This is a genomic window from Prochlorococcus sp. MIT 1318, assembly GCF_047304505.1.
In the GTDB taxonomy this organism is placed as follows: Bacteria; Cyanobacteriota; Cyanobacteriia; order PCC-6307; family Cyanobiaceae; genus Prochlorococcus; species Prochlorococcus marinus_D.
This window is the reverse complement of sequence record NZ_CP138958.1, coordinates 1,024,187-1,139,529: the sequence shown is the minus strand read 5'-3', so window position 1 is coordinate 1,139,529 and position 115,343 is coordinate 1,024,187. Positions and strand designations below refer to the sequence as shown.

Genomic DNA, 115,343 nt, shown 5'->3' with positions numbered 1-115,343 from the left:
GGCAGGTCGCAATGGCTTCCTGAATGCGTTCCGTACTATCCCCGTCCTGCCGGATAGCCCGCGAGCGACCCATTGTTGGCTCGATAACAAAGGTGTTAGTCGCTACATGAGCGCAGTACCGACAACCTATGCAGACAGCCTCATCAACCCAGACAGCCTTCTCGCGCAATTGGCCACCAAGCAGCGGCTCCGATCCATTCGCCCGCTCATCAAGCTGGGCGGAAACCTGAAAAGCTGCCGATGGATCAATCAATGGTCAAGGTTGGATATCAGGAATCCCAGCGAGTGACAACCAGTTCGATAGCGCCGTCATCAGTATTGCGCTGCTCTGCCACCTCAAAGCCTTCCTGCGCTGTTGATGCCAACACAGTATTAAGGGCGTAGCGCTGGGTGAGCTGAGCAAGAAAACGTTCCACCGGAACAGATTGCCGCCAGAGGTCGAGGTCGGTCACCAATTCATAGGCCCCGGTAGTCGAATTCAAACGGAAACCAATATCACCACCTTCAGGCATGATCACAGCCAATTCAGCTGTGACTGTTTGTCCGCGATAGCCGCGAACAGAACGCTCTCCTTCTTGGGGGACATAACCAAGATCCTTGAGCGCCTGTAACAGGGGCTCTCGTTTGCGCAGGTGTGTCTTAACGGTGCTGAAGTGCGACATCAAAGAAGCTCGGCTGGAATGGACTGGGATTGATCCTGTGGACGGAGAAACGCCTCGGCTGTAGGTGTGCTTTGTTCCACGACACCAATGGATTCTTCAATCCGCTCGGTGAGAAGACGGCAGGCTTCACCAACAACCCCCTCAACACTCTCTTCAACACGTCCGTCTTGACGGATCCGGAATCGCACAGTCTGTTGAGGCATCCACTTCATCAGAAGGGTTCCAAATAATATCCTCCATCTTCAAGAGCTGACGTGTTGATTGTCACAAGACCCAAGTAAATCAAGGATCCAATCTGAGCCTTCAGGTCAAGCGTCCTTCATCTACAAGAGTTTGAAGCCGCTGAATCACCTCAGAGTTCTCCAATTGTTCAAGTGCGATGCGAGCCTCATCACGTACCGAGAGCTCTGCATCGTTGAGCAGGGAATCAACAAAAGCCTCCACCAACTCCTGCCGACGAGGTTCAACCAACGTGTCGTAAAGACGTCCGAGGGCCCAGATGCAGTTGCTTCGCACAACAGGTTCTCCATCGATCTGCAAACTCATCAGTAGTTGACTTGCAGCGATATCAGCATTGGCAGGAGAGGTGCCGCCGGCTTCTGCCAATGAGCCGGTGGCCCATAGCCTTACCGCAGCAACATCATTTTGGAGAACATGAATGAGGGGTTTAAGGACGCGGGCATCGACGTAATTCCCCAGGCTCCAGGCAGTTGCCTTACGCACATAGGCATTGCAGTCTGCCTGTAGCAACTGCAAAAGGGGCTCTAAAGCTGGCGGGGAAGGATTTCGACCTAACGCATAAACAGCACTCATCCGTTCCACTGGACAAGGCTCCTTCAACAAGGGCAACAGCAAAGCCACTGCCCTGGGATCCCGATGTTCACAAAACACCCTTAGCCCTTGGAGACGCTCCTCATGGCCCAGCTTCAGCCAGTTAAGACCTGCGTCACACACATCCGCCACGTCTGAATGATCAGGATTGATCTCGTCAAGCGGATCAACGAACTGTTCAGCCGCCAACTCCTTGGCCAAGACATCGGGATCAATGGCCAAGTTGGCCAGACCTTCCTCTAGCTGTCTAGAAGCTTCACTCATGACCTTGATCGTAGAGGCATTAGGCCGACTGATCTCACCCGATTGGAGCCGGCGCGAGCATGTCCCCAGGCAACCAGATACGAGCAGTCACTGCCACCAGAGCCACCCCAAATAAAGCCACAATCAGAGCAGGCAACACGGTGGAACGTATGAAATTCAATGCTTGCGAAGACTTTCGCTCATTCTGCCTCCCAAGCCAAGACCTTGTTGGAGATCATGCGACGCCTATCCGACTGCGCAGCCAACCACGGGTTAAAGGCAGCACACAGATCACGGTGACCACCAAACCGATCCAACCGCCTAGCTGCTGATGTAACAAAAACGCGCCAGTGCCGAGCAGGCCGCCAAACAGAACACCGACACTAAGAATGAAGCGCAAACACAAACTTCCGAGGGAATCCACCGGTGTTATATCCAGGCGTTGACGCAAGCGACTCCAGCCTGGGCCTGGTGGCTGCACCTGGTTCACAAAGCGCTCGAGCACTTGCGGCGATTCAGGCGGAGTCACCAGCATCACTACAACCCAGACCACAGCAGTAATCGCTGTAGTGATCATCAACCTGGTGCCGTAATCAGGAATTGTCACCAAGGGCATAACGGATGTACAAAGGCCCACCACAAAACCACAAACCATCGCCGCCAATTCGGCAGCAGCATTGATCCGCCACCAGAACCAACGCAGCACAAGCACCACTCCGGGCCCGGTACCAATAGCAATCACCAGACGAAACACTGTGCCGATGCTGTCGCTAATTAATGCGGTGATCACCCCGAGAACTAGCAGCAAAACACTGGTGAATTGACCAACCAGCAACAGCTCTCTCTGATCAGCATCCGGCCTTATAAAACGCTGGTAAAGATCGTGGGTGAGATAGCTAGCACCCCAGTTCACTGCGGTACTGACCGTACTCATGAAAGCCGCCACCAGAGAGACCACTACAAGACCAAGCACCACTGGTGGTAGGTAGGTCACAGCCAAGGTTGGGTAACTGAGTTCCCAGTCGGCCTGAGCTGGCAAAAGCACTAAAGCGGCAAGAGCAACCAAAACCCACAACCAACTGCGCACCAGATAGTTGACCACCAGAAACACCCAGCCAGCCAGTTGAGCCTGACGCTCGTCCCGCGTGGCCAACATTCGCTGAATGAACTCACCACCACCGTCACTGCGACGGAAACTCCACCATTGGACAGTGAGATAAGACAGGAATGTGGCCACACTGATCTCGGCACCACCAATCCAATCAAAGCCATCACCATTCCATTGCCAAGGCACAATCGCCAGCAGTTCAGGTCGCTCTAACCCCCTCAGTTGATCGAGCATGGCGTCCATCCCTCCGGCTGCATGAACGGCGGCCCATGCCACCGCCACCGCTCCCAAAAGAGCCAACAGCAACTGCACGAAATCGGTGATCACGACAGCCCAGAGGCCCCCAGCAACGGTGTAAACAAGCACCATCACAGCCACGACTGCCAACAGCACAACAGTGTCAGGGGTGCCGCCAAGCACTTCCACAGGGCTGCCAGACACGATGCCCAGGGCTTCTACGACCTTGCGCATGGCCAGGAAGGCATAGCCGATACCGATGCAATTCACCGGCAGTGCGAGCAAAAATGCTTTAATCCCACGCAGCCAGGCAGCTGGCGCTCCGCCATAACGCAGCTCGGTGAATGCAGCATCGGTCAGCACCCCACTCCGTCGCCAGAGCGGAGCAAAGACAACTGCCATGGCGACATGCGCCATGCCGAAGCTCCACCATTCCCAATTGCCGGCCAATCCTCGTGTGCCAACCAGACCGGCTACATAAAGAGGGGTATCAATCGAAAATGTCGTTGCGGCCATCGAAGCCCCAGCCAACCAACCACTGAGTCGACGTCCCGCAACAAAGTAATCATCCTCACTTCGATTGCGACGAGACAACCAAAGTCCAATCACGAGAGTGATGACGAGATAACCAACGAGGATCATCCAATCAATGGCAGCCATATCCTTAGGCGGTTGATCGCAGTGTGACTCAGCTAGTCCATCTCAGCCGGTGGCTGCGTGCTGGCGGCGGAGCTGACCACAGGCGGCATTCTGATCCAGCCCTCGACTTGCACGCAAACTCACTGCCACCCCACGCTGCTCCAATACACGCCGAAAGGCCTCAATCGTCTCTGGATTAGGACGTTGAAAACCCTCATCGTCGATGGGGTTGTAGGCAATCAGATTCACATGACTCTGGAAGCCCCTAACCTGATCCGCTAGTTCTTCTGCATGCTGAGGCTGATCATTAAGTGCTCCAAGCAGGATGTACTCAAAAGTCACCCGTCGACCAGTCACTGCCAAATAATGGCGACAGTCTTGAAGCAGAGTCTCGAAGGGGTAAGCGCAAGCGGTAGGTATCAAACGTTCACGCAACTCTTGATTGGGAGCATGCAGACTCACGGCCAGGGTGAACTGGGCGCGACCTAGACGTTTCATCGCCAGCTCTGCCAGCTGGGGCAGCGTATGGGGGACACCCACGGTGCTCACAGTGATACGACGCTGAGCAATACCTAGATCAATATTCAGGCAACGAATCGCCGCCAAGACCGCTTCAATGTTGAGCAAAGGCTCACCCATACCCATGAAGACAACGTGGGAAGGACGGCGATCCATCGCCTCGCGCAAGCTCAACACCTGATCAACAATCTCATGTGTGGCCAGCGATCGTTGCAGCCCTCCCTTCCCGCTAGCGCAGAAGCGACAAGCCATTGGACAGCCCACCTGACTGGATAGGCACACTGTGAGACGTTGCTGGGTTGGGATGCCTACACTCTCAATGGTTTCGCCATCAACCGTTGCCAGCAGCAACTTGGTCGTGTCATCCACCGCAACAGCCCGGTTCACCTCCAACAACCGCCCAATCGTGATGCCTCGCTGTTGCAACGAGAGGCGCCATGACTTTGGCAACACTGTGATCGCCTCAAAACTTCTGGCTCCCTTGGCATAGAGCCAGTCATGCAACTGACGGCCCCGGAAGGCTGGCTGGCCTTCTGCCACAGCCCAGCCCTCTAGTTCAGTAGCACTACAACCCAGTAACGCCTGATTGCCGCCAGGCAGATGGGTAGAACTCACCAGATCAACAAACCATGCCCGAGTGTTGCCTCCACCACCATTAAGGCAATAAAGCCAAGCATCGCCATACGTCCATTGAGCTTCTCGTTATGGCTGTGAAAGCCATAACGAGGCTTTCGCCGTTGCGGAATGATGGTGGGCTCAAGCATGGATGAAGGCCTCAATCAAGCGTTTGCGAAGCAGAAACGAACATTCAGGAGAGATTTGCTCACTCCTCAGTGAGCAGCCCCTCCTGCTGAAGACCCTCGAGAGCGGATGGATCTGGCAGCTGTTCCTCCTCGAGTTCATTCTCACCAGTAGGACGAACAAAAGCAGCGAAGTTGCTAGCCGCTGGATCAATCCCATGACGACTGCGTGTGGCCTCCAAATCAGCGTCACTGGGGTCAGCTAACACAGCAGTCGAACTGGCCGCAGGAGCTGCAGGCATGTCCACGGTGTAATCCGGACGCAAGTTCTGCATTCGGCGATAGCCAGCAGGGTCCTCGGCAAGGATGTCCGGATGAGGCCCCGCCTCGGCTCGCAACTCTTCCTGGAAGCCACTGAAGCCAGTGCCGGCGGGAATCAACCGACCGATGATCACATTCTCTTTAAGACCACGTAGCCAATCGCTCTTACCCTCGATTGCGGCTTCAGTAAGCACTCGTGTGGTCTCTTGGAAAGAAGCCGCCGAGATGAAGCTGTCGGTGTTCAGAGACGCCTTAGTAATTCCCAGCAGAACAGGTGTGAACTCAGAAGGGGCTCCACCAGTGATAGCCATAGCCTGATTGGTGTCCTCCACCTGACGCAATTCGATCAACTCACCTGGCAGCAAAGTGGTATCACCAGCATCCTCAATCCGCACCTTGCTAGTCATCTGGCGCACAATCACCTCAATGTGTTTGTCGTCAATCGAGACACCCTGGGACTTGTAGACATTCTGAACCTCTGTGACCAAACGGTGCTGGAGTTTGGCGATCGCCTCTTGTGCAGCATCCATCAACGGCTTGCGCCCACGTAAATCCTCGAAAAAGCAATCGAGTAGCTCGTGAGGGTTAATCGGACCATCAGTGAGCAGTTCTCCAGCATGGACTTGCTGCCCATTGCTGACCATGACGTTACGACCTAGAAGAATCGGGTATTCGCCAATAGCATCATCTGCCTCAATCACAGTCACAGTGATTGATTCATCGTCTTCTCCTTGCTTGATCTCCACAGTGCCTGGCTTCTTACAGAGCACAGCAGATTCCCTTGGGCGACGAGCTTCGAGCAACTCCTCAATCCGCGGCAAACCCTGAACAATGTCTCCTGTCTTCTGACGTTCAAACACCAACAACGCCAAACCATCACCCCGCTGCACCAAATCGCCATCGCGAACATGCAATACAGAATCTGGAGACACCATGTAAGGGCGTCCAAGGCGCAAAGTGATTGCTTTTCCATCAACCTCCTCTACCTCTCCGCAACAACTAGACGGCTCATCTTTTGCTAGCGAGTCGCCATCGACCAATCGCTGGCCTACCCCCACGAGGGGACTGCCATTGGTCGTCACCGTAATGGTGTCTTCATCACGCTCAACAATCAAACGCCGCACAGGGTCACCCTCCTGGACAACAGGCAACTGGGCGATCCCCTCTTGCTTACAAAGGATCTGAGTTGTCGCAACAACATCACTGGCCTTAACCGACTGGCCGTCCTCAATCTGCAACTCGGTGTGAGTGGAGCCATGGCTTGAATCAGAGATTGTGTCGCGACGCACAAGGATGCTCTCGAGAATCACCAAACGCAATCTTTCGATGGTCTTAGCTCGCTTATCACGCACAGCCTCTACATCCACAGTCATCTGAGGAGTGGTGTCAAACGTCTCAAGAATGAGTTGAGTTTTGAGTAGCTCTACGCCCTCAACCGATTTGATCAGCTCTCCATCCTTAAAGGCGAGTCGCTGGGTGGCCTTAATCCCCAGATGAGGGCCCTTCGGCTGCTTGACATGAGTCAACTCAGGGAGTTGTGCCTCATTTGGGATGGTGTATTCCTCCATAGGTCTTAGCAACAGACCAGTCCCCTCAGGTGTGTCCACGGTCTGCACAAAGACCATGGCTTCAGAATTGATCCCCTTGGCAATCGTCTCGCCTGGGTTCACGATCTGGCCATCACCTGTGAAACGCTCTAAGGCCTTGGTTTCAGTACAAAGGTGGAAGCTGCCACTGCGAACGATGATTTCGCGCAGGATGTCGTTCTTCTGAGTCACCGTTACGATCCCGGCCGTCTGGCTGAAGATGTCCTTGACAACCTCAGTCCCGGCCTCAATCCACTGACCGTCCTCGATCATCAACAAGGAAATATCCTTGTTGATCTCATGTGTCTCCTGAGGGATCCAAAGCAAGGTGCCACCCTTATTCACCTCAAAGCCATTTTTGGCTGAGCGAGCCTTCTTGATCGCCAGACCAGGGGCAAAGCGCACCAGACCACCGGTCTGAGTGCGGAAGCGGTCATCCGCCAACTCAGCCACCACTTCACCATTGCCAATCTTGCTTCCGGGAATGGTGTTTAAGCGATAACGGGTACCGTCTTTTGCCTCCAGATGCCAAAGTTCCCCTGAATGAGTGGACTCTCCGAGCAGCTTGAAGTCCTTCATCGTCATCGAGGTGGTCACGATCTGCACCTCGCGAGAATCCCCGATCGAATCGCGCAGACGCACCTCACCTCCAAACTCGCTGGCCTGACTGGCCTCCGCCAACACCTGACCACGTTCGACTTTGACATTGCCCTGGACTACAGGCTCGGAATTGGGGGGAAGGTTGTAGACATCCCCAGCAAGCACCCAAAGTCTCCCTAAACGCTGCGCCTTCAGAGTGATATTTCCCTGACGGTCTTTAACTTCTCTGGGCTGAATAACCTGCTCATAACGAACCTGACCAGCCAGGTCACAAATTACGTCTTTAGTGGCCTTCTCCACGCTCTTTTTCACCGCAACAGACGCGATCTGAACAACAGTCACGTCCGCCTCGATCTCCTGACCATCACTAACGAACAGCAAAGATCCGGTGGTGATGTCGATCCTCTGTGCACGACCCTTGCCTGAAGGCTTCACAGTGAGAGTGAAGTCCACTTCAGACTGCTGAGCCTCTAGGCCATGGGGTGTGCGATAACCACGCACACGGGCCTTGGGACCAAACTCAACTGTGCCAGCAACAGTGGAGCGAACCACACCAGTCTCAGCGGTAGACACACCACCGGTATGGAAAGTTCGCATGGTGAGCTGCGTACCCGGTTCACCGATGGACTGAGCAGCAATAATGCCGACGGCTTCGCCGAGATCGGCTAATTCGTTATGAGCCAATGCCCACCCATAACACTTCCTACATACGGAACGATTGGCCTCGCAAGTAAGCGGTGAGCGCACCATGACCTCAGTGATAGCTGCCTTTTCGAAACGCTTAGAAAGCGGTGGATCGATTTCCGTATTGCGTTCAGCAAGAATTTCGCCGTCAACATTGACGACTTGCTCTGCTGTGAGGCGACCAACAAGACGGCTACCGAAACCACCGTCTTCCACCTTCACAATGATGCCCCTAGTGGTGCCGCAATCATCCTCACGAACGATCACATCCTGAGCAACATCCACCAGACGCCGCGTGAGATAACCGGAATCGGCTGTTCGCAACGCTGTATCGACCAGACCCTTACGTGCGCCGTAAGAGGAGATCACGTACTCAGTAACCGTTAGACCCTCACGGAAATTGGTGCGAATCGGCAAATCAATAATCTCCCCCTGCGGATTGGCCATCAGGCCACGCATACCAACAAGCTGGCGAACCTGAGACATGTTTCCACGAGCCCCAGAGTTAGCCATCATCCAGACCGAGTTCAGCGGGTCGTTCTGATTGAAATTCTTCTTGACCGCATCAACCAAACGCTCATTGGTTTCTGTCCAGGTATCAATCACCTTGGTATGACGCTCAACCTCTGTGATTTCACCAAGGCGATAACACTCCTCGGTGGCCGTGATCTGAGCCTCCGCCTGGCAAAGCAAGTCTTGCTTTGCCTCAGGCACCTTGAGGTCTTCCACGGAAATCGACACAGCAGCCTGAGTGGCGTAGCGAAAGCCAAGGTCCTTGAGATTGTCCGCCATGGAAGCGGTTACAGCGGTGCCGTGTGTCTTGTAAGCCCATGCCACCAGTTGCTTGAGGGCCTTCTTATCGATTACCCGGTTACGAAACTGTGGTGGGGTCCTCGCCAGTGCTGGCGAAGCGCTTGCCGCAGCAGCCTTCGCGGCCTTGGACTTGGACTTGGACTTGGACTTGGACTTGGTGGTCTTGGTCGAAGGCTTGCGGGATTTCGGGGAGGTTGAGGTCATGGCTACACGCGAATCAGGTCAGGGAAGAAAGCTGGTATTGGAGTGACTCAGGCGGCGGCCACCGCATCGATAATTGTGTAATTCATCACCACGCGGCCCACTGTTGTAAGGATGTAGCGACTGATCAATGCTCCGTCTTCGTCGAAACGATCTCGGCGATAAGTCCACTGCTCAATGCGAGTTCCATCGCTGAGCAGCTCAGCTTTAATGGGCTCTTCTATCTCATCTTCGTCCTCAACCTCACCGTTAAAACGAACCCAAACCCAGTCATGTAGCAAGATCCTTTTATCTTCAAACGCATGAATGACGTCCTCTAAACCAGAATAGGTTCTGGATTGATCGCCAAACTCAGGCACAGAAGCTCCAGGCTTGAGCGCCGTGAGGTAATAAGAACCAAGCACCATGTCCTGCGAGGGAGTGATGATCGGATCACCGGTGGCAGGCGAAAGGATGTTGTTACTGGCCAACATCAACATGCGTGCCTCTGTTTGAGACTCAATCGCGAGCGGCACATGAACGGCCATCTGGTCACCATCGAAGTCGGCATTAAAAGCAGGACAAACCAACGGGTGTAACTGAATCGCACGACCATCGACCAGCTTCGGCTCGAAAGCCTGAATACCGAGACGATGAAGAGTTGGAGCACGGTTTAACAGAATCGGATGCCCCTCGATGACCTCTTGCAGCACCTGCATGACCTCATCATCAGCACGCTGAATCAACTTCTTTGCAGCCTTGATGTTGTTGACAATGTTCTGACGAATCAGACGGTGGATCACAAACGGTTGAAACAACTCGATCGCCATCTCTTTAGGCAAGCCGCACTGATGCATCTTCAGCTTGGGGCCCACCACGATCACGGAACGACCTGAGTAATCAACCCTCTTACCAAGAAGATTCTGACGGAAGCGACCCTGCTTGCCCTCAATGATGTCGCTGAGGGACTTCAACGGACGATTGTTAGCACCAACAACAGTTCTGCCCCGACGACCGTTATCGATCAGAGCATCCACTGCCTCCTGAAGCATCCGCTTCTCATTTCTGACGATAATTTCAGGGGCCAGAATTTCCTGAAGCCGAGCAAGACGGTTATTGCGATTAATCACCCGACGGTAAAGGTCGTTCAGGTCGGATGTAGCGAAGCGTCCGCCATCCAATTGGACCATTGGACGAAGGTCCGGGGGAATGACTGGTATCGCATCCAGCACCATCCACTCAGGTCTTGCATTGGTGGCAATGAAATTATCAATCACACGCAAACGCTTAATTAACTTGGCCCGCTTTTGACCCTTGCTAGATGAGATTTCCTCTCGCAACTGTTCAGCCACATCAGACAAATCTAAATCTTCTAGCAATTGCTTTAGAGCTTCAGCACCGATGCCAACCATCGGCTCATTCTCAATCGTGGAATCTTCCGCATAGATCTCATCTTCAATCTCTAGCCACTCATCCTCAGTAAGTAACTGCTTATACTTGAGTTCCTTATGATCGCCAGGATCGAGCACGACATAACAGTTGAAGTAAACAATCTGCTCAACATCACGTAGTGGCATATCTAACAAGATCGCCACATAACTAGGTATCCCTTTCAAATACCAAACGTGGGAGACAGGAGCGGCCAACTTGATGAAGCCCATGCGATGACGCCGAACCCGACTTTCAGTGACCTCTACGCCACAACGCTCACAGACAATGCCACGGTGTCGAACCCGCTTATATTTCCCGCAATGACACTCCCAATCCTTTGAAGGGCCGAAGATCTTCTCGCAAAAGAGCCCGTCCATCTCAGGCTTAAGGGTGCGGTAATTGATCGTCTCCGGCTTCGTCACTTCACCCACTACCTGCCCATTAGGAAGTGTCCGCTGACCCCACTCCATCACCCGGTCTGGTGAAGCAAGTGTGATCTTGACGTAGTCGAAGTGGTTCTCTGTACGGAGGTTGCTGTTAGTCATGAACGAATCGCAAACAGTTTGTGAAACGAAAAGCAGTTAGGTAAGGCCGTTAATCTTCGTCGTAATCCGCTACTCCAAGAGATTCGTAAGTGGGTCGACTAGGAGTACTACGGCGAGGGTTCACATCCTGCATCAGATCCACTTCTTTACCTTCATCGGTATAAACAGCGATATCGAGCCCTAGAGACTGAAGCTCACGCATCAAGACCTTGAAAGACTCGGGTGTCCCCGGCCTGGGGATAGGCTTGCCCTTAACGATTGCGTTGAGAGCTTCATTCCGACCCTGCATATCGTCTGATTTAACAGTAAGCAGCTCCTGCAGGGTGTAAGCGGCGCCATAGGCCTCCAGAGCCCACACCTCCATCTCACCTAAACGTTGGCCACCTTGTTGAGCCTTACCGCCAAGAGGTTGCTGGGTTACCAGTGAATAAGGACCTGTTGAGCGAGCATGGATCTTGTCATCAACCAAATGAACAAGCTTCAGAATCTGTGCATAACCAACGGTCACCGGCTGGTCGAAAGGTTCACCCGAACGTCCATCAATCAATTGAAGCTTGCCAGGATTGTCAGGGTTGTAGACCCACTCCTTACCTGGCTGTTTGGCAGCTTCCTTGAGATAAGCCTCCACTGTCTGCTGGGACTTTTCAGCTCCATACATTTCATCAAAAGGCACCACCTTGACCCGACAGTCGAGATTGGATGCTGCCCATCCCATTAAGCACTCAAACACCTGACCCACATTCATCCGGCTGGGGACGCCCAAAGGATTCAAAACGATGTCAACTGGAGTGCCATCGGGCAGAAAAGGCATGTCTTCGCGGGGCAGAATGCGACTGATGATGCCTTTATTGCCGTGGCGACCGGCCATCTTGTCGCCAACCTGGATCTTGCGACGCTGAGCCACATACACTCGAGCGACCATATTGGCGCCAGGGGGAAGCTCATCACCCTGTTCACGAGTGTAAATACGAACGTCCACAACTCGTCCTCGTTCAGTGCTGGGAACGCGTAGAGAGTTATCACGCACATCGCGCGCTTTTTCACCAAAAATGGCACGCAAAAGCTTCTCTTCTGGAGGCTGATCTGACTCACCTTTAGGTGTCACTTTGCCCACCAGAATGTCGCCGCTCTCGACAAAAGCACCGATGCGAATGATGCCCATTTCATCAAGATTGCCAAGGCTTTCCTCGGCAACATTGGGTATCTCCCTGGTGATCTCCTCGGGACCAAGCTTTGTCTGTCGTGCCTCGATCTCATACTTCTCGATATGCACCGAGGTGTAGAGGTCGTCCTTAACTAGGCGTTCGCTGACAAGAATAGCGTCCTCGTAGTTGTAACCCTCCCAAGGCATATAGGCGACCAAAACGTTCTGACCTAAAGCAATTTCACCGCCTTCACAAGCCGAACCATCCGCGAGAACCTGACCCACGATCACCGGATCACCCTGGCAGACAATCGGACGCTGATTAAGACAGGTGTCCTGATTTGAACGCTGATACTTCTGCAGGTAGTGGGTGTGATCAACCCCATCCTCATCCCGGACGATGATCGCAGTGGCATCCACGAATGTGACCATGCCATTGACACGGGAGATGGGCACCATCCCGGAATCCCGAGCCACCTGAGTTTCGAGGCCCGTCCCCACCAAAGGGCGCTCAGGCCGCAAAAGTGGTACGGCCTGCCGTTGCATATTTGATCCCATCAGAGCCCTATTGGCGTCATCGTGCTCGAGGAAAGGAATCAAAGAGGTGGCGACAGAGATCACCTGCACCGGCGAGAGCTGCACATAATCCACCTGCTCAGGTGGAACTTTTTCGAAGTCCTGGCGATAACGCACCGGAATTAATTCAGCGAGAATCTGTCCATCGGCATCAGTGGCCACATCACCAGGAGCCACACGACACTCATCCTCAAGATCGGCTGATAAATAGATGGGGTCTCCCTCCTTGATCAGGCGACCGTTCTCAACCTTCCAGAAGGGAGTCTCAATAAAGCCATACTGATTGACCCGAGCGTGGGTAGCCAGTGAATTGATCAAACCTGCATTCGGGCCTTCCGGTGTCTCAATTGGGCAGAGACGGCCATAATGGGAGGGGTGAATATCACGCACCGCGAAGCCAGCACGCTCCCTAGTGAGGCCCCCTGGCCCCAGAGCTGAGATACGACGTTTGTGGGTGAGCTCAGCCAATGGATTCGTCTGATCCATGAACTGACTCAGCTGACTGGAACCGAAGAACTCCTTAACAGCTGCAACGAGAGGCTTGGGGTTCACCAACTGAGCTGGCGTGAGCGAATCGGTCTCCCCCACCGTCATCCGTTCTTTGATGATCCTCTCCAGGCGATTGAGACCAACCCGGACCTGGTTCTGCAAAAGTTCACCCACTGAACGCACTCGACGATTGCCCAGGTGATCAATGTCATCAAGGCTGGCACCACCCACATCGAGTTCTAAATTGATCAGATAATCAAGGGTTGAGAGCACATCCTCATGGGTGAGGGTCCGCACCGTATCCGGGATTGTTAGACGCAGCTTTTTATTAATCTTGTAACGGCCAACTCGGCCAAGGTCGTAACGCTTGGGATCAAAAAATCGGGTCTGCAGAAGCTGTTGTCCACCGCTTACTGAAGGAGGCTCACCAGGACGAAGCTTTTTATAAAGCTCAAGCAAAGCCTGATCCTCTGAACTAATTCCTTCCTCATTTGCAGCCTCAATAGACTTCTTGTAATACTCGGGGTGACGAAGCTTATCGATTACATCGTTATCTGATAGCCCCATGGCCCGCATTAAAACATGGGCATTAATTTTGCGTGTTTTATCAACACGCACATGCAGAAGGTCGTTTTTATCTGTTTCGAACTTTAGCCAGGCACCACGGTTAGGGATAACACTGGCATTATATGTTCGTCGTCCATTCTTATCCTGTTCATCCTTAAAATATACCCCTGGGCTGCGCACAATCTGATTAACAATAACCCTCTCTGCACCATTGATAATGAACGTACCTCGCTCAGTCATCAGAGGAAGCTCGCCAATAAACACCTCCTGCTCCTTAATCTCACCTGTTTCCTTATTCACTAAGCGACAGGTCACATACATCTGCGAGGCGAAAGTCGCATCACGGCGCTTGGCCTCTTCAACATCGTGGCGAGGCCGCTTCAATCGGTATTCATTGCCAACAAAATGGAGTTCAAGCTTGCCTGTGTAATCAGTGATCGGAGAAAAGCTATCCAATTCCTCGATCAAGCCCTCATCAAGAAACCACTTGAAGCTCGCCCTCTGAACTTCAACGAGATCAGGCAGGTAGGTGGCGGTCTTGGCGACCTGAATCGCGCTGCTGCTCATGCGGAGACCTGCAGTTGAGAAGTGAAATTGGAAGACCTGAACAATCGACGGGCCTAGATCCGAGTCGGCAGCACAAAAGGCAGCGGCAGCAGCTCCCTGTACCAAGGAGCTGCTGCCGTACTCATGGGCTCAGAGATCTCGAGTCAAAAAGACTGACGTCAACAATGCACCAGAAGACAATGGGCGCTTCGGGCGGCAGGGACGCAGAAGAACTGCATCATGGCCAGACCAGTCAATAATTTTACACTTGTAGACCGCCAAACGCCTGTCCAATGTCTTGAGATCAGGGCAAAGAAAACAATCGTCTTGCATTAGCCGTGCTACTGCTTGCAACGAAGGCCAAAGACTCCCCTCGAAGCTCAGCCACCCGAGAAGCCACAGCTTCGACGTAGGCAGGCTCATTGCGCTTACCCCTACGAGGCACTGGAGCCAGAAACGGACAATCCGTCTCGACTAGAAAACGATTCTGCGGAACTTCGCGCGCGCAGGCGTGAATGGCCTCAGCCTTCGGGAAGGTGACTGTGCCACTGAAACTGATGTAAAGACCAAGATCCAAGCAGACCTCCATATCCTCTGGTGTGCCGCCCCAGCAATGCATCACCCCCCTAGGGCAACGATCCTCCTTCTGACGCTGACGCAACTCCAACGTCATGGGATCAAATGCATCACGACAATGAATGATCACGGGTAGATCTAACTCCGTGGCCAAGTCCAACTGCGGTCTCAGCACAGCCAACTGCTGTTCAAGGTTTGAATCCCGGTAAAGATCAAGCCCGAGTTCACCAATAGCCACCACCCTTGGATCTTCAAGAGCTGCATCTCGCAACAGCGACTGCGTCTGAGGATTCCAATGCTGCGTGTCGAGGGGATGAACCCCCACTGAATAGCGCAGTTCAGGGAAACGATCCGCCAAAGCACGAATCGCAGGAATCTCTGCGGGTTCCACGCACGCATGCAGCAGACTCGCTACGCCCGCCTGTCGCCAGCGTGCAGCTACCTCATCGAGATCATCATCGAAATTGCGAAAGACGATGTGACAATGACTATCGATAAGAATCGGAGACGACACCAGAACCCAAAACGCATCTTTGGCCCCATTGTGCAGGCCTTTCCTCATCAAGGGAAAGAACAAGCCCTTTCACAAGGGCCCATGCCAAATCACCCCTAAGTGCTTGGCGCCGGTTCAATCGCCTGCTTTACCGCTGCACTAAGACGAGACTTCTGATGGGCAGCGGTGTTGCGATGCAGAACTCCACGTTTCACCGCCTTATCAATTTTGCTGAAAGCCGAATCAATGCTGGCCTTCACATTCGCTTTAGCTGTCTCGCCAGGCTGCTGAGAATAATTACTACAAGCGCTGAAGCAACGCTTCATTAATGTGCGCATGGCCGATTTATACGACTTGTTCTCAAGACGGTTGCGCTCGGCAATCTGAACACGCTTCTTGGAAGACTTGTTATTGGCCACAGATGCTTACGCTGATTCAATAATCCATCACATTAACCCAGCACCAATTTTTGAAATGCCATTACAAGCGCTTTAAGACAAGCCAGAAGAGCAAGCCCTAACTTGATTTCAGATATTCAGGTTGCAGACTTTGACACAAAGCGGCCAGGCCGAGTCAGAGACTCCCTCAACCCTGATTCATTGTGTTCGGGATCGGCAACAAGCCAAGCGTGAACTAGAGCGGCTGGCCAACCGCTCTACCGGCAATTCTCAAAAGCAAGCCATGGCGACGGTGGAGGACATCCTCGACACAGTTCGCAGCCAAGGGGACCAAGCCCTGATCACCTTGACCGAGCGCTTTGACGGTTTTCGTCCAGAGCCATTGACCGTAGCTCCAGAAGAGTTGGAAGACGCCTGGCGAAAAACTCCCCAAAAACTTCAATCTGCTCTGGAGCTGGCCTATCGCCGTATCCAGGATTTCCATCAGCATCAGCGACCGGATGACCTGATGGTGCAAGGCATCCACGGCGAAAAATTGGGCCGCCGCTGGCGCCCTGTAGAGAAAGCCGGGATCTACATCCCAGGAGGCCGAGCTGCCTATCCGAGCACAGTGCTGATGAATGCAGTCCCAGCCCAAGTAGCCGGTGTGGAGCAGCTGGTGATGACTTCACCCGCGGGAAGGGATGGTCAGATCAACAGAACCGTTCTAGCCGCCGCACACCTAGCAGGAATTCGTGAGGTCTTGCGTCTCGGTGGTGCCCAGGCCATCGCAGCCCTGGCCTTTGGCACTGAAACCGTGCCAAAGGTCGATGTGATCAGCGGGCCTGGCAATCTGTACGTCACCCTTGCGAAAAAGGCCGTCTACGGGCAAGTGGGCATTGATTCGCTCGCCGGCCCAAGTGAGGTTTTAGTAATCGCCGACCAGAGTGCTCGTGTTGAGCAGGTGGCCGCCGACCTACTGGCACAATCAGAACACGATCCACTTGCTGCTGCAGTACTACTAACCACCGAAGCAAGCCTCGCCGAACAGCTCCCATCCCATCTGGAGGCTCAGCTTAAGGGTCACCCTCGTGAGCAGATCTGCCGAGCCTCTTTAAGCAACTGGGGGCTGGTCGTGATCTGTGAAAGCCTGGAAAGATGCGCTCAACTCAGCGATCACTTCGCACCTGAGCACTTGGAGTTATTGGTCGAGCACCCGCACGCCATTGCCGACCGCATCAAAAATGCCGGCGCCATCTTCATCGGCCCCTGGACCCCTGAAGCGGTAGGCGACTATCTAGCCGGACCAAACCACACACTACCGACATGCGGAACGGCCCGCTTCAGCGGCGCCCTGAGCGTGGAAACATTTCTGCGGCACACCTCTCTGATCGAATTCAATCGATCTGCCCTTGAGGCCACTGCTAACGCCGTAAGGGAATTGGCCAGCAGCGAAGGCTTGCACAGCCATGCTGAATCCGTGCGTATCCGCTTCGAATAACATCTCTACTCGAGGCGCTGTAGACGACGCACTCCCGCAACACCATCACTAATCTGGCCAACCAAAACTTCATCGGTGAGATTGACGAACAAACCGTTCTCCAAGACACCCGGAAGATTGTTAATTCGACACTCCAGATCCTCAGGGTCACCAATACCTCCGGCCATGCTTACATCCAAAACGAGATTGCCCTGATCGGTGACCACAGGACCGGCCTTGCACTGAGCCATTCGCAAATCAGCGATACCGCCCAACTCAGCGAAGCGACCCTGCACCTGTCGCCAAGCACCAGGCAAGACCTCAACCGGAAGTAAAAAACCAAGGTTGAGCCGATCAACAATCTTTGTGGAATCAACAACAACCACAAAGCGATCCGCTCTACTGGCGACAAGCTTCTCCTGCACATGGCAGGCCCCGCCACCTTTAATTAACTGAAAAGAGGGATCAACTTCATCAGCTCCATCGATCGCCAAGTCGATGCGATCCACGGCCGTGAGGTTGCGCAAGGGAATCCCCAACTCCGCAGCCATCACTTCGCCTTGGAAAGAGGTGGTAACGCCAACAATGTCCCGAAGCTCACCACTGGCCAGCTTGGCACCAAGAGCCTGGATCATCAGAGCTGCCGTCGAGCCTGAACCCAAACCAAGAACCATGCCATCTTTGATCTGCTCCACAGCGGCTGCCGCCACCGCTTGCTTCATCTGAGTTTGAAGGTCCGCCATCGTTTCTGAATCATCGGCGCGACGGTAGCAAGGGCAAGGGTTTCAACTAAGGCCAGGTAATGCGGCTGGATTCACCGAAAGGCTCATCTCTTGACCATTGCGCATGATCCTTAATGAGAAGGGGACACCGATCTCAGCCTGATCAACCTGTTTAAGCAGAGTTTGTGGATCAGAGACTGATGTTTCAGCTGCCGCAATCACAAGATCACCACGCCGCAAACCAGCGCGTTCCGCCGGGCTATCCGGCAAAACACTCTGCACAAGTGCCCCAAAGCGTTCGGGTAATTCCACCAGCGAATTCGGATCACGATTGTGCTCCCTGGCAATACGAGCTGTCAGCGGCACCAATTGGACACCCAAATAAGGATGAACCACCTCCCCACTGGTCAAAAGCTGCTCAGAAACATGTCGAGCCAAATTGATCGGGATAGCAAATCCCAAACCAGCGCCTGGACCAGAACGAACCAGTGTATTGATACCGATCACCTCACCACGACCATTCACGAGTGGACCACCGGAATTGCCAGGGTTAATCGCGGCATCGGTCTGAATCAAATCCAGACGTTTATCAGAGAAGCCAAGGCTGCTGATATTGCGATGCAGGCTGCTAACAATGCCAAGGGTGACGGTGCGTTCAAGGCCATAGGGGGTACCAAGAGCGATCGCCCAATCGCCTACCTCAAGCGCATCAGAATCTCCGAGAGGGGCGGCCTCGGGACGTGTGCCCCCATCCAGTCTCACAAGAGCAAGATCAGTAACAGGATCCGTCCCGACAACCGAACCATCGTGTTGATCTCCATCGGCAAGGGTGACGCTGACCGCATCCACCCGTTCAACCACGTGGGCATTGGTCAGCACCAACCCCTGGTCATCGATCACGACACCCGAACCCTGACCGCGCTCACGCTCTGGCCCAATTCCTGGCTCGCCCAAGAGATCTCTGAGCAAGGGATCAATCAGGGTGGGATCAAAAGGCTGACGTTGCACAGTGCGTTCCGTATCAATGCGAACCACTGCAGGCGCTACCTGACTTACCGCATCAGCAACGAAGTTATGGCTAGTCGTCCCATCTAAACCAGACAAAGCCCAAACAGGCTGAACCCCTGCAGCAAGAGGGAACAGCACGGACATCAAAAACAATCCCCAAAAGCGCTTCAAAACAATGCAACCCTGTTGCAGCAACAATCTGAAAGAGATCATGACCGCGAGGCTAAGCCGAAACAGAGGAGCAAGGCAAAGCTGCGCAACCGATCTGCCAGAAGAATGCTGAAATCAATACTTTGCGTGCCTATGAGGTGGCTAATGATTTGAGGCCAAAAAACCATTAGACCGGCTCCAACAAGAAATGATCAGCAAAGAAACTCCAGAAATTCAATGCTATATCAATAAAATCACAAATAATCGCCAGCACAAAACCACCTAAAGACAAACGCATTCGTTCTTCGATGGCAGAAGAAAATTGGCATCAAGCCTTGCCCTACCATCCACAGTATAAGCAATAGAAGATCATACAAATCACTCCCACTAATTAAGGCAAGTTAGCTTTGCTCAAAACGCAAGGATTAGAAGAACTGCAAAACTTAAGAAGGGATAACACATAGCAACCGTGATGTATAAAGGAGCAAAACTCGCATTAGTTTCCCAGTAATATCAATCTCTATACATCAAGAGATAGCAATACAAGCAACTGATAGAGACAAGACATCGAAAGCAGAATAGGACCAACTAAAGAGCATTAAGGGAAAAACCATCTCAAGCCAAGGTTGACACCATTCTGATAATTACTATAGCTATTGTCAGTATTATAACCAGCGTACTCAAGGCCAAAGTACTTCCAGGAAAGAGTTAATTGCGCTGAATTACCCACTGTATAAGCAAGTCCTGCCTGAGCAGTTCCAGAAAGATCCTTCTTGCCAGAAAGACCGAACCCTCCCGCATCCAACCTCATAAAAGCCTGCCATTCTGGACTCATCGCATAAGTCACCTGCATGCCAAGTAATGGTTGAGCCCAGGTGCGATCAATCGATCCGCTCGCGTTCTTCTCCAACTCTGGTATTTCCTTCTTTGTTAACGTCCTGCCATTCACTTTGACATCCGCTGCTAAAGACATATCCATGTCCATGCCTGCATCAATGATTCGTGCACCAACAAAACCTATAAAAGTGGAGTCTCCTGTTTTCATGACTGGCTGTTCAATGGCACCAGCGCGATAGCGCAAGGCAAGATCAATGATAGACTGATTAAAATTTGTAGTCGATTGACTATTAAGATTGAGTCCGTCAATTGGAGGATTAAGCTTTTCACCATCAAAGCTATTTGTACCACTCTGATTCTCAGACGAAGTGCCATAAATAATCCCAGCCATGAAGCCCAGCCGCCCATATTCCACAGAAGCCCTTCCTGTAAAAAGTCCTGTAACGGTAGCCAAAACATCGGCAAGACTTGAGTCTATAGGCGCAGTATTTCCATTGATAGTAATGTCTCCAGTTGTCGATAATGGCAGGAATCCATAAAGGTCTAAATACACTCTCCAATCATCCTCTTCCAATCGATCCTCATTTTCTTCAACCACCTCATCATCTTCAAGCTGATCTGGTTCAAGCGAAACTAAGACAAGCCCCTGCTCAGGGTTGCGCTCATACAAAGATTGCTCTGCAAAGGCCTCAGAAGACAACATTGAAAAAGTAGAAATTGCAATCAGTGCTATTAGAGGTCGTGAAGGTGTCATGTTTTTATATTAGCGGGGAGAGTAATAAAAAGAATACTTTTCAGCTACCTTTTGGGAAAAGGAACTGAATCTGAGTGCGGATCGTAAAATCACCTTGAAGTTTTTCTCCAAAAATTTCCGGCCTTACAGCATTCCAATAGGCACTTAGCGAAGCATTAACAGGTTGATCGCCAATTTTAAAGACTCTACCTATCCCAGCTCCAATAGGAACCATCCAACCCTTGCCATCATCTGCATTCCAGTCATTCGTGATGATTGGTGAACTCGTAAAATACCAGCCATTCGGCATGTTGTAGTTAAGAAATGGCTGGATCAAAAGCTTATTCACATCTTTGCCACCACGTCCTGAAAAGGACCAAACATTATTAGCAAGGCCTCCCAGAACCCATGGGCCTTTGCTATAAACGAAAACTGCGGAAGGCCCAGCACTCCAACGCTGGGAACTAATGCGAATATCGGTTGCCGATGGCATGATCAAAGTTGGCCCAAGGCCAACCGTAAGATTCCCCTTAAGAGTTGGTACAAAGAAAACACTCGGATTGATATCTCCTATGGCTGTAAAGTCCACTCCGTCAGCCCATGGCTGATTGACAATTGGCACAATCGTCCGCGTGACCAAGGTGAGGTCATTGCTGACCTTGAATGGGACAACAGGCTGCACATTGACAACATTTTGCGTGCGATTATCACGTGCCGACGGGTCAATTAATGAAGGTGCCCATTGAGTTCCAGGCGTAGCATTCCACTGAATCGGGAAGCTGATCATGCTCGCAATTGGATTCTGGGCCTGCTTGGCCAAATCTTCCGTGTTGCCTTGATCTGCTCCAGCCTCTAGGTTCGCTTGTGAGCTCGATTCAGGGTCTGCAGAATCTGCTTGAGCGATCTCCTCTTGAATGGTTAACGCCGAGAAATCAAATGGCTGCTCAGTATCAATATCATGCTGCTCAGCAAAAGACGGTTGCATGACCATGGCACTGAGGGCAGCTCCTGCAGTCAGCACAGATCGTCTTAGTGGTAATGCTACGGGAGCAATTCTGACCATTGGTTAAAAAGATTTTGCGAATGTTATCCCCTCTTTTAAAAGAAAATTCCTATTAAGCGTTAAGAAAAAGCGATGAATCAAACCAGCAATCCAGAACCCATCATTGATCACCTCCCCAGGATGCTCCCGTCAATAAATAGAGAAGAGCAAATGGCTCTTAAACTTCGTTTTTGATAGCAAATAAGACGAAACAAATCAGCGCGTCAAGGCATCATTGGAAAGTGATATTATCCTAGTACTGTTCAGGCATGAATAGGTAATGGGCCAGTCTCATCAACGATTGATGAGATCATTAAACAAGTTGCATTCCCTTGTCTCTTCAATAACTTGAGAAAGACTTCTTTCGATCAAATCCTTGCATTTTTTTGAAATTTAGCAACAAGTCGACCTGGATCCACAAACAGCTATGGACTCATCCCTGTTAAATGGTGATCAACAATAAAAAAATTCCCACTTCAAAGCAAACATGAAATTCAGGATGCTTCTTTGGCTTGCATGTATCATAAGTTTCACAGCAACATCCGCCGCCAACGCAGAAGGGATTAATCGCCGGCGACTTCCGATCGCAGATCCATATCCTCAGAAGGTTCACAAACGCTTACCGAGTCAAGTCAAAATGCCACGACAACATGTCGTCGAGGCACCCAAAGGAGCACCCAATGTTGTTGTCATCTTGTTGGATGATGTTGGCTTTGGTGCTCCTTCGCCCTTTGGCGGAGTGGTGCAAATGCCGGCCCTGCAGGAACTAGCAGACAATGGACTGAGTTATAACCGATTTCATACTTCAGCCCTATGTGCACCTACACGAGCTGCTCTTAAAGCAGGCCGTAATCACCATGTGATGAACATGGGTTCAATCCCTGAAATTGCGACTGGATATGCGGGGAATACCACATTTGTGCCTAACTATGCCGAACCTGTAGCCGAGATCCTAAGGCTCAATGGCTACAACACAGGCGCTTTTGGTAAATGGCATGAAACCCCTGGCCGTGAGACCACTGCTGCGGGCCCACAAACCCGCTGGCCAACCAGACAGGGATTTGAAAAATTTTATGGCTTCATCGGCGCAGAAGAAAATATGTATGAGCCATCACTCCACGATGGGGTCACAATCATTGATTACCCAGATCGAGAGGATTACCACTTCCTTGAAGACATGACAGATCAGGCTATTGCCTGGATGCGCCAACAACAGGGACTGCGCCCAGACAAGCCTTTCTTTATCTATTATGCATCTGCTGGCTCACATGCACCACACCATGTAAGACCGGAATGGATTAAAAAGTACAAGGGAAAGTTTGATAAGGGATGGGATGTTATTCGAGAAGAAACGCTCGCAAATCAGATCGCAAAAGGTGTTGTACCCCCAAACACAAAACTGGCAAAAAAACCATCGAGTGTGCCGAACTGGGATGATCTTAGTGATGTACAAAAACGCATGTTTGCACGACAAGCAGAGGTGTTCGCAGCTTTCACAGAATACACAGACTATCAAGCTGGGCGACTGATCCAAGCCATTGATGAGCTTGGTGAACTTGACAACACGCTGGTTATTTATATCAGTGGTGATAACGGCACAAGTTCAGAAGGAAACCAAACCGGCAACTGGAACTGGGGGCACATGTTTAACGGCATCCCTGAAACACTTGAGGCTCAGTTAGAACATTATGACAATTGGGGTGATCAAAACACCTATCCACATATGGCAGTCGGCTGGGCGATTGCCTTTGATACTCCATTTGCATTTACCAAACAAATTGCCGGAGATTTTGGCGGTACACGCAATGGCACTGTGATTCATTGGCCTGAGGCCATCAAATCAAAAGGAGAGATACGCGATCAATTCTCCCATGTAATTGATGTTGCGCCAACAATCCTTGAAGCTGCTGGCTTACCCATGCCTGAACAGATCAATGGGATTGCACAAATCCCGATGCAAGGAACCAGCCTTATTTATTCTTTCGACAACGCTGATGCACCTGAGCGACACAAGGTTCAATATTTCGAAGTTGTTGGTAATCGTGGAATCTATCAAGATGGCTGGATGGCAAGAGCCACCGTTGGCCTGCCATGGGAAGCACCCAAGAAGATGCATAGCGTCGCCAAAGATGATGGATGGGAGTTATACGATACGCGCAATGATTTCAGCCTAGCTAACAACCTGGCAACTCAGTATCCAGAACGGCTCGAGGCAATGAAACGACTCTTCTTGAAAGAAGCAATCGCCAATCAAGTGCTGCCCTTAGATGATCGTCTGTTGCAACGTTTAGTGCCTTCTGTTGCAGGCCGGCCAACGATCATGGGCTCGTCGAGGACACAACTTGATCTCTACCCAGGCTCCTGGAATCTTGTTGAGGATGCCATCCTAAATGTCAAGAATGTTTCCAACAGCATTACAGCCAAGGTAGACATTGACTCAAGCCAAGATGCCAACGGCGTGATCATGGCCCAAGGGAGCCGCTTTGGCGGATGGTCACTTTATATAGAAGATGGTTATCCTGCCTATGCCTATAATTACCTGGGCAGTCTTCATACCTTCCGCAGCAACAAGAAAATCTCTTCTGGCAACAGAAAAATTCGCTTTGAGATGGATTACGACGGGGGAGGCGCTGGTAAGGGTGCAGATGTACGATTGCTAGTTGATGACAAAGTCACATCAACTGGCAGGGTTGATGCAACTGTTGGTACACGTTTTTCGATTGATGAAGGTGCTGATGTTGGCATGGATCGTGGATCACCTGTTACTCAACGAGTGATTGGAGATCAGCGTTTCAGTGCCTTCAATGGGACCATCAACAAAGTGACATTGGAGATCTATCCATAGTGACATTGGTTAGGCACTCTGAATGTGCTCACACTTAGCCATCTTGGCTTTCAGGCAACAATAAAGATGGACACATTTCCACCTGCAGACTTTCATTGTGACCACATCTTTGCCAGTAGAGATGGTAACCATCCCTTCAGGGCTCTATCGAGTTGGCTGTGATCGCTGCTATCCGGATGGTTCAGTCCGCTGCTATCCGGAGGAAACACCCGCACGAGAAGTGCAGCTTGACTCATTCCAGATCGACATAGGGCCAGTCACCAATGCCCAGTTCCGAGCTTTCGTCAACGCCACGCAACATCTCACAGTCTCGGAGCTGCCACCTGATCCAACGCTCTATCCCGATCTAGCGCCCGAGGAACGCATCCCTGAATCAGTTGTCTTTCAACCGCCTCCAGCAACGTTGGATCGCAGCAAACCCTTGAGCTGGTGGTCGCTCGTGGCTGGGGCTGACTGGCGACATCCCCAAGGACCCGAAAGCACGATCGATGGCCTTGATGATCACCCTGTCGTGCATGTCGCCTACGCCGACGCCATCGCCTATGCCCATTGGGCTGGCAAGCGTCTCCCCTCTGCTGAAGAGTGGGAAGTCGCCGCCCGCGGAGGTCTTGTCGATGCCCAATACGCCTGGGGGAATGAACTCACTCCCAATAACCGATGGATGGCGAACATCTGGCAAGGTTCTTTCCCTTGGCACAACGAAGAGCTAGACGGCTGGTTCTGGACCTCGCCCGTTGGCAGCTTTCCTGCTAACGGCTATGGACTGTTGGATGTTTGCGGCAATGTGTGGGAATGGACCAACTCTATTTATCCCGTGGCGACAGATCAACAGGAACGGAGAATTATCAAAGGCGGATCGTTTCTCTGCGCAGATAATTACTGCGTACGTTATCGACCCTCTGCACTACAAGGTCAAACAATAGACACTGCAACGTGTCATATGGGCTTTCGCTGTGCAAAAGGAGGGCCTTGATTGCTGACTCACTTAAAAAGCATCAACCCCATCCCTAGGACAAATTTCAACTGCAATCGTACGCGGTTCGCAACAAAAGATTAATCCAGGTCAGTCAGTTTTGATAACAATATTCCATAGTCTCACTCTTGTTTGTCCTTACAAAGTAAAATTAAATGATCTACTAATCGGCATTTTAATGAAGACACGAGGTATCGCGTTTTTGGGCTCTTTATTCGCACTAGCTGCCTTAACAGCCCAGCCAGTCTCAGCAGAGACCTCCATGGAGTCGGTTGTACGCAGTGGCAAGCTGAACGCGGTAGTTATCGGTGACGAACTTCCGTTTGCGAGCAAGAGCAACACAGGCTTCAAGGGCCTAGCAATCGATGTTGTTGCAGCTGTCAAAAATGAACTTCAGGCCTTTGCAGGCAAGGCGATCAGGCTTAATCCCTTACAGGTGAACTCAGTACAAGACGCAAAAGATGCTCTGCTGAGCGGCAAAGCAGACATCGCCTGTGGTGTTGCCTACTCCTGGGAAAGGGCAATGCTTGTGGACTACACCATCCCGTTTGCCTTGGGCGGGGTGAGGGTACTAGCTCCTAGCGGCAATGATGGCACTCCCGCATCTCTTGCAGGCAAGACTGTTGGGGTCATTAAAGACACCGTTGCTGCTCAAACTCTCGAAACAGCAGCACCACAGGCGAATTACGTCTCCTACGCCTCTCCAGCAGCAGCTCTTGCCGCCATGCGCTCTGGCTCTGTTGACATACTCGGTGGAGACAGTCTCTGGCTCAAAGCCAATCAAGCCAGAGTTGCAGCAAACGCCAATCTCGTGCCAATCGTTCCATACGGCCGTTCAGGTATCGCCTGCATCATTCCAGAAAACAACTCCACAATGCTGAATTACAGCAACATCGCCATCGGCAAGATCTTGCAAGGCTATGTGAATGATGTTGCCCCTGTTCAAGCCATGGTCAATCGCTGGATTGGTCCAGGAAGTGCCGTTAATCTCAAGCAAGAGTTGATCAAGGCCTACTACGCCACAGTCTTATCTACCGCTGCGCAACTATCTTTGCGTTGATCGTTAGAAGATTCTAATTCCAATCCTTCACATCCTCTTTTCTACAAACCCATGACACCTCGCTCTCTACTCGGCATATATGTACTCCTCGCTTCATCAGCTGTTGTCGTGCAGTCTGCTGAAGCTGCCGTTTACAATCAGCCTAACCTTGCAAATCCCATCGAAGCGAAAATTCAAACCGTTCGAACTGGCGCCTGGAAAGCATTACTTAACCAGAGACACTCAAGTTCAAATGAAAGAAGTGTTGCTCGCGCATGGGGGAATGGTGGTGGCCGCGCGTGGGGGAATGGTGGCGGCAGGGTTGTTCGCCGAGGTTGGGGCAATGGCGGAGGATGGGGTAATGGCGGAGGATGGGGCAACGGCGGAGGGGGCTGGTTGAATGGCGGCTACGGTGGCCGTGGCTTTGCTAATTGGTAACGAATAATTAGCAGCAATTAATACAACCCAGACAAGCGATATCGGCCAAAGCAATAACCCTCATCAGTGCTTTGGCCGATGCATTGATCACCCTTAGTACTGAATGAAACTGCACGACTAATGCAGTCATTACACCATGGCAACTCGCTCTCTAATCAACCTATATGCGCTAATAGCAACGTCTGCTGTAATCACGCAATCTGCAGAGGCTGGACTTCACAGCCAACCAAATACTTCTAAACCAATTGAAGCGAGTATCCAAGGCATTCGCAACGGTAGATGGAGCTTATTTCTCAGATCTAATAAAATAATATTTGGAGAGAATGATCAGGCACGCTCCTGGGAAAATGGTAGTGGGGGGTTTCTTGAACTGGTTAACAGACAACATTCATCTCAATGACAACAACAAGTCCTGACATTAGTCGCTTCGGTCCAATCGGGCTGGTAGTTATTCAGTCCACCTCTCTATGCAATCTGGACTGCTCATACTGCTATCTGCCAGATCGTAAGAGCCGCAAGATCTTTGATCTTGAGCTTTTGCCTTTACTAATGCAAAGGATATTCGAAAGCCCCTTCTTTGGTGAAGAGCTAAGCCTGGTGTGGCATGCAGGGGAGCCACTGACCTTACCCTGCAGCTACTACGATAGAGCCACGGAATTAATCAACGAAGCTATAGAAAAATGGACTAATGGAACAGTTCATGTTGAACAGCACGTACAAACCAATGCCACACTGATTAACGATGCCTGGTGTGAATGCTTTCGCAGGAATAAGATCATTGTTGGCATCAGCGTGGATGGCCCCAAAGACATACACGATGCCAACCGTTGCTTCCGCAATGGAGAAGGCTCTCATATCCACTCAATGAGAGGTATCGAAGCACTAAAGCGAAACAAAATCCCATTTCATGCCATTGCCGTTGTAACTGCAACAGCAATGGATGATCCAAACGGGATGTATCAATTCTTTCGTGACAATGAAATTCGTTCTGTTGGCTTCAATGTTGAAGAGCAAGAAGGTGAACATACAAGTTCATCGATGCAAGGCTTCGAACGCGAGGAACAATACCGTCAGTTCCTACAAACCTTTTGGCAGTTAAGTGAGCAGGATGGCTTCCCTGTTGTACTGAGGGAGTTTGATCAAGTGATCAGTCTGATTCGTGAAAATCGGCGACTTAATCAAAATGAACTCAATCGACCTTACTCAATTCTGAGTGTCAATTGGCAGGGTAATTTTTCAACCTTTGACCCTGAACTTCTTTCAGTCTCATCAAAGCTTTATGGCACATTTGATCTTGGCAACATCCGCAAGATTTCGCTAATGGAAGCAGCTAAGAGCGAGCGATTTCAAAAATTATGGAAGGATATGCTGTCTGGTGTGCAACGCTGTGAGAAAGAATGCAACTACTTCGGCTTCTGCGGAGGTGGCATGGGAAGCAATAAGTTCTGGGAACATGGAAGTCTCAATTGTAGCGAAACAAATGCTTGTCGCTTCAACAATAAGATACCTGTAGATGTGCTATTAGATCGCTTCAAATCTAGCCCTCCAATAGACCACGAAACTCCTTTTTAACTCAAGCAATATTCGAGCAGCAAGAGTTGCTGTTTATGCTGGTTAGAGAGACGCCCAAGCCATCGCGAAAGATTTATCAGTACAATAAATAGATATGAAGAGCGATTTAATCATGATTAATCCATTCACGCAAGTGATCTGTAATCACAGAGCCTCTTCGGTGATCGCGGGGATAGTAATGAGCACGCTAGTGAATGGATTGTCAAGCCCAATGGGATTTGCAGAGACAACTGCATCAAAAAAAGTATCCCAGAATTTCACGACTCCAATACCCTCAGGAATTCTCACTCCAGACACCGTAAAGACGAGTGCTGGAACATTCAGATTTTTTGACGGCATGCCTGATGGGGAGACGGTACGGAAAAGTTTTGAAAATCTCAAGTTCATTCGTGGCTATGAGACGTTTCTAACCTTGATGCCAGCAGCAAGCATTGAAATGCTTCGCCATGGTCATGCAGAAGTAGGAGTCGATAACCACACCAAGGTGGCATTGATGGCCCCCTTGAAGTCAAATCCTCTGTTCCTGACAGGTAATACCGACACGGTCTACGGATCGACGTTCTTCAACCTGAAGAAGACAGGGCCTCTGGTAATCGAGATCCCTGCTGGTCTTGGTCCAGGAACTATTAATGATGCCTTTTTCCGCTTTGTTGCTGATACTGGAGCTCCTGGGCCAGACAAGGGAAAAGGAGGAAAGTATCTCATCCTGGGACCAGATGATTCTGAGCCAAGTCATGCTGGCGGCTATTTTGTTTTTCGTTCTCCTACGTATTCAAATTGGTTAATTCTTAGGGCTTTTCTTGATTCCAACGGTAAACCTGATCAAGCAATCGCTAATTATGAAAATGGTTTGCGTCTTTATCCCTATTCCCAAAGAGATAACCCGGCTCAGATGATCTTTATTCAAGCTGGTGAAAAGGTTTTCAATACAGTTCATGCCAATAATTTTGAGTTCTTTAATGAACTCAATACAGTCATTCAGCGTGAGCCAGTTGCTTTCCTTGATCCTGAACTAAGGGGATTGGCATCTGCTATCGGATTGGAAAAAGGTAAATCTTTTTCTCCATCTCCAGAAGATAAAAAGATCCTAGAAGAAGCAATCCAAGTTGGTGTTGCCTACGTACGCTCCGACATGGGTAAACCCCGCAATCAGGATGTTTACTTCTATCAAGACAAACAGTGGTTTACACCTTTTGGGGGTGGAAGTCATGAATGGCTTATTGATGATGGTGCAGGTGGTCGAAATTTAGATGCACGCAATAATTTCTTTTGGGGCTACACAGTAAATACACCAGCGATGGTGTTGCAAATGATTGGGGCTGGATCGCAATATGGCGTTGTGGCCACTGATGCTAACGGTCGTTATCTCGATGGAAGCAAAACTTACAAGTTCACGATTGATAAGGATGTACCTGCGAAAGACTTTTGGTCGATGGTCGTTTACGACCCGCAGACACGGTCTGAGCTGCAGACTGGCCAGCTCTTGCCGAGCAAAAATAGTGTACGAAATCAGGATTTAGACGTTAACACTGATGGCAGTATTGACCTCTATTTCGGTCCCAAACCCCCAACGGGGAAAGAAGCCAATTGGATCGAAACTGTTCCTGGTAAGGGCTGGTTTGCTGTGTTTCGTCTCTACGGACCGCTGCAGCCTTGGTTCGATAAAATTTGGCAGCTCAATGATATTCAGCCGATGGGATGATACCAGACAAATTTTACTAATTTCTTCTAATTAAATCCATGAAACTTTTTAAAACCTCTCTTGCTTCGGCTATTCTTTTGGCTAGTGCTTGTCTCGCTGTTCAAGCCCAAGACCTTAAAGCGAATGGATATAACACGCCAATCCCTGAGGATGTTCTGACTCCCAATCGTGTAAGAACAAGGCTTGGCTTATTTAATTACTTTGATGGTTTTCCTGATGACGAAACCATGAGACTTGCTCGCCGGCAGGTTGATTTAGGCCGTGGTGTGCAGACATTCCTCAATTTCATGCCAGCAGCGTCGCTCGAGATGCTCTACGTGGGGCATCGTGATGGCTATGGCATGAAACCAAATCAGGACATCGGCATCTTTGATGAGCTGATGAGTTCCAAGTCTCTTTGGCTCACTGGAAATACCGATACGGTTTACGCCTCTACTTTTCTCGATCTCAGTTCTGGTCCGATCATTGTGGAAGTCCCACCCGGTACCGGACCAGGAACAGTAAATGATGCCTTCTTCCGCTTTGTGGTTGATATGGGAGGCCCCGGCCCCGACAAGGGCATGGGCGGTAAATATCTGATTCTTGGGCCAGGGCAAGAGGCTCCTGCGACGACCGATGGTTTTTTTGTGGCAAAGACCCCGAGCTACATCAACTGGTTGATTCTTCGTGGTTTTCTCGATGAGGAAGGCAAGACTGATACAGCACGAGACAGCTTCAAAAATGGCTTAAAGGTGTACCCCTATACCATGCGAGCAAATCCTCAAGCCAACAATTTCAAGAACCTTACCGACTGGACGGTGAATACCATTCATGCCAATAATTTCAAATTTTACGAGGAACTCAATGAGGTGATCCAACGTGAACCTTCGGAGATGTTCTCCCCAGAGCTGCTGGGTATGGCGTCAGCCATTGGCATTCAGAAAGGCAAGCCTTTTGCCCCGGATGCTGAACAGAAAGCGCTGCTCACTGAAGCTGTAGCCATTGGGAATGCCACTGCCCGTTCGATCCTGTTTTCCCCTCAGGATCCAAAGGCTTACATCTACCCAAATAGGTCTGGTTACTGGCAAACCGGTTTTCCCGGAGGTAGTCACGAGTACCTCGTAAACAAGGGAAATGGTGGACGCGATATGGATGGACGCACCCTTTTCTTCTATCTCGCTACGGTCAATACCCCAGCGATGGCGCTTGAACTGCCTGGCGTGGGGTCTCAGTACGCCTTCTCCTCGCGTGACAGCAACGGCGCATACCTCGATGGAGCTAACACCTACAAACTCACAGTTCCGGCTAATGCTCCGGCCAATCGCTTCTGGTCCTTTGTGGTTTACGACCCCCAGACTCGTTCAATGCTGCAAAGCAAGGAGTCGCCTTATCCAAGCAAAAACAACAAACGCAACCAAGAGATGCTGGTGAATGATGATGGTTCCATAGATCTTTACTTCGGGCCCAAAGCACCCGAAGGGAAAAAGGCAAACTGGATCAAAACCATCCCCAGCAAAGGTTGGTTCGGGATCCTGCGGCTCTATGGTCCACTTGATCCCTGGTTCAATCAAACCTGGAAGCTGGGAGCCATTAAAAAGATGAACTGATTGCCAAGACGTTGATCGTTCAGGCAACCGAGGTTGATTTGAATAGGGCATAGTAGTGGTTATCATTAATAGCAAGTTACTGATCAAGTGAACTGAACTTTGACCCCAATATCTTCATGCAACGTGAGCAAAGCTCCTGAGATCGCATCAGAATGCCACTAGTTATAATCATCGGAGGGGTCTCGCGCAGCGGCTTAACCATCACCAGCGATCAAAACAGGTTGTGCACTGATTTATACGCTCAGTATTGCAAGCACACTAATGGACTTGACTAAACAACCCATTAACTCAAATCATGAGCCACTTGCAGCAATCCCTAGTATTCACAGATACCTACTGGTGTTTAGCTACGTGCTTAGGGCTAACTAGAATTACAATTGCGCTGCAAAATTCCAAGCCCACCATCATTATGGATGTGAATAGTCCTTTCCTATGTATCAATCACGCTTTGTGGCCGCAGGCCTGGTGATGGCCTCAGTTCTTACCCCTCAGTCAGCCATCGCCAAATGTGAATTCCTAATGCCTATTGGCGGGGATGGCAACAAGATCGTCAAAAAGAGAGTAGAGCGACCAAAGGGTTTGATGGGCAGTGCCTTTGGCCGCACAAACTGGAATACAGACTTTGCTGTTAATCAGCCCTATCGCAATTACAAACTATTCTTCACTGCAGATTCAACCGATTCTGCCAGCTACCCAATTCAGGCCTTCCTCAAGTTCAGCGATGGCAGCAACCTTCAAGTTGTCAACGAATCCATGCGGCCGCCAATGGGTACCGGTAAAATGTTTGGCCCTATCCAAGCAATTCCTGGTAAAGCGGTGAGTCAAGTGAATTTCAAGGTAGGAACAGCAAAGGATCCAGGCGCTACTGGATTCAGCTACCGAATTTCTGTTCAAGGCTGCCAGTAATCCAGTTGAACCATTAGAAATTGACAAGAAAATTGGGGAGGGTCAAGTTGCACCTTCTCCCGATTCTTGATTGATTCCTATCAAAGGGTTCATCCTTTGCGGTTTTTGATTCGAGCCTGAATGAATCAAAGTGCGGGTGGGGAATGGCATGCTTGCACCATGCACTTCAACCACATCACCAATCTTGAGAAGCAACCTCTGTTGCAAGGCCCAAGCATCGCTTAGATTTCCACTAGAGGAATAACAGACCAAGCGTAGATTCAGACTCGAATCGCCATAGCCGGTGAAATTCACGGCCATTTTCTTGCTCTGATCTACATCTGAATGATTAACTAAAACCTGATAAAGATCACTCACGATCGACTCAATCTTTCTACGATCGCCATAATTAACAACAAATTCAATCCAAATCCTGCGGTTGTCTATATCAGCAATATTAACAACCGGCTTACTTGTAAAGATGTTGTTTGGTATGTACACTGGCTGGCGATCAGAGGAGCGCAATTTGGTATAAAACCAACCGATATGTTCTACATTTCCAGAAAGATTTTCGGAGGGAATATCGATGAAGTCACTTACAACAAAGGGACGGTTAACGTAAAGACTAAGGCCGCTTAAGGAATTCGAGACAATCCCCTTGGCCCCGAAACCCAATGCAAGGGCGCCAACCCCACCGGCGGTAACCAGTACAGCCGGCGAAATGCCCATCAGATGCATCACCTCCAGGCATAAAATGAGCATGGCTGCTATACCGATGGTCTTCTGAACAACATCGAATAGGAACAGCCTGTCTTTTTCACCAAAGCCCTGGAAGCATCTGAGTGGCATAACTGTCTTGGTTTTGCTTGAGCTCCTTCTTCCAAGACAGCAGCGTCCATGAAAGACCTATGACCACAAGAATTCCAAACGCCTTAACACCATCACGCGGGAATTGAATCAATGACGGATCCAACAAATCCAATAGCCAACAAATCACTCCTACAAGTGCGCAACTCAGAGAAATGCTTTGCCTGCTACTGAGAAGCAATCCACGCCGCAACGAACCTGAGCGGAACCTCCTGCCAAAAGTGTCTGGCAACAACCAACTGACAATGGCTAAAACAAGGCCGGCAATCGGCACCTGAAGATTGAGGGGAAGGGGTGTCATCAGAGGCATAAGCAAGATGCATCCGCACAGATTTGAATTGTCTGCGAAGCCCATCGCTGCCAAACGGCCGGCCGGCTCTGATTAGCGAATTCTCCAGATTCTCGATGGCTTGATGGCATTCTCTGCATCAGTTGAACACAGCATGAAGAGGCCATCACCTAGATTGTCTTGATGCCTGGCGGGTACCTCCTTCGGGAGGCAGGTCACTTCTGAAGCCGGTCGGGCCAGAAGTCCAACCTTACCCCCTGCTTTTGCCTCATCCTTTGCTCCCGGACCTGGAAATCCTCGCCTCGGCGACGGCTTCAGGAAAAGGCTACAAACTTTGCTGTGTACAGGTATTCACCCATCTGATTCCTATGACCATCCAGGTGCAGATCCGTCGCAAGGATGGCAGTGATGTCTCCCTCGACGACTGTGCTCATTTCAGCGCTTCTATGGCTGAAGCCCTGGAGGCTTCCCAACTTTTTACTGAAGCGTATGTTCTGGAAATCAGCAGCCCAGGGATCGGAGATCAGCTCCACAGTGATCAGGACTTCCTGACTTTCAGAGGCTTCCCTGTGGAGATCAGCTTCCGCGACGACGATTCAGACCTTCATCAATCCGGTCTCTTGCACAAACGATCCGACGAACATGTGCACATCAACATCAAGGGACGCATTCAACGCATACCACGTAAGGCTGTGACCTGCGTGCGCCTTACCAACCCCACGGGATAAATCACCTTAACGATCAGCTCAGCTTCAGCACTGTTCCACTCTTTCCATCGTCGATGGCTCTCGTTCTACTCCCCGGCCTCAACAACCTGATCGAAGACATCAGCGAGGAGAAGAAACTCCCTACCCAAGTGGTGGAAGCAGCCCTGCGTGATGCCCTCCTCAAAGGATATGAACGCTACCGACGCACTCTTTATTTAGGTATCAGTGAGGACCCTTTCGAAGAAGAGTATTTCAGTAACTTCGATGTTGGCCTAGAGCTGGACGATGAAGGTTATCGGGTCCTGGCTAGCAAAATCATCGTTGAAGAGGTGGAGAGCGAAGACCACCAGATTGCTCTTCAAGAAGTGATGCAAGTCGCTGAAGACGCCCAGATCGGTGACACCGTGGTGCTCGACGTCACCCCCGAGAAAGAAGACTTCGGCCGGATGGCGGCCGCTACAACCAAGCAGGTACTGGCACAAAAGCTACGCGACCAGCAGCGCCGCATGATTCAAGAGGAATTTGCCGATCTAGAAGATCCCGTGCTCACAGCTCGTGTGATCCGTTTTGAACGTCATTCGGTGATCATGGCCGTGAGTTCTGGTCTTGGGCGCCCTGAAGTAGAGGCGGAGCTCCCACGCCGCGACCAGCTCCCCAACGACAATTATCGCGCCAACGCCACCTTTAAAGTCTTTCTGAAGGAAGTCAGCGAAGTGCCCCGACGAGGGCCTCAACTGTTCGTTAGCCGCTCCAACGCAGGACTAGTGGTTTACCTGTTTGAGAACGAGGTGCCCGAAATCCAAGAAGGCTCAGTGCGCATTGTGGCCGTAGCCCGTGAAGCCAATCCTCCGTCTCGTTCCGTGGGCCCACGCACCAAGGTCGCAGTTGACAGCATTGAACGTGAAGTGGACCCTGTCGGCGCCTGCATCGGTGCCCGCGGCTCACGCATTCAGCAAGTGGTTAATGAACTACGCGGCGAAAAAATCGATGTGATCCGCTGGTCACCTGACCCGGGTCAATACATTGCCAATTCCCTTAGCCCTGCTCGCGTTGAGATGGTGCGACTGGTGGATCCAGAAGGGCAGCATGCCCACGTCCTAGTCCCCCCAGATCAACTAAGCCTGGCCATCGGACGAGAAGGACAAAATGTACGCCTAGCAGCTCGTCTAACCGGATGGAAAATCGACATCAAAAACTCTCAGGAATATGACCAGGCCAGTGAGGACACCACCGTCGCCGAGCTGATTTCTCAGCGAGAGGAAGAAGAGGCTCTCCAACGCGATGCCGAAGCCCGTTTGGCTGCTGAACAAGCCACCCGAGCAGAAGAGGATGCACGCCTAAGAGAGCTTTACCCCCTACCGGAAGATGAAGAAGAGTACGACCAAGAAGAACCTGCTAAGACGATGGCTGAAGACGAAAATGAATCCGACGGCCAATCTGACGACTTGAGCAGCCAACCTGACGCCTCAAGCGAACAACTCTCAAATGAAGTATCAGTAGAAGAAGAGGACAGAGCTCGGTGAACCAACGCCCCGTCCTGCGTCGCTGCGTGACCTGTCGTCAACTGCTGGATCGCCAGCAGCTTTGGCGGGTGATACGCGACCATCAGGAGGGTGTAGTCCTCGATGAAGGGATGGGTCGTTCGGCCTATCTCTGTCCAAACGAGGCCTGCCTTGAGGAGGCACTCCGCCGCAAACGTCTACAGAAAGCCCTGCGTTGCCAGGTGCCCAACAACGTTGTGGAGGTGCTGCAAAAGCGGCTCAATCACTCCTTTGATTCCGCCGCTGAGGCAAAATAAACAATGGCCCCGACTTGCTTGGAGCCCCGAGGCACTTCGTGCCCGGACCGACAGGAGCTTTTAATGACCAGCAGCGGCAAAATCAGAATTTATGAGCTGTCCAAGGACCTAGGCCTTGAGAACAAGGACGTGCTCCATGCCGCCGAGAAACTCTCAATTGCGGCCAAGAGCCATAGCAGTTCCATCAGTGACGATGAAGCAAAGAGCATCCGTAGCCTGTTGCGCCAAGGCTCCGCTGCTAATTCAGCTCCACCAAACAAGTCGGAACCTGGAAAGACAATTCTGTCGGTGAAAAAAGCAGCGCCCACTGCCATTAAGGACGTTGCGCCACCAATGCGAAAAGCTACAAGCAGCTCACAGATCTCACAGATCAGCCACGTCAAGCCATCCGCCCCTGCAAACCCCACACCAACAAGCCCTAAACGACCCTCAACTGAATCGGTCGCTCATCCTGCTCCACCGACTCGCCCAGCAAACCCCACTCCAACCCCGACAAGCTCGCCAGCTAAAACAGCAGCTCGACCGGTCAACGCTCCTATCAGTCGTCCAGCAACCCCCAGTCGACCTACCGCTCCTACACCAAGATCAGCAAACAAACCCTCCTCCCCCGTGCCTCCAAGCACGGGGGACAAAGACCCACGTGCCGGTCAGACGTCTACTTCGAGTAAAGCAACCACCGTTAGTGGAAGAGGCCCTCGTCCCAAAATCGTCTCTAGGCCACAATCGCCAGCAACGCCAGGACGCAGCGCACCCCCGGCCAAACCATCAATCCCATCTGATCGCAAAGCTCCAAAGCCAGAACTGGTGGGACGCCCTAAACCAAAGCGTCCTGTCGTAGCCCCTCCGAGCCGACCAGAGCCAGAGGGACAACGCCCTGACAAAAAACGACCCGGAATTAGTCCACGACCGATCGGCGGACCAAATCAGCGCGCTAACACGCCCCAACGACCTGGCGCCCCCATACGGCAAGGCAAAACCAGACCAGGACAGCCTCGTTCTGCCGGCAACACCCTCGAATTAGTGGGCAAGCCCATTCGGCGTGATCGATCCGACGCTGGCTCCGCAGCACGGGATAGCAACAACCGCCCAGGAGCCCCCACCCGCCCAGGTATGCCTGCAGGCATGCGCAAACCGGTGGCACCTGGAGAGCTGATGCAGCTTCAAAAGCCCACCGGTCGACCTGGCACACCACCGCCACGACGAGCGGACGGAACCAGCGTCGGACCCCGCGGAGGATCCGAGGGAGCAACGCCACCAGTTGAACGCCCTGCCACACCCACAGCACCCAAAAGACCTGGTCACCGCCCCGCTCAAGCGCCTGCTGCTGGATCCCCAAGGAGGCCCGGTAGACCGGAGTGGGACGACAGCGCCAAGCTGGAAGCCCTGCGCAACAAGTCTCCCCAGAAGCAGCGCCAGAAGGTGCACATCATTGGGGAAAATGATGATGCCCTCACCGCAGAAACCAGCGGCTACGCAGGAGAACAACAGGCCGTCGTACTGACTGCAAGCCTGGCCCGGCCCGCCAAACCAAAATCGCAGAAAAAGCCCGCCTCTAAACCCGTGGCGGCATTACGCAAGCGCAAAAAAGAAACCACCCGACAAAGGCAACGCCGACGGGCAATGGAGCTGCGTGCAGCCCGCGAAGCGAAGCAGGTCAGGCCAGAAATGCTGATTGTTCCGGAGGCCAACCTCACAGTGCAGGAGCTGGCAGACATGCTCAGCATTGAAAGCTCTGAGATCATCAAATCCCTTTTCTTCAAAGGGATTACCGCCACAGTCACCCAGTCACTAGATCTTCCCACGATCGAAGCAGTGGCAGAGGAGTTCGGGGTGCCTGTCCTCCAGGACGACATTGAGGAGGCAGCCAAAAAAACAACGGAGATGATTGAGGAGGCTGATCTAGCCCACCTGATCCGCCGTCCCCCTGTGGTGACCGTGATGGGTCATGTCGATCACGGCAAAACCAGCCTGCTGGATGCAATCCGCAAAGCCAGGGTTGCCGCGGTTGAAGCCGGAGGCATCACCCAGCACATCGGCGCCTATCAGGTGGAGATCGATCATGGCGGTCAGCCCCGCAAGATCACATTCCTTGACACACCAGGCCACCAGGCTTTCACTGCCATGCGCGCCCGCGGCACCAAAGTCACGGACATAGCAGTACTAGTGGTTGCTGCTGACGACGGTGTACGCCCTCAGACCCTGGAGGCCATCAGCCACGCACGCGCTGCCAAGGTTCCGATCATTGTGGCGATCAACAAAACAGACAAGGAGGGAGCCTCTCCAGAACGGGTCAAGCAGGAACTTTCTGATCAGAACCTGCTCTCCGAAGAGTGGGGAGGTGATGTGGTGATGGTTCCCGTAAGTGCCATCAAGGGCGAGAACATCGACAAACTTCTCGAGATGATTCTGCTGGTAACCGAAGTTGAGGATTTGCAGGCCAACCCTGACCGTCTGGCCAAAGGCACCGTTATCGAGGCTCACCTCGATAAGGCCAAAGGACCTGTTGCCACATTGCTAATCCAGAACGGCACCCTCAAAACCGGAGATGTACTCGCTGCCGGCCCAGTGCTTGGCAAGGTGCGAGCCATGGTCGACGACAGCGGAGCCCGACTCAAACAAGCTGGTCCGTCTGGTGCCGTAGAGGCCCTCGGCTTCAGCGAAGTGCCAACAGCCGGAGATGAATTTGAGGTCTACCCAGATGAGAAGTCAGCAAGAGCCGTTGTGGGAGAACGCGCCTCCGATGCCCGTGCCACCAGGCTGGCCCAACAGATGGCCTCAAGGAGGGTGTCCCTCGCAGCCATTTCTGGCCAAGCAAGCGATGGCGAACTCAAGGAACTCAACCTGATTCTCAAAGCCGACGTTCAAGGCAGTGTGGAAGCCATCTTGGGATCCTTGGAACAATTGCCGAAGGATGAGGTACAGGTTCGCGTGTTGCTCTCCGCACCAGGTGAAATCACCGAAACTGATGTGGATCTTGCTGCTGCATCCGGGGCTGTGATTGTGGGCTTTAACACATCCATGGCCTCTGGAGCCAAGCGGGCCGCGGATGCCACGGGTGTAGACGTTCGTGATTACGACGTGATCTACAAGCTTTTGGAAGACATCCAGATGGCTATGGAAGGTCTACTAGAGCCAGAACTGGTGGAAGAATCGCTTGGAGAAGCAGAAGTGCGTGCCGTCTTTACCATCGGCAAGAGCGCCGTGGCGGGCTGTTACATCACCGCAGGCAAGCTGCAGCGCAACTGCAGAGTGCGCGTACGGCGTGCCAAACAGGTGGTATTCGAAGGCGATCTCGACTCCCTACGCCGAAATAAAGACGACGTCAAGGAGGTGGCCACAGGCTTCGAGTGCGGCATCGGCTGTGATCGCTTTGCTAACTGGGAAGAACGCGACATCATTGAAGCTCACAAACTAGTGACCAAGCGACGCACGCTGAGTAGCTCATGAGGTTTCGCCCCACCTACAACTTGTTGTGATTGCCCAACGCGAACCACTGCTCTGGCTTCAGCTCATCGCTATTGGGGCGATCCCGATAGAATTGCTATTACTGAGACTGGTTTTAGCCGGGGCAGATCTGGGGCCTGTTCCAGTCTTCGAACGTCTACTCACCTGGGCTGTAGCGGTGTTAACGCCAACCCTCGTCCTCTGGAAACGCCCTGCCGACTGGGGATCACTACTGCTCCTGCGGCGCCCACTGAGTCAACGCTCAGAGGCCCAGCGTCAGCTCAGTGGTCTTCAGCAGAGCTTGATCCCTCGCTTGAGCCTCTTGGTTGGATCAACAGCCCTACTCGCAATGTTCTGGTGGATCGATCAATCTTCCATTTTGGTGATGGACCTCTCGCCATTACAAGGCAGCTCTCGACTGGTCACACTGCTTACGGCCATCCCCCTACTTGCTCTCGTTCTTTGGCAGTGGCAACAGCTCACCCAGAGCCTCTGGCTTCTAACCCGCTCCGACCAGGAACTTGCCCAGGCCCCCTCTTTAAGCGAAGAACAACTTCAGCATGAACGACTTTGCCTGGGGTTGAGTCTGCTCACCATGCCGGCACTCCAAACCACTCCTTCAAGTTCCGCGACGGCGATCAATCCAAAGCAACCAACCAGTAAGGAGAAGCGCTCCGATCTGAATGGAGACATCAGAGAGGGGAACAATGCTCCCGGAAGAGGCACGCAAGCCCATCGTCAACAGACCGATACAGGCGGAAGCGAAGAAAGCGAACCAGAACACCCGCCGGAAACCCCGCCAAGGGCTGAGTGACTCTTGGATCAGTCGTTCTCTTAGCTCAGGATCCAACTTTGAGCCAGGACCAGAAGAGTCGCCCAACAGTTCAAAAGCACAATGCTTAAATGTTAAGTTAAAAAGACTGCCGGTGTAGCTCAGGGGTAGAGCAACTGATTCGTAATCAGTAGGTCGCAGGTTCAATTCCCGTCACCGGCATCAGCCATAAGGGGGCTAACTCAAGGGTAAATTGAAACGAATACGCTAATATCTAACCAACAGCCAACAAGGAAGAATAAGTCGACATTAGTGATGGAAATATCAAATACGATTTTTGTATTATAAACCATTTTCCGAATGGAACAGGATTAAAAAAAAAGGAATAGCTCCAGTACATGTTGGAACAGATTAGAAAACATTTACGCTTCTAATTTACATCTACAAACTAATAGGTCCCTGACGCATTATTCTAGACGTATAGAGCTTAAAGATAGAATTAATATCAGTCAAAGCAACCCTGAGAATGGATCCCTAATATCAGTAATAAATACCCTAGCAATAGGGCTATTCAATAAATACATATTGACAGGAAAGCAGCGAAACCTTTTCTTAGATCAAGTATTCAATGGAATAGCTCTAAAACTAATATTAAAAATGGTGACTGTATTCTATCAGGAATATACAACCAGCTGAGGCTTATCAATTATTATTTTGAATTCCATTTTTTTATTTGCAATGGCAGCGAGTAATCAGGTACAGCGATATGGCGACAATCGTTCAAGTCTAATTTGCATGTAAAAAATTCTAATTGCTTGGCAATACAGTTTATGCTAAGGGAACGCTTATGAATATATTGGTCAGTAACTACATCGAAGAGCTTGCCGGCATTATAAAGTATGCTTTCAGAAACTAGTACTATGGACTGATCATAGTTTTGATTATCATGAATATCCCTTCTCAATACATTGATGCTATCAATAAGATCGCTTATGTGTATAGCAGAGATATAGGAGCATGGATCTCTGAGCTTTGACCGAAAACCTTTAATTTTATTATAAAAGACTTCGATTACAGTGCACGGCTTTGGCCTATCACCAAAGACAACAGGCAATCTTAAAGAAGATATACTCTTGCAAGTATTTAAGCCAAATAACATGTTTTCAAGTGCTACTTTTGAAGCTATATAGTTGTTGTATCCAAGCTTTAGGGTTTTGCAAATGTTAATGGCTGCCGTCGAAACAAAAAAGTAATAATTGCATCGACTGGAGTTCTCCGCAAGACGAAAATATGTAGAAGCAAGAGAGTCCGTTGAACATATGTCGTAGCCATCAGCTCTACAGGAAAAGTCAATAATAATATTACTAAATGGTATATCAGATGGTTTTATATAACCTTTGACCTGGTCAGAGCTTTCACTTCTAGAACTAAAACTAACGCCACATTTATCAGTCAACGATAACTGAAGATTTTTGCATATATATCCACTTGCACCAAGGAAAGTAACATCAATCATTTTTTTATTATATATTCTTGAAGAACAAGTATGTCTAGACCAGAGGAATAAAAAGTTTTTATTGCATCCTCAGGTTTTTCCACATTTGGCTCTCCATTAAGATTAAAGGATGTATTTAACAACACTGGGACACCAGTAATAGAGTAAAATTGTTTAATTAGGGAATAAAAGTTTTTATTTACATGAGGACTTACCGTTTGTAATCTCGCCGTCCCGTCTTTGTGCATTACAGCAGGAATTTTATCTGACCATTTATTTTTAACTCGCAAGACCCTTTCCATATATAAAGTCTCAACATAGTCTTCAAAAATATCGTCACAATATTCTTCTAAAACTGCTGGAGCAAATGGTCTGAAGTCTTCTCTATATTTAATCGCCCTGTTTAATCGATTTTTGGTGTTAACAAATCGTGGGTCGCCGAGAATGGATCTGTTACCTAAAGCTCTTTGCCCGAATTCAGATCTACCATAGAAAAACCCAACTATTTTGCCATTTGCAATATATTGAGCAGTTTTATTTATAATATCCAAATCCCTTTCATAGACAATATTGAATTTCTTAAGAATATTTTCAATGTATATATTGCTATAGATTCTACCTGTATATATATATTCTGAGGGTTCACAGATAAAAAGTTCTTGCTGTGAATGAATACTTCCTAATATCGCTGCTCCTAGGGAAATTCCACTATCATCGGGACATGGCGGTATGTAAAAGCTCTTACCAGGAAATTTACTATTTAACTTTCCATTGCACAAACTGTTCATAGCACATCCCCCCGTTATTGTAATATTTTTAATCCCAGTATATTTTGATGACTTGTCAACTAGTTCATATAATAGCTCTTCAAATGTATCCTGTACTGCTAACGCTAGTGAATAATATACTTGTATATTATGATGTGTATTTGACCAACTCAGAAGTGGAGAAAGTTCAAGCCGATTTTGTAGATCTGGTTGAATCCACGATTTTCCATAAACATCAGGTTGATCGTAACCAAAATACTTCATATCCTGTTTAATGCTAAGATTATCTATAGTTATGATCTCATCCAATATTCCTTTAAATTTAAAATAATATTTATCTCTAGATCCCATTGCAGAAATAGCCATAAATTTCCATTCATCAGAGTGAGGCTTAAATCCAAAGAACTGCGTGAAGGAACCATAAAACAAACCTAATGAGCTTGGAAAAAGGGAAAATCCCAATTCGGCATATTGGGATTTACTTATAATATTTATCGAAGAAGTCTTACGTTCGCCTCTGCCGTCGATACTTATGTTAAGCGACTCATTAAATCCAGAGAGTTGATGACTACAATATGAATGACATTTGTGGTGATCAAAATAAATGATTCTACTTCTAATTCCATCAATTTGAATCTCTGTATATTGAGGGTCGAGAACATCACTTCTCATTGATTGTATATAATTTGGTATGGCGTAAAGCATTTCTGCTCTCCATCGCGGTGTTTTGGAAAATCTTGGATGCAGGGTATTGAAGTACTGAGCCGGGTTCCAGCCTACACAGACAAGATCTATATCCTCAATAGAGCTATTAGTTATGTGCAGTATTTCGTTAATCGATTTTAGAGGAAATCCTTGAAAGCCTTTTTGTCGATTAAGCCTTTCTTCAGCGATTGCCCCAACAATTCTTCCACTATCTATCATTGTTGCAGATGAAATCCACAGGTCATGACCAACTCCAAGGATTTTCATAGCTTTTATGTAACAATTTTGATAATAGAGGGTTTTAAAAGCTTACAAAGTTTAAATCGATGCGTTAATAAATACAAGATGGAGACTTAGTAAGTATAGCCGATCGACTTGTAACAGGATAGGTTTTGATTAGTATAAAACCAATTTATAGTTTCTCTAAGGCCATTTATAAATCCTGCTTTACCTAGGAATTTTGGCTCCCAATCAGTTAGTTTCTTAATTTTAGAATTATCCCCAAACAATCTGTAAACTTCAGATGCTTCAGGCCTGACTCTTTGTTGTTTGGTCTTAACTACAATCTCTGTATCTAGTAACCTTGAAATAATCTCTACAACTTCCTTTATTGAAACCTCAAAGTTACTTGCACAGTTTATAACGTGCCCAATTGTAGTTTTTGAATTGCATACTTTAATGAATGCATCACAAGTATCAAATACATGGGTGAAATCTCTAGTAGGTATTAATGATCCAAGGCTAACTGTTTTTTTACCTTGGATGGCTTGCATGATGATAGATGGGATAACAGCTCTAAGGCTCTGTCGTGGTCCATATGTATTAAATGGCCTTAGAATTGTTAATGGCAAATTGAAACTTTTGTGGAAACTCAAGCAGAACTGATCTGCTGCAATTTTACTTGCTGCGTATGGTGATTGAGCGTTTAAGGGATGTTCTTCATCCATAGGAACATAAAGAGAATTTCCATAACATTCAGAAGTTGAAGTATGTATAAGACGCTCTACATTATGCTGAAGGCAACTATTTAGAATATTAATTGTTCCAAGAGTGTTAGTCTGTACATAACTTATTGGCGATGAGTAGCTGTATGGAATTGATATAAGGGCCGCAAGATGATAAACAATATCTACATCGGCTAACAAATTATTTATTTGTGCCGCATCTCTAATGTCACCATGAATTATATTAATCGAATCATACTCATCTTGGCTAATTGTATCCAGCCACCCCGATGAAGACCAAGAATTGTATTGACATAATGCCTTGACATCATATTTTCTATTAAGCAAGAATTGGCAGAGATGGGAGCCAATGAATCCGTCAGCACCAGTTACAAGAGCCTTCATTATATTATTTATATTTTTCTATCATAGCGTCCAGCCTCCATCTACTTTCAAATTATGGCCAGTAATATATGCGGATCTAGGTGAAGCGAGGAATAGTATTGCATTGCTGATGTCTACTTCTGAGGCCATGCGTTTTAATTTTGTCTTTTTGACGTAGCGTTCTACAAAATTTGATGGCTGGTTTCTAAATATGCCACCTGGACTAATACAATTGACTCTTATGGAAGGACCAAGAGTAGCTGCCAACCATTTAGTGAGTTGAATCAATCCAGCTTTTGATACAGCATATGCAGCAGGATTACCCATATTAGTCCCTTCATATAAGGTCCAGTCAGGGACTGAATGACCATATAGCGACGAAATGATTATGATACTACCTCTATGATTAGCCAATGGTTTAGAAAGTAATTGCGTTAACGCAAATGCGGGCTGCAAGCTAACCTGCAAACATCTATCCCATGTTTCGTGTGATTGTTGGTCAAAGCTTACATTCCAGCCACTTAATTTAGATTCGCCAACAAATGAGGCGTTATTTATAAAAATACCAACTCTTTCAAGTTTACAATGTGAATCACGAAGAGAATTGATATAGTCTGGGTGCTCAAAGTCTAAGTAATGAGTCTCAATAAGTACAGGGTAGTCTGCCTGTAATGCAGACTGTAATTCAGCAAGTTTATCTTTAAACCTATCTAATAGAATTAGGTTGCACCCATTAATAGCAAGGGCCTCTGCGGTGTTTTGGCCTATATGACCTGTTGCTCCAGTAATGAGTGCTGTATTACCTTCGAGTGAGAGCCAAGATTCCATTCTTTGGACTACCATTGATTAGCATAAGCATGCTTAATAATAGCTTCGTAGAGATCTATGTCAGCTGGACAATCAATTTCGTATTTGGAAAATGGATGCGAAATAATTGAGCCTGTTGAATCTCCTAAAAAACCTGGAGATTCGCGGAAAGAGCGAACATAGGATAGATAGAATGTACCATCCAAATAAAAGGTAGGTTGAATATCCTGCCTCCTTAAATCATTTGGCAGGTGTAAATCAAGCAAAGGTGATAGCATTCCAGGTGAAATATCATTTCTATTTAATTGAAATTGATAGGCTTCTGATTTTGCCTCAGATACACTTACTGCTTTTCTACATTTCTGTCCTGTTAAAATTGAATGAATTAATTGAAAATCTGACTTTGTCCTGAAAGGGGAGGTGGGTTCAAGTAATACCAATATATCGTTGTCTGAGAGTAGCTCATTATTAATTAGATCAATGATAACATCAGAAGTTTTTGCGGTATCTGTTGATAAGTAATCTGGTCGAAGATATGGTACATAAGCACCTAAATCTGTTGAAATATCTGCAATTTGTTGATCATCAGTGGTTACAATGGTTTTATCTATCAATGTAGACTTTAATGCAAATTCAATTGTCCATTCAACCAGTGGCTTGCCACACAAGTTACAAAGATTTTTTTTTGGAATTCCTTTTGAACCAGCTCTGGCAGGAATTATAGCGATCGTTCTAGACATTAGTTCAACCTCTTGAAGCTAGGTTTACATATTTTACCAATGCAAAGTTTGTGGACTGGTAAGTTTTGATTTAGATAATCTGAAATCTTTGAGAATACATTTTTGACAGCTGAAGCGTATAGATTTATTGAGTTAGAATCGTGTGCAATGGATGGATAAAATTGTGTGGTGGCAAGAATTCTTCGGTCAAGCATCATTTCAGTAAAAGCAGTCTTTAATATGCTTGAGTTATCTCCTGTAAAGCGAAATACAGGTAAAGCATCAAGACCAGAAACGTCTAACTCTATTTGGTAATCTGCCCCATATTTCATCCATATCTCTTTCACTTGCTTGCCAAGGTTAGGTAAAGTAAGCCATGTTGTTTCTCTATCGATAATTTCCAATGTCTTTAAAGCGGCATTTGGGCCAATAGCCTCTGTCCAGAAAGTGCTGCTAATGAATGTATCTATGGCATGCTCCATAATATCCCTTCTACCTAATACAGCTGTTATTGCATAGCCGTTACCTAATGCTTTGCCTAAAATACACATATCTGGAGCTACCGGCGAGTTAAGGTGTACACCACCATTTGCCTCTCTAAATCCTGATGTACACTCGTCAAAGATGAGAATTATACCCTTATTATCACAGATCTCTCTAATCGATTCTAGGTATCCATTTGCGGGTTTAAACATACGCGTGGGTTCCATTTTTAAGACGCCTATATCATCATTTAATTTGATTTTCTCTAAATCATCAAAATTATTATACCTTATGGGGATAACAGTGTCTTTTAATATACTGGGAACTCCTTTTGAACCTAGACCTTCTAGTAAATGTTCTCCAAGTTGATCATTATCAGCAATATTGGCTGCTAAATACCAATCATGCCATCCATGATAACCACATATAGCGACCTTATCTCTGCCCGAGGCCGCTCTAGCGATTCGGATAGATATTGCATTAGCCTCTCCTCCTGTCCGAGCAAATCTAACCATATCTGACCACGGATGTAGATCGACTAAGGCTTTCGCTAGTGCAACCTCAGCAGGGCAATTTAGACTAGACATGACTCCATTCTTGACTGTTTTTATTACATGTTCATCTACCTCTGTATTAGCGAATCCTAATGTGCATGCTCCTATACCGTTACTAGCAAAATCTATAAACTGATTTCCGTCCAAATCCTCAACAACATACCCTTTGGCTTTTTTATAATAACAAGGCCAGTATTCAGGAGAGAAGAGATTTTTATTTTTAGATAGTAGCATACTACCACCAGGGATATAGTAATTAGCCTCTTCCCAGAGATTCATCCCAAGAGAAAGGTTTAGCATTGAGTGTAAACAGATATGATGATTTTAACCAACTAGAATGCAAAGCATTGTTTTCAAGGTGGTTATTATTATATATATTAAACTAGTACTCTGCCTGCTAGCTCTAGTTTTAGTTCATTCTATGAGTTTTAAGAGTTGAAATGCCTCTGCGTACTTAGCACCTACTTGTATACCTCTTGTCATTGCCTGGGCTTTTATTGCTTCCAATGATCTTGGGAATGGAAAACTATTTGTCTCTGTCTTGTAAATACTAAGCAATTTTAATTTGGCCTCAATGATTTCACTTGAGAGTGGTAGAAAGTAATTAGGCCTGAAGTTATTATATCTGCTATCTAAAGCTATATCTGTTTCCGATAATGTCTCATAGCACATTATTTGTTGCACATAATTTTGCCTAAAAGGCTTACAACATTTTGTCGCTATTTCAAAGCAAATTGTATGATCGGAGTGGATATCACTAGGATTAGGAAGCAGTACTATGTTAGGCATATGAAGTTTAAAAATATCTGAAAAGGCTAGTATGATCTCCTTTTGATTTATTGAATCTAAAGATGCTGCAGGAAAATTCATATATTTACTTTCAATACCTTTTAACTTTAATTGCTGGTAGATCTTTTCTCTTTCTAATGCCTTGCTCTTGATATATGAATCTTCCCAATCTCCATCCTTACTTGTAGTTACATAGACGACCATAATATGATTAGAGTCGTATGATTTTTTTAATAAATATCCACCACATCCGAGAATTTCATCGTCAGGATGGGGAGCAATGATCAATATATTCTTTTTCATAAAAATGTAGCGCCCCTTAAAAGATTTAATTCAGCCCCTATCATCTGACATTCTACGGATGAATCAAATGTCTTGACTATTATAGAGCCTGACATAATTTCTAGCACCGTGCCTGGAATAATATTGGGATTGTTATTCTTGTGAATTTTGCAGCTTAGTATTTTTAGGGATTTACCTTTGTAAGTGAAATGAGCATAAGGATATGGTTCGCTAAGTGCTCTAACTAAATTATAAATTGCTTGAGAACTCATCCTCCAATCAATCAGACCATCATCTGTGGATCTCTTTCTCCAATAGTTCACTTCTTCTGGATTCTGCTCTTTATAAATAATTTGTTTATTCTGAATTAGATGCATTATTTCCAATAACTGTTGAGAGGCTATCTTCCCTATTCTATTATATAGAGATCTTGCGTTATCCTCACAAAGAATGTCTATTGCCTTCTGGTGAATTATATCGCCCGAGTCGCATTCTTCATTCATTCTGAAGAATGTAGATCCTGTCTTGTCTAATCCTAATATTAATGCCCAAATCAAAGGATGTCGTCCTCGATTTTTTGGCAAGTAGGACGGATGATAACCAATTGTACAAACACAAGGGATCTCAATTATAGTTTTTGATAGTATATGAGACCATCCCAAACATAACAGGTAATCTGGATTTTTTGTCCGTAACCATTTCTCTGTATTGATATCATTACCATTCTCTGTAATATGAATAGGTATATTGTTTTTTCTAGAAAATACCGATAGATCGATAAAATCGGAATTTTGAATGGACTTTTTCTTAGTGATAAGGCCAGCGACTGGCCATTTATTGTCTATTAACGACTGAAGGCATACTTGTGTAAATTCAACGCAACCAATCACGATTATTTTCATTTAGACATAATATCATTGAACTTTTTGGTTGTTAAATCGCGAGTATCTAGGTTTTTAAGAATTTCTATGATTTGGTTGGATGCCCCTCCATAGCCATATGGGAATGAATGCATTTGACTAACTAGTATTTGTTGATCTGGTGAAAACAGTCTATCTATTGCTTCAGAAATCTCTTTTACACCTGTGCCACAATCAATAATGCTTGGCATTCTAATTCTGCCAGCTTGCCTATCTCCTATATTGATTGTGCTTTTCTTAAAGTAAGGGACTTCCATTATCCCACTCGACGAGTTTCCTAATACACCGTCAGCGTATGCAAGACAGGAAAAGTATCGGTCCTTGCCCAGCGAATTTACAATAATTGCGTTTCTTCTTCTGGAACAAAACTTTTTAACCGTGTCGAATATGACTCGACTATAAGTATCCGCATTTACTCCTGTAAATAGCAGATTTATATCACTATGTAATTCCAAGGCTTTTATTATACTTTCAATTTCTTCCTTGTTATCTGAAGCTGTCTTAAGGGTCGTGGGATGATGTGTAACTATGAGTGATTTTTCTCCAAAGTCAAATCCTATTTCACGCTCCAATGTTCTCTTATCTTTAATAGATGTATTTTTAATAGCATCCACCCCCAATCCTCCAACATTATATATATATTTTGGATCTTCTCCCATTTGAATTATTCTTCTACGGTAAGTTTCTGCAACAACAAAATGTATATGTGACATTTTTGTTATACTGTGCCTTATTGAATCATCTATCAAACCCTGAGTTAGCTCACCTCCATGAATATGTGCAATTGGTATATTTGCAAGCATTGTTGATGTACATGCCGCGTGAATTTCATATCTATCCCCTAACAAAAGAACACATTCAGGTCTCTCTTTCTCTAGCAAATCTGCTAATCCAATCATAAGAGTAGCGGAAGACTTAGTAATTGCTCTAGGAGTATCACTTCCTATTAACATTTCAATTTCATATGATATTGGGATGCCATCTTGTCTTATTTCATCTACGGTGTAGCCAAGTTCATTTGATAGGTGTGAAGCCGTAACAACTAGGCATAGCTCAATATCCTTATCATCATTTGCCATCCTGATTATTTCCTTCAGCAACCCATACTCGGCTCTTGATCCCGTAATTATGCACAACTTTTTTAACTTTTTTGCCATTTAGATTTGCTCACCTGCTTTATACGTTCTTTTTGCTTGTGAGCCGACTATAGTATCCCATTCCATTGGAGACATTCCTGTTGCAGGTCTTTTGCATGTAATCATCTTTTCTCTAATTAATTGGCCCTCTAAGATGTCAGTTGTAGCATATATTGATTTCCTAATATTTATTTTATTCTTATCCTCTGACACCTGAGATAGTTTTATACCATTGCCCATCGCTAATTGAATATTTCTAATTGATTCCACCATTCGTTTGAACATTTTAGGCTCTGTGCTAGCAATATGATCGGGCCCATTCATTCCTGTATCTAGTGTAATATGTTTTTCTATTATAGATGCTCCAATTGCTACCGCAGCTATTGCGACCTCAATTCCTATTGTATGGTCTGAATATCCAATTGGCATTTGAAATCTATTGTGCATTGTTTTGATGCAATTCAAATTGACTTCATTGTAAGGTGCTGGATATTCACTTGTACAATGCAGGAGTGTAATCCTGTCCCTACAATTTAAAATACTTATAGCTGACTCGATTTCACTCATGTCACTCATTCCTGTCGATAGGATTATGTCCCACTTGTACTTTGATAGATTTCTAAGATATGGCAAATTAGTTATTTCACCTGAGGGCACTTTTACCTTACTCATGTTAAAATCTGACAACATTTCTATTCCTTCAATATCAAACGGAGAGCAAAGGTACTGAATTCCTTTGTCAAAACAATATTGCTTCAACATAATATGGTCTTCCTTCTCAAGAGATAGTTTGCTTAGCATTTCATACTGGCTGCTTGCTGCTACCTGAGATTTTTGATAGTCAGCAAGTTGCGCATCATTCGATGCTAAGTGTTCAGCTTTCCATGCCTGAAATTTAATAGCATCACAACCGCAATCTTTGGCAGCATCGATTAATTCTTTGGCTTGCGATACTGATCCATTGTGGTTAACCCCAGCCTCGGCAACGATAAATACCAATTAATTTTTCACTCTATTCATGCTAAGCTACAAGAAGGCACTTGGCAAGTACTAAAACGCCATCTATTCTACAGTTGATATTATTATTTACTGCTTTGATTCTACTATTAGAAGCTAAGAACTTATTGGCGATGATCAATGTATTGCGATAATTTGCGTTTAATCTTTTTCATTCTTACAATTCAACTTTCTTTTAAAGTTAGAGTTCCAAACATCTTCATGGTTAAAAGTATGAGCTTCCAAGTTCCTATACTAGCTTTACTCGTTTCTGGGGCAAATCTATAGATCATTACCATCTAATGTATGCTTTTTGAATATCTTTAATTCCCATGCTTGATATCATTTTGTATATAGCCTTTACAAGGTCACCACTCTCTTCTCTATATTTTATATTGGCTTAGATCTTTTCTTGTTAAACATGGCTTTATTTAAGTTAGTCTTTAATGCAAGTATATAAGTTATGCTTTGCCATAATTTCAGTGCTTCAACCTAGCTTATTTTTCATATAGCTGTTTGCCATGACATGTTGACTAAGCTTTTACTTAATACCTGTATTCTAAGGGGCTATTTCCTTCTTAAATCTAGCTTTGCATAACAATCTCATCTCGTATTAGATACATTCTTTTAATAGCTATATTCTTGTCTTGCCTGTGCCAGTGCATCCGGATCACCAACATCAATCCAATAATCAGAGAATGGATAAACCGAAACCGGGACTTTATCCATAATACTTTCTAGGATTGTTGGCATATCTATCCTCTCGACTTTAGTTCTTTTCATTATTATATCTGAATTCAGTACATATATTCCTGCATTTACAAAATGTAAGTATCTTGGCTTTTCGGTTATGCTAATTAACTTGCCATCCTTTACATCAACAACACCATATGGTATCTGTACTTCATAAGTTTTCACGCACATTGTTGCTCCAGATCCGCTCTCAACATGAGATTTTAGAAGTTGTCTTAGATTAAGGTTGCAGAGGACATCCCCATTTATTACTACAATAGGTAGGTTATCTCGTTCTTTTAATAAGGATAGTGAGCCAGCTGTTCCCAATTCCTTCCCTTCTTCGATATATTCTATCTCTACACCCCAATCACTACCATCTCTAAAGTAATCTATTATTTTCTCCTTCATATAATTTACAGATATCGTGATTTTTCGTAGTCCTTGATTCCTACATGTATAAATAATTAGTTCAAGTATTGGCTTATCGCCGATGCATACCATTGGTTTAGGACATCTTTCTGTATATGGTCTTAATCTCGTTCCCTTACCCCCAGCCATGATAATTACTCTATTATCCAACTCATATATTGGCTTTTTATTTTCCCTGATTTTTAAATCTACTAGCCTCCCCTTCTCATCTATTAAAGGTAAGTGCTCAAGATCATAACAATCCATATATTTCAGAGTCTCTTCATTTGTTGCTGTATCTAATAATGCTTTAAAATTTTTATTCATGAATGTCGAAACTGAAGATCTAACTGACTTACCACTAAGTATCGATCTTCGAATATCGCCATCTGTAATGACCCCCAGTAGTTTTTCATAGTCATCAATAACAAAAGCTACCCCTAAGCCATTTTTTTCAATTACTTCTAGAGTGGTCTGCATGGTAGAATCTTTATAGATCACACAGTTTGAAAGATCCAATAATTTAAATTTCTATTATAACAACTATATCATACACATAGTTATGGCTATTCATTCCGTTCCCATAAGTGCTGCCATTAACCTCCTTGCTTCATTCTTTATTATTTTAGGTTCAACTTTTGATTCTATAAGATTAAATAATCCAATTGGTAACCCCACCCTATAAATCGTTTCTATTCTGTTTCTTACTTCTTCACCTACTGAGTTTTGAGAGTTATCGTAAGTTCCTGTCATCACGTCATTAATTAAATTCATTAATTCATATTTATCTTTGAACGTTTTTTCATTTAGCCCTAGTTCTGCATACGGAGCAATGCTCGAACAAATCACATCTATGCCTATATACTGAGCCTCTATCCCAATACTTCCGTGGTGCGTAATTAATAGCTTTTTACATCCATAGTTATTGTTCAGAATTGAGTAGTTACTTGCATGAGGAGTTATAATCATAAGGCGAGACTGATGCTCCTTTACTATTCCATCTATCAATTTACCTATTCCATCAACTTCCAGTTGATAAAGATCAGCTCTTCTTTCCTTATGCCTAGAATCAAATACATGTGGATGCGGCTTAATAGCTAAGTAACTTTTTTTGTCAAAACTTAAGACTAAATTAGCCGCTATTGAATAATAATCATCTAGTGTTGGAAAACCTGAATATCCATTTTGGTGTAACCCATCTGCGAATGAGTTCATGTATAGAAATACAATCCTGGATGGCTCTCTATTTGAATGTGTAAGTAAATTTTGAATTTCCTCCGGTCCGCTTACAATCTGAGATTTTGTTAGAGAGTTTATTTTTATATCCTCTATACCTATTCCTGTGTTACTACTATCGCCAGAATCCACAGTAGGCGTTTTAATGAGGTTTTTCAGTGTATAACAGATTTCATCTTTTGAATAATGCCTTATACCTCTCATTGACGCTTCCCATCTAAAGTGATTTGTGTATTCTGAGCAATTATTACCAGATTCTTTTACCTTATAATTTATATTCTTTGAATATGAATATGTGAATTTATGTGGATGCAATACCTTGACCCCTAAAAAACCCATGCATTCAGACGTCCATCCTTTTTCATAGACATCATGAGTGAATATAGCGTATTTTACTTTCTTAACTCTATGCAAATAATCACAATACAAATATATCCTTAATAGATCCGCAATTGTATTACATAACTCTTTCGAAGAATTAATATTCATACGATCTTGCCTATACAGAAATGCAATTAAATAGTTTCCAAGCCTTAGTCCATTGAAGGTTAATTTCGCGACCAATGCTCGGTCTGAATGTGTCTTTAGCGAATATTCACCATTCAAGAGCGCGGATATATCTAGATTTAGAAGTTCTCTCCCCATAGTCTGCCCATACATTTCCCAGTCAACACCTTTCAGTATTTCTGAAGCATTAATTGTTTTGTGTCTCGTTTTCATTTCATTTGTATAAAATGATGCATTATTATTACCACCAAGAAAATCCATATAGATTAATTGTAAATCTCCACTACTCTTTATTTCTTCTAATAAGTAGCGCACACATTCTTCGTAAAATAACCCGCCAGTGGTTTCAATTGCAAGCATTGTGAATGTTCTAGATGCTTCTTGCAAACAGTTTAGCCTATGCCTTGCATGTGTAATCCTGATATCTTAATCTGTTAAGTTAAGGCGCATGAAGTTTACCCATAACCTTTATTATGGGATGTCAACTGAAGGCATCTTATGAATGACTGCAGTAGTGCTACCTGCTATTAATCCTACTAAGTAATAATATCACCTATACAACATCATTTCAATTATGGATTCAAATCGCCTGAGGCGAATGCACGATAGTTACAAAAAAGATGCGCGAGTTGATGAGGTGTTTGTCGTCTTGACTATCGGCGCCAGCATGATTGCCACACTGGGGCTTCAAGCAAACAGTGCTGCGGTGGTGATTGGAGCGATGGTTGTCGCCCCATGGATCGAGCCCCTACGAGCAAGTGCCTTCGCCGTGTTAATTGGCGACATAAGACTGTTGATGAATGCCCTCCTAAGCCTCTTCGTAGGAGTGTTCATTACTATCTTGCTCTCCGCCTTGCTGGGAGAAGTCGCGAACCTCCCCAAATTGGGTTCGGAAGTCTGGGACCGCACAAGTCCAAATCTGCTCGATCTAGGCATCGCCTTAGTCGCAGGTGCAATGGCCATATACGCAAAATTGCGCCGAGACGCCGTGAGTTCCCTCGCAGGCACAGCCATTGCCGTGGCTCTCGTTCCACCGGTCTGTGTGATGGGTCTATTAATTTCTTATCAAAACTGGGCCGATGCCTTTGGGGCCGGATTGCTATTCGCTACCAACCTGCTCGGCATTCTTAGCGGGGGGCTTGTGATGATGGCCTGGAAAGAACCCTCCTTTCTTCAGCGACTAAGAGAAAGCAACCTCAGCGCCGCCAAATTTTTAGTGACGTTTGGCTTAACAGCACTACTGCTGATCCCCCTAACCAAACAGTTTGTGAGCCTTGTTGGCGAAAAGGATAGGGAGCAGACGCGTGACCAAATTCAACGCACGATTGAGACCTTTCTGAAGCGAGAGACCCTGACCTTCGGTGGCAAGGAGGCGAAGGCAAAAGTGGCAAGCCTTGAGATCACATGGGAAAAGAACCCACCAGAGATTCTTCTTGTGGTATTAGTGACCAACCCTGCACAGCCCAGCCTCAAGCAGGTCTCAGCTGTACAGAAAGAAATCAACAAACGCCAAGAGCTGGATTACCAACTCATTGTTCAACGCGTTGTTGTTGTAGAAGGTCCTCCAGAGGAACCCAATCTAATCACAGGGAAAGAAGGGAAACTGATCAAAGATCCCACTCCAGAACTCGCCACAGATACCATTAAAGACACAGAAGAACAGTTTCAAATACAACAACTACGCATAGATCAGGAGCAAAAAAATATGCAACAAAGAACTCATGAAGCGACAACTCAACCAGCTGAGGCCAAGACTCCCTGAAGACCTAAGACTTTGACTTTGAACCTGATTCTAAAATTCTTGTTTTGATTATTTCAAAAACACCCTGAGTTAACTGATCTGAACTAACGCAGCAGAACAAGCAAAAAAAAACCCCCTCTTGAGAGGGGGTTGTGAGGTTCAGCTGCTGCCAAACCTTGTATTGAGGATGATCAGATCAGCCAATCGCAGGAGCAATCAGAGCCACAGGTGTGGACTCAGCAGCTGCCAGGTCGAGAGGGAAGTTATGAGCATTGCGCTCGTGCATCACTTCCATACCGAGGTTGCTGCGGTTGAGCACATCAGCCCAGGTTGGTACAACTCTGCCTTGGGCATCGAGAACCGACTGGTTGAAGTTAAAGCCGTTCAAGTTGAAGGCCATGGTGCTAATACCCAGTGAGGTGATCCAGATGCAGATCACCGGCCAGGCAGCCAGGAAGAAGTGCAGACTGCGGCTGTTATTGAAGCTGGCATACTGGAAGATCAGACGACCGAAATAACCGTGGGCAGCCACGATGTTGTAGGTCTCTTCCTCTTGGCCGAACTTATAGCCGTAGTTCTGAGACTCGGTTTCGGTGGTTTCACGAATCAACGATGAGGTCACCAGTGAACCGTGCATGGCGGAGAACAAACTGCCGCCAAACATGCCCGCCACACCAATCATGTGGAAGGGATGCATGAGGATGTTGTGCTCTGCCTGGAACACCAACATGAAGTTGAAGGTTCCAGAGATGCCTAAAGGCATGCCATCCGAGAAGGAACCCTGACCAACGGGATAGATCAGGAAAACAGCAAAGGCTGCCGACAGCGGTGCGCTGTAGGCCACACAGATCCAAGGGCGCATGCCCAAGCGGTAGGAGAGTTCCCATTGGCGACCCAACCAGCAACAAATGCCGATCAGGAAGTGGAACACAACAAGCTGGTAAGGACCGCCGTTGTAAAGCCACTCATCAACAGAAGCAGCTTCCCAAATGGGATAAAAGTGCAGGCCGATGGCGTTGCTGGAAGGAACAACAGCACCAGAAATGATGTTATTGCCGTAGAGGAAAGAGCCAGCAACAGGCTCACGGATACCGTCGATATCAACCGGCGGTGCCGCAATAAAGGCAATGGTGAAGCAGATGGCAGCTGCCAACAGCGTGGGAACCATCAGGACACCGAACCAACCCACATAAATGCGGTTATTGGTGGAGGTGACCCAATTGCAGAAGGATTCCCAGCCACTGAGGCGACCACTGCGAATGGTGGTGGTCATTGAGTTAAGTAAGAAAAAGAGCCCCCGAAGGGACAGCTAAAAAACGCAGGCAAACCTGCTAGATCCAATTGTAAAGGAACATTGCGCAATCTGTAAATGGATTGCGCTGGAAAAGATGTAGTCCTTGGCATCCACAAGGGAACCCCAGGAAAACTTAAGTTTTTTGGCCATGGATCCCTGCAGCAGCTCTTGGCTCTGATCCGCTGGCAAACATGCAAGGCGTCGCCTTAAAGGGATTGCACCAACTCTCCATGATGCATCCTCGACGCAACAGGCTTGAGGCTCAAGCTGAGCTCAACAACTGGAGCCAAAGCCTGGCGCAGGCAAGCTGAACCCACTAGTAGTGGTTTACAACTCCTAATTGCATGCAGAGAATTGCGCCTGCTCTTTGTTCGACCCTCATGATGGTGGCTGGACTAATGGCCATCACAGGATGTCGAAAAAATCAGCCCTCATGGACGACAAGCCAAGCTGAAGCGATCAATCGTCTTGAACTCAGGCTCGATCAGCTCGAGCATCGACTAGGGCAAACGACCCCCTCCGCTACCGACACCAACAGCAAGACCCCCGCCGGGCCGGTCAAGTCACTCACCTTTCGCATGGAATCAACTGATGGCCGCCTAAGGGTTTACTGGGCCGACGGCAGTGACAGCGACCTCCTTTGCACGAAAGAACAATCGACGCGGATTCAATGGGCATGTGGCTGATTTCAGGCACAACCGATCACACCTCTAAACCAACACTGACAAACCTTTGATGGGTTTAGGAAACAACATGCAGATGATGAGATGTTTTCCTCCCGCTTACAGGGCTGCTGCCCCTCTTGCAGCTGTCGTGATAGTCGTCGGAGCATCTGGCCTATCCCATGCACAGAACAGCCTGCCGCTAGCCCAACCAAGAGCAGCAAACCTGGCGCGAATGCGCGCCGAATTGCTCAATGGCGGCCTGGGTGCCTATCGAGCCGATCAGTGCATGTATGTCACCGGAGCCGAAGAATGTCTTGTCTCAACAACCAATGAAGGGTTCCGATTTCAATTCCGAGGGGGGGCTCCAGGCTGGCAACAGCTCAGCCCAGCAGAGCCAACCCTTGAAACCGAGGTGATCATCTCTCGTGATGGTGATCGCATCCTCTCCGTGCCCTACAACGGCCCATTGCGTCAACCTCGCCAACCATAGAAACCTTCGGTTTTTGCGCAGACCAAGCGACGCGTTCTTGCTATTAGATGGGTTGAGCCTTCGAGCAAAGCGATGTCTCTTCGCACAATCTCACTCCTCATAGCCCTTAGTGGAACTGCCTGTTTGGCCGATCTAGCGACACCGACCCACGCCCAAGACCAGCTTCCTTCCTCCCAGATCCGCGCCCTCAACCTGGCCCGTGGCACCGCGGTCAAAGAAAACGGCGGTCTTTCGGTTTACCAACCGGCGCCTTGCATGTTTGACACCAGCAATGGTGGTAACGATTGCCTGATCAGAAACACCATCAATGGCTACACCTATAGCTTCTTAGGTGGGGACCCAGGCTGGTCGGAATATGGCAATCCACCGACCAAAGAAACCGTCATTCAAATTGCCCCCGACGGAAGGTCTGTCAATCAGATCATCTACAACGGTCCCCCTCGTTAACAGTCGACTAACTGCTGCAGGGCCCCTTGCCATTGCTCAGGCAGGGGGCAGACCTCTCGACAGGTCAGGCTCATGGCGATGTGCTTTTCAACGTAGGCCGCCTCGTTGATAAAAACGGGGATAGGAGAATCTCGACCTTCAAATCTGAACACCTCTCCATCTGGCCAGAGAAACAAGGGGGTGCCCATCTGCAGAGGCTGCCAATCACGGCCCTGAAGATATGGATGCACACATGCAGCAGGCTGGCCCAAGGCATCACGGGGCAGGTCCAGACTCCCCAGATGAGAGTGCACCACAAACTGATCTGGGTAGGTCGGCGATCCAGATGCAACGCTGCTCAGAGCCTCGAGACAGGCCTGAACAGCAAGTCGTGTCTGTTCAATAATGCGGGCCTGCAACAGGCCCTGGGGAACAGGACCGATTTCAATCACTAAGCCACAGGGCCAGCGCTCCACCAAAAACCCCTGCTGGTCATCATCCCCATCATGCAGATAGATAGGCAAACCCAAGCGAGCCTGAATCAATGCTGCTAAAGCCAGGTCAACCGGCCGTCGGCCATAAACCACAAGAGTGCTTCCCATTGCTGAAGTGGTGCTGTGCAAATCAATAACGATCTGGCAAGGAGTTGATCCCTCTGGACCAAAAAAACTAAGCAGCTGCTTGGCACGAACAACCTCTCGATCCAAGATGCTGGGAGATCTGAGCAAGTCGAGCCGAAAGCTGCGGTTGAGATCGCAATCCAAATAACGACGGCCCAACGCAAGAGCCTCTGGATTACCGATCACCGGCACCACACCAACACCATGGGTGTTGATCAGCTCAGGGGTCTTAGACCATTGATCGAGAAGCCAGGGACCGTTGATTTCATTGCCATGAGTACCCGCCACCAGAAGCACCTGAAGGCCAGACATCAAGATTCGATCGCAATCCTCAGCCTGACCGAAAATGGCTGCAAAGGGAACAACCATGTCGATCCCCCCCGCAATCGTTGCCGCAGCCCGCATGGGCTGGCACTGGCAATGGATTCAATTAATGAACGGTCTTGCTCCAGCAGATGCCAAGGGGAACTATCGGCGCCCCCCCAGCCAGCATCAGCAAGCAAGATTGCCCGCAGAGCAAGAGCTGAGCAACAGATCAGCAGACCAATACCCACGCCTGATCATTGGGCGCAGCTGTCCTTGGGCACATCGCACCTGGCTGGTGCTTCAACTGCGCAACCTTCAGAGCAGCCTCACCCTGCACCTGGCACGCGCCGACCACAAGGCCGGCCGTTGGCAATTAGATCCAGCCTGGCTGGGCTGCAATTCTCTACTTGCCCTTTACCAACGCTGTGGCTCCCCACCCAGCCATCGCGCCACTGTTCCAGCCCTGGTCGATCCAGGCACCATGACATCCCAATCACCGCAGCTACTCGGTAACGAAAGTGCCCAACTCGTGGAAGTTTTGAACCTTTGGCCGGCGGCTAAAGATGCTCCCGACCTAGCCCCCTCCCATCTTCAAGGTGAGATCAATGGCTGGCAAAAGCTTCTTCAGCCCGCTGTCAACGATGGTGTCTATCGATGTGGTTTTGCACGCAACCAAGCGGCTTACGACAAGGCCTGTAACGAGCTATTCGACACCCTTGCGCAAGTGGACCGCAGCCTCTCCAATAAGGGTCCATGGCTTTGTGGAGAGCAACTCACCCTGGCTGACGTGAGGCTGTTCCCGACCTTGATCCGCTGGGAGATGGTCTATGCACCACTGTTTGGCTGCAGTCAACAGCCCCTTTGGGCCTTCCCTCATCTCTGGCATTGGCGCCAAAGGCTTCTGGCCCTCCCAGGTGTAGCCAAAACCTGTGATTCGCAGGCCTGGCGTCAGGACTATTTCGGCGCACTCTTTCCCCTACATCCGAGCAATATTGTTCCGGCCGGTCCTGATCTGGCCAAACTGGTAAATGCATCAGCCCCTGATCAGCGATGACCAACAACACACAATCCTTGAATTCAGACATCGCCGCTATGGCAGAGAAGGAGTTTGAGGGTGTTTATGGCCGCTACAGAATCACCAGCACTGACGAATTGGAAGTGCAGCGCTACCGCCTTGCTTTACTGCTCTGCGGTGTGGCCTTCACAACAGGGCTGGGCCAGTGGCTGATGATTGGGCCAACATGGGCATGGCTATGGCTACTACCGATGTCAATCGGTCTGGGCTTAGCTCTTAATTGGATTCACATCTACCTCCGCCCGCTACACCAGGCACTGAAGTTGTTATGGGCTTTGGGCTGCCTAGGTGCCGTCGTTATGGCATGGAGTGTCGGTACTGACACGATGCTCTCAACGGTGACCGCAGAGCCTGCTTGGATCTGGGCGATCGGCCCTTTGTTTGCAGCACTCACTGGGGTTGGATTCAAAGAATTCTTCTGCTTCGGCCGACCAGAGGCAATTGGTCTCACCCTGCTCATCCCAATAGCCCTATTGGGTCATCTCAGCGGGTTAATGAGTGGCTCAATCGTGATGGGATTACTGGGCTCTGCCGCTCTACTGCTGCTGGTGTTAGCCCTGCGAAAGTTCGGCATGGACGCCGCTGCTGACGTCGGTGACAAGAGTGTGTTTGCTTACCTGAGCAATCCGCAAGCTAACGAAGCTCTGTGAGCCTGATCAGCCTGATAGAGGCCTCGAAAGACTTCGGCATCAACACCCTGTTTGCCGACCTCACCCTGCACATCAACGAAAGAGAACGTCTAGGGCTGATCGGACCGAATGGAGCCGGGAAATCGACGCTACTGAAGGTGCTCGCCGGAGAGGAACCCCTAGGAGAGGGTGAAAGGAGGTGCTCAGCGCGATTACGGGTAGAGCTCGTGGGACAGGAGAGCGCTGTAAACCCTGGCCATACGGTGCTGCAAGAAGTCTTGGCCGGGTGCGGTGAAAAGAGAGAGCTGCTGCTGCGTTTCAACGAGCTCAGCAATTCGATGGCCCGCAACCCCAACGATGCAACGCTTTTGGCTGAGTTAGGACAAGTCAGCCAGCGGATGGATGACGCCCAGGCCTGGAGCTTGGAACAGCAATGTCAAGAGGTCCTTCAACGTCTTGGTATAACCGATCTAGAGCGGCCGGTTGAAGAACTCTCTGGTGGGTATCGCAAGCGTGTCGGCCTTGCCTCCGCCTTGGTCGCCAGACCTGACGTTTTGCTGCTCGATGAGCCCACCAACCATCTCGATGCGGCAGCAGTGGAGTGGCTACAAAGTTGGCTCGATCGCTTTCCAGGCGCTTTGGTGCTTGTCACCCACGATCGTTACGTGCTCGATCGGGTGACACGCCGCATGGTGGAAGTAGATCGAGGCAAAGCCCATAACTATGCCGGCAACTACAGCACTTTTCTACAACAAAAGGCCGAACTTGAAGCTTCAGAAGCCTCCACTGCTCAAAAATTCAAAGGGGTTTTAAGACGAGAGCTGGCCTGGTTGCGACAGGGTCCCAAAGCACGCAGTACCAAGCAGAAGGCACGCCTGCAGCGAATTGAGGAGATGCGCGCAGAACCATTGCCGCAACTGCGGGGTTCCTTGAAGATGGCAAACGTAAGCAGGCGCATCGGCAAGCTAGTGATTGAGGCGGAAGCCCTGCAAGTCACGGCCAATGGCAAGCCCGACAGTCCTCTGCTTCTAGACAACTTCACCTACAGCTTTAGTCCAGAAGACCGCGTTGGCATCATCGGCCCCAATGGCAGTGGCAAATCCACATTGCTTGATTTAATCGCCGGCAGACGCCAACCCAACGGTGGAACACTGCGATTAGGTGAAACAGTGCACCTGGGATATCTCGACCAGCACACCGAGGACATCACCAAAGGCAAAGGCCTAGAGCGCAAAGTGATCGATTTCGTCGAAGAAGCTGCCTCTCAAATCATTCTGGGAGAAGAACAAATTACGGCCTCTCAACTACTGGAACGCTTCCTATTTCCACCGGCTCAGCAACACAGCCCCCTGGGGAAGCTCTCTGGGGGAGAACGACGCCGACTCACACTCTGCCGGATGCTGATCCAAGCACCGAATGTGCTGCTGCTTGATGAACCCACCAACGACCTAGATGTCCAGACACTAAGCGTGCTGGAAGATTTCCTTGAGGATTTCCGCGGCTGCGTTGTCGTGGTCTCTCATGACCGCTATTTCCTCGATCGCACAGTTGATCGTCTTTTCAACTTTGAGAATGGACAATTAAAACGTTTTGAGGGCAATTACAGCGCCTTTCTTGAACAACAACGAAGACAAGAGCGAGGTCTCAACGAAGCAAATGAGCCCAAATCGATCAGACTTTTGAAGGATTCTGGCCCATCTAGAATATCCACAAGATCCTCTCAAGAGGCAGAAAGCTCTTCATCCCAAGCCACAGAAAACAGCAAGCCAAGACGTCGAAGCTTCAAAGAATCACGTGAACTAGAAGCTCTAAACATTGACATCCCACTGCTTGAAGCCAAGCGGTCTAACCTTGAAGCTGCTTTGTCCGGTGGCGACAAAGACTTAACTCTGCTTAGTCAACAATTAGCCGAGCTGATCGAAACATTGCACAGAGCAGAGGAGCGCTGGCTCGAGCTCAGCGAGCTGACCATATAAGACTGCGCCGACATCGATATTTATAGAGCATTTCTGCATCATCTTATGTCCTTGCGAATAAGACTAAATTAGTCGGAGTATCACAACACTGGCAACTGGTGGCCGTCTATGGATGAGAGGGAGTCATCTCTAAGGCACTGATCCAGAAGACAAGTTTGACCCGTAATCCCTCAACCTCAGCCAAATTCATGGCAGTTGGGCGGCAATCATCTACAGAACAATGCTGGGCCATCTGGTCCCCCATCCGTCTCAGATATAGATCTTGCGACCAATCCACACGGTTGTGATTGGAAGCCTCGCAAGCTTCAAAATGGACCCAAAGCGTTGACTGAGAAAGCCAGAAGAAACACATTGCTTCCACTCCAAAACATCCGCGAAGCTGAGACCACTGCGCTATTGCCTCTTTGCAGAGAGCTCGCAAAACGTTTCTGGACCGTTCATCCAGAACATCCTTTCCTGCTGATCGATGAAATGGCGATCCTGCCGGTCTCTGATCCGTACCATGCCATCAACCTCAATCTGCCTAATCAACTGGAAGGCAATGATGAAAAACCTTGGCAATGGTGTTGTAACGGAAACCAAGTCAGGCCTCCCCCCATGGCGCAACCGACCAAAGTGCTTATGTTGTGATAGTGCACAGAGGCCGGCGCAGGCCAAGACCCTATGAAAACCATCGACGAGCACATTCAGAAGGATCAATCAGAGATCCAAGACGCCAAAGCCCAAGGCAACGACGCCAAAGTGCGCCATCTCACCGACGAAATCCATTCCCTTGAGGAATACAAGGATCACCACCCAGAAGATAAACACGACCCCAATGCCCTGGAATTGTTCTGCGATGCCAATCCAGATGAGCCCGAGTGTCGCGTCTACGACGACTGAGTTGATCCCCAAAAGACAACTTGACTCAGAATGATCTCAAGCGGGCATAAGCCCGCTTTTTTTGCTATTGAACTGAGCGAAGATCAACATCTTGATCCAGTTCAAACATCCTCATTGAAGTCGGACGGACTCCCGGTGAGAGAGCAGACGACCGCTTCCTCATCACTCATTTCTCGAACTTCAGCAATGGGACGTCCCATCCGCCGCAGAGCCTCAATCTCCTGTTGGGTCTGGCAGCGGGCAATCTCCTTGCCCTGCTGATCAAAGCAGCTGTAAAAGGTCATGTCATCAATGGTTTCACTCCAGTTATGGCCAATGACACGCGAACAGACAAGTCTGGATGTGGTCTGCAGACCTGAAAACCTCAGACGCCAAGTTCCTTCCATACCTGCGCCAACAGCCCCTCAAGGCCTAGACCCATGGCCGCAGAAATCAAAATCAAGCTTCGACCACTCGCTGCCTGAAGGGCATCAACCAGCTGATCTTGATGCTGTTCATCCAATAACTCCTGTTTATTGAGCACCAACAGCCGTGGCCTTTCAACCAAGTCATGGCCATAAGCAACCAGCTCCTTTTCAACCACCAGCAAGTCTTCAACTGGATCTTCTGCGCCACCATCCAACACATGAATCAACAGCCTGGTGCGTTCGATGTGGCGAAGGAAATCATGCCCTAGGCCTGCTCCTTGCGCTGCACCGGCAATCAGCCCAGGGATATCAGCAAAAACTGTGCCATCTCCGCTGGGTCGACGCACCACACCGAGATTGGGCACCAATGTGGTGAAGGGATAATCAGCAATCTTGGGCCGGGCTGCCGAAAGCACAGAAATCAAAGTGCTCTTGCCTGCATTCGGCAAACCAATGATCCCCACCTCTGCTAATAACTTGAGTTCCAATTGAAGGAACCATTCCTCCCCATCGCGCCCTTCCGTGAATTTTTCAGGAGCACGGTTGCGATTACTCAGGTAATGGGCATTGCCAAGCCCTCCACGCCCTCCATAAGCCACCACAAGTAGATCTTCAGATCGAGTGAGGTCCCCAAGAAGGATGCCCGTGGAGAGATGACGCACTTCAGTCCCACATGGCACCTTGATGATCAAGTCTTTGCCTGAAGCGCCGGTACAGCGATTCGGACCACCCCGCCGACCATCAGGCGCTGGGAAAAGTCTCTTGTACTTAAAATCGAGGAGGGTCTGAAGGTTGGAATCCGCCTCCAGAACAACGTTGCCGCCATCACCGCCATCACCGCCAGAGGGACCGCCAGCCGGCACGTACTTCTCTCGCCTAAACGCCATGATCCCATCGCCACCACGGCCTGCTTTAACGGTGATACGTGCCTGATCTATGAACTGCACTGCAGGCGCCCAGCTTGGCCAAGCTCCAACCCTAGGATTAGCCTGATCGGGGAACTGTGAGTGGCCGGCGTTCGCTTCAAGGCTCTCAACAAGAGCTACCCAGGCAGGCGGAATGAACCCTCTGTTGAGGTCATTCGTCAACTGAATCTACACATCAACGATGGTGAATTCCTTGTGCTGGTTGGCCCCTCCGGCTGTGGCAAAAGCACACTACTGAGGCTGCTCGCGGGCCTCGAAGCCCCTACAAGCGGCGAGATCTACGTAGGCAAACAACCTGTCTCGCAGCTGCGACCTGCCCAAAGGGACGTGGCGATGGTGTTCCAGAGCTACGCGCTTTATCCGCACTTAAGTGTGCGAGACAACCTGGTCTTCGGCCTACGGCGCAGCCAGCAGCGATCTCTAGGCCAACTCCTGCAAGACCAACTCCATCGCACGACCCGCAACTTTCCTCCACTTCTGCAGGTTTCATCTATACGAGAGCAGCGAATCGAGGCCCGCACAAGCGAAGTTGCTGAAGCCCTGGAGCTTCAACCACTGCTCAATCGCCAACCCAAAGAACTCTCTGGCGGTCAAAAACAACGTGTTGCACTAGGCCGGGCAATGGCGAGAGAGCCGTCTGTATTCCTGATGGACGAACCACTCAGCAACTTGGACGCAAAACTGCGCAATAGCACGCGCACTCAAATCGTTGACCTCCAGCGTCAACTTGGCACCACCACCATCTACGTCACCCACGACCAAGTCGAGGCGATGACGATGGGTCATCGGATTGCGGTACTGAATCAAGGGCAGCTACAGCAATTGGGCACGCCAATCGAGCTCTATCAATGGCCATCAAACCTTTTTGTTGCGCAGTTCATCGGCAGTCCGCCCATGAACGTACTGCCAGTATTTGTTGGCCCAGCCAATACGCTCCTACTAGGTGATCGTCGCCTAGCGGTTGAAGGACCAATGGCCGAAGCGCTGCTGCATTTGGAAGAGGGGCAACCGCTCAGCGCTGGTCTTCGACCGGAGCATTTGCGCGTAGCTCCTTCCACCAATCGCAATCTCGCGGCAATCGTGAGTCATTTGGAAGTCTTAGGCAATGAACAACTGATCACCTGCAAACTTGTTGAAGGGAACCATCTCGTTCAAGTGAGGGCCTCTCCCGAGCTCTCGCTCAGCCCTGGAAGCAACCTGCATCTAGAGCCAGATCCTCGAGGCTGGCGACTGTTTGGTGCCAATGGGGAAGCCATCGCAATGACAGCTCAAGACAACACTGAACAAGACCCAAACAACCGCAAACTCCACTTGCCCATTCTGGGCTAATGCAGCCAAATCACACTGCAACCGGCTCCACCATCACCCTGATCGGCATCGTTTACGCGATGCACATAAGGAACTGTCTCAAGCCACTGGCGGAGCCCTCGCTTGAGTTTGCCGCTGCCGATGCCATGAATGACCCATATCGGACCAGTACTACTGCGCAGGTGCTCCTCAACAGCAACCTCGGCTTCATGCACCCGCAGTCCGCGAACATCCACCGTGTTGCGGGTCGTGCGAACCTCCGCGCCACGGCCCAGACCTGAACGGACCTTCACCTTCACCACCAACTCTGGAGGACTTGGCTTCAGGCCATCAAGGCTTTCCACCCCTGACAGCTCCACCGTGCTGCGCATCACTCCACAACGCACTGTGAGTTGTTTGCCATCTTCAGAGATAGCAATCACTTCTGCCGCCTTGCCAAGGGCCAACAACCGAATGCGCTCTCCCACCTCAGGACGCCAGCCAATGTGCTGTTTGCGTTGAGGCTGAATCCGATGGTCAGCCTGAATGCGACGCAAGCGCTGACCTGCACGTCGTGCGGACTCACCATCGGCACGACCCTCGCGCAACCGGCGAATCAACTGACGGACTTCCTTCTGCCCCTCTCGAATGGAGCTCTCCAACTTCTGGCGGCCTTGTTCCTGTAAATCTGCAGACTGCTTGCGCTGCTTCTGCCAGCGACTGAGAAGTTCCTCATGCAGCAATTCCGTACGTGCCAGCAGAGCCGCGGCATCTTCAGCAGCTGCCTGTTGAAGGCTGCGTTGCTCTTCAAGACCACGGATCACCTCATTCACCTCTCCATCACCACAAGGTCCCAGCAGCTCTTGGGCCTGAGCAATCACTGCGCCGTCTAGTCCAAGCCGCATCGCGATGCTGAGGGCATTACTGCGACCAGGGATTCCCCATTGCAGTCGATAGGTGGGCAACATCGTCTCGCCATCAAAGGCCACAGAAGCGTTTTCAAAGCGAGAATCGCCATATTTGAGGGCCTTGAGTTTGCCGAAATGAGTTGTCGCGATGGTCAGGCGAGCTCGGTCGGCAAGCGTGCGCAGCAGGGCTGTGGCCAGGGCCGTCCCTTCACTGGGATCAGTACCCGCCCCGACCTCATCAAGAAGCACCAAAGCTGGACCAGGCCCTTCGCTCAAGGCTTCAAGGATGCGGCCAATGCGCTTCACATGGCCACTAAAGGTGGAGAGATTTTGTTGTAGTGACTGTTCATCACCGATATCAGCAAGCACCTGAGCACACCAGGGCATTGATGGACTCCCTGTGCAAGGCAACAAGAGACCCGCCCGAGCCATCAGCAAGGCCAGGCCAACACTCTTAAGCGTGACAGTCTTTCCACCGGTGTTGGGTCCTGTAATCGCGACCACTTTCAGGGTGGAAGTGACCTCAACGCTGATCGGCACCACAGCTTCCCCATGGTCACGGCGATGCTGCCAAACAAGCAAGGGATGTCGCAACTCCTGAAGGCTGAAAGGAGCTGCAGCCTCGGCATGCAACGTAGGGGGGACCCCACCAAGCCATTGACCATAACGGCCACGAGCCAGAGCCAAGTCGAGTTGAAGCAGAACCTCTCCCAGGCGCCCAATCGATACGCCGGACTCAGCCACCGCCGCACTCAACTCTGCCAAGACGAGCTGCTGCTGCTCTCGGATACGACCATCCAATTCAGCAAGACGATTACTCAGGGAGATCACGACCTGAGGCTCAACAAAGACTGTGCTGCCAGATGCTGAACTGTCGTGGACCAGACCGGGGAGTTGAGACACTGCAGCGGCCTTCACCGCTAGCACTGGCCGGCCATGGCGATCTGCGATCACCGTGTCCTGCAGCATGGCCGCATGACGCCTGATCACCTCCTGTAAGCAATCGCGACGTTCCTGACGCAAACCTTGCCACTGTCGTCGCAAGCCAGCGAGCTTGGAGCTGACGCGATCAGCCACCCGACCACCCTCTTCCAATGCAAATTTGAGTCGCCGTTCCAGCTCGGGCATCGTTGCGACATCCAGCAACAACGCCGAGATCGTGGGACGAAGCTCTGGATCATTAATCTGGCGGCGCAAGCGGCGCGCTGCTGCCAGGGTGTCGGCAACAGCTAAAAGCTCTTCCCCAGAAGCCACACCACCTTTTGTACAGCGAGCCAGGATATGGCCAAGGTCATGGACACCCTGAAAGCTGAGGCCTCCATCAATCAGACCATCCAAAGCACCGATCTCAAGAGTTTCCGCCAAGCGCAAACGGCTAGCAGACAAATCGGCAGGCAGCGACAAAGTCTGGCAATGACGCCTGCCCTGCAAGGTGCTAGCAAATCCAGCGAGGTGTTCACATAAGCGTGGCCATTCAAGCTGCTTGAGTGTGTCCTGAAAGGCAAGCGAAGCAGTCGAGACCTCAGAGCTCATGACTACAGCGCTCATTTCAACGCTGTTGCGCCCCACTGAACTTGAAAGAAGCCAATCATCCCTGCCCTAACCAAGCGGCTGCATCACAAGCGTGGTAGGTGAGGATCAAATCGGCACCAGCTCGCTTGAAACTCAACAAGGTTTCTAGAACCACCGCCCGCTCATCAAGCCAACCCCTTTCCGCAGCAGCCTTCACCATCGAATACTCGCCACTCACGTTGTAAGCAGCGATGGGTAACTCCGATTCTTCGCTTAAACGATGAATGATGTCGAGATAGGCCAGGCCAGGCTTAACCATGAGAATGTCTGCACCCTCCTGCTCATCGAGTTGAGCCTCAGTAATGGCCTCACGAGCATTGGCTGGATCCATTTGATAAGTGCTCTTGTCTTTAGGGATTGGCTTGCCACCAGCCACGCGCGGGGCTGAATCAAGCGCCTCGCGAAACGGGCCGTAATACGCCGAAGAGTATTTCGCTGTATAGCTAATGATCCCCACATGCTCAAAACCCTCGTCGTCAAGAGCTTCACGGATAGCACCGACGCGACCATCCATCATGTCGCTTGGTCCAATCAGGTCAGCACCAGCACGAGCCTGAACCACAGCCTGACGACAGAGTTGTTCAATCGTCTCATCGTTAAGCACCACGCCCTCAGCGCTCACGATGCCGTCATGACCATCACAGGAATAGGGATCCAATGCCACATCGGTCATCACTGTCATTTCCGGCAACTCATGCTTGAGCTGCGTGATGGCCCGCGGAATCAACCCATGCTCACTGAAACATTCCGCCCCATCTTCAGTTTTGAGGCCCTCAGCGACTTTCGGGAAAAGCACCACACAACGAATGCCCAGACCCCAGGCCCGTTGCACTTCTCCCATTAAGCGATCCAGGCTCCAGCGATTGGTTCCTGGCATGGCACCGATCGGCTCCACATCAGCTCCCTCATGGACAAACAAGGGATAGATAAAGTCAGCAGCAGTGAGGCTGTGCTCCCGCACCATGGAACGCAGGGCAGGGGTACGACGCAGCCGACGAGGGCGATAAGTGAGATCCATCAAAACCGCATAACAATCTCGTGAGCGTAAGTCTCGCCTCAGAGTGGAGCCATCTGAAGCCACGCCTTACGGGGGTCAGTACTGCGAGACTGCTGCAACCGTTTCAACAGCTCCAGCTCATCGGCAGACCATTCAGACGGTAACTTCAGGTTGAGGGTCAAGAGCAAATCACCGCGCCCCCCTGGCGAAGGCCAACCTTTGCCTTTAAGCCGCAGACTGCGGCCTGGCGAGGTTCCTGCAGGAATGGTCACCTGAGCTTCCCCATCAGGAGTCATCACAGTCGCCGTACCCCCCAGTGCAAACTCATCGAGAGCAACGGGCAAATCGGCCCGCAGCTGATCACCATCCAACCGCCATAAGGGATGGGTTTGTACATCAATATTGAGGAAAAGATCCCCCCGCCGGCCAGTACCAGGTTGAAGATTGCCCTTTCCCTTGAGGCGTAAGCGCGAACCAGGTTTAATGCCCTGTGGAATGCGCACCTGCACGCGTTCTTCATTAACAGAAAGGGTGCGTTCGGTACCGCGAAACGCTTCAGCAAAACTCACCTTCAAGGTGGCTTCGGCATCAAGATTCACCGGAGCACGAGAGCTCCCTCTAGGGAAGCCTGCACCACCAGGGAAACCAGCGCCAAAACCAGCAGCAGCTTGAGGCCCACCAAAACGGCCCAAAAGGTCATTAATGAAGTCGTCAAAATTCCCATAACGACCAAAGTCAACTTCAAAACCAGCACCGGCAGGACCTCCACCCCCCATGCCACTGGCCTGATTCCAATAGCGGCCAAACTGCTCATATTTACTGCGTTTATCCGGATCGGAAAGCACCTCATATGCCTCACTCACCTCCTTGAACTTCGCCTCAGCAGTAGAATCACCGGGATTCACATCAGGGTGGTACTGGCGCGCCAGCTTGCGGAATGCTCGCTTGATGTCATCGCTATCGGCGTTGCGCTCAACTCCGAGAACCTTGAAATAATCCCGGTAGCCGCTGCCGGCCATGGCGTTGATTTGGCCCGAGGCCCTACATCTGTTAAGTGTCCCAGTTTCGCCGTACCCCTGCGCCTTGCTACATGGAGGGAAGCCCGAACGATTTGAGAGTGCTTAAGTTTGCCCAACCCCACTCTTCAGCTTCCATGGTTCGGCCACAAATCCTCAAAGGCAACCATGGCCTGAAGTTATGGCTGTCCCTACTCACAGCAATGGGGCTGAGTCTCTCACTGCAAACTGCCAAAACCCGAGCAGGCGATGGCGCTGCCACCCTAGGGGAACCTCTCAAAACATCAACCAGCGAACAACTGACCTTGGTTCGTCATCTGAACACCATCGGAGCCGTGTTCTACGGCTCCTGGAGCTGTCCAGCTTGTTTCTTCCAAAAAAACCTGTTCGGCCAGCAGGCGAGCACGATGCTGAACTATGTGGAATGTGGCAAACCGAAACAGCTACCTGAACAATCAGCAGCCTGCGTAAAAGCCGAGATTCAGGCCTATCCCACCTGGCTCCTTGAAGACGGCCAGCGACGTGAAGGGGTGCAATCGATCGAGGAGTTAGCAGTCTGGACCAAGATGCCTCCCAACCCTTAATAATGAACAGATCCTTGACACCAACTAACAAATGAATGGCCTGAAAAATCTCAATTAAGCGAGCACAAATCAAGCTTAATCGTAATATTGGAAGTCAATCGCAAATCATGAGACAACTTCACTTTAATTCCAGAGAATTATCTGCAAACAATCACCTGTATAAGCTTAGAGAGCTGTGGGGATGCAACAACGAGAACTCCACAAAAGAGCAAGGCAACATCCCTAAAGCAATCGCCTTTCCCCGAAGAAGAGGCAACACTGCTGCACATGAATTATCTTTTAGTCACTTGCTTAAATCTACCAACCAAGAGATAAGTGATTCAATGGCCACACCATCAAGTCACACTTGACCAAACAATTCAGCCATTTATTGTTGCCAACAAAAGTTTAATGAGCAAAAGAGAAGCCCTTGAACAGATCTTGATAGAAGCTAAACTATAAAAGCAAAATATCAACTCAAGGCAAATACAACAACACTTTTAAATCATTCACGAGAAGACTAATTTAGTTCATCACTTGCTTCACTGACTAACACTTATCTGTTTAGATATCAACTGGCCTTGGCTCCGTTTCAAGGAATTTATTTTACAGCAAAGTTCTCTGCAACTGCCAACAAAATTCAAGTTGAAAGAATAAGGTAAACTCAGCAAGCTGTTAACACTTCCTCGATCAGGTCTCATCAACCCAATAAATTTGCCAAATCTTTGTATGGCAGTGCAGTTCAAGACTCAGGGATCAATCCATTCAAGCCGCCTCAAGCATTCTCACGAATACCGAAGTCGTGCAAAGAATGATCCTGCTGGATGCACAACCATTTCGCTCTCAGTCGAAAGATAAGGCTCAACAATCAACATCATCCCCAAAAACAGCCAATCACAAACCCAAACCATTCAATCTCCCAATCATCAGATTCATGAACAGCGTATCCTTAATCTCCGTAACGCCCAAGGCAGAAGAAATCATTGCTTACTGTGCGAGAGTCTCTAATCCTCAAAATCAAGACAATCCTGATGGCGAACGGCTTATCCGCTATCTGATTAAACATCGTCACTGGAGTCCCTTCGAGATGGCCCATATAGTTATGGAAATAGGAACGACCCGAGCAATAGCAGCGCAAATCCTCAGACATCGAAGCTTCTCTTTTCAAGAATTTAGTCAGCGCTATGCTGATGTCTCAACAATGGCCTTTGCTAAGCCGCCTTCACTACGCAGGCAAGACATAAAAAACAGGCAAAGTAGCATCGACGATCTTGATCAAGAGACAGTATCAAAACTGAGTTCAAAAGCGAACTTATTGTTTGAACAAAGTCGCGACCTATACCAAGAGATGCTTGCAGCTGGTGTCGCGAAAGAATGCGCAAGAGAAGTTCTCCCACTAGCAACTCCCACGAAAATCTATATGGCAGGGAGCGTTAGATCTTGGCTTCATTATATCGATCTGCGCTCCGCACATGGCACCCAAAAAGAACACCAAGACGTTGCTATCAAGTGCCGAGAAATACTCACAAAAGAGATGCCTTGCGTATGCAATGCAATGTGGCCTTGAAAAGAAAATATTAAAGCCAGGATTGATATTACCAGAGTTGCCAAGGTTCTAATTTAATCTTTAGCTAGCATGTAAATCAATTAAATTAATCGCCTTAAAGATGACTGCTAATTCATCTTACTCTACACAAAAACTCATTCTTCAAGCTCTAAAGTCAACTTCCTGATCGAACAAATCATCAGCCATGCAGAAAAGATCCGCAAGACAAGGCCTAGTCGAAGGTGCGTTCTCACTAATGCACCCAATCAACACGAATCCCCTTGCGGCTATTCAGGAAGCGATCGATCGCCATTGCTGCAATACAACCGTCTGATGCGGCCACTACTGCCTGCTTAAACGGGGTGTTCCGGATATCACCAATAGCCCATACCCCGTCCACTGTTGTGGCCATGAAGTCATCGACCACAACGCCACCATCCTCTTTAAAAGCCACCTGATCACCTAAGAAATCAGTAATTGGCTTAGAACCACTCATGTAAACAAACACACCTTCAACGGCCAAGTCCTGCTCTGTCTCCTGAGTCCGATTTTTCAACTTGATGCCAGTCACGCCAGCATCATCTCCCTCGATCAACATCAATCTTGTGCGGCTCCAGTGTTGAACATTGGGCTGAGTCATCAACGCTTGCGCGTGCGCGTCATCTTCCTTGGGGTCACTCGTGGTAAGCCAATGCACTCTCGAGGCGAACTTGGTCAGCACCTGTCCTTCCTCAACAGCCTCTTTGTTTGCCCCAACAACAGCTACCTCACGTCCTTTATAGAAAGCACCATCACAGGTAGCGCAATAGCTCACGCCACGGCCAAGGTACTCTGCCTCTCCCTTAAATGATGCTGGGCGCCCCAAAGCGCCAGTCGCTACAACCAGCGCCCTTGCCTTAAAAGTCCCTTCCGGGGTATACACCGTTTTCCACTCACCATTTACGTCCACACCAAAAACCTGGGCACGGCGATAATCACTGCCGAAAGAAACGGCCTGCTCACGCATCAAAGCCAGCAGCGCTTCACCACTCATCTCACTGGAAACGCCTGGATAATTAGCGATCTGATGAGTGATAGCCAAGGCGCCTACATCAGGATTCTTATCAAGGATGACTGTCTTCAAATCGGCACGCGATGTGTAAAGCGCGCAGCTGCAACCAGCTGGGCCACCACCCACGATCACCACATCGGCTTCGATTGTTTCCAAGGGGCAAAGGTCTCCAGCAGGGTGTCAAAGCTGCTCTCAACAGCTCATCAGCTTCAGATCAGGATGCGCCGTTCTGACAACAATCCCAAAAGCCACCCCAACCCTACTGAGTTCAACAGGTGATCTGTCTTAAAAGAAATGCCTTTTCTTTGGGCAATGCCATACCCCATCACTGGATTGGGAGCTTGCAAGTCGATAGACCCTCAAGCGCTTCGCGATACCCTCCCCTTACTGATTTCCCCAGCTTGGTCGATGAAAATCGGCACAAACACACCGAGATGACAACTGATGAGCACTCCACCCAACGATCGTCACACAGCTACGCGAATTGAGATCTCACTTCAGGAGGAGGTCTTGGGTTGCCTCGATGACTATTGCGATGTTTACGCTATAGACAGGAGCATGGCCATCGGACATCTACTGCAGGGCGCCCTGCATAGTGCTCTACCTGACCCTGATTGGTTAAAAGAAGACAAGCCACTCACTGCAAAAACCTCAGCCAACAGCGGGGATTCAGCATCGAGAACTAGCCCAGCAGAAACAAGTACAGCAACACCAATGGCTCCCCGCAATGAAGCACTCGCCGCCAATCCACTCATACAAAAGCGACACAACACCCAAGCCTGAGCAGGCACAAGCTCTCGATTCCAGCCATGCAAGCCAAAAAGGAGCGCTGAAATTAAAACCCTTGCCATACGACAGTCATGGCTTTCACGATGGCGCAATACATATCGAAGTTCTCCAGAACACAAAACACCATCTGAACCGCTGCTTTGATCTAAAGCCACTAGACGGCTCCCATGGTTAACGGCTTGCAAAGCCTGCTCCATGCCACCCAGCCAACCAATTTGTGGCTGGCCCTAATTCTGCTGACTGTGTTGGCTTTGTTGCTGAGCTTGGGGCGCAGGCTCGAGCCTGCCCTGCGACTGGAGCGACTAGGCCTGCCTATTGCCCTGTTGGCCGGCACAGCAGGGCTGCTACTGGGGCCCTATGGCCCCCTACCCCTGCTGCCACTGAGCGTAACGGACATCTGGACCGAAGTCCCAACAGCGTTGCTTACCCTGGTCTTCGCCACCTTGATGCTCGGGCGTCCCCTCCCGAAAGGTCAAGGCTTATGGGAGCCTGTGGCATCCCAGGCCATGCTGGGAATGATGCTCGGTTTTGGTCAATACCTCGTGGGGGGACTAGCGGTCCTACTGGTGTTGATTCCCCTGTTGGGGGTTGATCCGCTCATGGGCTGCCTGATTGAAGTGGGTTTTGAGGGCGGCCATGGGGCAGCGGCCGTTATGGGTGAAAGCTTTCGCGAACTCGGCTTCGCTGGTGGCCAAGATCTTGGCCTGGCAATGGCAACAGTGGGCCTGCTCACATCAACCCTTCTGGGCAGTGTCCTGGTGATTTTCGGCCGTTGGCGTGGATGGGTTGCCCCCCATGGCCCCACAGAAATCGGAGACACAGGAGCTGTTGAAGAAGAAACGAGTTTTGGCCAACAACTTCGCCTGCTGGCCGTCAATCTTGGCCTGGCTGGAGCCGCTGTGGCTTGCGGCGTGTTGATGCTCGAAGGCCTGCGATTATTGGGCCCTTGGCTGGGGGAGTTCTACCGGCAAGTCATTCACGTCTTCCCAGTCTTTCCTCTTGCACTAGGGGGTTCACTACTGATCCGACTCGCCCTGGAAGTCTCAGGCAAAACTCAATGGGTATCACAGTTATTGCAACGTGAAATCGGCATCCTGGCCACCGACCTGCTGATCACCACCGCAATGGCAAGCCTGAATCTGCCGCTGCTGCAACACGACTGGCTTCCGCTAACTGTGTTGTCTGTGACAGGGCTGGCCTGGAATCTATTGATCATGCTCTTTGTGGCCAGGTTCACACTGCGCGAGGAATGGTTCGAGCGCTCGATCACCGAGTTCGGACAGGCCACTGGAGTAGCTGCGAGTGGCCTTTTGCTGCTACGACTGGCCGATCCCCGCAACCTGACAAAAGCCTTACCTGTGTTTTCGATCAAACAATTGATCCTGCAACCAATTCTCTCTGGTGGGGTGATCACCGTTGTAGCCCCTCTAGCAGTAACTCGATGGGGACTACTTGGCTGGACAGAACTTTGCGGCTTTCTTACTGTTATATGTATTGGATTAGCGGCAATCATCAACATCACCTCATCATCAGAATCAACAGAAGCTGCGTGAATCGCAATGACAGACCAATCGACATTTGCTACCAATATTTTGACGAAAACTGCTAATTTCTATACCTCCATGGGGCAGAAAATGAAATGCAATGGATTAGAGGTTTATCGCTGCCAAGGAAGAACTCTCTCAACAATTCACAAGGCCATCAACATAAAGACGCAGACTAACGCCTAAGGAAAGGCCGAGATTGAATAATATCGCAAATGCCTCCAACACAGCGAAGTGATGGCTTCAGAATAATGAATTGACAACCGCAAGGAGCATTGCCGCCAACCATTAAGGATGGAACTTGAGAATAAAATAATCATGATCCTGGAATTGCCAAAAGCAATCAAATGCGATCTAAGGCAGCTTTGGAGAATTAACTTTCCAATAAAATGACTTTTTATGAAAACAAAGTAATCATAATTTCTGGCAATGGATAGAAAAGAACCAATGGCTATTCACTGGCCAGAAAAACATTTAAGCTTCAAGGCGAGAAAGAAATGGCAATAAAGTACACTTATCAAATCACACAATAAGCAGTAACTGGACCAGGCACAAGAAGTAGCAAGAGCTACCTTAAACCGTAGATATTTTACGTTCAACTGGCAACTTGAATACAGCAATTATTTGCTTCTAATGAGATATTAATAATGGCCAGATGGTTCTACGATGCAAGCCAATGTGGAAGATTAAGTCGTCAGTCCTGCGATCTCTACTACTGGGAATACTCATCCCAATTGCCGCTTCTATTTATCTGACCCTGCCCTTGGCAGCTGATGCCACTTATCCAAGTATGTGGGAGAATGATCAGGGTGGAGCTGATCATTCGATGCTAGAGACCAGGAAGAACCTAGATACTCTCAGTCAAAAGTATCCATTTCTCGAACAAGTTGAAGATGGCAAACCCTTAACAGCGGAATTTGTAAAATATGATCTTGCTGGTTTTGATTTAAGCCAGGCTGATCTGCGTGGATCTACATTCAGCGTAACGTCCCTGAAGAATGCAAATCTCCACGGTACAAACTTAGAGGATGTATTGGCTTATGCCACTCGTTTTGACAATGCCGACCTTTCAGAAAGTATCCTACGCAACGCGAATCTAAGGAAGAGTGAATTCGCTGGTGCTTTAATTGATGGGGCTGACTTTACTAACGCCTTACTTGACAGGCAAGAACAGAAAGCGCTCTGCGCAAGAGCTACAGGCAAGAATTCAAAAACTGGCGTAGATACATATACCAGCCTTGATTGCTCTGGAATCTCAGAACGGGTTATTCCGGCCGGCAGATAGATGGATGATTGGAAAAATCAATAATCAAAACAAATAGCCCTCAACCGTGCTAACTGGAAAAGACTTAAAATAAAATTATAGTTTACCTTCTATTCATCAAGAATAAGTGGTGACTAGGCAAGAAATGTATAAAATAGAGAGCTAATAATGAGGTTGGCCAAGCCTGAGAGGTAATACTAGCTTGATTTACATCTGCCATCTGCTTGCAAAGTTTTTTCTCTAAGATTTTGCATTACAATCGCAAGCCGAAGAGCACTACAGGAAGAACTTATTCCTTAATAGATGACAGCCTTAATAGATGATTGGGCGGCATCTTCTGTTGCATGAATCAATCTATAATTATGTCTACACGCTGCCAAAGAAGAATCGGTTGCATTCGAGCATCTTATCAATAGATCACAGCCTTAATATCTACAGCAATAGCTGAATTGAGAGTTAAAAATTAACGGATGTTTTAGAAAGATATATTCGGGCTTAGAACATAAAGCCGTCGACTCTATTCTGGTTATCGAGTAACATCACCATCATCAAGATCAGGATTTGACCATCGCAGAAGCGTCTCAAAGAGGGTTCCGCTTACATCGAACTCAATCAAACGCCCTCCCGGTTCATCTTCTCGTCCCAAAGGGCATGGCTGTACAGCCTCAAAGCTGCAAAGAGTGGAAGGGCAACCAAGCAATAACACATCCTTACGCCCAGGCAATACCTCTTGCCAGTGCTGATGGATATGCCCAAATACCACAGCGCATAACTCTTCTACAGGAGTGAGTAGCTTGATCAACGCCTCACCATCCAGCAGACCAATGGGATCCAACCAAGAAGAGCCAATCGGCAAAGGTGGATGATGCAATGCAACCACTAATGGCCTGCCAGATTGCTCAATATCTGATAAGCGCGAATCGAGCCATTGCAGCTGTGATTGACCAAGTTGACCTGCCGTTTGACCTGAGACATGGCTACTAAGAAGAATGAGACGAACACCATCCACATTCAAATCTGCTGGGGCTGTAAAGGCATGGCGACCAAGTGATGCTTTGATGTACAAAGGATTGTCATGGTTACCAGGAAGAACAGCAACCTTTATTGATGGAGAAAGATTCTGCAATTGATGACGCAACAAAACATACCCACACCAGGTTTCATCATGGCAAAGATCACCAGTAATCAAAAGTAGATCCGGAGAATGAGAGCTTGCCTTTTGCAACGCATACTGTAAGTTCAAAAGCGAATTGTTACCTCGCACCAATTGATGATTAAAGGCAACAAGGTGAGGATCACTAAGCTGTACTAAGCGCATTTCTTGTGGAGCGGATCTACGCAGAGGTTTGGGGTTGGAGTCTATCCCCCTTGTTCAAGCATGGAAAACAAACCATAAGCTGGTTTCTGCCTATTCGTAAATAGCTTACGTAAATTACTTGAATCAACTATCAGGAGGAAGCACGGTTTACTGAAGGTTTTTGGACTTCAAAATCATCAGAGATAACATGGCTCTACATTTACGTTATGGCAATGCAATCATCAGTTAATGAGCGGGAGTGAATCGGGCAACTGATGGTGGCCTTACCTTAAGGAGATGCTGCCAGATATGCCTGCAAGCATCGAAGGCAAGGATCACTAGAGTGACGTTAATGGCCACGAGCTGGATCAGAAACAGACGGAGCGGACCATGCAGGTATCGCCAATAGAAGATGCCAAAGGTACGCCCTGTCACATAGCTCCCTCTCACCATCAAGCGCATCAGGCTCTTCAGGCTTGACAACAAAGAGAAGTCAGCCACAAGTGTCTTAACCACCTTTGACATGAAGACCATGCCAAGGAGGACGATCAGGGCTGTTGAAATTTGAGTGAAATGAATCATGAGCAGTTATCTCACATTCATCTTATTCCAGAACGGATGCGCAAGAGAAAATAAACCAGTTAGGTGGTTCATCAGTGGCGTTGGACTGCTGTGTAGCCTCAATCGCTTTCCAATGTCTCCTTGCCTGCTTTTTATTGAGCTGACAAGGGCTTATTGACAGTTCGAGGCAATGGCTAATTGAGTATAAAATCAAGTCATTTTCAGGGAGCACAAGAACATCCACAACATGCTTAATCTGATCTCGAAATCAAAGCCACATCACATGGCGAAAGGCTCGTACTTTCATACTAATAGCAAAGGCATACACCAGCCATTCCAAAGAATCACTTTGCCTAAGCATTCATGTGATGGTTTCTAGTATAAAACAATTGCAGGCAATGCTAGATTAATTGATCTGAAACTCCGCCAAAGACACTCGCGAGCAGCAAAATACACCCCGAAGAATAATTTTTTCATAGCAATTAGCCTGGCAAAAAAGACTTTAGGCAAGTGAGCGTATCTCTTCAACCATGATGGGAAATGATTCCAACATGCATTATTTATGGAAGAATGGTTTGCAGAAAGAACATACGAAATCCTTCAGCAATTCACTGAGATTTTCTCACCATTCGGCGATTGATAAATCTTCTTTATAATCTCACCATTATCAATAATAAGCCTGACAACCCTTGAACCATTGGGGATGAGAAATGATCTGCGATAATCAGGATCCGGCTCTTCTTCTGCTCCCTGCTTGAGCTCTACATCCAACTCAAATCTGAGTCAGAGTCAATCCGTATACGCCAGTAAAATAGCTCCTGCTCAACTCGTGGAGCGCTATCTTGGCGTTCAAGCATCATAAAACTAATAAAGCTCATATCGGTGGTTAGAATAAATATGCTTGCATAGATCGTAAAGAGTTATTCAAGCTGAAGCATCCGTTCATGTTGATTAGACTATCCAAGTTACTCCATTTTCAATAATGCTATGAGCCCAAGCATGAAATCGTTTCTCGGAGTATCAAGAGTGATTCTTTATTAAGGCATGATTGATTCCTATTGCTGCCTTGCGACCATCTTTAATTGCTTCTTGAATGCTACTGGAGCCTCTAATGATATCTCCACCGGCGAATACATTGAACTGACCATGAACCTGTAGCGTCTCTAAGTCAACCAAGGCGTCAATGTCAACCATAAGGCTTGTGCTTAGATGGTCCCTTAATTGAGACTCAATACGCTGTTGCTCAAAACCTGCCATAATCACCTGATGAGAAGAACTGCAGAGTTGCGATAAGGCGATTGAATCTATTCTGGAATGGATCTGAATTCCAAGTGCTTTCATTTCCTTTAAACGCTTGGCCTGAGCTATCGATTGAAGCTGAGCCTGTTCATCTACAAGGTAAACCTTGCTTGCACCGTTTTGAATTGCCAACCTTGCGATATCAGTGGCAAGGTAGGTAGCACCGACTATTGTCAAGGTCTTATCTCTAACAATAGCTGGCTCATGAGTAAACTCTTCTAAAAACATCAGGCCATGAATCAAATTAAAAGCATGATCAATATCATTGGGCTGGACTCGCTTCTCACCTAGACCACAGGCTAAAAATATTGCATGATATTGAAGTTTTAGCTGAGCAATTGTGATGTGTTCACCTAAAGCTTGATCAAAGTAAATATGAATAGAAGGCAATAATAGATTTTCTATTTCACGTGTCAATACAGAATATGGAGTCCTTGACGTCAGAGTAACCCAACTCAACATTCCAGCTGATGCGCTATTTTTCTCGTAGATGTCTACTTGGTAGCCTAACTGCGCCAAATAGTGTGCACATGTTAGGCCAGCTGCTCCCGCCCCAACAATAGAAATCCGCTTACCATTATCCGGAGCTACCTCTGGCGTGTAATTGGGGACTTTCTCACATACATAGCGATTTAATGACTTAATGGGAATAGAAGCATCAGGGCATAACGATTGCGAACAAGAAGGAGCACAAAAATCGTCTGAATGCGAAAGGTACGAGGTTATTTCTGAAAGTGGATTAATGGCACGTAAGGACTGGGCAGCTCCGAGCCAATTGCCTGCTTCGACAAGACGTGCGATATGGGCTTGGTGAGTGTTATCTGGACCAGCACGAACGCAGCGGGGAGATAGACAAGCTCGAGGCTCTACTTCCACAGTTTTTATCATCTGATGGTCAGGAATCAAATCTGCAGAGTGTTGTTCTTGAGCTAGAGAGGCTTTAGCAAAATGCACATAATTTTTAGGATAATGCTTTAATGGCAGATATTGAGGTTGACGAAGATCCTTTAAAATGGCATTGACTGCACTGATTGCGGACACAGTCACAGACACTACGCCGATCCCTTGACTGGTGGAATCGCCTACACAATAAAGTCCTTGCCAATCACTGCGAGCGGCCAGCCGACTCATATAGCTTTGACTCATATTCACCTGTGGTCCACCAATAGAGCCATGACTTTTAAGGGTATAGCGCTGAATCGTCTGTGGGGTAGCTATTTCCTGAACCAAGATATGTTTTCTAAGTTCTGGGAAATAATTCTTTTCTAAGTAATCAATAATTGCGGATGCTTTTTTCTGCTTTTGATCTCGATATGTACGAGTATGATAATTATCTTTGCCATCTGTTGGTTGTGTGATCTCTGGAGTAGCTTCCGGTAAAAATATGCAGAGTGTATGGGTCCCTGGCGGAGAAGCTTCGGGATCCAACATCGACGTGACATAGACGGTCAGATAACTTGAAGAACCATCGACCCCATAAGGTAAAATCTGGGTAGGTTTCATCGTCTGAGGGACAGCTTCTGCTTTAACCCCGAGATAAACACCAAATACACTATAACTTGGTCTAAATTTCTTTGCCCACTTTCTTTTTCTGCGGGAAATACACTGGGGATCGATCAACTTACCATAGAGATTCCAGATCGTTGTGTTTGAGATTACTGTATGAGCTTTAATTTTAAGACCACTTTGAAGCTGACAGCCAACCGCCTTCCCCTTCTCAATTAAGATTTCATCAATGCGATTGCGATATAATATTTGCCCACCATATTTATGAATAGCTTTTTCTAGCTTATTCGCCAGCATCTGTGGTGAACCTTGAGCATAATAACAACCACCTGTGTAAGATTCCACGTGGATCATTGGGCCCGCGATGGCAGGAGTCTGATCCAATCCACAAGTGGTCATATTTTGATTTAAAAGCGTAAATAGTTTGAGAATCTGCGGATCACGTGTGAAGCGTCGAAATAGTTGCTCTTGAGTTGAAAGCAAATAATTAAGCAACCTTCCCAAATAAAAAGGTCGCGTAAACATCAAATTGATGCCATGTTGCGGTGGCGTTTCCGCTGGCGCAAAAAACTGACCACCATAGCTATCCAATGACTCATGATAAAAAGATTCAAATTCACTTAGTAATGCTTTGATTTCTGCTGATTGGTGTGGAAAACAAGAACACATTTCTGCCCAAAATCTTTCACGTTGTGTATACATGGAGACTTTGGTTTGCTGATCTAGATGGATAGTGAAGGTTTCATCCATCGGCACAAGAGTAATGTCTTCCTCCAACTCATTCATCACAAATTGATGTGGGTTGTAGCCTTTTTCTCCAAACCCAAAAAAGAGAGAAGCTCCTACATCAAATGTAAACCCTTGACGGCGAAAGATGCTCGCGCATCCACCAGGGAGATAATGCTGCTCTACCACCAAAACTCTGTAACCACGCTTAGCAAGTAGTGCCGCTGCAGTTAGTCCACCAATCCCAGCGCCAACTACTAAGACATCATAAGAGGGCAACAAAATATCGCGGTCAAGCACGTGCATTAGCCAAGGGATACACAAGCCAAGTCAATTATCTCACTATTTCATGCAACATTCAGGCTACAAGCGCAAAACGTTGCATGCAGCTTGCAAGCAACAGATGCATAAAATCCAACCCCTCTCACAAAATCACTTATTACTGCGCGCTATAAAACGCATGAGAGGTCAATCAAGGTCTTTATTTTGTTCTAGCTTCAGAAGTTGAGATGCTAATCAACCCTGAAGACGGCGAATTTTTAGCAACTACTGGATGAGGGAATGTATTGATGCAAATATCATCCAAGACTGCGCGGATAGACTAAATATGCAAGAAAGTTGATTTCAATTTCTCAGCAGTAGTTTACTTGCATATCTGCTTGCGGCCAAAAACTTATTGGCTAGCTAAAGGGCTCAGGAGTGATCAGCAAACAATTGAGCAAAGAGTTAAAACAAGTTACACGCTTATGAATAACAGTAACTGCAATTCAGCAACTACTGCCTGCTCTACTATTCTTGAGTTACTTCACTATGCAGAAAGACAATAAAGATTTTGTGCTATTAAATAGTTCTTGGTCAGGCTAAATGGTCCATCCAATCTCAGCCAAACAAATCCTAGCTTTCAGAAAACGTCAACAGGACACTGGCTGGGGTTATGCATTATCTTCTGCTTGGGTTCCTCTTGTCCAGATATATTACGCCATATCTAGAAGATCTATCACCCCAATAATTTATGGGATTGCAGGAACAGCACTTATATGCATAATAATTGGAGCATGTATGAATACTTTCGGAGTCTCAGGCCAAGGGCCTTCCTCAGAAGAATGGAAAGTAGTCTTCTATTTAACTACATATGTTGCTGGACCATTCCTGTACAAAGCGGGAATCCGTCAAGCCAAACGTGAAGCAACGCTAATTCTCATGCGAAATGGAATTACTAAAGGAAAGCTGCGTAGACCGTGGAATCCATCAATGCTTCGTCCAAATCTAAATGTAAAAGACTGGGTTCACGGCGACGCTATCACCAAAACCAAAATGCCAAAGAATGAGAAAGCAGAAACGTTTTTACCAGAGCGGTCGGAAAAATATTTAGTGCGATGGTGGCTCTTTGCAACTGGAGCCAAGCGGCCTTTTGAAAAGCTGGAAGAGCTAAAGCGGCTATATGAACAAGGCTTGATCAGCAAAGAAGAATATGAGATCTCGAAAGAAAAGGCACTAAGAATCAAATAGATCTTACTATACAATTATAGCCAAATAAATAACCAAGAATTGATGATTTTCTTTCATAAGTCTAGCTCGACTGCAAATAATTTAATTTTTTTAATTATAGAATAATGGAATCAATTATACCAAATCCTATCAGAGATTACTGAAAATACCTACTCATCTTCTGCAAACATTTAAAGCCAAGAATATATCCTTTCTGGGATACCCTTCTTCGTCTAACATTCAACAGACTCTAGATTTATCACCGAAATTGACTGGCTAACTTTAATCACATTTTCCAGCTCTGAGTTGATTCGTCTCTGTTCCTTTCTCAAAGCTCTCTATACACTGGAACTCATCAAGCAAGAAAGCGACTTGGATCTCATTCGAATTCTAGTTAGCCTTGGCATTGGTTGACTATATCAAAAGACTAGTAATTAACGAGTTAAGAGTACATTACCTCTGCAGACCCCCGTTTTTTAATTGCTGGATATACGCAATCCGCAATCTTCCAAGAAGAAATCGGCTGAGTCGAATGAAATCAAGCTTGCAAGCCAGATCTAGCTCAAGCACATTGGTGTTGGATACCTTTAATGCATTTCTGATCTAGATCAACGACCGATCAAACGAGTTGTTCAGTGCATTGACCTATTGACCCAGATTGAGAGACCTGTCTTGATGTAATAGAGATAAGCCGCAGCCTTTCTGCACCGACGGCTCTTCTCTTTGATCGTTAGGAGGGTTTTCCATCATGACTTTCGCCCGATTGAGCCAAGTCGAGATCATGCACGGGAGATTTGCAATGGCGAGCCTCGCATCACTTGTGGTGATTGAAGTCATCAAGTTGCAATTAACCTCCTCCTAGCAATGCTCGCTGAGTTGTTTTAGCGCTGTACCATCTGAACAAGAAGACCAAGCCCAACCGATGCGTTGATCAAGCGATAAGTGAATGTCACTGGATTCATTCGCAGTGAATCAACAGGAGCGCAACTAACTCTAAGGGTTTGAACGCATACCAAATCCACACAAGGAGTATCACTAGTAGGACTGATTGATGGATCTAATTGCTTTAGACAGAAGTGTCGCACTAGAATCTTCAGCAACACTTGCGATTGAGCAGCTACCAGAGCACTGGCTGCGCTGGGCGATTGGCCTTTTAACTGGCTTTGCGCTCGCATAAATCCTCAACTGGGCTGTATGACTCCACAGCTTGTAGCCCTCTACTACCTCCAACTTCAATCAAACTCTTTGCAAATTTGCAGATACTTGCCAACGCACTTATGAAGAAGAGGAGCAACGAGCAACTCAGAGTCGAGATATGAAAGTAGACCTTTGCAATATTTTACCCAATGCATGTGAACAAAACAAGTTGCTAGAAGACACGAATCATGGTGTTGATCGTCCAAATTAGTGATCAGCTTTTGCAAGCACTTCATCCCAAAACTAAATTAGTAGAGCAATCTATCCACATGCAGAGTTTGAATCCAATTTAAATGAGTGGTTAACAAAAGTAGCGGCCATTGCAATTCACATTTGAGCCACTTTCAAAGTCATGGCATAAGACAAAAGCTTGCTTTATGCATAAAAAAACCGACCCACTCTAGAAGGGGGGTCGGTTTTTAATGTCTTTGAGTGATTAAGCGAAGCTTCTGAGGATTGGCACCTGGGGCCATTTGTCCAGGTGTGTGGCTATCAAAACTCCTTTAAGGGCACCTAGGACGATGCAGAGGAGGCTCGACTGGTTTGACGCACAAATAGACTTTGTCGCACCAGACGATTAGCCCACGATTTTTTGAGACTGTTGGAGCAGGGGCCAGAAGTCAGCTTGCTTCTGCTGCGTACTCAGGTGGCGTGTCGTCCAATTAGGCGCCTCCGTGTTCGATGTACATACTGTGGCCTTGTCAGCCATTGATGGCAATCAGTCTTAATGCTGATTGCAGGCAGCTCTGATCCAGAGCAAAATTAAATTTTTGGGCTTTTAAGCACTGGTTGATCTCTAGATCAGCATCAAGCGCTATGAGAACCAACCTCTGAGCAAAGAGGTTCCTCTTGAAAACGGCCATTCCCTTAATCTCTTTTCTGGATCTAGAGGAAGAGATGCCGAGGAAGCGCCGCAAACTCAGCAAGGACATGGAAGCCGAGATCGCAGCGGCTCAAAGAAAGGTGGAGCTGGTGATGGCAATGATCTACGACATTGCCGATGAAGAGACACAAGGTGAATATTTATCCGGCTTTGAGCAGATCAACGCCGCAGCCTCTCACCTCTCAGAGAGCTATGTCTTGAAGGGCTTCTGCGAGGAGACAGAGGGGACCCTGGCCCTCTACAAGGGGCTACTGGAGCGTTTTGAGCAGGAGTATGAGCTCTAGCCCTTTTCCACTTAACCTGGAGGTAACTGCGCAGGCCAACCAAGCTGACGCAGCTGCTCACTGCTGACGTTCTGAGATTGATACAACTTCATCCCATACAACTTTAAAACTGAATTCTGATGGGGAATGATCCATTCGCTAAGACATGGACAATGCAGAGAAATAGAACCAGAAAGAACACCTTTGCAGCAAGCAGGTGACATTTAAAGGCAGAAAAAGCCTAATTAATGTTGTTTGCTTTTCAAAGTGCGCAAGACCGGCAATGGCCACAAAGCCAGTTAAATTTTTGCATGCACATTAAAAACAAGACATCGTACAAGGATTCAACTAAGCCAAGAACAAATATCTACAGGAGAAGGCACCGCTGCCATTGTCGATAAAGGACGCTTGAGCTCAGGGCGTTGCTCGTCTTGAATGAACACAAATACCATCAACAGCAAGGGTGCAATGAATGCTGCAGCGGCTACTAAGCCAACGATCTGAGTCGGCCTAATGAATGGGACCTTGACTAAAGGGTCTCCACATTGGCCGCAGACCATCACACCATCTGCACGTTGCTGATGAATCTGGTAGCGACTTGAGCAGAAAGGGCAGTGGTATCTACTCATCTGAATCTGAATCAACCCGAACCTGAAACTCAATGCCCACGCATACGCCAATCGCAATGAGCAAAAGCCCTAACCAGAAACTGAGAGGGGGGAAAGCCAAGGCTTTTCTCTACGAGGCTAAGGCGCACCATACCCCCTACACCCAATTCTCCTAGCAGCCTCTCCCTTAGAAACTATGAAAAAGAAGTGTTTGCTGGAATGATTCTCTAAAGTGGTCGAGTGTGACTCCGTCAAGATCTCCTCCGTAGAAGATGAGAAAAGAATCCGCCATTTGAAGTCATCCAACTTGAGTCTCTAATCAACCCTGTGTGAGACTTGCACAACTTCTGATCTTGTGCATCAAGCGTGACAAGAAGTCCTGACCAACTTGTTAGCCTCTAATGACTAACTAATCTTATCCAGCCTGACTTGAGCATTTCAAGGAAATAAAAATCAATCCATAACTGAGTATATCAATATTTATTTTGCAATGCTCACATACAACTGTATTAACTAGCAATCCATAGACTTTATGGATAAAACAATCAAAAACCAACCATGCAATCTCTGGCTATATATATTGAGAAGCATTGCTAAAAGTTTAAAGCATTTTAGTCGATTTTCAAGATGAAACTGTTCCCATAAAGAAGAAAAAGATCATGCCTTCTAGTAGTAAGTAGTGGGCTGCCGTCTCCTCATCGGTTCATAAAATTCCTTTCTTTGGCTTATCCTTAAATGGTTGGGCGCCAATATTAGGGGGTACATTTTTACTCTTCTCAGACACAACTGCAGCTCCCATACCTCCCATTACTCCTTTGATCCAATTAATGAATCTTGCCAAGGGCGACTCCGCATCGCGCTTTTGATCAGTCATCATAAATTTCCGACTGTTCAAATGCTACACGATCACCCTTGCCAATGCAAAACCTTCTGAAGGATTCCTTATTCATGTCATTACTGAATTCTGAATGTGCATCTTTACCGTTATTCATCGCACAAGTGCTCGTGAGCCAGTTCTCTTCAGCAAATTCTTCTCATCATTATCAATCAACTCTACGGCAAAGGTTCCTAACATCAAACTGATTCCCTAAGCATGAATTTCCTTCACCACAAGGCCAACACCCTCATTCTTATTGAGACAAGTGAAATGACTGACGCAAAGAAATAAAAATGCCTACACCTCCTCCCACCAAGAACACTCTGACTACTCTGAGGGCATGCAAAAAATCTCTTGGATCCATTGAAAGACAGCAGCATCTTGAGGCTCATTGAGCAATTCCAGTTATCCCCACATCCCGAGGGAGGCTGGTACCGGGAAGTCATCCGAAGTGATCTAACAGTAAAACGAAGTGATGGTCATCAACGCAATGCCATCACAGGGATCTTTTTTCTCTTAGGCAAGGATGATAAAAGTTGTTGGCATTGCGTTGATGGTGCAGATGAAATCTGGATTCACCTTCAGGGAGCACCGCTCTCTCTTTGGCGACTAGATCCAAATAGCAATGAAATAGTCAGATTGACTCTGGATGCAGCACAGCCAATGCAAATGATCCCCGCAGGATTTTGGCAAGCTGCTTGCAGCCAAGGTTCCTATACCTTGGTGAGCTGCTGTGTTGGTCCAGGTTTTGACTTCGAAGACTTCAAAATGCTTCGAGACATTCCCAAGCAATGCTGGCCTGAGGAAGCCCTTCGTGAGCTGATTTGATGCTGCCATATGCACCAAAGCGCCGATGCCTGAAGGCTAAAAATTAAGCGGTAATTCCACTTATGGGCATCTCTCTAGCACCTCCAAGGTTTGCGTGTTGGAAGCGCAGCTGAAGGTTTACCACCGCCACATCACCCAGCATTTAAAAATTGGATAAGCGCAAAGCCAATCTATGAGGCAGAGTTGCTTGATCTTTAAGCATCTCTAACCGCACAGCTCTTCCGTGACAAAAAAGCCTTGGTTTACCGCAAACATCCATGCCCCAGGAACAGGACTAGCCTTGGCCCTGCTCGCCATAACCCAAGTTCCAGTTGCCACTGAGGCAATTCTCAGGGTTTACTGCATTATTGAGATGCACAGTTACAAGCAATACGATCTCCCCAGAGCGACTCGCTTTTGCAACGGTGGCTAAAGGCTCGAGATCCCCTTGTTCCATTCCACCATTGTTGCCTAGGGGAACCTATGTGGAGCTCTTGCGCTCTTTAAGAAGGGCTTCTGGCGTGAACGCCCACTCGGGCTGCTGAGCTTTGAATGTTTTGGCCTTGAATCCGAATGTGATGCCATTGATGTTGACCAGCCCTTTGAACTCATAGAAGTTTTTCTGAGCACTAACGATGAGGTACTTGTTGTCCCTGCAAGGTGCTCTGCCTTGTTCGTCTCTCACTCTTGTAACTTCAGCATCTTCTCCAAATTCTTGCTCAGCGCAGTAGGTGATGAACTTCGTGGTTGGCGTAGGGTCCATCAGCAAACTGTAGCCACATGTTGTGTCTGTCATTCAAGCTTTATGTTCAACACCACGCAATCGGAATAGGAGGGTTCACGACGAGCCCTTCAGGTGTTGCAGAAAAGCCAGATAACTTCCAAGAAAAATTGACAACCCCGAAGGATGAGTTGAACATAAATAACTGCAATAAATGTGAACCGCCATCGACCAAGAGCTTAAGACTAAACTTTATCGAAGTCAGCATTGAGCACAAATAACAAATTATTTTGAGACTTTTGTAATACTGAGAGTGGTCACCACAATCTGCAAACCAATCCTCAATCCCTTAGCCTTTCAATACCTCGCTCCCAACCACTTCATCATCAAAGTTTAAACTGATAATTGTCAGCTCAGATGCCATTATCACTGCAGAGCCTTCCCAATCAAATGACAGTAAACAGTCATTTGATTGGGAAGGATATCTCTATCACAAGCCAGAAGATTAATCCTAAACACAACTCACTATTAATATAAATCCAGGTATACCCAATCGGATACCACGAGCAAACCAGCAGAGCAAAAAAAAGCAAAAGGCCCTGCCTTACTTAACCCCAAGGCCTCATCAGCCAGTTCAATTCAAGACAAAGAAGCCTGGCAAAAGAAAACAATCAGCAATCATGAAGTGAAGACCATGACAATTGCATTAAATAAACAATCTCCCCAATCACTAGTGCTCATTGTGATCGGTCGGCATTAGCAATATGAAAATCCAAGCACTTATCATTAAGGCCATAATTGTTTCTACTACGCCGGGAGACACCTCTAGCAATTGATCCATCGCCCTAATTCTCCATTAGCATATCTAAAGCTAAAATCTTTTCAGCAAAAACGTATAAATCTCTAAAGACTATTAACGTTGCAGAGGTTTTGTTAGAAGCCCTATAACCACCCGCCAATCCTTTGCTTATGCCTTTGAGGCTTGGCATATTAGAGCGAGCTTATTGCCTTGAATCGATCCTGACATCCAGCCAAAGCACCATTGACATATGTGTCTCAATGCTAATCAGCTTCTCTGGAGACAACACCTGATGAAAACTACCTCCTTGAGGAACTGGTTGCCAGGGGTGACCAAACCAACTATCCAAACAGAAATCTAGCTATCGATAAAAACAAATAATATGAGGCATAGATACAGTTGAAAACTAGTAGTTGATGCCTAGCAATGGATCAATGCTATGAGGTGAGGAGATTTGTTAAAAGTTGAGTCTTGCGGTGCCGTCTAAGCCTCCATGCTGATTAAAAAGCCCATGAGTGTGGTTATTACTGCCTTCTGTATCCCATATTGAAGCAATTGATCTTCATAGGCTATTTGCAGACATTTCCTTATCCATGACTGAAGAGACCACGACCAAAAAGGACTGCATCAGCAAAAAGAGCTCAATGCTTGCTTATGGCGTCATTCAGATCACCGCCACCGTTGTCTCCGCAATCTCCCTTGCTGCAATTGCTCTGGGTGTCTGCTCCATCAAACAAGAAAGCAAGGTATTCAACGGCTGCGTAGAGGAAACCATCGCCACAGGCAGAAGCAATGCTGAGGCAGTTCGCTTCTGCAATGGAGGCAACTGAAAAGAAGCAGTTATTCCTCCTGCGCCTCTAATCCAACCTGGTTCCATTTGAATGAGGAGTCTGAGGATGCAGACACCCTGAAAATGAGACCTGGACTTGAGGGCATCCAAAGCGGGTGCCCTTCTTCATGCCAAAGGTTTGCTGTTTTTTTTTCATTGAGACTAGTTGTGTAGACATAGAAGAGTATTGAGGCCCTGTTTGGCTTCAGGACTTTTCATCGATTCTGTAAGGTTCGCTCTAACGCCCCATTAGCTTTGCTGTTGGATAGCAAATGTTATGGCAAGTTCTGATGATGCCAAGCTTCGCCCTCTTCCCAATACAGCTGCCCTGAGTGGGGTACTTGAAGCGTTTGCATTTTTTCGCGATCCAGCCTTCGCACAAAAGCGCTTTAAGCGTCACGGGAATGTTTTTGAAACATCACTGCTCGGACAGCCAATGGTGTTCATTCAGGGCGGGCAAGCGATTCGTGATCTGCTAGCTCAACCCGACGCAGTAGAAGGTTGGTGGCCGGAGAGTGTTCGGCAGCTGTTGGGCAGCCATTCGCTAGCTAACCGCAACGGAGCCTCCCATCGAGCACGCCGAAGGGTGATAGGCCAACTGTTCTCGGCCTCAGCACTACAGCGCTACAGCGCTGGCATCATCAGCATGGTGAAAGATCTTGCCGACGAACTGCAAGCTGCAAAAACAGCTCTGCCTCTAGCAGAGAGAATGCGTCGTTTCGCCTTCTCAGTGATCGCCTCTACGGTTCTGGGATTGGAGGGTACAGATCGCGATGAGTTGTTCGTTGATTTCGAGATCTGGACCAGAGCCCTCTTCTCAATACCGATAGCTCTGCCCGGTAGCTCTTTTGCCAAAGCGCTTAAGGCACGGGAACGGTTGTTGAAGAGGCTTCAGAAGGTGCTTTTAAAAGCATCCAATGGCAACGGTGGTCTTGATCTGCTGGCTGGAGGGCTCGATGAAGCAGGTATTCCTTTAACGGACCAAGACGTGGTGGAGCAGCTTCTGCTTCTTCTGTTCGCGGGCTACGAGACCACGGCTTCTTCGCTCAGCTGTCTGATGCGGGAGCTCCTTCTCAACCCGCAAGTGGAAACGTGGCTGCGAGAGGAAATCGATGGACTTGACTGGCCTCCAGCACCCGAGCAGGCCACCACTGCCTATGACCAGGTCAACGCACCAAAACTAGACGCTGTCGTTTCTGAGGTGATGCGGCTCACGCCAGCGGTGGGAGGTTTTTTTCGCCGCACGAAATGCGCCTTGGTAATCGACGGGGTGGAGGTTCCAAAAAACCGTGTGGTACAGGTTGCCCTGGCAGCTTCTAACCGTCATGGTGCTGGCGATCTGGAAGCCTTTCGTCCCCAGCGCCACCTAGATGATGGCTGTTCAGCAACCCTGCTGCCTTTTGGGGGGGGAGAGCGAGTATGCCTAGGAAAACCACTAGCTGAACTTGAGATACGTTTGATGGTGGTCGGCTTGTTTCACCAGTTGCGACTTCACTTGATCCCTGATCAAGACCTCACTCTGCAAATGCTACCTAGCCCTACACCCCGAGATGGGCTGCTAACGAAGGTTCTGTAAAAAGCTACGCAGTTCTTCTTGGTTTTACTGCTTCTTTGCTGTTCATAATTAAACCGATCAAAACTGAGCAAAAAACCTATGAAACCAATAACATTGCTTCTTATCCTCTGGGAAAGGGCTTAGCAATCCCATTGTCAACAAGCAATTCCCAACACAAGATATCAACCAATGAATACCAACAGAACCAACTTCCCAAAGAGGATAAGCAAAGGCTTTGTCTCATTGACCACCTATCAAAAATGGGTCGTGATTTTACTCGGATGCCTTGTGTTGTCTCAGATTCCAGCAGCAGTTAATCAAACAGTAGGAACATTTTCAGGCATTAAGTGTCGTCACACCTTTGTTCATGGTCGCATACCACTAAGGCAAAGACAGCTAAGTCAATAAATCAGTCGAATACAGATCAATAAACTATATATTAACAAGTCAAGGCAGTGCCAATATTCCTTAAACAGCGTATCTCTTTATTCCTGGTATCATCAAGGGAAACGAACTGATTGACTGAGTTCACAACACTGAGCATCATATCAATAACTTGCCATCTTTTTGTCGATCAAAGAAGCTATCATCAATCCCCTGATATCAAAATAACAACCTGAGGCATTTAAGAGCTTTTGCTACTTCTCGGAAGCCTGAATTTAAATCGGGTTAGCATTGAGCAAAGACAAGACAAATCTTTACTTCCAAACCTTTGAGCGATTAAGCAATGGTTTAATTGCAAACTGAGTAACCTCAGGTACAAATAGGTCTTCGAGCTTCCCACTAAAGACACCGCCAGCTAGCCTCAATCTCTTTCTCAGCCAGATTTTATCGTTATAGATTGAGGCCTGCTAAGCTAATCAAGACTTTAGGAGTCTTGATGGTTACTATAAAGTTAGCACTTACAGATTTTTGTTCTGCTGGTAATGCCAGACTATTTCTGCAATGCAATCACACAAATAGACAGCAATCTCAGGACAAGCAATATATTTATCAAATGATCTAGGCAGCAACCTGTTTCATCATACTAAGCAAAATTCAAATCCATTCATTACGCGCTTCTAAGCAGGCTTCTTTCTTGACTGCGGATTTTTCTTCCATGGAAGCGTAAAGGGCCAGAGTCTAATAAATGTAAATAATTCTATAAAATTTTTTTGATCAATGGTTGCATGAGTGAGTGGAGAGCCGAAGGGCCTACAATTCATTCATATTTTGACTTTGAATAGTGTCAATTTTCGATCGCTACAGCACGTTCTGGACTCAGGGTTTTGACTTCAAGAGTCGAACCAAGCGCATTGACTACTGGATCATTGTTCTCGTTAATATTCTGCTCGGCCTTGTTCTCGCCCAGCTGCAAGGAAGCTTTTACTCGATTTACGCGCTTTTTGCTGTTGCAAGCATCGTTCCTGGAGTTGCCATGCAGGTTCGTCGAATACGCGATACCGGCCGACAGTGGCAATGGATATTTATCGCTCTGATTCCGTTCATTGGAGCCTTATGGCTGCTTTGGATTGTAATCGGCCCTTCAGCTGAAAGTTCGCAAGAGGGATGAATCAAGGATACAACTTGATCAATGGATCCTCAAAGACCTTATTTTTAAACTTGGTGAAAATAGTTAGTTGTAGCAAAATCCTATCCTCAAATCTTTAACTTTAAGCAGCTGCTAGCTCCACCATTTGATCCAGCCAAGTCTGCAACTCCTATCCTGAAGGTTGAGCTTACTTGAGCATACTTATTTTGAAATCTCGCTTATGGCCTTTGGCAATATTAACTACATGATCAGCACTTATGCTTACTATTGACGGCTATTAAATTAAAGCCCCATCTTCAACTCTTAGATAGGGCACGCGCTTGAGATGCGCCTGAGTAGCTATAGCGATACACCCTTGACACCGGATGCAAAGTCAGACCTCTATTCAAAGGTGAATGCTGAAACTACAAAAGTGAACTGAAAGCAGATTCCCTCATTGCGGTGATGCGTTCTCAATCCTCACCAAGGGTCGCTTGAGTGCTATCGATGCATGGGCTACACCTGGCAACAGATCGCAGATCGCTATCGCTGTTCAGCCAATCAGGCGAGGAGGTGGGCTATCGCTTGATGGGTTGCCAAGTGTTTGTGGGGCCCGAGAAAGTAGGGCCCCTAAGCCACCTCATCCAGGAATCCCGCCCAGGTCCGCTCGAGCCCAAGGGGGTTGTAGTGGCTTTCTTCAGGTCTAGATCTGCATGCTTGGGGAGTCATTGGTGCTAACCAGACAGCTCTTTCTCCCTCTGCAAAAAGGCCTGGCGCCATTGTTCGTCGGGCTCAGCGCTTTAGATGCAAGGGCAAAAAGAAACCCCGCCAAAGGCAGGGTTTCAAGACTTCTCTTTGGGCGTGTTTCCTTGTTTCCACTCCGAGGAGAAGTCCTCCTCACAAATCAACCATAACGATCGCAACTGTCACTGTGCCAGTTGACCGTGTCAGTTCCGCAGCCGTCACTAGCTGTTCGCTGGGCGTTGCTGTATTGACGACTATTCAGCTCAAGGCACTACTTGCAGTGAGTTGGCTGGCAGAGCTCACTACGCTTTTCCTTTGTCAAAGCCTGCTCAGCTTGGTGCATTGCAACGAGAGAAGCCTCAATACGACGCAACTGTGCCTCTCGTATGGCTGTGTTCTTATCCAAAGTGAAAATACTGTTTGGAGTGCATGTAGCGACCTCTCAACTTGCGAACAATACAGAATTCTTTCGGGGCGACCATGAGCATGGATGCTTATCCATTTCCAGCAAGCCGCCAAAACACTGGACTAATTAGAAGCTGGCTGATACAGATAAGCATTTATCCCTGCTGACGCCTTGTTCCTGCTTGCTTAGACCTAGATCAGGAGTCCGAGGACGTAGAACCCTGAAAACCTGTCCTGGACTTGAGGGCATCCAACGCGGGTGCCCTTCTTCATGTCAGTTGTTTGCTCTTCTTATCAAAAGCTAAGCATGTCTTTGATCAGTCTGTGTTCGGACTCATCGATGGCATTGAGCCAGGTCACTGCGTTTTTAAAGAAGTTGCGTCAACTTATGGATAGCGGTGAAGGATGAAAACAAAAAGTCGTCACCGCCTCAGAGAGAAAAAGTAAATAAGAAAAGCCCTGCTCTCAGGCGGGACTTCACTGGCTAACAAGGGCAGCACGTGATCACCCTTCTGTTGGCCATTCCTGGGGATACCGATAGGAGGGGTCTTAACACTGAGGAATTTGAGAGTCTTCTTCTGATCTTTCGACTGTGGGATCCCTATAGCAACGCTCTTCAATGATCGGCTTGATCCCTTCCTCCAACTCTCTTAAAAGCTCTTCTCTAAAGCTGTCGATATTTTCCAGTGTGGGATGCACAAACCCCGCCTCTTTTGCATCCCAAAACAGCGCCTGAATCGTTCGATGAAAGAGGGGGTGTCTCAAAGGCATGAAGTCAATTGCAAGGGAGCGCCCCACCAGGGAAACATCAACTCAGCGAATAATCCCTGGCCACACATCCAGGAAAAGACAGTGGGCTGAACGCTCAATATGGGCTAACGCATGGTGTCCTGGGCCAGCGCTGCAGCCTCAACGCTGCAATCACGATTTGGTTGCAATCCCCTTGAACGAGCTTCTGAAACCTCAGCTTTCGCAGCTGCGAAGTCAGAACGGAAGTCGGCATTGGCATGAAGCAGCGCTACAGAGGCTGCGCCCATCAGTTGACCGTTGACCACATCGCTATACCAGTGCACATTGCACAGATGGCGGCTCTCCCCGAAGGCCAGTCCTCGGGCAAGAATTTGGTCACGGCGCTCTGGAACCATTTCACTGAGGATCAGAGCCCAGGCCCAGCCAATCGCAGTGTGACCTGATGGATAGGAGGGGTCTGTCGTCAGCTCTGCGGTGTCTTGAGGTGAGCAGATCATCTTCTTATTCACCAAGAAAGGTCTGCGGCGGTTGTAGTTATTCTTGGCTGCATAAGTGGACAAGCCCGCATCAGTAAGGCTCCGGCGTAAAAGCATGTAGAGCCTCGGCGTTGCTTCTTCACTAATGGTGATACCTATTGCGCAGGAAAAGGTGCCGGCTGCCCCAGGAAAATTCAAATCAGCATCAGTAGCAGCAAGATTCCAGCGGGGTGTCCCAGGGAGCGAGAAGCTTCTCTGAGAGATTGTGTTGTCTAGAGCGTGATCAGAATTGCCAAGCTTTGGCGGTGCAGGCAGCAACTGCAAGCTATCCGGCCGATCCTCCTTGTTTAAATATCCCTGAAGTAGACCATGCCCAATTTCAGGCACATCGGCACTCGCGATGAGGCATTCCCGATATAGCTGAGACCCAGCGACTGCAATAGTCGGGTAACTAGTGCCGATCAAAGCCAGCCCAAAGCTAAGAAATATCGCAGGGGCTAATTGCATGATTTGGTTCATTCCTTACAACAATGACTCTATGGATAGCTCATTAGGCAACCAATCAACCATCACGCCTAGGAGGTGCGCTATCGCTTGATTGGTTTTCAATCGTTTGCGGGGCCCGAGAGAGTCGGGCCCCTAAGCCACCTCATCCGGGAAATCCCGCCCAGGCCCCCTCGAGCCCAAGGGGGTTGTAGTGGCTTTCTTTAGGTCTAGACTTGGATAATTGGTGAGTCATTGGTGCTAACCAGACAGTGCTATTACTCCCTCTGCATAAGGCAGGGCTTTTTATTTCTTCAACGACTTCCCTATTTGCTTACAAAGACATACGATACCTGGCACCATTGACTTGCAAAAAGTTGCCTTGATGTCTTCTTTAGCAGGCAACAACCAGAAATGGCTTTTCGTATTCATCGCAAATTTACCTTTAAATCTTTTTGCCATAAAACTACTTATATTCCTAACTTAATCACCACAGTCTGAGAGTTTGATCGCCATCTCTGATTCCATTTTCTCCTCGGAATTGAACTACAATTTGATGTCAATCCTCAGGGATTTGATTAAGCCTTACATCCCAATCCCATGGCAATCATTGTTGGCCTGGTGAAACCCTCTTCCTCTTACTTCTAGTTCTTGGACTGCTCACCAATCGTTTCAGCATGCGGCTGCCCCAATGGCACTTAGGAGCGCCTTTGCCCTTATGGCGATAGTGCTTACAGAGACGCTCATAGCGCTTGGCACAGCCATCAAGCGTTGCCGATAGCCTTAAAAAGGCTGGGTGTCATTCACTGATGCCATCTGCTTTCAACCTGCTGTAGTGGCCAAAGTTGCTATAGGGATCAAAGAATCCTTTTCTTACACCAGCCGCTTTTGGGTTGGCATGGATAGACCTCAAGGTATTCAGCATTCGCCGGTGATCTTTGGGGTGGATCGGCGTTGAGAAATACCTTGCCTCCCAAAAGTGCCCACAACGCCCGCTCAAGCGGTTTAGAGCCATGGCGGAGTACCAAGCGACCCAATGCATCAACCTGGGAAGCTCCTTGGCATCGGTTGGCTTAAGCAGCAAGTGAAGATGGTTAGCCATCAGGCATAGCCCATACACCCTCACAGCAAACTTCTGCTTGGTCTTTTTCAGTACCGCCAGTAAGACATCCCGCCTAAGGGCTTTGGCAATTAAGAACTGCCGGCTATTGCAACGCAGCGTGAGGCATCACCAAGAAGCCGGCACCGTCCTCAAAGGGCGAGAGATTCCTTCGGTGATGGCCGCGGCCTGCAAAGCCTTGGAGGGTGCCATGAACATCGAGGCAACGGCTCTGGGAGTGGCGGGGCTGCTTGAAGATCTCTCGATTTGATGCAGAAGACGACGACGAATAGGGCAACAACAGGCATTGGTCTCTTGTCTCTGAACCAACCATCGGCGTTTCACAGGGAAACCACCTCCCCCATCTGAGGGATTGATCTGGCTGAATTCAGGGGTTCGCATCCCCATTCCGAGGGATGCGGCAAAGCGGCGATTCAGAGCTGTCCCGAGGGTTACCAGCCGCGAAAGAGTATTACTCCCACGGCATAACCGCATTTCTACATTCCTCGCTAACTGGCCATTCTTCCCTACCCCTCCAGGCCGGGGTCACGCTATTCATCCATGCAGCTATTCGAACATTTACACATTGGCCCCATTTGTCTTCTACATACTCAGCGATTGGAATAACAACAGCCAAGGTAATCCCAGGAGCAACAATGAAAATAAGTGTCAACCGCCAAATAAACCAAAGACAACCTTCTTCTTGGGCTTTTTTAGTCATCACTAACGCTGCATCCCGCTGTTCATTATCTCCGCCTAGGTCATCGCTCGGCAGTCCGCCTTCAGACTGACGGCTGCAGCCGAGCGCTGCCTGTATCAATAGGGCGAAGCAAACGTTGTCACCTCACTGGCGGTGAGCACCGCCTCCAGCCCGTCTTGAGCATCTTGTCCCACGCCTCTATGGCGTTGTGCCGAAGCATTCGCCTACGGGTTTGAGGCACTGGTGGACGAGATGGAACCCAGCTGTAAGTGCGAACTGCAACCCACTGCGCGTGGACCGTTGCTGTGTCGGGCTTGAACTGACAAAGCAACTGCTGTTCAGGACTAACCAGCCAACCTTCACCGCCTGGCTTCTCTGGCGGGGGATTGGTGGTGCGGTCCGTGTTAGGCATGGGATGGAGTCTGTTTAAAACCCTCGGCACACTGATCTGGTGCGGGAAACCATTGATGTGGGCAGATCACCTGACGATCACGAGATGCCGCGCTAATCGCACCGTGCCCCATAGTGCAACTGCATCAGACAGCCGACAGGTCACAACAAACAGAACTGCCCAAGGCAATGGAACAAGTCGGTGGGTGGGTCAAAGATCGCTTGCCAACCCGACACAAGGGCCGAAAAGCACGCTTCTGGCGTAAGGCCAATGTTCCGGGGGTTGAGACACCAGACGAGGAGGAACTGTGAGGTTGAGACACTTTCCCGGCCTGAAACCGGAAAAACCGCATGGGGTTGAGACGTTTTGGGGACAGGTTGAGACGGTGGGTTTGAGACACCTAAACCCAGGCCCTGGACAGCCTTTTGAAGGAATTGTCTCTACGTCTCAACCTAAAAAGGAAATCATATTCTTAGTTATTTATTGCATATGTATGGGGGCTACGGAGTTTCAGAAAAGGGGTTGAGACGTTGAGACACTTGGCGAAATCAACCGGCCATAATTGAGGCATGGGAAAGAAGAGCGACACAGCAGAAATTGATCGGCGGATTCATACCGTCGTCAAACTGTTGTCATCAGCCAAAACATCCAGTTACGTCATTCGCTTCTGTTCGAAGGAATGGGGGGTTGGCCAGCGAATGGCTGAGAAATACTTGGCACGTGCCCGAGAGATTATCAAGGCTGACTATTCAGTCGAACGCTCTGACTTCCTTGGAACACGTCTTGCCCTACTAGATGAAATCATCGAAGCCAGCATCCGATGCAAGCAACACAGCAATGCAGTTGGTGCCTTGAAGCTTCAGGCGCAGCTAACAAGACTGTTAGAAGGCAGCTGATGCGATTCAGCATCAAGTGATGCGAACCAACTGCCTTCTACATTTAGGCATATCTCAACTTGTTACCCTCATAATTCTTCTGCAGAATTACTAATCGCTCTGTCAAAGAGTCATGCCTTGCTGCGGCTGCGGAGTTACCTGGATCGATTAGGTCAAATCTGGCAGTAGAAAGATATTCCAGAAAGTCCTTTGGCTCGCACTTTGCACCTCTTCTGCTTTGCCAGCTATGGAAGTCAGCATGGATACTGCTTTCGAGAATCAAGATGTTTTCATGAAGGTCCGCAAGATCTGGTCTGCTGGACTTATTGAACAAGTGATGTCCGTCAAGAGTTAGATTTCTTCCACGTGCTTTACGAGACCCTGTTACCTGGCAGGTATCTCTGACTGCTCGCTTCGCATGCTTGATCGCTTTGGTAATTCTTAGATCTGCACTCGATAGTCTTTTCAGCTCTTTTTTAAAACAGTCCTCAACAACCTCCCCTACGGCTGAGACCCAAGCACGCCTAGACTTTGTAATTGAAGAATTTACTTTCATATCCATGGCAATACTCGCGAGCCCTCTTTGGCTCCATGCTTTTTCGCCGCTCTCATCAAGAACAAAATGCTTTTCAATCTCAAGACCTTCCTGGCCATCCAGGGAATCTGATTTCACAAGCCGATCAACAGCATTATTGATGCCAAGACCATTGGTTTGAAGCACCTTGATAGAAGTGCGTCTATCAACGAACAGCAACTCACCTGAAGCATGAACAATCCCATTGGCTTCGATTAACTCTTGAGTTATTCGGCGTGAAACAAGCATCTGTTTGCGCTTTCTTTTTCGGTGAGTAAACATCTCCATAACCCTAGCGATTACTCCTTCTCTATCGCCTTCTAAGTACTTAGCAATCGCCTCGACGCCTTCTTCGGTAAAACGCCGTTCTTGATAATCACCTGTACTTTGAACAAACTCAAAATGCTCACCCTCGATCAGATCCCATGGGTCACCGTCATACTTGTCGAAGAAATCGACAGTGTCATAAAGCTGATTGATTTTAATGCCAAGGATTTTGGCTGATTCCCTGTCAGTTAGCAGTTCTCTCATGTATCTATTCCTCAATCAATTCATTAATGCGATCAGCGAGTCGCGCATCTTTTGAAGACGCTCAAAAACTCGTGCATCACCTCCCATGTCGGGATGGTGCGTTTTTACAAGTTGTCTGTAGGACTCCTTGATGTCGTCTGTTGTGGCTGTAGACGAATCCAAGCCAAAGACATGCCACGGCCTGAAGTTCTCAAGGACATCTATTCCATTGACGCAGGCAGGACCCTTTTGGCCCCTTTCATCCTCAGGAACTGCAATCCATTTTCTGTATTGCTTTCTCCAGTCTTCGGTCGTTTTTAAGCCAACCTTTTCTCCAGTAAAAGCCATTGAGAATGTCTTATTTTTACGCAGTTCGGTTACTGTCTTGCATTCGAACTTGTTGAGCACAGAATTTCTCATTGCCGTTGCGGTAAGGGCTTTTTGCTTTGCTTGCTTGGGCGTCTTAAAAGGTCCTCGGTTGATAGCCTCTGCGAACGCCAAAAGATCATCAACACTTGGTGAATTCGAGTGAATCAGTAGATCCCGAATCAGCTGCTGGACTTCTGGAAGAGTTAATTTCGTCTTTCTGGTTGCCATGACCTATCTCGATATGTGAGGCTCTGGCCCCGTGAACACACCATATCCGCTCCAATAGGGAATTACCTCCCCCGATCTAGTGATTGTTTTGCCCAATTTCAGGGCTACGCATCCCCCATCTGGGTAGGCAATAAAAAACCCCGCCATTGCTGAAGGGTGGATTGTGTGAGGTTTTGTCGGGAGATGGATGGCGACAACAACGCCCCCTGCCTTTCCCTTTCGGGTCTTGTATAGCTTTCAGCCTCGTGTCTTAGGCATCAGGCTTCCCGACTGATTTCAACATTAAGCATTAAAATAAGCCCAAGAATTTGCCCTTCCTTTTGTAAGTTCCTGTTTCAATATTCAAACCATGATACCTTTGTAGTTGACCTATTCTCTCCGTGTGATCTTTGAGCATGCTTGGGTCCATATCTATGGTCCTACTTTCCATGCGACCAAGCCATGTCACAAATAGATGGAATAGAAAACCGAAAGGATTAACCAAATACGCAAAAGTTTCCGAAAGAGATTGGTCGGTTGGTCACTTTGGTCAACCGCCAGAATGCATGCATGAATAAGTGCACCAAAAAAGAGAAGCTTCGGCGCGTCGAAGAACTTGCTGACTTAATTGTCAAAGGCTGGTCGCAACGTCAGCTGATGTCTCATGTGACATGTTCATGGGGACTGTCAGCAGAACAAGCCCATCGCTACGTGCGTGAAGCGCGTGATGCAGTGAAAGGCGATCAAAACGACATCGAGCGTGCAGACATGCTTGCAGCAAAGATTCAAATGCTGGAACAGATCGCTGCTGATGCTGTTGCTTCAGGTCGCGAGAACAACGCCATAGGGGCTATCAGACTTCTTAATGAGCTGGTTGGTTTCGGCCGATAGGCTCTCACCCCTTCAAATTGAAAAGGAAAGCCTGGTTAACAACCAGATGTACATGTAGATGCCGAGCGTGAGAAGCGTCGGGGATGAGCCTCAATGTCTTGGTGACCTTGAAGTTGCATCAGCTCGTTCTTAGCCGTTAGGTCTACAAGCTGATCAGCCCAGCTCTGAAATCGCTTTTACAGCTTTGGCATCCAGGAAGGCTGGCACTTGCCCAACAGAGATTCAGCGGTCGATGGAACGTAAGCGCTGAATCAGCTAAATGCAGAATGTTTTTCATGCAGGAGCAAACTCGACCCCGTTTGTCACGCCTATGTCACGTCACAGGCTTTTGCCGATAGGAGCAAATCTCCAAAAACCTAGCCCTAGCAATAAAAGAGGGGCCCTCTCAGGCCCCATGGGTCATTTGGGTGATAAGGCTGACCTCACCCCATCTCCCTTATTAGGGTCAGGCAGCCACTAGGGCAGGCTGACGGGAGAAACGAACGATGTTGTTCGCAGTTACGGATTTGCTCTTACCGAGCAGGCTTCAGTCACCCTCCTCATACCCCGTCGAAACCATTGCAGCCCCAAGGCACCTAAGAGAGGAATGGAGCTGAGCGGAATCGAACCGCTGTCCGAGACACTGGTGTGGATCACCTAGTCCGCCAAAAGGTGGACACTTCCATTCTGACAGGGATGCTGTTCTGTCGCTCAACAATCCGTGGGGTGTAAAAGCTCAATGCAAGCGATCGCCGTACTCCCCCAAGGATTAGAAGAAGAAGGCGCCAAAGAGCTCAACACTCTTGGGGCCAAAGCCGTGCGCCCGCTCAGACGCGCTGCTGCTTTTGAAGCCGACATGGCCTGCTTCTATCGGCTGCATCTCCAAGCACGCCTGCCATTTCGCCTTCTCAGAGAGATTGCCCAATTCCCTTGCCGAGGGCCAAAAGAGCTCTATGCCGGTGTGCAATCAGCCTTCAACTGGGAGCGCTGGCTGCATCCCTCAATGAGCTTTCGCGTTGACGTCACAGGCAGCGGCCCTGGCCTCACTCACACCCACTTCACAGCCCTGCAAGTAAAAAATGCGCTAATCGATCTGCAACGGCAGCTATGGAGTGAGCGATCTGATATCGATCTGCAAGACCCTGCTCTCTGCTTGCATCTCCATCTCAGTCGAGATTGTGCCGTCCTGAGCTTGGACGGTTCAGCTGGCAGCCTGCACCGCAGGGGCTACCGAGCTGCAGTTGGCGCTGCGCCTCTCAAAGAAAACCTTGCCGCCGGATTGATCAGACTCAGCGGCTGGGATGGCTGCGTGCCCTTAGTTGACCCCCTTTGCGGATCAGGCACCCTGCTGATCGAGGCCGCCAGTATGAAACTTGGCCTTGCACCAGGGATACAGCGTTCCTTTCTCCTGGAAGGTTGGGCAGATTTCGATCCTCAACTCTGGAGCGAGGAACAAGCACGCGCCAAGCAACGAGAACGCAGAGACCAATCGCTGCCAGTGATCATTGGTTGCGACCGAGACCCCAGCATCACATCACAAGCAAAAGCCAACCTGTCTGAGGCAGGCCTCGACCATGTTGTAGACATTCAAACCTGTGATTTTCGCGACCTAGAACTGCCAACACAACCGGGAGTGATGGTCTGCAACCCTCCCTATGGCATCCGAATTGGCCAGGATGAAAACCTAACCGCTCTCTATGAAAGCCTCGGTCAGTATGCGAAAAAACATGCATCAGGTTGGCAGCTATGGCTGCTGAACGGCAATCCCAGACTCAGCCGATCACTACAGATGAAAGCGAGTCGGCGGATTCCAGTCAGCAATGGCGGCATCGAATGCCGCTGGCTGAACTACGCCATTCGCTGAACCGCAGGGAAACTTGATCTATCAGCAGCAATCTTCAGATTCACGGCACTTTTTAGAGGCCCTAATCATCCAATAAGGACGATGAGGTATCAAAGAAAACCTCAATCTGCAATCTGCCAAGCTCTTGCCCTAAAATAAAAGACAAGCTCAACTGGAAAGATGCTTAGCCACCTCTTAACTCCTACCAACCTAGTTATTTTTGCTGTTGCATTTACAATCAAACTCCTTGTGGCTGGCTACGTGATTTTGAAAGTACGCAAAAGAATTGCATGATCATTTGGTCGTTATTAGGAATGATGGTGCGAGGTGATCTTAAAAATAAAGCCCTAGAGCGAAGAAGAAGATAGTTTTCCTTAGGCAATTAACGTCATACATCAAATCTTACTGTGCTTATTAAGCCATATTGAATTAAAAGCCTGAAAAGTAGGAGCGGTGACTCATTGAAGACCTGATTAGATCTGTTCATGATGTGTTGATTTGATGCCATCTTTGCTGATTTTCGACTCTCATACCAAGCACTCCCTTTAAGCAAGAGAGTGCATTGCTATGCAGATGTCTCGAATGAAGACTTCGCCATTCGCTGAATCACTGGCGACCGAGCACCGCCCGAGTGGTTTTCGACAAACCCTCCAGCGTCTGTGGCAAATACGGCCCTTTGGCGAGCTGACCACCCATGCGCAGGCTCACTCCTGCCAAAACAACATCAAGAACTGCCATAGCCAGCAAACCCTTCATCAGACTCCAGCCCCAAACCTCCTGCATCCAAAGCACCAAAGCCACTTCCACTGCCAACAGCGCCAGAAGCATCAACGTGCCTCCCATGGCCAGGAAAACGCCTCCACTAATCAAACGGCGTTTCTCTCGATCCACCTCCTGCAAAGCAATACGCACATGCAGATCCATTACTGAAGCAGCAATCGCCGTCACGCGCGCACCTGCTCCTGATCCGCTTGAACGTTGCTCTTCGCTCATCAGGACCGGCGCCCTCCGGCGAAAATAACTCCAATCACTACACCGATTCCAGCAGCCATTGCAACAGCAAGCAACGGTCGCTGCCGCACAGGACGTTCAATCCGCGGCCGCAGTGTGCTGTTCAGCTCATCGAGAAGCTGCTCGAGCTGCTGCTCCAATGGCTCCAGGCTGTCGGCCAGATTCCTGGTGCGATCACCAGCAATCTGAAACAGATCCTCCAGCTGATCACGCACACCATGGCTCGTCAATCCCGAATGCTGTGAAATCACACGAACCATTTCGTCAAGGCTGCCTCGTGTCGCTTCCAGTGTGTCCCAAGCCAAATCTGGCCAATACTCTTGGATCGTGGGCAACAAGCTTTCAAATCGTTCACGGAACCTCAGTTCAGAGGGATCTGCAGGACGCGAAGGCTCAGTGTTGACTTGGGTCTGTTGATCGCCGGATGCGGAATTCTCTGATTCCATGAATTCCAGACGGTTGATCTCAGCCTAGTTAGGCCTTTGCGAGAGCGAAACCCCCTGCAGCTGGAATGCATTCAAGCCTGCTGCCTGAATACCAACTGCCACTGCAACCATCACCCACCTCCGAGCAGTGACATTGAATAAGCGTCATTGATTTGCAGAGGATCTGACCTGCTCAATAGTTGATCAACAATCCTTGGGCATCTCAGAACTCAAAGGATCCTGAGCACTACCTCTTGAAACGAATCGCCCTTTCCAGAACGGCTCCTCTAACAAAGCTTTCGCTCAACTTGCCAGATATGGTGTAGCTATCGCTACTACCATATCCAGATCTAGTGCGTTACAACTCCTACATGATCACAACTCTGCATTGATGGAGTCTATGAGCAATTCCGTAGCTGAACGTCCAGGGACTTTGCAACCTATCGTTCCTCCTCGCCTAGAGCGCATCCGGCAGCAAATCAACATCCAAGAGCTTGAACTAAGCCTGGCGCGCCTTGGGTTCACCCCACCAACCTCTAATGAGCTATCTGAAGGAATCACGAGCTAAAACATCTACTCCAGCAGCACGACAATCTTGCCTGCATCGATGAGCAAGACTTGACTCGAATCAACTCCAATATTGGCTTTCTGTCTACAACCAATGAATCAAGCGGATCGACAGCCCTAGATCTTTTGCACCCCAAATCACTCAGACTGAAACATCCTTGCTAGCTCTTGATCGTGTTCAAAGAACGTCTAGCAAATACACCCGTTTGCTCAAGCTCATGAGCTGACCTCTGGCGACATGATGATGATCTCCTTTAGATCAATCCGCGTGGCTGGCAATCTCGGTAGAGATCCTTCTGGAGCTTTGCCAAATTTTAGCGGAAGCGAAGGAGATGCAAAAGGTAGTAGACAAAGTAAAGAGATGCTAGGCCCAGCAAAGGAATACCAAAGTTCCATCCAAAAGTGATAATTCTAGAGCCTTATAACAATGCAACTTATCCCTAAACTTCTACTCTCCTTCTCAAAATTAGGTTTCAGATCAAATCAACAACTCTTCCAAGAAAATATTAATTATATTCTCCAGGTACGTCCTGTTTTCTAACAGTCACTCGGTCCACCTTTTGCCCAGAGATACGAAGAAGCTCGTCACCTGAAAATTCATAACCAAGGCCGCTAGCAAGATTTGCTACCTCATCGGCCGTAGAAGCGCTTAAGACCTGCTGGCGCAGGTCAGCATCATCCTGCATTTTGACAAGAAAGGCTCGGAGTTGCTCGAGGGACAAAATTTAGAGAACAAAGGCTTCAGGCCATGATATTCAAAACCATCCTGCGATGCTGAAAAGATCACGTTTTACAGGGCAAGGCATTTTGAGCATCCTTTTCAAATAGACCTTACTTAAATCAGCCCAAATCCAATGCCAAAGCAGGGGCAGGCAATGTGATCGCTGGTTAATATGGTGGATACAATAGAGAACGTAAATGCGCAGCCGCGAGTACAACATCAATAATTAGTACTGATCAATTGCACTTCTGCTCTTACGAAGAACAGACGGATGCGAGCCATTAAAGATCTCAAACATCAATACAGTGCTTATTAATACTAGCTCTATTCCTATTACTGATTCAACTAAGCTATTGCAATTAGGTTTTTCTCTCTGAATAGATTCGTCCTATTGGAACATCGTGGAGCGCCGAACGATCCGCTCGGATGTCATTTTGATTTGCTCTTGGAAGACGGCCCTTCATGTCGAACCTGGCGATTGCCGCAGATCCCACGATTAGATGGTCCAGCGGTAGAAGCCATTCCTATCAATGTCCATCGGCTGGCTTGGCTGGACCATCATGACGCCGCCGTCTCAGGAGGACGCGGTTGGGCTAAACGCATCGTCGGCGGACTGTTCAGTGGCTCTCTGCCGATCAACTGTGAAGATCGCTTGAGTGTGCGCCTGCAAAGCACTGATCTGAAGGGGCACTTGGAGATCGAGCACAGGCTCTGCCGGATCAGATCCGAACCGGGCAGCAACCCTTGAGCTTCAAAGAAAATTCGGTAAACTTGGCTTGCAAAGAGCCCGTGCAACCTGTTGGTTCACATCAATCAGGTTGGGCTTACGCAGTTCAAGTCCTTCGGGGGGTCGATGACCATCCCCCTCGAAGAGGGCTTCACAGTCGTCACAGGCCCCAACGGTTCGGGCAAGAGCAACATCCTCGACGGCGTTCTCTTCTGCCTTGGTCTTGCCACAAGCAGGGGTATGCGAGCAGATCGACTGCCTGATCTTGTCAACAGCCGAATCCTTCGAGCAGGCAAGGCAGCTGAAACCGTGGTGAGCGTGCGCTTCGACCTCAGCGACTGGCAGCCCGATCCAGCCGAGGCAGGTCTGGAGCCACCAGAGGAAGGTCCTTGGATCAAAGCTGATCAAAAAGAGTGGACCGTCACCCGCCGTCTGCGGGTCATGCCTGGCGGCTCCTACAGCACGAGCTACAGCGCCGATGGCGAACCCTGCAACCTGCAGCAACTTCAAACCCAGCTGCGCCGACTGAGGATCGACCCAGAAGGCAGCAATGTTGTGATGCAGGGTGATGTGACCCGCATCGTCTCGATGAGTAACCGCGATCGCCGCGGCCTGATCGACGAACTGGCTGGTGTAGCACTCTTCGACAGCCGCATCGAACAAACGCGCGCCAAGCTCGATGATGTTCAAGAGCGGCAGGAACGCTGCCGGATCGTGGAACAGGAACTGCTGACCACACGGCAACGCCTGGAACGAGACTGCGCTAAAGCCCGCACCTACCAAGAACTCCGGCAGCAACTTCAATTGGGTCGGCAACAGGAACTGATGCTGGCCTTTGAAACAGCCCAGCAAGGTTTGCGTGATCTTCAAGCCCGGCAGCAACAGCTTGGCGAGCAAGAGGTACGCGACGCTGCGAACCTCCAAGAGGCCGAAGAAAAGCTGGCCAAGGCCGCCGCCAACCTGAAGACTCTGCAAGAGAACGTGAAGGCCCTCGGCGAAGACCAGTTGCTAGCGGTGCAAGCCGAACTGGCGGGATTGGAGACCCAGGCTCGTGAACTCGAGCGCCAAGCAGAGCAACACCAACATGAAGGTCAGCGCCTCCAAGGCGTTCGCCAAGACCTAAGCAACCGCCGCAAACAACTGCAACAGGAGGCTCACAGTCAGACCGAAGATCCCCATCGCACGGCCTTAGAAGATGCTGAAAAGAACTGCAGAGATGCCGAAGCCGCTGTAGAGGTCTCCCGTCGCCGCCTTGGAGACGTTGCCGGCCGCTCTGGTGCTTGGCTTGAGCAACAACGGCAGCGCAGCTCTCGCCGTCAGGAACTTCAATCCACCCTTACACCACTGCAGCAGGAGCAACAACAACTTCAAGAACGCCTGCGACAAGACGAAGAGCGGCGAGTCGAACTCGAAGCAGAGCAGCAGCGTGACGGCACCGAAGACCAGCAGGTACAGAAACAACTGGATCAACTCGAACAGGAATGGCAGACACTCCTCCAGAACATCAGAGACAAGAAAGAGCAGGTTCAGCAAGCCGCTGAAGCCCTGGCAGTGCAGCAACGGACCCGCAATCGACTAGAGCAAGAACAAACCCGCTTGGAAAAAGAGATCGCCCGGCTAGAGAGTCGTCGCGAGACCCTGCAGGAGAGTCGTGGCACAGGAGCTCTAAGGCTGCTGCTTGAAGCCGGTCTGGAAGGCATCCACGGCCCCGTTGCCCAACTTGGGGAGGTAGACGATCGCCACAGACTTGCTTTGGAAGTCGCTGCGGGTGCACGACTCGCTCAAGTCGTCGTAGACGACGATCGCATTGCCGCCAAAGCCATCGAACTGCTCAAAAGAAGGCGAGCCGGCCGGCTCACCTTCTTGCCTCTCAATCGCATCAAAGCACCTGCAGCTAGCAGCAATAGCGCCCTCATGCGAGGGCGAAAGCCTGACAACGCTGATAGCAGCACTGGCCTGATCGGCAAAGCCTTTGAGCTGGTTCGTTTTGAGCCCATTTATGCCGAGGTTTTTGCCTACGTCTTCGGCGAAACTTTGATCTTTGGCAACCTGAAATCTGCCCGGCTGCAGTTGGGACGAACTCGAGCCGTAACTCTTGATGGAGAACTGCTAGAGAAGAGCGGTGCCATGACAGGCGGCAGTTTTTCCGGTCGTAGCAACAGCCTTAGCTTTGGTAGCAGCAACGAGGGAGATGAGGCCGAACCCCTACGCCGCAGGCTGCTTGAACTTGGAGAAACCTTAGTGGCCTGCCGCAGAGAGGAATCTCTGCTCAGCCAAGTTCTCGAGGAAGCTCGCCCCTGCCTCAGGAATCTTGAACAGCGCCAAGCCGCTCTGGAAGCCGAACGCAGCGCAGCCCGCCGGTCCCATGGCCCCTTGATGGAAAGACGTCATCAACGCTCTCAAAAAGTGAAGGAGCTACAAGGTCATCAAGAACAACAGCAGCAACGACTGAACGCTCTCATCGAAAAGCTCTCTCCCCTCACCCTTGAACTGCAGCAAATTGAACAACATGAGCAGGAAGCCCAAGCGGATGGCGATGCAGAGACCTGGCAACGATTACAAGCGGATCTTGAAACCGCCGATGACGCACTTGGGACAGCCAGAACGAATCGGGATCAATTGCTGACTGCCCAGCAGCATCGCCACCTCGCCCTCGAACGCCTAAGCGATCAACAAAAGGGCCTGGAGGCTGAGGAAAAAAGACTGCAGGAAGCTGTCCAGGCGCTGGCAACTGCCCATGCTCAATGGCGTGACCAGCAGCAAGAACTGCAAACGCGAAGACAAACACTTGAAAGCCAACAACAAGACCTACAGACTCGCTTTGGCGAACAACGGCGCGCCAGGGATGCTGCTGAAGCAGAAGTAGCAAACCAGCGCCAAGGCCTACAAGAGGCCCAGTGGAACCTGGAACGCCTCCGACAGGATCGCCAAGCCCTTGCCGAAGAGCTTCGCAGCGGCGGCCTCCGACTCAAAGAACTCCAACAAGCCTTGCCAGACCCTCCCCCGGAGATCCCCGCAGAGCTTCGCAGCGCAGGACTTGAGGCCCTTCAAGCCGATCTGCAGAAGCTTCAAAGCCGTATGGAAGCCCTGGAACCAGTGAACATGCTGGCCCTTGAAGAACTCGAGCAACTCGAACAACGCCTCGGGGATCTGGTCGAAAGGCTTGAGGTTCTCTCCCAGGAGCGAGAAGAACTCCTGCTCCGCATCGAGACCGTCGCCACTCTTCGTCAGGAAGCCTTCATGGAAGCTTTTGAAGCAGTTGATGGCCATTTTCGTGACATCTTCGCCAGCCTCTCTGAGGGCGATGGCCACCTGCAACTCGACAACCCTGACGACCCCCTCGAAGGCGGCCTCACCCTGGTAGCACATCCAAAAGGCAAAGCAGTGAGACGCCTTGCGGCTATGTCTGGTGGAGAAAAATCGCTTACGGCGCTCAGCTTTCTGTTTGCTCTTCAGCGCTTCCGCCCCTCTCCCTTCTATGCCCTCGATGAAGTGGACAGTTTCCTTGATGGGGTGAATGTTGAACGCCTTGCAGCTCTGATCGCCCGCCAAGCAGAACAAGCCCAGTTCATGGTTGTGAGCCACCGCCGACCAATGATCGGCGCCTCCAACCGCACCATTGGGGTAACCCAGGCCCGTGGGGCTCACACTCAAGTCGTGGGATTACCCAATGCAGCGTGAGCTGTTTCCTCAAGCCCTTGAGTCAAAATGACTCGATTCGCCCCCTGTTGAGGGCCTGCGTTTGACGACAAACCCATCCCTGAACGATCCACTGGACAAAGTTCCTAGCGACCGCCTCTGGCTGCGCTCCGAGCTCATGGGGACCCACGTGATCACCCGTGATACCGGACGTCGTCTCGGCGTCGTGGGAGAAGTCGTGGTCGACATTGATCGCCGCGAAGTGGTGGCCCTAGGCCTGCGAGACAATCCCCTAACGCGATACCTTCCCGGCCTCCCACGTTGGATGCCACTTGATCGGATCCGTCAGGTGGGGGACGTCATCCTCGTGGATTCCTCTGACTCACTCAAAGAGGGTTTCACCCCAGATCGCTACAGCCGAGTGATCAACTGCCAAGTGATCACAGAATCTGGCCAGCAACTAGGCAGAGTCCTGGGGTTCTCCTTCGACATCGAAACAGGAGAACTCACCACCCTGGTGATTGGAGCAATCGGTGTGCCCTTATTGGGTGAAGGGGTCTTGAGTACCTGGGAGATGCCGGTAGACGAGGTGGTCAGCAGCGGCGCAGACAGGATCATTGTCTATGAAGGCGCAGAAGAGAAGCTCAAGCAACTGAATAGCGGCTTCCTCGAAAAACTCGGAGTTGGCGGCCCCAGCTGGGAAGAACAGGAGCGAGAGCGCTACAGGATGAATCTTGTGCCAGTGGAAAACCAGCTCAACTCAGGACAGCCCACTGAACAGGAACAGCGCAGGCTCCAACCTTCCACCACTCAAACCTTTGAGCCGGAAGAAGAACTTGAATACGTTGAACTTGAAGAGCGTCAACAGGAAGTCATCCCCCAACAGCGCTATCTCGATGAAACACCCTCAAGCTCCCCAACGCGCTACCGCAATGACAGAGAAGAAAGAATGACCTTCGAAGAACCTCCTGCCTATGAACAAAGGCCAGTCTTCGAAGAATCAGCTGCCTATGAACCAAGACGAACCTTTGAAGATCAACAACCCCAGAGACCAAGACCAGCCTCACGTCGACCTGTTCAGAGCCTTGGTGATCCTCTTGATGTTGAGCCCCTCGACTTTTCAGGACGTGATCAAGCTGGCGGAGACCGAGATGCAGAGGTAGAGGAGACCCCACAGCGCCGTAATGGCACCGAACTGGACGACCCTTGGTGACCTTCGATTCAAATCAAACCTCTGCCTCCTCGGAAAAATCAAGCGAAGCGCTGTTCACGCAGTACCTCTGACCGGTAGGCGCTGGTCCGTCGTTAAAGACATGGCCCAGATGAGCCCCACAACGAGCACAGTTGATCTCAGTACGCTCCATTCCATGACTCGTGTCCCGATGGGTGGTAATCGCACCTGCCTTGACTCCATCCGAAAAGCTCGGCCAACCAGTGCCTGAATCGAATTTTGTCGCTGAGCTGAAGAGTGGAGCTCCACAACAGACACAGCAATACATCCCTGCTGCCTTGTGGTTCCAATAAGCACCTGTAAATGCTCGTTCTGTGCCTCCCTGTCGGGCAACCTGATACTGCTCACGAGTCAACCTGGCCTGCCATTCTTCAGGGCTGAGCTTGATCCAATCCACTGAATCGGAAGCGGAGGAATCAGACCTGGACATGGAAGGGAAAAGAAAGAGGACCTGCAAGACCCTAAACAGCTTTCGAAGCTAAAAAGCACCGAGAGCTTTGGGCAGCAAACGACGCACCTGCTGAACCAGAGCCGACACAGCCCCAGGTTGCCCACGCAGGCTGCGCAGATCCTCGCGCAGCCCCCTGAGCCGTTCAGGAGATTCCAGCCAATCTGACGCCTCATGAGCAATGTCCTGTGGCGAAATTGAGCCCACTCGCTCCGGAACCACCATGCGTCCAGCAGAAATATTGGGCCAAGCCAGGAATCCATGGCGACGCAGCCGCCATGCACTGAGCAAGACACCAATGCACCAACGCAATCCAGGGAGCCGAGCCAGCAAACCAATCCAGCCATCCCATGCCTGCATCACAGCCAAATGCTGGGTGGGCACGATCACAATCATTGGCAAACCAAGCGCCCCCAATTCGGCCGTATTTGCCCCCACAGTGGTGAGAGCTAAATCACATTGGCTCAAGGGACCATGTGCAGGATGGTCCTCTTGGAGATAGATGACCGTGCCAGCCCTGGTGATCAATCTTCGCCAAGGATGATCAAGCTCAGCTGGCCTGACCATGGCAATGGCTGAGCGATAGGCAGCAGCAATCGGATTGCTCGAACTCATAAAGCTTTCCAACTCCTTCACGCTTGTGGTGGGTGCAACAGGAAGCAAAAACCGACATCCAGGTCGCAGCCGAGCCAATTGATCAGCCGCCTCCAAAAGG

General features: G+C 48.8%; 106 protein-coding genes, 1 tRNA gene and 2 pseudogenes (2 of these 109 running past the window's edge). 50 read left to right on the top strand and 59 right to left on the bottom strand.

The window, feature by feature from the left end:
- The 12 genes from SIB66_RS05600 to rpsT form a co-directional block, all read right to left on the bottom strand.
- Window positions 1-253: the 5' portion of a ferredoxin gene (locus SIB66_RS05600; protein ID WP_011130866.1), read on the bottom strand. It extends 128 nt beyond the left edge of the window; only the first 253 of its 381 coding nucleotides appear in the window; its start codon is at window positions 251-253; the stop codon falls past the left edge of the window.
- Window positions 254-269: 16 nt separating this feature from the next.
- Window positions 270-662 carry a DUF1257 domain-containing protein gene (locus SIB66_RS05595; RefSeq protein WP_011130867.1) on the bottom strand — a complete coding sequence of 131 codons (393 nt, stop codon included), beginning with the start codon at window positions 660-662 and terminating at the stop codon, window positions 270-272.
- Entirely contained in the window at window positions 662-865 is a 204-nt protein-coding gene (locus SIB66_RS05590) for a DUF2997 domain-containing protein (RefSeq protein WP_041375041.1), read from the bottom strand. Before SIB66_RS05590 ends, SIB66_RS05595 begins: the two co-directional genes overlap by 1 nt.
- Window positions 866-965: 100 nt before the next feature.
- Window positions 966-1,757 carry a HEAT repeat domain-containing protein gene (locus tag SIB66_RS05585; RefSeq protein ID WP_063406334.1) on the bottom strand — a complete coding sequence of 264 codons (792 nt, stop codon included), beginning with the start codon at window positions 1,755-1,757 and terminating at the stop codon, window positions 966-968.
- Window positions 1,758-1,971: 214 nt separating this feature from the next.
- Window positions 1,972-3,741, bottom strand: coding sequence for a sodium:solute symporter family protein (locus SIB66_RS05580; protein WP_063406335.1), 1,770 nt, complete (start codon window positions 3,739-3,741; stop codon window positions 1,972-1,974).
- Window positions 3,742-3,783: 42 nt separating this feature from the next.
- Window positions 3,784-4,854, bottom strand: a complete 1,071-nt coding sequence (rlmN, locus tag SIB66_RS05575) for a 23S rRNA (adenine(2503)-C(2))-methyltransferase RlmN (RefSeq protein WP_063406336.1) — start codon at window positions 4,852-4,854, stop codon at window positions 3,784-3,786.
- A complete protein-coding gene (locus SIB66_RS05570; protein ID WP_011130872.1) occupies window positions 4,851-5,003 on the bottom strand; it encodes a high light inducible protein in 153 nt (50 codons plus the stop codon). Before SIB66_RS05570 ends, rlmN begins: the two co-directional genes overlap by 4 nt.
- A 59-nt stretch (window positions 5,004-5,062) precedes the next feature.
- Window positions 5,063-9,187, bottom strand: coding sequence for a DNA-directed RNA polymerase subunit beta' (locus SIB66_RS05565; RefSeq protein WP_063406337.1), 4,125 nt, complete (start codon window positions 9,185-9,187; stop codon window positions 5,063-5,065).
- Between the two features lie 47 nt (window positions 9,188-9,234).
- Complete coding sequence (locus SIB66_RS05560) at window positions 9,235-11,139, bottom strand: DNA-directed RNA polymerase subunit gamma (protein WP_063406338.1); 1,905 nt, start codon at window positions 11,137-11,139, stop codon at window positions 9,235-9,237.
- Between the two features lie 49 nt (window positions 11,140-11,188).
- Window positions 11,189-14,482, bottom strand: coding sequence for a DNA-directed RNA polymerase subunit beta (gene rpoB, locus SIB66_RS05555; protein WP_063406387.1), 3,294 nt, complete (start codon window positions 14,480-14,482; stop codon window positions 11,189-11,191).
- 283 nt (window positions 14,483-14,765) lie between these two features.
- Entirely contained in the window at window positions 14,766-15,599 is an 834-nt protein-coding gene (locus SIB66_RS05550; RefSeq protein ID WP_063421620.1) for a TatD family hydrolase, read from the bottom strand.
- A 47-nt stretch (window positions 15,600-15,646) separates the two neighbouring features.
- Window positions 15,647-15,949 carry a 30S ribosomal protein S20 gene (rpsT, locus tag SIB66_RS05545; protein ID WP_011825111.1) on the bottom strand — a complete coding sequence of 101 codons (303 nt, stop codon included), beginning with the start codon at window positions 15,947-15,949 and terminating at the stop codon, window positions 15,647-15,649.
- Between the two features lie 130 nt (window positions 15,950-16,079).
- Here rpsT and hisD point away from each other — a divergent pair, with 130 nt between their 5' ends.
- Window positions 16,080-17,408 carry a histidinol dehydrogenase gene (hisD, locus tag SIB66_RS05540; protein ID WP_063406340.1) on the top strand — a complete coding sequence of 443 codons (1,329 nt, stop codon included), beginning with the start codon at window positions 16,080-16,082 and terminating at the stop codon, window positions 17,406-17,408.
- 5 nt (window positions 17,409-17,413) lie between these two features.
- Here the strand turns inward: hisD and rpiA are convergent, their stop codons facing one another.
- The 4 genes from rpiA to SIB66_RS05520 all read right to left on the bottom strand — a co-directional run bounded on the left by rpiA (window position 17,414) and on the right by SIB66_RS05520 (window position 21,900).
- Window positions 17,414-18,130 carry a ribose-5-phosphate isomerase RpiA gene (gene rpiA / locus SIB66_RS05535; protein ID WP_063406341.1) on the bottom strand — a complete coding sequence of 239 codons (717 nt, stop codon included), beginning with the start codon at window positions 18,128-18,130 and terminating at the stop codon, window positions 17,414-17,416.
- A gap of 42 nt (window positions 18,131-18,172) precedes the next feature.
- Window positions 18,173-19,330: a trypsin-like peptidase domain-containing protein gene (locus SIB66_RS05530; protein ID WP_155724633.1), complete on the bottom strand. Its 1,158-nt coding sequence runs from the start codon at window positions 19,328-19,330 to the stop codon at window positions 18,173-18,175.
- Between the two features lie 535 nt (window positions 19,331-19,865).
- Window positions 19,866-20,858: a hypothetical protein gene (locus SIB66_RS05525; RefSeq protein ID WP_063406342.1), complete on the bottom strand. Its 993-nt coding sequence runs from the start codon at window positions 20,856-20,858 to the stop codon at window positions 19,866-19,868.
- 40 nt (window positions 20,859-20,898) lie between these two features.
- Entirely contained in the window at window positions 20,899-21,900 is a 1,002-nt protein-coding gene (locus SIB66_RS05520) for a hypothetical protein (protein ID WP_063406343.1), read from the bottom strand.
- Between the two features lie 616 nt (window positions 21,901-22,516).
- Between SIB66_RS05520 and SIB66_RS05515 the strand changes: the two genes are divergently transcribed.
- The 6 genes from SIB66_RS05515 (at window position 22,517) to grrM (ending at window position 28,746) form a co-directional block, all read left to right on the top strand.
- Window positions 22,517-24,724 carry an arylsulfatase gene (locus SIB66_RS05515; RefSeq protein WP_236070236.1) on the top strand — a complete coding sequence of 736 codons (2,208 nt, stop codon included), beginning with the start codon at window positions 22,517-22,519 and terminating at the stop codon, window positions 24,722-24,724.
- Between the two features lie 97 nt (window positions 24,725-24,821).
- The gene (locus SIB66_RS05510; RefSeq protein ID WP_236070237.1) at window positions 24,822-25,697 is read left to right on the top strand and encodes a formylglycine-generating enzyme family protein; all 876 of its coding nucleotides are present in this window, start codon (window positions 24,822-24,824) and stop codon (window positions 25,695-25,697) included.
- Window positions 25,698-25,959: 262 nt separating this feature from the next.
- Window positions 25,960-26,757, top strand: coding sequence for an extracellular substrate binding-like orphan protein GrrP (gene grrP / locus SIB66_RS05505; RefSeq protein ID WP_236070238.1), 798 nt, complete (start codon window positions 25,960-25,962; stop codon window positions 26,755-26,757).
- 51 nt (window positions 26,758-26,808) lie between these two features.
- Complete coding sequence (gene grrA / locus SIB66_RS05500; protein ID WP_074160838.1) at window positions 26,809-27,174, top strand: GrrA/OscA1 family cyclophane-containing rSAM-modified RiPP; 366 nt, start codon at window positions 26,809-26,811, stop codon at window positions 27,172-27,174.
- A gap of 136 nt (window positions 27,175-27,310) precedes the next feature.
- A complete protein-coding gene (gene grrA, locus SIB66_RS05495; protein WP_074164562.1) occupies window positions 27,311-27,574 on the top strand; it encodes a GrrA/OscA1 family cyclophane-containing rSAM-modified RiPP in 264 nt (87 codons plus the stop codon).
- Window positions 27,571-28,746, top strand: coding sequence for a cyclophane-forming radical SAM/SPASM peptide maturase GrrM/OscB (gene grrM, locus SIB66_RS05490; protein WP_063406348.1), 1,176 nt, complete (start codon window positions 27,571-27,573; stop codon window positions 28,744-28,746). Before grrA (SIB66_RS05495) ends, grrM begins: the two co-directional genes overlap by 4 nt.
- Before the next feature lie 144 nt (window positions 28,747-28,890).
- Here grrM and SIB66_RS05485 read toward each other — a convergent pair whose 3' ends face one another.
- Window positions 28,891-29,085, bottom strand: a complete 195-nt coding sequence (locus SIB66_RS05485; RefSeq protein ID WP_236070253.1) for a hypothetical protein — start codon at window positions 29,083-29,085, stop codon at window positions 28,891-28,893.
- On the opposite strand from SIB66_RS05485, the gene SIB66_RS05480 reads away from it, so the two are divergent.
- The 3 genes from SIB66_RS05480 (at window position 29,015) to SIB66_RS05470 (ending at window position 32,940) form a co-directional block, all read left to right on the top strand.
- Entirely contained in the window at window positions 29,015-30,448 is a 1,434-nt protein-coding gene (locus tag SIB66_RS05480) for a DUF1254 domain-containing protein (RefSeq protein ID WP_413410355.1), read from the top strand. The two genes, SIB66_RS05485 and SIB66_RS05480, sit on opposite strands and share 71 nt — an antisense overlap.
- Before the next feature lie 38 nt (window positions 30,449-30,486).
- Window positions 30,487-32,034, top strand: coding sequence for a DUF1254 domain-containing protein (locus SIB66_RS05475; protein WP_063406350.1), 1,548 nt, complete (start codon window positions 30,487-30,489; stop codon window positions 32,032-32,034).
- A 468-nt stretch (window positions 32,035-32,502) separates the two neighbouring features.
- Window positions 32,503-32,940 carry a hypothetical protein gene (locus tag SIB66_RS05470; RefSeq protein WP_236070239.1) on the top strand — a complete coding sequence of 146 codons (438 nt, stop codon included), beginning with the start codon at window positions 32,503-32,505 and terminating at the stop codon, window positions 32,938-32,940.
- 42 nt (window positions 32,941-32,982) lie between these two features.
- Here the strand turns inward: SIB66_RS05470 and SIB66_RS05465 are convergent, their stop codons facing one another.
- Window positions 32,983-33,681, bottom strand: coding sequence for a mechanosensitive ion channel family protein (locus SIB66_RS05465; protein WP_413410275.1), 699 nt, complete (start codon window positions 33,679-33,681; stop codon window positions 32,983-32,985).
- A 55-nt stretch (window positions 33,682-33,736) separates the two neighbouring features.
- Window positions 33,737-34,087, bottom strand: a complete 351-nt coding sequence (locus SIB66_RS05460) for a hypothetical protein (RefSeq protein ID WP_236070241.1) — start codon at window positions 34,085-34,087, stop codon at window positions 33,737-33,739.
- A 251-nt stretch (window positions 34,088-34,338) separates the two neighbouring features.
- On the opposite strand from SIB66_RS05460, the gene rimP reads away from it, so the two are divergent.
- The 5 genes and pseudogenes from rimP to SIB66_RS05435 all read left to right on the top strand — a co-directional run.
- Complete coding sequence (rimP, locus tag SIB66_RS05455) at window positions 34,339-34,803, top strand: ribosome maturation factor RimP (RefSeq protein ID WP_063406352.1); 465 nt, start codon at window positions 34,339-34,341, stop codon at window positions 34,801-34,803.
- Window positions 34,804-34,856: 53 nt separating this feature from the next.
- Complete coding sequence (gene nusA, locus SIB66_RS05450; RefSeq protein ID WP_063406353.1) at window positions 34,857-36,305, top strand: transcription termination factor NusA; 1,449 nt, start codon at window positions 34,857-34,859, stop codon at window positions 36,303-36,305.
- Window positions 36,302-36,580, top strand: a complete 279-nt coding sequence (locus SIB66_RS05445; RefSeq protein WP_063406354.1) for a YlxR family protein — start codon at window positions 36,302-36,304, stop codon at window positions 36,578-36,580. The genes nusA and SIB66_RS05445 overlap by 4 nt, the downstream gene beginning before the upstream one ends.
- A 63-nt stretch (window positions 36,581-36,643) precedes the next feature.
- The gene (infB, locus tag SIB66_RS05440) at window positions 36,644-40,027 is read left to right on the top strand and encodes a translation initiation factor IF-2 (protein ID WP_063406355.1); all 3,384 of its coding nucleotides are present in this window, start codon (window positions 36,644-36,646) and stop codon (window positions 40,025-40,027) included.
- Window positions 40,028-40,052: 25 nt separating this feature from the next.
- Window positions 40,053-40,562 (top strand): annotated as a pseudogene (locus SIB66_RS05435) (low-complexity tail membrane protein); the annotation flags it as partial.
- Between the two features lie 81 nt (window positions 40,563-40,643).
- Here the strand turns inward: SIB66_RS05435 and SIB66_RS05430 are convergent.
- Complete coding sequence (locus tag SIB66_RS05430; RefSeq protein WP_413410354.1) at window positions 40,644-40,808, bottom strand: photosystem II assembly family protein; 165 nt, start codon at window positions 40,806-40,808, stop codon at window positions 40,644-40,646.
- A 138-nt stretch (window positions 40,809-40,946) separates the two neighbouring features.
- Here SIB66_RS05430 and SIB66_RS05425 point away from each other — a divergent pair.
- Window positions 40,947-41,018: transfer RNA gene (locus SIB66_RS05425), tRNA-Thr, on the top strand.
- Between the two features lie 1,290 nt (window positions 41,019-42,308).
- Here SIB66_RS05425 and SIB66_RS05420 read toward each other — a convergent pair.
- The 11 genes from SIB66_RS05420 to SIB66_RS05370 form a co-directional block, all read right to left on the bottom strand.
- On the bottom strand, window positions 42,309-44,030 hold the full coding sequence (locus SIB66_RS05420) for a carbamoyltransferase (RefSeq protein ID WP_074160841.1): 1,722 nt from the start codon (window positions 44,028-44,030) through the stop codon (window positions 42,309-42,311).
- Between the two features lie 86 nt (window positions 44,031-44,116).
- Window positions 44,117-45,112, bottom strand: coding sequence for an SDR family NAD(P)-dependent oxidoreductase (locus SIB66_RS05415; RefSeq protein ID WP_236070242.1), 996 nt, complete (start codon window positions 45,110-45,112; stop codon window positions 44,117-44,119).
- Window positions 45,113-45,133: 21 nt separating this feature from the next.
- Window positions 45,134-45,919, bottom strand: a complete 786-nt coding sequence (locus SIB66_RS05410; RefSeq protein ID WP_236073756.1) for an SDR family oxidoreductase — start codon at window positions 45,917-45,919, stop codon at window positions 45,134-45,136.
- 8 nt (window positions 45,920-45,927) lie between these two features.
- Window positions 45,928-46,638 (bottom strand): acylneuraminate cytidylyltransferase family protein, encoded by a 711-nt coding sequence (locus SIB66_RS05405; protein WP_063406361.1) that lies wholly within the window; start codon window positions 46,636-46,638, stop codon window positions 45,928-45,930.
- The gene (locus tag SIB66_RS05400) at window positions 46,638-47,933 is read right to left on the bottom strand and encodes an aminotransferase class III-fold pyridoxal phosphate-dependent enzyme (protein WP_236070244.1); all 1,296 of its coding nucleotides are present in this window, start codon (window positions 47,931-47,933) and stop codon (window positions 46,638-46,640) included. The genes SIB66_RS05405 and SIB66_RS05400 overlap by 1 nt, the downstream gene beginning before the upstream one ends.
- Window positions 47,934-48,068: 135 nt before the next feature.
- Window positions 48,069-48,731, bottom strand: coding sequence for a PIG-L deacetylase family protein (locus SIB66_RS05395; RefSeq protein ID WP_236070245.1), 663 nt, complete (start codon window positions 48,729-48,731; stop codon window positions 48,069-48,071).
- Between the two features lie 11 nt (window positions 48,732-48,742).
- Window positions 48,743-49,627, bottom strand: coding sequence for a methionyl-tRNA formyltransferase (locus tag SIB66_RS05390; RefSeq protein ID WP_063406364.1), 885 nt, complete (start codon window positions 49,625-49,627; stop codon window positions 48,743-48,745).
- On the bottom strand, window positions 49,624-50,802 hold the full coding sequence (gene neuC / locus SIB66_RS05385; protein WP_063406365.1) for a UDP-N-acetylglucosamine 2-epimerase: 1,179 nt from the start codon (window positions 50,800-50,802) through the stop codon (window positions 49,624-49,626). The genes SIB66_RS05390 and neuC overlap by 4 nt, the downstream gene beginning before the upstream one ends.
- Entirely contained in the window at window positions 50,803-51,780 is a 978-nt protein-coding gene (gene neuB / locus SIB66_RS05380; RefSeq protein ID WP_063421628.1) for an N-acetylneuraminate synthase, read from the bottom strand.
- Between the two features lie 624 nt (window positions 51,781-52,404).
- Window positions 52,405-53,400 carry a nucleotidyltransferase family protein gene (locus tag SIB66_RS05375; RefSeq protein WP_063406367.1) on the bottom strand — a complete coding sequence of 332 codons (996 nt, stop codon included), beginning with the start codon at window positions 53,398-53,400 and terminating at the stop codon, window positions 52,405-52,407.
- 90 nt (window positions 53,401-53,490) lie between these two features.
- Window positions 53,491-55,023: a hypothetical protein gene (locus tag SIB66_RS05370; protein WP_063406368.1), complete on the bottom strand. Its 1,533-nt coding sequence runs from the start codon at window positions 55,021-55,023 to the stop codon at window positions 53,491-53,493.
- Window positions 55,024-55,237: 214 nt separating this feature from the next.
- Between SIB66_RS05370 and SIB66_RS05365 the strand changes: the two genes are divergently transcribed.
- Window positions 55,238-56,425 carry a DUF389 domain-containing protein gene (locus SIB66_RS05365; RefSeq protein WP_063421630.1) on the top strand — a complete coding sequence of 396 codons (1,188 nt, stop codon included), beginning with the start codon at window positions 55,238-55,240 and terminating at the stop codon, window positions 56,423-56,425.
- Between the two features lie 175 nt (window positions 56,426-56,600).
- Here the strand turns inward: SIB66_RS05365 and psbA are convergent, their stop codons facing one another.
- Window positions 56,601-57,677: a photosystem II q(b) protein gene (psbA, locus tag SIB66_RS05360; RefSeq protein ID WP_011129798.1), complete on the bottom strand. Its 1,077-nt coding sequence runs from the start codon at window positions 57,675-57,677 to the stop codon at window positions 56,601-56,603.
- 365 nt (window positions 57,678-58,042) lie between these two features.
- Here psbA and SIB66_RS05355 point away from each other — a divergent pair, with 365 nt between their 5' ends.
- From SIB66_RS05355 to SIB66_RS05345, 3 genes are all read left to right on the top strand, one after another.
- Window positions 58,043-58,384, top strand: coding sequence for a hypothetical protein (locus SIB66_RS05355; RefSeq protein WP_063405855.1), 342 nt, complete (start codon window positions 58,043-58,045; stop codon window positions 58,382-58,384).
- A 73-nt stretch (window positions 58,385-58,457) separates the two neighbouring features.
- Window positions 58,458-58,853, top strand: a complete 396-nt coding sequence (locus SIB66_RS05350; protein WP_236070136.1) for a hypothetical protein — start codon at window positions 58,458-58,460, stop codon at window positions 58,851-58,853.
- 72 nt (window positions 58,854-58,925) lie between these two features.
- Window positions 58,926-59,300, top strand: a complete 375-nt coding sequence (locus tag SIB66_RS05345) for a hypothetical protein (protein ID WP_063405856.1) — start codon at window positions 58,926-58,928, stop codon at window positions 59,298-59,300.
- On the opposite strand, the gene SIB66_RS05340 is transcribed toward SIB66_RS05345, so the two are convergent.
- Complete coding sequence (locus SIB66_RS05340) at window positions 59,297-60,211, bottom strand: aspartoacylase (RefSeq protein ID WP_063405940.1); 915 nt, start codon at window positions 60,209-60,211, stop codon at window positions 59,297-59,299. The two genes, SIB66_RS05345 and SIB66_RS05340, sit on opposite strands and share 4 nt — an antisense overlap.
- 55 nt (window positions 60,212-60,266) lie before the next feature.
- Between SIB66_RS05340 and SIB66_RS05335 the strand changes: the two genes are divergently transcribed.
- The 5 genes from SIB66_RS05335 to SIB66_RS05315 all read left to right on the top strand — a co-directional run bounded on the left by SIB66_RS05335 (window position 60,267) and on the right by SIB66_RS05315 (window position 64,767).
- Window positions 60,267-61,259, top strand: a complete 993-nt coding sequence (locus SIB66_RS05335; RefSeq protein WP_063405857.1) for a glutathione S-transferase C-terminal domain-containing protein — start codon at window positions 60,267-60,269, stop codon at window positions 61,257-61,259.
- A complete protein-coding gene (locus tag SIB66_RS05330; protein WP_063405858.1) occupies window positions 61,256-61,930 on the top strand; it encodes a DUF2301 domain-containing membrane protein in 675 nt (224 codons plus the stop codon). The genes SIB66_RS05335 and SIB66_RS05330 overlap by 4 nt, the downstream gene beginning before the upstream one ends.
- Entirely contained in the window at window positions 61,927-63,885 is a 1,959-nt protein-coding gene (locus SIB66_RS05325; RefSeq protein WP_063405859.1) for an ATP-binding cassette domain-containing protein, read from the top strand. The genes SIB66_RS05330 and SIB66_RS05325 overlap by 4 nt, the downstream gene beginning before the upstream one ends.
- A gap of 351 nt (window positions 63,886-64,236) precedes the next feature.
- On the top strand, window positions 64,237-64,515 hold the full coding sequence (locus SIB66_RS05320; protein ID WP_063405861.1) for a hypothetical protein: 279 nt from the start codon (window positions 64,237-64,239) through the stop codon (window positions 64,513-64,515).
- Between the two features lie 33 nt (window positions 64,516-64,548).
- Window positions 64,549-64,767, top strand: a complete 219-nt coding sequence (locus tag SIB66_RS05315; RefSeq protein ID WP_011130909.1) for a CP12 domain-containing protein — start codon at window positions 64,549-64,551, stop codon at window positions 64,765-64,767.
- A 101-nt stretch (window positions 64,768-64,868) separates the two neighbouring features.
- Here SIB66_RS05315 and SIB66_RS05310 read toward each other — a convergent pair whose 3' ends face one another.
- Both SIB66_RS05310 and cgtA read right to left on the bottom strand, forming a co-directional pair.
- The gene (locus SIB66_RS05310; protein ID WP_063405941.1) at window positions 64,869-65,051 is read right to left on the bottom strand and encodes a hypothetical protein; all 183 of its coding nucleotides are present in this window, start codon (window positions 65,049-65,051) and stop codon (window positions 64,869-64,871) included.
- 80 nt (window positions 65,052-65,131) lie between these two features.
- On the bottom strand, window positions 65,132-66,121 hold the full coding sequence (gene cgtA / locus SIB66_RS05305) for an Obg family GTPase CgtA (RefSeq protein ID WP_063405863.1): 990 nt from the start codon (window positions 66,119-66,121) through the stop codon (window positions 65,132-65,134).
- Between the two features lie 60 nt (window positions 66,122-66,181).
- Here cgtA and SIB66_RS05300 point away from each other — a divergent pair, with 60 nt between their 5' ends.
- A complete protein-coding gene (locus SIB66_RS05300; RefSeq protein WP_063405864.1) occupies window positions 66,182-67,429 on the top strand; it encodes an ABC transporter ATP-binding protein in 1,248 nt (415 codons plus the stop codon).
- Here the strand turns inward: SIB66_RS05300 and SIB66_RS05295 are convergent.
- Genes SIB66_RS05295 through SIB66_RS05285 form a run of 3 tightly spaced genes read right to left on the bottom strand, consistent with a single transcriptional unit; the run spans window position 67,426 to window position 71,883 of the window.
- Window positions 67,426-69,828: an endonuclease MutS2 gene (locus SIB66_RS05295; RefSeq protein WP_063405943.1), complete on the bottom strand. Its 2,403-nt coding sequence runs from the start codon at window positions 69,826-69,828 to the stop codon at window positions 67,426-67,428. The two genes, SIB66_RS05300 and SIB66_RS05295, sit on opposite strands and share 4 nt — an antisense overlap.
- 55 nt (window positions 69,829-69,883) lie before the next feature.
- The gene (gene hemB / locus SIB66_RS05290; RefSeq protein WP_063405942.1) at window positions 69,884-70,885 is read right to left on the bottom strand and encodes a porphobilinogen synthase; all 1,002 of its coding nucleotides are present in this window, start codon (window positions 70,883-70,885) and stop codon (window positions 69,884-69,886) included.
- A 38-nt stretch (window positions 70,886-70,923) separates the two neighbouring features.
- Window positions 70,924-71,883: a DnaJ C-terminal domain-containing protein gene (locus tag SIB66_RS05285; protein WP_063405865.1), complete on the bottom strand. Its 960-nt coding sequence runs from the start codon at window positions 71,881-71,883 to the stop codon at window positions 70,924-70,926.
- 134 nt (window positions 71,884-72,017) lie between these two features.
- Here SIB66_RS05285 and SIB66_RS05280 point away from each other — a divergent pair, with 134 nt between their 5' ends.
- Both SIB66_RS05280 and thyX read left to right on the top strand, forming a co-directional pair.
- The gene (locus SIB66_RS05280) at window positions 72,018-72,464 is read left to right on the top strand and encodes a hypothetical protein (RefSeq protein ID WP_236070138.1); all 447 of its coding nucleotides are present in this window, start codon (window positions 72,018-72,020) and stop codon (window positions 72,462-72,464) included.
- A 913-nt stretch (window positions 72,465-73,377) separates the two neighbouring features.
- Window positions 73,378-74,010: an FAD-dependent thymidylate synthase gene (thyX, locus tag SIB66_RS05275; protein WP_063405944.1), complete on the top strand. Its 633-nt coding sequence runs from the start codon at window positions 73,378-73,380 to the stop codon at window positions 74,008-74,010.
- A gap of 232 nt (window positions 74,011-74,242) precedes the next feature.
- Here the strand turns inward: thyX and SIB66_RS05270 are convergent, their stop codons facing one another.
- Complete coding sequence (locus tag SIB66_RS05270) at window positions 74,243-75,196, bottom strand: NAD(P)/FAD-dependent oxidoreductase (protein ID WP_011130918.1); 954 nt, start codon at window positions 75,194-75,196, stop codon at window positions 74,243-74,245.
- A 288-nt stretch (window positions 75,197-75,484) separates the two neighbouring features.
- On the opposite strand from SIB66_RS05270, the gene SIB66_RS05265 reads away from it, so the two are divergent.
- The 4 genes from SIB66_RS05265 (at window position 75,485) to SIB66_RS05250 (ending at window position 78,658) form a co-directional block, all read left to right on the top strand.
- Window positions 75,485-75,823 (top strand): hypothetical protein, encoded by a 339-nt coding sequence (locus SIB66_RS05265; protein ID WP_063405867.1) that lies wholly within the window; start codon window positions 75,485-75,487, stop codon window positions 75,821-75,823.
- A complete protein-coding gene (locus SIB66_RS05260; RefSeq protein ID WP_413410371.1) occupies window positions 75,768-76,004 on the top strand; it encodes a hypothetical protein in 237 nt (78 codons plus the stop codon). Before SIB66_RS05265 ends, SIB66_RS05260 begins: the two co-directional genes overlap by 56 nt.
- Window positions 75,997-77,382 (top strand): sodium/glutamate symporter, encoded by a 1,386-nt coding sequence (locus tag SIB66_RS05255; protein ID WP_063405868.1) that lies wholly within the window; start codon window positions 75,997-75,999, stop codon window positions 77,380-77,382. Before SIB66_RS05260 ends, SIB66_RS05255 begins: the two co-directional genes overlap by 8 nt.
- Before the next feature lie 754 nt (window positions 77,383-78,136).
- On the top strand, window positions 78,137-78,658 hold the full coding sequence (locus SIB66_RS05250) for a pentapeptide repeat-containing protein (protein ID WP_236070139.1): 522 nt from the start codon (window positions 78,137-78,139) through the stop codon (window positions 78,656-78,658).
- A gap of 505 nt (window positions 78,659-79,163) precedes the next feature.
- Here SIB66_RS05250 and SIB66_RS05245 read toward each other — a convergent pair.
- The 4 genes from SIB66_RS05245 to SIB66_RS05230 all read right to left on the bottom strand — a co-directional run bounded on the left by SIB66_RS05245 (window position 79,164) and on the right by SIB66_RS05230 (window position 84,326).
- Window positions 79,164-79,955 (bottom strand): metallophosphoesterase, encoded by a 792-nt coding sequence (locus tag SIB66_RS05245; protein WP_063405870.1) that lies wholly within the window; start codon window positions 79,953-79,955, stop codon window positions 79,164-79,166.
- A 225-nt stretch (window positions 79,956-80,180) separates the two neighbouring features.
- The gene (locus tag SIB66_RS05240) at window positions 80,181-80,459 is read right to left on the bottom strand and encodes a transthyretin (RefSeq protein WP_236070140.1); all 279 of its coding nucleotides are present in this window, start codon (window positions 80,457-80,459) and stop codon (window positions 80,181-80,183) included.
- Between the two features lie 636 nt (window positions 80,460-81,095).
- The gene (locus tag SIB66_RS05235; RefSeq protein ID WP_236073672.1) at window positions 81,096-81,266 is read right to left on the bottom strand and encodes a hypothetical protein; all 171 of its coding nucleotides are present in this window, start codon (window positions 81,264-81,266) and stop codon (window positions 81,096-81,098) included.
- Between the two features lie 249 nt (window positions 81,267-81,515).
- Window positions 81,516-84,326, bottom strand: a complete 2,811-nt coding sequence (locus SIB66_RS05230) for an FAD-dependent oxidoreductase (protein WP_236070141.1) — start codon at window positions 84,324-84,326, stop codon at window positions 81,516-81,518.
- A gap of 564 nt (window positions 84,327-84,890) precedes the next feature.
- Here SIB66_RS05230 and SIB66_RS05225 point away from each other — a divergent pair.
- The 4 genes from SIB66_RS05225 to SIB66_RS05210 all read left to right on the top strand — a co-directional run bounded on the left by SIB66_RS05225 (window position 84,891) and on the right by SIB66_RS05210 (window position 87,878).
- A complete protein-coding gene (locus SIB66_RS05225; RefSeq protein ID WP_063405874.1) occupies window positions 84,891-85,535 on the top strand; it encodes an SHOCT domain-containing protein in 645 nt (214 codons plus the stop codon).
- A gap of 727 nt (window positions 85,536-86,262) precedes the next feature.
- Window positions 86,263-86,376 (top strand): chlorophyll a/b-binding protein, encoded by a 114-nt coding sequence (locus tag SIB66_RS05220; protein WP_081217970.1) that lies wholly within the window; start codon window positions 86,263-86,265, stop codon window positions 86,374-86,376.
- A 189-nt stretch (window positions 86,377-86,565) separates the two neighbouring features.
- Window positions 86,566-86,691, top strand: coding sequence for a hypothetical protein (locus SIB66_RS05215; protein WP_413410270.1), 126 nt, complete (start codon window positions 86,566-86,568; stop codon window positions 86,689-86,691).
- A gap of 917 nt (window positions 86,692-87,608) precedes the next feature.
- Window positions 87,609-87,878: a hypothetical protein gene (locus SIB66_RS05210; RefSeq protein WP_011130926.1), complete on the top strand. Its 270-nt coding sequence runs from the start codon at window positions 87,609-87,611 to the stop codon at window positions 87,876-87,878.
- A gap of 323 nt (window positions 87,879-88,201) precedes the next feature.
- On the opposite strand, the gene SIB66_RS05205 is transcribed toward SIB66_RS05210, so the two are convergent.
- Window positions 88,202-88,519 (bottom strand): hypothetical protein, encoded by a 318-nt coding sequence (locus SIB66_RS05205; protein ID WP_236070143.1) that lies wholly within the window; start codon window positions 88,517-88,519, stop codon window positions 88,202-88,204.
- 1,177 nt (window positions 88,520-89,696) lie between these two features.
- On the opposite strand from SIB66_RS05205, the gene SIB66_RS05200 reads away from it, so the two are divergent.
- Window positions 89,697-90,170 carry a cupin domain-containing protein gene (locus tag SIB66_RS05200; protein ID WP_063405876.1) on the top strand — a complete coding sequence of 158 codons (474 nt, stop codon included), beginning with the start codon at window positions 89,697-89,699 and terminating at the stop codon, window positions 90,168-90,170.
- Between the two features lie 223 nt (window positions 90,171-90,393).
- Window positions 90,394-90,582 (top strand): hypothetical protein, encoded by a 189-nt coding sequence (locus tag SIB66_RS05195; protein ID WP_236070144.1) that lies wholly within the window; start codon window positions 90,394-90,396, stop codon window positions 90,580-90,582.
- Between the two features lie 48 nt (window positions 90,583-90,630).
- On the opposite strand, the gene SIB66_RS05190 is transcribed toward SIB66_RS05195, so the two are convergent.
- A complete protein-coding gene (locus SIB66_RS05190) occupies window positions 90,631-90,945 on the bottom strand; it encodes a hypothetical protein (protein WP_063405877.1) in 315 nt (104 codons plus the stop codon).
- A gap of 1,317 nt (window positions 90,946-92,262) precedes the next feature.
- On the opposite strand from SIB66_RS05190, the gene SIB66_RS05185 reads away from it, so the two are divergent.
- The 4 genes from SIB66_RS05185 (at window position 92,263) to SIB66_RS05170 (ending at window position 96,152) form a co-directional block, all read left to right on the top strand.
- On the top strand, window positions 92,263-92,499 hold the full coding sequence (locus SIB66_RS05185; protein WP_041384596.1) for a hypothetical protein: 237 nt from the start codon (window positions 92,263-92,265) through the stop codon (window positions 92,497-92,499).
- A 276-nt stretch (window positions 92,500-92,775) separates the two neighbouring features.
- Window positions 92,776-94,074 (top strand): cytochrome P450, encoded by a 1,299-nt coding sequence (locus tag SIB66_RS05180; RefSeq protein WP_063405878.1) that lies wholly within the window; start codon window positions 92,776-92,778, stop codon window positions 94,072-94,074.
- Between the two features lie 1,204 nt (window positions 94,075-95,278).
- Window positions 95,279-95,605 (top strand): DUF805 domain-containing protein, encoded by a 327-nt coding sequence (locus SIB66_RS05175; RefSeq protein WP_063405879.1) that lies wholly within the window; start codon window positions 95,279-95,281, stop codon window positions 95,603-95,605.
- A 469-nt stretch (window positions 95,606-96,074) separates the two neighbouring features.
- The gene (locus SIB66_RS05170; protein WP_413410353.1) at window positions 96,075-96,152 is read left to right on the top strand and encodes a hypothetical protein; all 78 of its coding nucleotides are present in this window, start codon (window positions 96,075-96,077) and stop codon (window positions 96,150-96,152) included.
- Between the two features lie 1,109 nt (window positions 96,153-97,261).
- Here the strand turns inward: SIB66_RS05170 and SIB66_RS05165 are convergent.
- The 6 genes and pseudogenes from SIB66_RS05165 to SIB66_RS05140 form a co-directional block, all read right to left on the bottom strand.
- Window positions 97,262-97,510, bottom strand: a complete 249-nt coding sequence (locus SIB66_RS05165) for a hypothetical protein (RefSeq protein ID WP_011130935.1) — start codon at window positions 97,508-97,510, stop codon at window positions 97,262-97,264.
- 77 nt (window positions 97,511-97,587) lie between these two features.
- On the bottom strand, window positions 97,588-98,445 hold the full coding sequence (locus SIB66_RS05160) for an acid phosphatase (RefSeq protein WP_236073678.1): 858 nt from the start codon (window positions 98,443-98,445) through the stop codon (window positions 97,588-97,590).
- Between the two features lie 463 nt (window positions 98,446-98,908).
- Window positions 98,909-99,640: pseudogene (locus SIB66_RS05155) on the bottom strand (transposase).
- Between the two features lie 9 nt (window positions 99,641-99,649).
- On the bottom strand, window positions 99,650-100,015 hold the full coding sequence (locus SIB66_RS05150; RefSeq protein WP_236070147.1) for a hypothetical protein: 366 nt from the start codon (window positions 100,013-100,015) through the stop codon (window positions 99,650-99,652).
- The gene (locus SIB66_RS05145; RefSeq protein ID WP_063405881.1) at window positions 99,993-100,340 is read right to left on the bottom strand and encodes a hypothetical protein; all 348 of its coding nucleotides are present in this window, start codon (window positions 100,338-100,340) and stop codon (window positions 99,993-99,995) included. The genes SIB66_RS05150 and SIB66_RS05145 overlap by 23 nt, the downstream gene beginning before the upstream one ends.
- 19 nt (window positions 100,341-100,359) lie before the next feature.
- Window positions 100,360-100,632 (bottom strand): DUF1651 domain-containing protein, encoded by a 273-nt coding sequence (locus tag SIB66_RS05140; RefSeq protein WP_063405882.1) that lies wholly within the window; start codon window positions 100,630-100,632, stop codon window positions 100,360-100,362.
- 113 nt (window positions 100,633-100,745) lie between these two features.
- Here SIB66_RS05140 and SIB66_RS05135 point away from each other — a divergent pair, with 113 nt between their 5' ends.
- Together SIB66_RS05135 and SIB66_RS05130 are read left to right on the top strand one after the other, a co-directional pair.
- A complete protein-coding gene (locus tag SIB66_RS05135) occupies window positions 100,746-100,922 on the top strand; it encodes a hypothetical protein (protein WP_236070148.1) in 177 nt (58 codons plus the stop codon).
- Between the two features lie 258 nt (window positions 100,923-101,180).
- Entirely contained in the window at window positions 101,181-101,507 is a 327-nt protein-coding gene (locus SIB66_RS05130) for a hypothetical protein (RefSeq protein WP_063405884.1), read from the top strand.
- A gap of 43 nt (window positions 101,508-101,550) precedes the next feature.
- On the opposite strand, the gene SIB66_RS05125 is transcribed toward SIB66_RS05130, so the two are convergent.
- Window positions 101,551-102,591, bottom strand: coding sequence for a hypothetical protein (locus tag SIB66_RS05125; RefSeq protein ID WP_063405885.1), 1,041 nt, complete (start codon window positions 102,589-102,591; stop codon window positions 101,551-101,553).
- A gap of 15 nt (window positions 102,592-102,606) precedes the next feature.
- Entirely contained in the window at window positions 102,607-103,167 is a 561-nt protein-coding gene (locus SIB66_RS05120; RefSeq protein ID WP_063405886.1) for a J domain-containing protein, read from the bottom strand.
- A gap of 549 nt (window positions 103,168-103,716) precedes the next feature.
- On the opposite strand from SIB66_RS05120, the gene SIB66_RS05115 reads away from it, so the two are divergent.
- Window positions 103,717-104,037 (top strand): hypothetical protein, encoded by a 321-nt coding sequence (locus tag SIB66_RS05115; protein WP_063405887.1) that lies wholly within the window; start codon window positions 103,717-103,719, stop codon window positions 104,035-104,037.
- Window positions 104,038-104,535: 498 nt separating this feature from the next.
- On the opposite strand, the gene SIB66_RS05110 is transcribed toward SIB66_RS05115, so the two are convergent.
- Window positions 104,536-104,673, bottom strand: a complete 138-nt coding sequence (locus SIB66_RS05110; protein WP_413681416.1) for a hypothetical protein — start codon at window positions 104,671-104,673, stop codon at window positions 104,536-104,538.
- Between the two features lie 82 nt (window positions 104,674-104,755).
- Here SIB66_RS05110 and SIB66_RS05105 point away from each other — a divergent pair, with 82 nt between their 5' ends.
- The gene (locus SIB66_RS05105) at window positions 104,756-105,880 is read left to right on the top strand and encodes a THUMP domain-containing class I SAM-dependent RNA methyltransferase (protein WP_063405888.1); all 1,125 of its coding nucleotides are present in this window, start codon (window positions 104,756-104,758) and stop codon (window positions 105,878-105,880) included.
- 585 nt (window positions 105,881-106,465) lie between these two features.
- On the opposite strand, the gene SIB66_RS05100 is transcribed toward SIB66_RS05105, so the two are convergent.
- Both SIB66_RS05100 and SIB66_RS05095 read right to left on the bottom strand, forming a co-directional pair.
- Window positions 106,466-106,852, bottom strand: coding sequence for a phage holin family protein (locus SIB66_RS05100; protein WP_063405889.1), 387 nt, complete (start codon window positions 106,850-106,852; stop codon window positions 106,466-106,468).
- Complete coding sequence (locus SIB66_RS05095; protein ID WP_063405890.1) at window positions 106,852-107,316, bottom strand: DUF883 family protein; 465 nt, start codon at window positions 107,314-107,316, stop codon at window positions 106,852-106,854. Before SIB66_RS05095 ends, SIB66_RS05100 begins: the two co-directional genes overlap by 1 nt.
- 379 nt (window positions 107,317-107,695) lie before the next feature.
- Here SIB66_RS05095 and SIB66_RS05090 point away from each other — a divergent pair, with 379 nt between their 5' ends.
- On the top strand, window positions 107,696-107,863 hold the full coding sequence (locus SIB66_RS05090; RefSeq protein ID WP_236070149.1) for a hypothetical protein: 168 nt from the start codon (window positions 107,696-107,698) through the stop codon (window positions 107,861-107,863).
- A 505-nt stretch (window positions 107,864-108,368) separates the two neighbouring features.
- On the opposite strand, the gene SIB66_RS05085 is transcribed toward SIB66_RS05090, so the two are convergent.
- On the bottom strand, window positions 108,369-108,584 hold the full coding sequence (locus tag SIB66_RS05085; protein ID WP_063399182.1) for a Nif11-like leader peptide family natural product precursor: 216 nt from the start codon (window positions 108,582-108,584) through the stop codon (window positions 108,369-108,371).
- Window positions 108,585-108,974: 390 nt separating this feature from the next.
- Here SIB66_RS05085 and SIB66_RS05080 point away from each other — a divergent pair, with 390 nt between their 5' ends.
- The 3 genes from SIB66_RS05080 to SIB66_RS05070 all read left to right on the top strand — a co-directional run bounded on the left by SIB66_RS05080 (window position 108,975) and on the right by SIB66_RS05070 (window position 114,162).
- Window positions 108,975-109,331, top strand: coding sequence for a hypothetical protein (locus SIB66_RS05080; protein ID WP_063405891.1), 357 nt, complete (start codon window positions 108,975-108,977; stop codon window positions 109,329-109,331).
- A gap of 51 nt (window positions 109,332-109,382) precedes the next feature.
- Complete coding sequence (gene smc, locus SIB66_RS05075) at window positions 109,383-112,991, top strand: chromosome segregation protein SMC (protein ID WP_063421456.1); 3,609 nt, start codon at window positions 109,383-109,385, stop codon at window positions 112,989-112,991.
- Window positions 112,992-113,052: 61 nt separating this feature from the next.
- A complete protein-coding gene (locus SIB66_RS05070; protein WP_063405893.1) occupies window positions 113,053-114,162 on the top strand; it encodes a PRC-barrel domain-containing protein in 1,110 nt (369 codons plus the stop codon).
- Between the two features lie 13 nt (window positions 114,163-114,175).
- Here the strand turns inward: SIB66_RS05070 and msrB are convergent, their stop codons facing one another.
- Together msrB and SIB66_RS05060 are read right to left on the bottom strand one after the other, a co-directional pair.
- Window positions 114,176-114,610 carry a peptide-methionine (R)-S-oxide reductase MsrB gene (gene msrB / locus SIB66_RS05065; RefSeq protein WP_063405894.1) on the bottom strand — a complete coding sequence of 145 codons (435 nt, stop codon included), beginning with the start codon at window positions 114,608-114,610 and terminating at the stop codon, window positions 114,176-114,178.
- A 48-nt stretch (window positions 114,611-114,658) separates the two neighbouring features.
- Window positions 114,659-115,343: the 3' portion of a hypothetical protein gene (locus tag SIB66_RS05060; RefSeq protein ID WP_063421458.1), read on the bottom strand. Its footprint extends 617 nt past the window's final position; only the last 685 of its 1,302 coding nucleotides appear in the window; the start codon falls outside the window, past its right edge; its stop codon occupies window positions 114,659-114,661.

Bases quoted from the DNA above. Each gene is read 5' to 3' on its own strand.
- SIB66_RS05220 (WP_081217970.1), top strand. From the start codon at position 86,263: ATGACTTTCGCCCGATTGAGCCAAGTCGAGATCATGCACGGGAGATTT.
- psbA (WP_011129798.1), bottom strand. From the start codon at position 57,677: ATGACCACCACCATTCGCAGTGGTCGCCTCAGTGGCTGGGAATCCTTC.
- SIB66_RS05375 (WP_063406367.1), bottom strand. From the start codon at position 53,400: ATGCAGACCACTCTAGAAGTAATTGAAAAAAATGGCTTAGGGGTAGCT.
- SIB66_RS05245 (WP_063405870.1), bottom strand. From the start codon at position 79,955: ATGCGCTTAGTACAGCTTAGTGATCCTCACCTTGTTGCCTTTAATCAT.
- SIB66_RS05585 (WP_063406334.1), bottom strand. From the start codon at position 1,757: ATGAGTGAAGCTTCTAGACAGCTAGAGGAAGGTCTGGCCAACTTGGCC.
- SIB66_RS05345 (WP_063405856.1), top strand. From the start codon at position 58,926: ATGTCTCTTCGCACAATCTCACTCCTCATAGCCCTTAGTGGAACTGCC.
- SIB66_RS05315 (WP_011130909.1), top strand. From the start codon at position 64,549: ATGAAAACCATCGACGAGCACATTCAGAAGGATCAATCAGAGATCCAA.
- SIB66_RS05405 (WP_063406361.1), bottom strand. From the start codon at position 46,638: ATGTCTAGAACGATCGCTATAATTCCTGCCAGAGCTGGTTCAAAAGGA.
- SIB66_RS05520 (WP_063406343.1), bottom strand. From the start codon at position 21,900: ATGGTCAGAATTGCTCCCGTAGCATTACCACTAAGACGATCTGTGCTG.
- SIB66_RS05130 (WP_063405884.1), top strand. From the start codon at position 101,181: ATGGGAAAGAAGAGCGACACAGCAGAAATTGATCGGCGGATTCATACC.
- SIB66_RS05310 (WP_063405941.1), bottom strand. From the start codon at position 65,051: ATGACCTTTTACAGCTGCTTTGATCAGCAGGGCAAGGAGATTGCCCGC.
- SIB66_RS05415 (WP_236070242.1), bottom strand. From the start codon at position 45,112: ATGAAGGCTCTTGTAACTGGTGCTGACGGATTCATTGGCTCCCATCTC.
- SIB66_RS05225 (WP_063405874.1), top strand. From the start codon at position 84,891: ATGGTCCATCCAATCTCAGCCAAACAAATCCTAGCTTTCAGAAAACGT.
- SIB66_RS05350 (WP_236070136.1), top strand. From the start codon at position 58,458: ATGATGAGATGTTTTCCTCCCGCTTACAGGGCTGCTGCCCCTCTTGCA.
- SIB66_RS05530 (WP_155724633.1), bottom strand. From the start codon at position 19,330: ATGATCTCTTTCAGATTGTTGCTGCAACAGGGTTGCATTGTTTTGAAG.
- nusA (WP_063406353.1), top strand. From the start codon at position 34,857: ATGGCTCTCGTTCTACTCCCCGGCCTCAACAACCTGATCGAAGACATC.
- rpoB (WP_063406387.1), bottom strand. From the start codon at position 14,482: ATGAGCAGCAGCGCGATTCAGGTCGCCAAGACCGCCACCTACCTGCCT.
- SIB66_RS05460 (WP_236070241.1), bottom strand. From the start codon at position 34,087: ATGACACCCCTTCCCCTCAATCTTCAGGTGCCGATTGCCGGCCTTGTT.
- SIB66_RS05330 (WP_063405858.1), top strand. From the start codon at position 61,256: ATGACCAACAACACACAATCCTTGAATTCAGACATCGCCGCTATGGCA.
- grrP (WP_236070238.1), top strand. From the start codon at position 25,960: ATGGAGTCGGTTGTACGCAGTGGCAAGCTGAACGCGGTAGTTATCGGT.
- SIB66_RS05125 (WP_063405885.1), bottom strand. From the start codon at position 102,591: ATGAGAGAACTGCTAACTGACAGGGAATCAGCCAAAATCCTTGGCATT.
- SIB66_RS05525 (WP_063406342.1), bottom strand. From the start codon at position 20,858: ATGACACCTTCACGACCTCTAATAGCACTGATTGCAATTTCTACTTTT.
- SIB66_RS05105 (WP_063405888.1), top strand. From the start codon at position 104,756: ATGCAAGCGATCGCCGTACTCCCCCAAGGATTAGAAGAAGAAGGCGCC.
- thyX (WP_063405944.1), top strand. From the start codon at position 73,378: ATGAACAGCGTATCCTTAATCTCCGTAACGCCCAAGGCAGAAGAAATC.
- SIB66_RS05140 (WP_063405882.1), bottom strand. From the start codon at position 100,632: ATGCCTAACACGGACCGCACCACCAATCCCCCGCCAGAGAAGCCAGGC.
- SIB66_RS05390 (WP_063406364.1), bottom strand. From the start codon at position 49,627: ATGAAAATAATCGTGATTGGTTGCGTTGAATTTACACAAGTATGCCTT.
- grrM (WP_063406348.1), top strand. From the start codon at position 27,571: ATGACAACAACAAGTCCTGACATTAGTCGCTTCGGTCCAATCGGGCTG.
- SIB66_RS05215 (WP_413410270.1), top strand. From the start codon at position 86,566: ATGGATCTAATTGCTTTAGACAGAAGTGTCGCACTAGAATCTTCAGCA.
- SIB66_RS05255 (WP_063405868.1), top strand. From the start codon at position 75,997: ATGGTTAACGGCTTGCAAAGCCTGCTCCATGCCACCCAGCCAACCAAT.
- hemB (WP_063405942.1), bottom strand. From the start codon at position 70,885: ATGGATCTCACTTATCGCCCTCGTCGGCTGCGTCGTACCCCTGCCCTG.
- SIB66_RS05550 (WP_063421620.1), bottom strand. From the start codon at position 15,599: ATGAGGAAAGGCCTGCACAATGGGGCCAAAGATGCGTTTTGGGTTCTG.
- SIB66_RS05120 (WP_063405886.1), bottom strand. From the start codon at position 103,167: ATGGCAACCAGAAAGACGAAATTAACTCTTCCAGAAGTCCAGCAGCTG.
- SIB66_RS05560 (WP_063406338.1), bottom strand. From the start codon at position 11,139: ATGACTAACAGCAACCTCCGTACAGAGAACCACTTCGACTACGTCAAG.
- SIB66_RS05170 (WP_413410353.1), top strand. From the start codon at position 96,075: ATGGGCTACACCTGGCAACAGATCGCAGATCGCTATCGCTGTTCAGCC.
- SIB66_RS05090 (WP_236070149.1), top strand. From the start codon at position 107,696: ATGAGCAATTCCGTAGCTGAACGTCCAGGGACTTTGCAACCTATCGTT.
- neuC (WP_063406365.1), bottom strand. From the start codon at position 50,802: ATGGCAAAAAAGTTAAAAAAGTTGTGCATAATTACGGGATCAAGAGCC.
- SIB66_RS05465 (WP_413410275.1), bottom strand. From the start codon at position 33,681: ATGCTCATTTTATGCCTGGAGGTGATGCATCTGATGGGCATTTCGCCG.
- msrB (WP_063405894.1), bottom strand. From the start codon at position 114,610: ATGTCCAGGTCTGATTCCTCCGCTTCCGATTCAGTGGATTGGATCAAG.
- SIB66_RS05590 (WP_041375041.1), bottom strand. From the start codon at position 865: ATGCCTCAACAGACTGTGCGATTCCGGATCCGTCAAGACGGACGTGTT.
- SIB66_RS05100 (WP_063405889.1), bottom strand. From the start codon at position 106,852: ATGAGCGAAGAGCAACGTTCAAGCGGATCAGGAGCAGGTGCGCGCGTG.
- SIB66_RS05595 (WP_011130867.1), bottom strand. From the start codon at position 662: ATGTCGCACTTCAGCACCGTTAAGACACACCTGCGCAAACGAGAGCCC.
- SIB66_RS05210 (WP_011130926.1), top strand. From the start codon at position 87,609: ATGCCGAGGAAGCGCCGCAAACTCAGCAAGGACATGGAAGCCGAGATC.
- SIB66_RS05150 (WP_236070147.1), bottom strand. From the start codon at position 100,015: ATGCGGTTATGCCGTGGGAGTAATACTCTTTCGCGGCTGGTAACCCTC.
- SIB66_RS05485 (WP_236070253.1), bottom strand. From the start codon at position 29,085: ATGCCGTCAAAAAATCTGAATGTTCCAGCACTCGTCTTTACGGTGTCT.
- SIB66_RS05115 (WP_063405887.1), top strand. From the start codon at position 103,717: ATGAATAAGTGCACCAAAAAAGAGAAGCTTCGGCGCGTCGAAGAACTT.
- SIB66_RS05160 (WP_236073678.1), bottom strand. From the start codon at position 98,445: ATGCAATTAGCCCCTGCGATATTTCTTAGCTTTGGGCTGGCTTTGATC.
- SIB66_RS05190 (WP_063405877.1), bottom strand. From the start codon at position 90,945: ATGACAGACACAACATGTGGCTACAGTTTGCTGATGGACCCTACGCCA.
- SIB66_RS05570 (WP_011130872.1), bottom strand. From the start codon at position 5,003: ATGCTTGAGCCCACCATCATTCCGCAACGGCGAAAGCCTCGTTATGGC.
- SIB66_RS05580 (WP_063406335.1), bottom strand. From the start codon at position 3,741: ATGGCTGCCATTGATTGGATGATCCTCGTTGGTTATCTCGTCATCACT.
- SIB66_RS05355 (WP_063405855.1), top strand. From the start codon at position 58,043: ATGCAGAGAATTGCGCCTGCTCTTTGTTCGACCCTCATGATGGTGGCT.
- SIB66_RS05565 (WP_063406337.1), bottom strand. From the start codon at position 9,187: ATGACCTCAACCTCCCCGAAATCCCGCAAGCCTTCGACCAAGACCACC.
- SIB66_RS05370 (WP_063406368.1), bottom strand. From the start codon at position 55,023: ATGCTTGCAATTGAAACCACTGGCGGGTTATTTTACGAAGAATGTGTG.
- SIB66_RS05240 (WP_236070140.1), bottom strand. From the start codon at position 80,459: ATGTCAAAGGTGGTTAAGACACTTGTGGCTGACTTCTCTTTGTTGTCA.
- SIB66_RS05335 (WP_063405857.1), top strand. From the start codon at position 60,267: ATGTCGATCCCCCCCGCAATCGTTGCCGCAGCCCGCATGGGCTGGCAC.
- SIB66_RS05420 (WP_074160841.1), bottom strand. From the start codon at position 44,030: ATGAAAATCCTTGGAGTTGGTCATGACCTGTGGATTTCATCTGCAACA.
- SIB66_RS05470 (WP_236070239.1), top strand. From the start codon at position 32,503: ATGGCCTCAGTTCTTACCCCTCAGTCAGCCATCGCCAAATGTGAATTC.
- SIB66_RS05265 (WP_063405867.1), top strand. From the start codon at position 75,485: ATGAGCACTCCACCCAACGATCGTCACACAGCTACGCGAATTGAGATC.
- SIB66_RS05475 (WP_063406350.1), top strand. From the start codon at position 30,487: ATGAAACTTTTTAAAACCTCTCTTGCTTCGGCTATTCTTTTGGCTAGT.
- SIB66_RS05185 (WP_041384596.1), top strand. From the start codon at position 92,263: ATGACTGAAGAGACCACGACCAAAAAGGACTGCATCAGCAAAAAGAGC.
- rpiA (WP_063406341.1), bottom strand. From the start codon at position 18,130: ATGGCGGACCTTCAAACTCAGATGAAGCAAGCGGTGGCGGCAGCCGCT.
- SIB66_RS05515 (WP_236070236.1), top strand. From the start codon at position 22,517: ATGCCACGACAACATGTCGTCGAGGCACCCAAAGGAGCACCCAATGTT.
- SIB66_RS05095 (WP_063405890.1), bottom strand. From the start codon at position 107,316: ATGGAATCAGAGAATTCCGCATCCGGCGATCAACAGACCCAAGTCAAC.
- SIB66_RS05400 (WP_236070244.1), bottom strand. From the start codon at position 47,933: ATGAATCTCTGGGAAGAGGCTAATTACTATATCCCTGGTGGTAGTATG.
- SIB66_RS05410 (WP_236073756.1), bottom strand. From the start codon at position 45,919: ATGGAATCTTGGCTCTCACTCGAAGGTAATACAGCACTCATTACTGGA.
- SIB66_RS05180 (WP_063405878.1), top strand. From the start codon at position 92,776: ATGGCAAGTTCTGATGATGCCAAGCTTCGCCCTCTTCCCAATACAGCT.
- grrA (WP_074164562.1), top strand. From the start codon at position 27,311: ATGGCAACTCGCTCTCTAATCAACCTATATGCGCTAATAGCAACGTCT.
- SIB66_RS05340 (WP_063405940.1), bottom strand. From the start codon at position 60,211: ATGTCTGGCCTTCAGGTGCTTCTGGTGGCGGGTACTCATGGCAATGAA.
- SIB66_RS05280 (WP_236070138.1), top strand. From the start codon at position 72,018: ATGGTTCGGCCACAAATCCTCAAAGGCAACCATGGCCTGAAGTTATGG.
- SIB66_RS05285 (WP_063405865.1), bottom strand. From the start codon at position 71,883: ATGGCCGGCAGCGGCTACCGGGATTATTTCAAGGTTCTCGGAGTTGAG.
- SIB66_RS05365 (WP_063421630.1), top strand. From the start codon at position 55,238: ATGGATTCAAATCGCCTGAGGCGAATGCACGATAGTTACAAAAAAGAT.
- SIB66_RS05295 (WP_063405943.1), bottom strand. From the start codon at position 69,828: ATGAGCTCTGAGGTCTCGACTGCTTCGCTTGCCTTTCAGGACACACTC.
- SIB66_RS05260 (WP_413410371.1), top strand. From the start codon at position 75,768: ATGAAGCACTCGCCGCCAATCCACTCATACAAAAGCGACACAACACCC.
- infB (WP_063406355.1), top strand. From the start codon at position 36,644: ATGACCAGCAGCGGCAAAATCAGAATTTATGAGCTGTCCAAGGACCTA.
- grrA (WP_074160838.1), top strand. From the start codon at position 26,809: ATGACACCTCGCTCTCTACTCGGCATATATGTACTCCTCGCTTCATCA.